General features: G+C 59.8%; 108 protein-coding genes and 1 pseudogene (3 of these 109 only partly in view). 60 read left to right on the forward strand and 49 right to left on the reverse strand.

Going from position 1 to position 113,548, the window contains the following annotated elements:
* Positions 1–6: the start of a hypothetical protein gene (locus tag AXG89_RS36210; protein WP_119024777.1), read on the reverse strand. The gene continues 345 nt to the left of window position 1, outside the view; 6 of the gene's 351 nt are visible here — the first part of the coding sequence; it begins with the start codon at positions 4–6; its stop codon lies beyond the left edge, outside the window.
* On the reverse strand, positions 1–428 hold the 5' portion of the coding sequence (locus AXG89_RS36215; RefSeq protein ID WP_119024778.1) for a VOC family protein. The gene continues 43 nt to the left of window position 1, outside the view; the window shows 428 of its 471 coding nt (coding positions 1–428); its start codon is at positions 426–428; its stop codon lies beyond the left edge, outside the window. Before AXG89_RS36215 ends, AXG89_RS36210 begins: the two co-directional genes overlap by 49 nt.
* Entirely contained in the window at positions 428–859 is a 432-nt protein-coding gene (locus AXG89_RS36220) for a PaaI family thioesterase (protein WP_062001273.1), read from the reverse strand. Before AXG89_RS36220 ends, AXG89_RS36215 begins: the two co-directional genes overlap by 1 nt.
* A gap of 26 nt (positions 860–885) precedes the next feature.
* Positions 886–1,890, reverse strand: a complete 1,005-nt coding sequence (locus AXG89_RS36225) for a quinone oxidoreductase family protein (RefSeq protein WP_174363196.1) — start codon at positions 1,888–1,890, stop codon at positions 886–888.
* Positions 1,891–1,929: 39 nt separating this feature from the next.
* Positions 1,930–2,901 (reverse strand): ABC transporter substrate-binding protein, encoded by a 972-nt coding sequence (locus tag AXG89_RS36230; RefSeq protein WP_236873670.1) that lies wholly within the window; start codon positions 2,899–2,901, stop codon positions 1,930–1,932.
* Between the two features lie 49 nt (positions 2,902–2,950).
* Positions 2,951–3,724 (reverse strand): ABC transporter permease, encoded by a 774-nt coding sequence (locus AXG89_RS36235; RefSeq protein WP_075358773.1) that lies wholly within the window; start codon positions 3,722–3,724, stop codon positions 2,951–2,953.
* Between the two features lie 3 nt (positions 3,725–3,727).
* The gene (locus tag AXG89_RS36240; protein ID WP_119024779.1) at positions 3,728–4,468 is read right to left on the reverse strand and encodes an ABC transporter ATP-binding protein; all 741 of its coding nucleotides are present in this window, start codon (positions 4,466–4,468) and stop codon (positions 3,728–3,730) included.
* Complete coding sequence (locus tag AXG89_RS36245) at positions 4,465–5,247, reverse strand: GntR family transcriptional regulator (protein ID WP_236873671.1); 783 nt, start codon at positions 5,245–5,247, stop codon at positions 4,465–4,467. The genes AXG89_RS36240 and AXG89_RS36245 overlap by 4 nt, the downstream gene beginning before the upstream one ends.
* Positions 5,248–5,577: 330 nt before the next feature.
* On the opposite strand from AXG89_RS36245, the gene AXG89_RS36250 reads away from it, so the two are divergent.
* Positions 5,578–5,898 carry a DUF4148 domain-containing protein gene (locus AXG89_RS36250; protein ID WP_305954615.1) on the forward strand — a complete coding sequence of 107 codons (321 nt, stop codon included), beginning with the start codon at positions 5,578–5,580 and terminating at the stop codon, positions 5,896–5,898.
* An 81-nt stretch (positions 5,899–5,979) separates the two neighbouring features.
* Here AXG89_RS36250 and AXG89_RS36255 read toward each other — a convergent pair whose 3' ends face one another.
* From AXG89_RS36255 to AXG89_RS36280, 6 genes are all read right to left on the reverse strand, one after another.
* A complete protein-coding gene (locus AXG89_RS36255) occupies positions 5,980–6,660 on the reverse strand; it encodes a GntR family transcriptional regulator (RefSeq protein ID WP_075358774.1) in 681 nt (226 codons plus the stop codon).
* A 652-nt stretch (positions 6,661–7,312) separates the two neighbouring features.
* Entirely contained in the window at positions 7,313–8,623 is a 1,311-nt protein-coding gene (locus tag AXG89_RS36260) for a replication protein O (protein WP_119024780.1), read from the reverse strand.
* 340 nt (positions 8,624–8,963) lie between these two features.
* A complete protein-coding gene (locus AXG89_RS36265; protein ID WP_075358776.1) occupies positions 8,964–9,926 on the reverse strand; it encodes a ParB/RepB/Spo0J family partition protein in 963 nt (320 codons plus the stop codon).
* A gap of 2 nt (positions 9,927–9,928) precedes the next feature.
* Positions 9,929–11,125: a ParA family protein gene (locus AXG89_RS36270; protein WP_062001265.1), complete on the reverse strand. Its 1,197-nt coding sequence runs from the start codon at positions 11,123–11,125 to the stop codon at positions 9,929–9,931.
* 274 nt (positions 11,126–11,399) lie between these two features.
* Positions 11,400–13,289, reverse strand: coding sequence for a phage integrase family protein (locus AXG89_RS36275; RefSeq protein ID WP_075358777.1), 1,890 nt, complete (start codon positions 13,287–13,289; stop codon positions 11,400–11,402).
* Between the two features lie 174 nt (positions 13,290–13,463).
* Entirely contained in the window at positions 13,464–14,318 is an 855-nt protein-coding gene (locus tag AXG89_RS36280) for an SDR family oxidoreductase (RefSeq protein ID WP_075358778.1), read from the reverse strand.
* A 117-nt stretch (positions 14,319–14,435) separates the two neighbouring features.
* On the opposite strand from AXG89_RS36280, the gene AXG89_RS36285 reads away from it, so the two are divergent.
* From AXG89_RS36285 to AXG89_RS36305, 4 genes and pseudogenes are all read left to right on the forward strand, one after another.
* Entirely contained in the window at positions 14,436–14,858 is a 423-nt protein-coding gene (locus tag AXG89_RS36285; protein ID WP_075358779.1) for a winged helix-turn-helix transcriptional regulator, read from the forward strand.
* A gap of 68 nt (positions 14,859–14,926) precedes the next feature.
* On the forward strand, positions 14,927–15,382 hold the full coding sequence (gene parS, locus AXG89_RS36290) for a type II RES/Xre toxin-antitoxin system antitoxin (protein WP_062001261.1): 456 nt from the start codon (positions 14,927–14,929) through the stop codon (positions 15,380–15,382).
* Positions 15,379–15,845, forward strand: a pseudogene (locus AXG89_RS36295) (RES family NAD+ phosphorylase). Before parS ends, AXG89_RS36295 begins: the two are co-directional and overlap by 4 nt.
* A gap of 251 nt (positions 15,846–16,096) precedes the next feature.
* Positions 16,097–16,861 (forward strand): IclR family transcriptional regulator, encoded by a 765-nt coding sequence (locus AXG89_RS36305; protein WP_062001258.1) that lies wholly within the window; start codon positions 16,097–16,099, stop codon positions 16,859–16,861.
* Here the strand turns inward: AXG89_RS36305 and AXG89_RS36310 are convergent.
* From AXG89_RS36310 to AXG89_RS36350, 9 genes are all read right to left on the reverse strand, one after another.
* Positions 16,849–17,673, reverse strand: coding sequence for a citryl-CoA lyase (locus AXG89_RS36310; protein ID WP_075358780.1), 825 nt, complete (start codon positions 17,671–17,673; stop codon positions 16,849–16,851). The genes AXG89_RS36305 and AXG89_RS36310 overlap by 13 nt on opposite strands.
* A gap of 2 nt (positions 17,674–17,675) precedes the next feature.
* Positions 17,676–18,875 (reverse strand): CaiB/BaiF CoA transferase family protein, encoded by a 1,200-nt coding sequence (locus AXG89_RS36315; RefSeq protein ID WP_075358781.1) that lies wholly within the window; start codon positions 18,873–18,875, stop codon positions 17,676–17,678.
* Positions 18,876–18,927: 52 nt separating this feature from the next.
* A complete protein-coding gene (locus tag AXG89_RS36320) occupies positions 18,928–20,361 on the reverse strand; it encodes an MFS transporter (protein ID WP_075358782.1) in 1,434 nt (477 codons plus the stop codon).
* 128 nt (positions 20,362–20,489) lie between these two features.
* On the reverse strand, positions 20,490–20,825 hold the full coding sequence (locus AXG89_RS36325; RefSeq protein WP_075358783.1) for a c-type cytochrome: 336 nt from the start codon (positions 20,823–20,825) through the stop codon (positions 20,490–20,492).
* A 3-nt stretch (positions 20,826–20,828) separates the two neighbouring features.
* Positions 20,829–21,011, reverse strand: coding sequence for a ribbon-helix-helix domain-containing protein (locus AXG89_RS43950; RefSeq protein WP_236873672.1), 183 nt, complete (start codon positions 21,009–21,011; stop codon positions 20,829–20,831).
* Between the two features lie 204 nt (positions 21,012–21,215).
* Positions 21,216–22,784: a GMC family oxidoreductase gene (locus AXG89_RS36335; protein WP_075358784.1), complete on the reverse strand. Its 1,569-nt coding sequence runs from the start codon at positions 22,782–22,784 to the stop codon at positions 21,216–21,218.
* A gap of 39 nt (positions 22,785–22,823) precedes the next feature.
* A complete protein-coding gene (locus AXG89_RS36340) occupies positions 22,824–23,444 on the reverse strand; it encodes a twin-arginine translocation signal domain-containing protein (protein ID WP_062001252.1) in 621 nt (206 codons plus the stop codon).
* A 40-nt stretch (positions 23,445–23,484) separates the two neighbouring features.
* A complete protein-coding gene (locus tag AXG89_RS36345) occupies positions 23,485–23,880 on the reverse strand; it encodes a VOC family protein (RefSeq protein WP_075358785.1) in 396 nt (131 codons plus the stop codon).
* Positions 23,881–24,063: 183 nt separating this feature from the next.
* Positions 24,064–24,573 (reverse strand): DUF1993 domain-containing protein, encoded by a 510-nt coding sequence (locus AXG89_RS36350; RefSeq protein ID WP_062001250.1) that lies wholly within the window; start codon positions 24,571–24,573, stop codon positions 24,064–24,066.
* Positions 24,574–24,804: 231 nt separating this feature from the next.
* On the opposite strand from AXG89_RS36350, the gene AXG89_RS36355 reads away from it, so the two are divergent.
* The 15 genes from AXG89_RS36355 to AXG89_RS36425 all read left to right on the forward strand — a co-directional run bounded on the left by AXG89_RS36355 (position 24,805) and on the right by AXG89_RS36425 (position 40,678).
* Entirely contained in the window at positions 24,805–25,521 is a 717-nt protein-coding gene (locus tag AXG89_RS36355; protein ID WP_062001249.1) for a GntR family transcriptional regulator, read from the forward strand.
* Between the two features lie 351 nt (positions 25,522–25,872).
* Positions 25,873–27,630 carry an oxalyl-CoA decarboxylase gene (gene oxc / locus AXG89_RS36360; RefSeq protein WP_062001248.1) on the forward strand — a complete coding sequence of 586 codons (1,758 nt, stop codon included), beginning with the start codon at positions 25,873–25,875 and terminating at the stop codon, positions 27,628–27,630.
* A gap of 23 nt (positions 27,631–27,653) precedes the next feature.
* Positions 27,654–28,904, forward strand: coding sequence for a formyl-CoA transferase (gene frc / locus AXG89_RS36365; RefSeq protein WP_075358786.1), 1,251 nt, complete (start codon positions 27,654–27,656; stop codon positions 28,902–28,904).
* Positions 28,905–29,155: 251 nt separating this feature from the next.
* On the forward strand, positions 29,156–29,395 hold the full coding sequence (locus AXG89_RS36370) for a hypothetical protein (protein ID WP_062001246.1): 240 nt from the start codon (positions 29,156–29,158) through the stop codon (positions 29,393–29,395).
* A 294-nt stretch (positions 29,396–29,689) separates the two neighbouring features.
* A complete protein-coding gene (frc, locus tag AXG89_RS36375; protein WP_062001245.1) occupies positions 29,690–30,937 on the forward strand; it encodes a formyl-CoA transferase in 1,248 nt (415 codons plus the stop codon).
* An 88-nt stretch (positions 30,938–31,025) separates the two neighbouring features.
* Positions 31,026–31,805: a fumarylacetoacetate hydrolase family protein gene (locus AXG89_RS36380; protein WP_075358788.1), complete on the forward strand. Its 780-nt coding sequence runs from the start codon at positions 31,026–31,028 to the stop codon at positions 31,803–31,805.
* A 1-nt stretch (position 31,806) separates the two neighbouring features.
* Positions 31,807–33,354: a Re/Si-specific NAD(P)(+) transhydrogenase subunit alpha gene (locus tag AXG89_RS36385; RefSeq protein ID WP_075358789.1), complete on the forward strand. Its 1,548-nt coding sequence runs from the start codon at positions 31,807–31,809 to the stop codon at positions 33,352–33,354.
* 11 nt (positions 33,355–33,365) lie between these two features.
* Positions 33,366–34,760 carry a Re/Si-specific NAD(P)(+) transhydrogenase subunit beta gene (gene pntB, locus AXG89_RS36390; RefSeq protein ID WP_075358790.1) on the forward strand — a complete coding sequence of 465 codons (1,395 nt, stop codon included), beginning with the start codon at positions 33,366–33,368 and terminating at the stop codon, positions 34,758–34,760.
* A gap of 400 nt (positions 34,761–35,160) precedes the next feature.
* Positions 35,161–36,168, forward strand: coding sequence for a 2-dehydropantoate 2-reductase (locus AXG89_RS36395; RefSeq protein WP_062001241.1), 1,008 nt, complete (start codon positions 35,161–35,163; stop codon positions 36,166–36,168).
* 100 nt (positions 36,169–36,268) lie between these two features.
* Entirely contained in the window at positions 36,269–36,622 is a 354-nt protein-coding gene (locus AXG89_RS36400; RefSeq protein ID WP_062001240.1) for a DUF1428 domain-containing protein, read from the forward strand.
* Between the two features lie 57 nt (positions 36,623–36,679).
* On the forward strand, positions 36,680–37,444 hold the full coding sequence (locus tag AXG89_RS36405) for an AAA family ATPase (RefSeq protein ID WP_075358804.1): 765 nt from the start codon (positions 36,680–36,682) through the stop codon (positions 37,442–37,444).
* Between the two features lie 333 nt (positions 37,445–37,777).
* Positions 37,778–39,454, forward strand: a complete 1,677-nt coding sequence (locus AXG89_RS36410) for a methyl-accepting chemotaxis protein (RefSeq protein WP_075360058.1) — start codon at positions 37,778–37,780, stop codon at positions 39,452–39,454.
* Between the two features lie 175 nt (positions 39,455–39,629).
* Positions 39,630–39,884, forward strand: coding sequence for a hypothetical protein (locus AXG89_RS36415; RefSeq protein ID WP_062001238.1), 255 nt, complete (start codon positions 39,630–39,632; stop codon positions 39,882–39,884).
* Positions 39,885–39,899: 15 nt separating this feature from the next.
* On the forward strand, positions 39,900–40,079 hold the full coding sequence (locus tag AXG89_RS36420; protein ID WP_062001237.1) for a hypothetical protein: 180 nt from the start codon (positions 39,900–39,902) through the stop codon (positions 40,077–40,079).
* Between the two features lie 119 nt (positions 40,080–40,198).
* The gene (locus AXG89_RS36425; protein WP_075360336.1) at positions 40,199–40,678 is read left to right on the forward strand and encodes a ferritin-like domain-containing protein; all 480 of its coding nucleotides are present in this window, start codon (positions 40,199–40,201) and stop codon (positions 40,676–40,678) included.
* 28 nt (positions 40,679–40,706) lie between these two features.
* On the opposite strand, the gene AXG89_RS36430 is transcribed toward AXG89_RS36425, so the two are convergent.
* Positions 40,707–41,858, reverse strand: a complete 1,152-nt coding sequence (locus AXG89_RS36430; protein ID WP_119024781.1) for an epoxide hydrolase family protein — start codon at positions 41,856–41,858, stop codon at positions 40,707–40,709.
* Between the two features lie 113 nt (positions 41,859–41,971).
* On the opposite strand from AXG89_RS36430, the gene AXG89_RS36435 reads away from it, so the two are divergent.
* Positions 41,972–42,376: a GFA family protein gene (locus tag AXG89_RS36435; protein ID WP_075360060.1), complete on the forward strand. Its 405-nt coding sequence runs from the start codon at positions 41,972–41,974 to the stop codon at positions 42,374–42,376.
* A 96-nt stretch (positions 42,377–42,472) separates the two neighbouring features.
* Positions 42,473–42,871, forward strand: a complete 399-nt coding sequence (locus tag AXG89_RS36440; RefSeq protein WP_056360399.1) for an FKBP-type peptidyl-prolyl cis-trans isomerase — start codon at positions 42,473–42,475, stop codon at positions 42,869–42,871.
* Positions 42,872–42,914: 43 nt separating this feature from the next.
* Here the strand turns inward: AXG89_RS36440 and AXG89_RS36445 are convergent, their stop codons facing one another.
* Complete coding sequence (locus AXG89_RS36445; protein ID WP_075360061.1) at positions 42,915–43,199, reverse strand: hypothetical protein; 285 nt, start codon at positions 43,197–43,199, stop codon at positions 42,915–42,917.
* Between the two features lie 319 nt (positions 43,200–43,518).
* Between AXG89_RS36445 and AXG89_RS36450 the strand changes: the two genes are divergently transcribed.
* Positions 43,519–44,568, forward strand: coding sequence for an AraC family transcriptional regulator (locus tag AXG89_RS36450; protein WP_075360062.1), 1,050 nt, complete (start codon positions 43,519–43,521; stop codon positions 44,566–44,568).
* Position 44,569: 1 nt separating this feature from the next.
* On the opposite strand, the gene AXG89_RS36455 is transcribed toward AXG89_RS36450, so the two are convergent.
* From AXG89_RS36455 to AXG89_RS36465, 3 genes are all read right to left on the reverse strand, one after another.
* Complete coding sequence (locus tag AXG89_RS36455) at positions 44,570–45,838, reverse strand: MFS transporter (protein ID WP_075360063.1); 1,269 nt, start codon at positions 45,836–45,838, stop codon at positions 44,570–44,572.
* A gap of 85 nt (positions 45,839–45,923) precedes the next feature.
* The gene (gene add / locus AXG89_RS36460; protein ID WP_075360064.1) at positions 45,924–47,018 is read right to left on the reverse strand and encodes an adenosine deaminase; all 1,095 of its coding nucleotides are present in this window, start codon (positions 47,016–47,018) and stop codon (positions 45,924–45,926) included.
* 29 nt (positions 47,019–47,047) lie between these two features.
* The gene (locus AXG89_RS36465) at positions 47,048–48,397 is read right to left on the reverse strand and encodes an NCS2 family permease (protein WP_075360065.1); all 1,350 of its coding nucleotides are present in this window, start codon (positions 48,395–48,397) and stop codon (positions 47,048–47,050) included.
* A gap of 91 nt (positions 48,398–48,488) precedes the next feature.
* Between AXG89_RS36465 and AXG89_RS36470 the strand changes: the two genes are divergently transcribed.
* The gene (locus tag AXG89_RS36470) at positions 48,489–49,397 is read left to right on the forward strand and encodes a LysR family transcriptional regulator (protein ID WP_075360066.1); all 909 of its coding nucleotides are present in this window, start codon (positions 48,489–48,491) and stop codon (positions 49,395–49,397) included.
* 12 nt (positions 49,398–49,409) lie between these two features.
* On the opposite strand, the gene AXG89_RS36475 is transcribed toward AXG89_RS36470, so the two are convergent.
* The 3 genes from AXG89_RS36475 to AXG89_RS36485 form a co-directional block, all read right to left on the reverse strand.
* The gene (locus tag AXG89_RS36475) at positions 49,410–50,453 is read right to left on the reverse strand and encodes a nucleoside hydrolase (protein WP_075360067.1); all 1,044 of its coding nucleotides are present in this window, start codon (positions 50,451–50,453) and stop codon (positions 49,410–49,412) included.
* A gap of 2 nt (positions 50,454–50,455) precedes the next feature.
* Positions 50,456–51,565, reverse strand: coding sequence for a porin (locus AXG89_RS36480; RefSeq protein WP_075360068.1), 1,110 nt, complete (start codon positions 51,563–51,565; stop codon positions 50,456–50,458).
* A gap of 229 nt (positions 51,566–51,794) precedes the next feature.
* Positions 51,795–52,523, reverse strand: coding sequence for a GntR family transcriptional regulator (locus AXG89_RS36485; protein WP_062001226.1), 729 nt, complete (start codon positions 52,521–52,523; stop codon positions 51,795–51,797).
* Between the two features lie 156 nt (positions 52,524–52,679).
* Here AXG89_RS36485 and AXG89_RS36490 point away from each other — a divergent pair, with 156 nt between their 5' ends.
* The 6 genes from AXG89_RS36490 (at position 52,680) to AXG89_RS36515 (ending at position 61,517) form a co-directional block, all read left to right on the forward strand.
* Positions 52,680–53,900 carry a pyridoxal-phosphate-dependent aminotransferase family protein gene (locus tag AXG89_RS36490; protein WP_075360337.1) on the forward strand — a complete coding sequence of 407 codons (1,221 nt, stop codon included), beginning with the start codon at positions 52,680–52,682 and terminating at the stop codon, positions 53,898–53,900.
* A 13-nt stretch (positions 53,901–53,913) separates the two neighbouring features.
* Complete coding sequence (locus tag AXG89_RS36495) at positions 53,914–56,937, forward strand: FAD-binding and (Fe-S)-binding domain-containing protein (RefSeq protein WP_075360069.1); 3,024 nt, start codon at positions 53,914–53,916, stop codon at positions 56,935–56,937.
* Between the two features lie 190 nt (positions 56,938–57,127).
* The gene (locus AXG89_RS36500; RefSeq protein ID WP_075360338.1) at positions 57,128–58,420 is read left to right on the forward strand and encodes an MFS transporter; all 1,293 of its coding nucleotides are present in this window, start codon (positions 57,128–57,130) and stop codon (positions 58,418–58,420) included.
* 13 nt (positions 58,421–58,433) lie between these two features.
* Positions 58,434–59,216 (forward strand): enoyl-CoA hydratase/isomerase family protein, encoded by a 783-nt coding sequence (locus AXG89_RS36505; protein WP_236873673.1) that lies wholly within the window; start codon positions 58,434–58,436, stop codon positions 59,214–59,216.
* A gap of 1 nt (position 59,217) precedes the next feature.
* The gene (locus tag AXG89_RS36510; protein WP_236873674.1) at positions 59,218–60,456 is read left to right on the forward strand and encodes a CaiB/BaiF CoA transferase family protein; all 1,239 of its coding nucleotides are present in this window, start codon (positions 59,218–59,220) and stop codon (positions 60,454–60,456) included.
* Positions 60,457–60,617: 161 nt separating this feature from the next.
* Positions 60,618–61,517 carry a DMT family transporter gene (locus tag AXG89_RS36515; RefSeq protein WP_075360071.1) on the forward strand — a complete coding sequence of 300 codons (900 nt, stop codon included), beginning with the start codon at positions 60,618–60,620 and terminating at the stop codon, positions 61,515–61,517.
* A 6-nt stretch (positions 61,518–61,523) separates the two neighbouring features.
* Here AXG89_RS36515 and AXG89_RS36520 read toward each other — a convergent pair whose 3' ends face one another.
* Positions 61,524–62,153: a LysE family translocator gene (locus AXG89_RS36520; protein WP_075360072.1), complete on the reverse strand. Its 630-nt coding sequence runs from the start codon at positions 62,151–62,153 to the stop codon at positions 61,524–61,526.
* A gap of 242 nt (positions 62,154–62,395) precedes the next feature.
* On the opposite strand from AXG89_RS36520, the gene AXG89_RS36525 reads away from it, so the two are divergent.
* Positions 62,396–62,656: a type II toxin-antitoxin system Phd/YefM family antitoxin gene (locus AXG89_RS36525; RefSeq protein WP_062001223.1), complete on the forward strand. Its 261-nt coding sequence runs from the start codon at positions 62,396–62,398 to the stop codon at positions 62,654–62,656.
* The gene (locus AXG89_RS36530) at positions 62,653–62,916 is read left to right on the forward strand and encodes a Txe/YoeB family addiction module toxin (RefSeq protein WP_062001222.1); all 264 of its coding nucleotides are present in this window, start codon (positions 62,653–62,655) and stop codon (positions 62,914–62,916) included. The genes AXG89_RS36525 and AXG89_RS36530 overlap by 4 nt, the downstream gene beginning before the upstream one ends.
* An 84-nt stretch (positions 62,917–63,000) precedes the next feature.
* Here AXG89_RS36530 and AXG89_RS36535 read toward each other — a convergent pair whose 3' ends face one another.
* Positions 63,001–63,585 carry an NUDIX domain-containing protein gene (locus AXG89_RS36535; RefSeq protein ID WP_075360340.1) on the reverse strand — a complete coding sequence of 195 codons (585 nt, stop codon included), beginning with the start codon at positions 63,583–63,585 and terminating at the stop codon, positions 63,001–63,003.
* Between the two features lie 93 nt (positions 63,586–63,678).
* Here AXG89_RS36535 and AXG89_RS36540 point away from each other — a divergent pair, with 93 nt between their 5' ends.
* Positions 63,679–64,434, forward strand: a complete 756-nt coding sequence (locus AXG89_RS36540; RefSeq protein ID WP_075360341.1) for a DeoR/GlpR family DNA-binding transcription regulator — start codon at positions 63,679–63,681, stop codon at positions 64,432–64,434.
* A gap of 8 nt (positions 64,435–64,442) precedes the next feature.
* Here AXG89_RS36540 and AXG89_RS36545 read toward each other — a convergent pair whose 3' ends face one another.
* Positions 64,443–65,132: a nucleoside 2-deoxyribosyltransferase gene (locus tag AXG89_RS36545; protein ID WP_236873675.1), complete on the reverse strand. Its 690-nt coding sequence runs from the start codon at positions 65,130–65,132 to the stop codon at positions 64,443–64,445.
* A 388-nt stretch (positions 65,133–65,520) separates the two neighbouring features.
* Here AXG89_RS36545 and AXG89_RS36550 point away from each other — a divergent pair, with 388 nt between their 5' ends.
* Positions 65,521–66,663, forward strand: a complete 1,143-nt coding sequence (locus AXG89_RS36550) for a GGDEF domain-containing protein (RefSeq protein ID WP_075360073.1) — start codon at positions 65,521–65,523, stop codon at positions 66,661–66,663.
* Positions 66,664–66,682: 19 nt separating this feature from the next.
* Here AXG89_RS36550 and AXG89_RS36555 read toward each other — a convergent pair whose 3' ends face one another.
* Entirely contained in the window at positions 66,683–66,970 is a 288-nt protein-coding gene (locus AXG89_RS36555) for a hypothetical protein (protein ID WP_075360074.1), read from the reverse strand.
* 275 nt (positions 66,971–67,245) lie between these two features.
* On the opposite strand from AXG89_RS36555, the gene AXG89_RS36560 reads away from it, so the two are divergent.
* Complete coding sequence (locus tag AXG89_RS36560) at positions 67,246–67,896, forward strand: YukJ family protein (protein ID WP_075360075.1); 651 nt, start codon at positions 67,246–67,248, stop codon at positions 67,894–67,896.
* On the opposite strand, the gene AXG89_RS36565 is transcribed toward AXG89_RS36560, so the two are convergent.
* Both AXG89_RS36565 and AXG89_RS36570 read right to left on the reverse strand, forming a co-directional pair.
* On the reverse strand, positions 67,893–68,234 hold the full coding sequence (locus AXG89_RS36565) for a zinc ribbon domain-containing protein YjdM (RefSeq protein ID WP_075360076.1): 342 nt from the start codon (positions 68,232–68,234) through the stop codon (positions 67,893–67,895). The two genes, AXG89_RS36560 and AXG89_RS36565, sit on opposite strands and share 4 nt — an antisense overlap.
* A 102-nt stretch (positions 68,235–68,336) precedes the next feature.
* Positions 68,337–69,509: an alpha-hydroxy acid oxidase gene (locus tag AXG89_RS36570; RefSeq protein ID WP_075360077.1), complete on the reverse strand. Its 1,173-nt coding sequence runs from the start codon at positions 69,507–69,509 to the stop codon at positions 68,337–68,339.
* A 71-nt stretch (positions 69,510–69,580) separates the two neighbouring features.
* Between AXG89_RS36570 and AXG89_RS36575 the strand changes: the two genes are divergently transcribed.
* Complete coding sequence (locus AXG89_RS36575) at positions 69,581–70,408, forward strand: IclR family transcriptional regulator (RefSeq protein ID WP_062001214.1); 828 nt, start codon at positions 69,581–69,583, stop codon at positions 70,406–70,408.
* A 9-nt stretch (positions 70,409–70,417) separates the two neighbouring features.
* On the opposite strand, the gene dapA is transcribed toward AXG89_RS36575, so the two are convergent.
* From dapA to AXG89_RS36600, 5 genes are all read right to left on the reverse strand, one after another.
* On the reverse strand, positions 70,418–71,323 hold the full coding sequence (gene dapA / locus AXG89_RS36580) for a 4-hydroxy-tetrahydrodipicolinate synthase (protein ID WP_075360078.1): 906 nt from the start codon (positions 71,321–71,323) through the stop codon (positions 70,418–70,420).
* A gap of 26 nt (positions 71,324–71,349) precedes the next feature.
* On the reverse strand, positions 71,350–73,059 hold the full coding sequence (locus AXG89_RS36585; RefSeq protein ID WP_205583122.1) for an ABC transporter permease subunit: 1,710 nt from the start codon (positions 73,057–73,059) through the stop codon (positions 71,350–71,352).
* Between the two features lie 96 nt (positions 73,060–73,155).
* A complete protein-coding gene (locus AXG89_RS36590; RefSeq protein ID WP_119024782.1) occupies positions 73,156–74,253 on the reverse strand; it encodes an ABC transporter ATP-binding protein in 1,098 nt (365 codons plus the stop codon).
* Between the two features lie 45 nt (positions 74,254–74,298).
* Positions 74,299–75,405: an ABC transporter substrate-binding protein gene (locus tag AXG89_RS36595; RefSeq protein ID WP_075360080.1), complete on the reverse strand. Its 1,107-nt coding sequence runs from the start codon at positions 75,403–75,405 to the stop codon at positions 74,299–74,301.
* Positions 75,406–75,493: 88 nt separating this feature from the next.
* Positions 75,494–76,921: an FAD-binding oxidoreductase gene (locus AXG89_RS36600; RefSeq protein ID WP_075360081.1), complete on the reverse strand. Its 1,428-nt coding sequence runs from the start codon at positions 76,919–76,921 to the stop codon at positions 75,494–75,496.
* Between the two features lie 717 nt (positions 76,922–77,638).
* Between AXG89_RS36600 and rpoD the strand changes: the two genes are divergently transcribed.
* Together rpoD and AXG89_RS36610 are read left to right on the forward strand one after the other, a co-directional pair.
* Complete coding sequence (gene rpoD / locus AXG89_RS36605) at positions 77,639–79,537, forward strand: RNA polymerase sigma factor RpoD (RefSeq protein ID WP_236873676.1); 1,899 nt, start codon at positions 77,639–77,641, stop codon at positions 79,535–79,537.
* A 326-nt stretch (positions 79,538–79,863) separates the two neighbouring features.
* A complete protein-coding gene (locus tag AXG89_RS36610) occupies positions 79,864–81,762 on the forward strand; it encodes a potassium transporter Kup (protein WP_075360083.1) in 1,899 nt (632 codons plus the stop codon).
* A 111-nt stretch (positions 81,763–81,873) separates the two neighbouring features.
* On the opposite strand, the gene AXG89_RS36615 is transcribed toward AXG89_RS36610, so the two are convergent.
* Positions 81,874–83,430: an acid phosphatase gene (locus AXG89_RS36615; protein ID WP_119024783.1), complete on the reverse strand. Its 1,557-nt coding sequence runs from the start codon at positions 83,428–83,430 to the stop codon at positions 81,874–81,876.
* Positions 83,431–83,644: 214 nt separating this feature from the next.
* Here AXG89_RS36615 and AXG89_RS36620 point away from each other — a divergent pair, with 214 nt between their 5' ends.
* A complete protein-coding gene (locus AXG89_RS36620; protein WP_075360085.1) occupies positions 83,645–84,913 on the forward strand; it encodes a cytochrome-c peroxidase in 1,269 nt (422 codons plus the stop codon).
* Here the strand turns inward: AXG89_RS36620 and AXG89_RS36625 are convergent, their stop codons facing one another.
* On the reverse strand, positions 84,914–85,807 hold the full coding sequence (locus AXG89_RS36625) for a LysR family transcriptional regulator (RefSeq protein WP_119024784.1): 894 nt from the start codon (positions 85,805–85,807) through the stop codon (positions 84,914–84,916). It abuts the gene before it with no gap.
* A gap of 131 nt (positions 85,808–85,938) precedes the next feature.
* Between AXG89_RS36625 and AXG89_RS36630 the strand changes: the two genes are divergently transcribed.
* Positions 85,939–86,790 carry an oxidoreductase gene (locus AXG89_RS36630; RefSeq protein ID WP_075360086.1) on the forward strand — a complete coding sequence of 284 codons (852 nt, stop codon included), beginning with the start codon at positions 85,939–85,941 and terminating at the stop codon, positions 86,788–86,790.
* Between the two features lie 87 nt (positions 86,791–86,877).
* Positions 86,878–87,339, forward strand: coding sequence for an Lrp/AsnC family transcriptional regulator (locus tag AXG89_RS36635; RefSeq protein WP_075360087.1), 462 nt, complete (start codon positions 86,878–86,880; stop codon positions 87,337–87,339).
* On the opposite strand, the gene AXG89_RS36640 is transcribed toward AXG89_RS36635, so the two are convergent.
* The 3 genes from AXG89_RS36640 to AXG89_RS36650 are packed head-to-tail and all read right to left on the reverse strand — an operon-like array spanning position 87,336 to position 90,534.
* Positions 87,336–88,994 carry a S10 family peptidase gene (locus AXG89_RS36640; protein ID WP_119024785.1) on the reverse strand — a complete coding sequence of 553 codons (1,659 nt, stop codon included), beginning with the start codon at positions 88,992–88,994 and terminating at the stop codon, positions 87,336–87,338. The genes AXG89_RS36635 and AXG89_RS36640 overlap by 4 nt on opposite strands.
* 29 nt (positions 88,995–89,023) lie before the next feature.
* The gene (locus tag AXG89_RS36645) at positions 89,024–89,566 is read right to left on the reverse strand and encodes a GNAT family N-acetyltransferase (RefSeq protein ID WP_075360089.1); all 543 of its coding nucleotides are present in this window, start codon (positions 89,564–89,566) and stop codon (positions 89,024–89,026) included.
* Positions 89,567–89,610: 44 nt separating this feature from the next.
* Positions 89,611–90,534: a LysR substrate-binding domain-containing protein gene (locus AXG89_RS36650; RefSeq protein ID WP_062001199.1), complete on the reverse strand. Its 924-nt coding sequence runs from the start codon at positions 90,532–90,534 to the stop codon at positions 89,611–89,613.
* 133 nt (positions 90,535–90,667) lie between these two features.
* Between AXG89_RS36650 and AXG89_RS36655 the strand changes: the two genes are divergently transcribed.
* The 12 genes from AXG89_RS36655 to AXG89_RS42655 all read left to right on the forward strand — a co-directional run bounded on the left by AXG89_RS36655 (position 90,668) and on the right by AXG89_RS42655 (position 101,691).
* Positions 90,668–91,756: an ABC transporter substrate-binding protein gene (locus tag AXG89_RS36655; protein WP_075360090.1), complete on the forward strand. Its 1,089-nt coding sequence runs from the start codon at positions 90,668–90,670 to the stop codon at positions 91,754–91,756.
* Between the two features lie 28 nt (positions 91,757–91,784).
* Positions 91,785–92,861, forward strand: a complete 1,077-nt coding sequence (locus AXG89_RS36660) for an ABC transporter ATP-binding protein (RefSeq protein ID WP_062001197.1) — start codon at positions 91,785–91,787, stop codon at positions 92,859–92,861.
* Positions 92,848–93,720 (forward strand): ABC transporter permease, encoded by an 873-nt coding sequence (locus AXG89_RS36665; protein ID WP_062001196.1) that lies wholly within the window; start codon positions 92,848–92,850, stop codon positions 93,718–93,720. Before AXG89_RS36660 ends, AXG89_RS36665 begins: the two co-directional genes overlap by 14 nt.
* A 13-nt stretch (positions 93,721–93,733) precedes the next feature.
* Entirely contained in the window at positions 93,734–94,531 is a 798-nt protein-coding gene (locus AXG89_RS36670) for an ABC transporter permease (protein WP_062001195.1), read from the forward strand.
* Positions 94,528–95,670, forward strand: coding sequence for an NAD(P)/FAD-dependent oxidoreductase (locus AXG89_RS36675; protein ID WP_075360091.1), 1,143 nt, complete (start codon positions 94,528–94,530; stop codon positions 95,668–95,670). The genes AXG89_RS36670 and AXG89_RS36675 overlap by 4 nt, the downstream gene beginning before the upstream one ends.
* 45 nt (positions 95,671–95,715) lie before the next feature.
* The gene (locus tag AXG89_RS36680) at positions 95,716–96,075 is read left to right on the forward strand and encodes a (2Fe-2S)-binding protein (RefSeq protein ID WP_062001193.1); all 360 of its coding nucleotides are present in this window, start codon (positions 95,716–95,718) and stop codon (positions 96,073–96,075) included.
* Positions 96,065–97,459 carry an FAD/NAD(P)-dependent oxidoreductase gene (locus tag AXG89_RS36685; RefSeq protein WP_075360092.1) on the forward strand — a complete coding sequence of 465 codons (1,395 nt, stop codon included), beginning with the start codon at positions 96,065–96,067 and terminating at the stop codon, positions 97,457–97,459. Before AXG89_RS36680 ends, AXG89_RS36685 begins: the two co-directional genes overlap by 11 nt.
* Positions 97,452–98,603, forward strand: coding sequence for an NAD(P)/FAD-dependent oxidoreductase (locus tag AXG89_RS36690; protein ID WP_075360093.1), 1,152 nt, complete (start codon positions 97,452–97,454; stop codon positions 98,601–98,603). Before AXG89_RS36685 ends, AXG89_RS36690 begins: the two co-directional genes overlap by 8 nt.
* Positions 98,604–98,650: 47 nt before the next feature.
* On the forward strand, positions 98,651–99,007 hold the full coding sequence (locus AXG89_RS36695; RefSeq protein WP_056360302.1) for a RidA family protein: 357 nt from the start codon (positions 98,651–98,653) through the stop codon (positions 99,005–99,007).
* A gap of 109 nt (positions 99,008–99,116) precedes the next feature.
* Complete coding sequence (locus AXG89_RS36700; RefSeq protein ID WP_075360094.1) at positions 99,117–100,169, forward strand: phytoene/squalene synthase family protein; 1,053 nt, start codon at positions 99,117–99,119, stop codon at positions 100,167–100,169.
* A gap of 138 nt (positions 100,170–100,307) precedes the next feature.
* Positions 100,308–100,997 (forward strand): YceH family protein, encoded by a 690-nt coding sequence (locus tag AXG89_RS36705; protein ID WP_062001189.1) that lies wholly within the window; start codon positions 100,308–100,310, stop codon positions 100,995–100,997.
* A 541-nt stretch (positions 100,998–101,538) separates the two neighbouring features.
* Positions 101,539–101,691 (forward strand): hypothetical protein, encoded by a 153-nt coding sequence (locus tag AXG89_RS42655; protein WP_155524266.1) that lies wholly within the window; start codon positions 101,539–101,541, stop codon positions 101,689–101,691.
* A 107-nt stretch (positions 101,692–101,798) separates the two neighbouring features.
* Here the strand turns inward: AXG89_RS42655 and AXG89_RS36710 are convergent, their stop codons facing one another.
* On the reverse strand, positions 101,799–102,674 hold the full coding sequence (locus tag AXG89_RS36710) for an ATP-grasp fold amidoligase family protein (protein ID WP_236873705.1): 876 nt from the start codon (positions 102,672–102,674) through the stop codon (positions 101,799–101,801).
* A gap of 142 nt (positions 102,675–102,816) precedes the next feature.
* On the reverse strand, positions 102,817–103,896 hold the full coding sequence (locus AXG89_RS36715; protein WP_236873677.1) for a helix-turn-helix domain-containing protein: 1,080 nt from the start codon (positions 103,894–103,896) through the stop codon (positions 102,817–102,819).
* A 945-nt stretch (positions 103,897–104,841) separates the two neighbouring features.
* On the opposite strand from AXG89_RS36715, the gene AXG89_RS36720 reads away from it, so the two are divergent.
* The 7 genes from AXG89_RS36720 to AXG89_RS36750 all read left to right on the forward strand — a co-directional run.
* On the forward strand, positions 104,842–105,576 hold the full coding sequence (locus tag AXG89_RS36720) for a Crp/Fnr family transcriptional regulator (protein ID WP_062001187.1): 735 nt from the start codon (positions 104,842–104,844) through the stop codon (positions 105,574–105,576).
* A 316-nt stretch (positions 105,577–105,892) separates the two neighbouring features.
* A complete protein-coding gene (locus tag AXG89_RS36725) occupies positions 105,893–108,211 on the forward strand; it encodes a polysaccharide biosynthesis tyrosine autokinase (RefSeq protein ID WP_231941489.1) in 2,319 nt (772 codons plus the stop codon).
* Between the two features lie 62 nt (positions 108,212–108,273).
* A complete protein-coding gene (locus AXG89_RS36730) occupies positions 108,274–109,398 on the forward strand; it encodes a glycosyltransferase family 4 protein (RefSeq protein WP_062001186.1) in 1,125 nt (374 codons plus the stop codon).
* A 30-nt stretch (positions 109,399–109,428) separates the two neighbouring features.
* Positions 109,429–110,865, forward strand: a complete 1,437-nt coding sequence (locus tag AXG89_RS36735; RefSeq protein WP_075360096.1) for a hypothetical protein — start codon at positions 109,429–109,431, stop codon at positions 110,863–110,865.
* 38 nt (positions 110,866–110,903) lie between these two features.
* On the forward strand, positions 110,904–111,914 hold the full coding sequence (locus tag AXG89_RS36740) for a glycosyltransferase family 2 protein (RefSeq protein ID WP_062001184.1): 1,011 nt from the start codon (positions 110,904–110,906) through the stop codon (positions 111,912–111,914).
* A 37-nt stretch (positions 111,915–111,951) separates the two neighbouring features.
* Positions 111,952–113,262 carry a lipopolysaccharide biosynthesis protein gene (locus AXG89_RS36745; RefSeq protein ID WP_075360097.1) on the forward strand — a complete coding sequence of 437 codons (1,311 nt, stop codon included), beginning with the start codon at positions 111,952–111,954 and terminating at the stop codon, positions 113,260–113,262.
* A 148-nt stretch (positions 113,263–113,410) separates the two neighbouring features.
* Positions 113,411–113,548, forward strand: the 5' portion of a protein-coding gene (locus AXG89_RS36750) for a glycosyltransferase family 4 protein (RefSeq protein WP_075360098.1). The gene runs 1,050 nt beyond the window's last position; the window shows 138 of its 1,188 coding nt (coding positions 1–138); it begins with the start codon at positions 113,411–113,413; the stop codon falls past the right edge of the window.

Consider the following 113,548-nt stretch of genomic DNA (forward strand, 5'->3'; position numbering starts at 1 on the left):
AAACACGAACTCGGGGTCAGGTGCTGACAAAAGTAGACGCGGCCGCCATCGAGTTGGCCGGGCTTCAGGCGCACCGTAGTAAATCGTGCATCGCCAAGACACTCGACCGGCCTTGAGAACGTCTGCGGCGCAGTGGCCTCGAAGCCCGCCTGTTGCAAGCTCGCGAAAGTCGCGGCGGGATCATCCGTACGAAACACGAGACCGTCTGCGCCTAGTGGACTGTTGAGGATTTCCTCGCGCACGGTCTTGCCGTCGGCGGGCAACCCGATCAGTTCGAGATAGTGATCGCCGAATACGATCGCATGGTTGATCGATCCGAGCGTGTGATATCCGCGCGGCGCGACCGTGAAGCCGAGTTGCTCGAAGACAGTTTGAGCGGCGTCGGTATCGAAGCGCGTGTTGATGACCAGGTGATCGAGCGCAAGCATCACGTTGCCGGCGATGCCGTCACCGTTGAATATGCCCCGCGTCCGCTCGCGACCAGCTTGCCGTCCTTGTCGAAGACTTGCGCCTCGGCAACAGACACTTGCGATCCAAACTTGATCACCTTGCCCTTCACCGTCAGATCGCCCTTGAACGCGGCACGGTGATAGTCCACACGCAAATCGATGGTCGGCACGCCGCGCCCTGTCTTCGACACCAGCGCCCAGTCCGCCGCCAGATCCACGAGCGCCGCGAGAATGCCGCCGTGCGTATAACCCTTGTCGGGGTTCACGACCCATTCTTCGCGCCATGTGGCGGTCAATTCAATCTCGCCTTCACCGACTGATACCACTTTCAGCCCAAGCCATTCGTGGAACGGGCCACGCCGAAGGCGCGCCTCGATTTCCTGCGCACTCGGCAATGTTGTTTCGCTCATGATGTCCTCTCGACTCAACTTTACATTCACGGATTGACGACGACCTTGCCCAACACTTCGCGGTCGCGAATGAGCCGCAAGCCTTCGGCCGCTTCTTCGAGCGGCAAGGTTCGGTCAATGGCCGGCACGAGCTCGCCGGTGGCGATCTGGTCGAGCAGCGCACGCAGGTTTTCATCGTAGAAACTGTTCGAGCCGATAATCTTCAGCTCGAAGCTCCAGATGTATCGCAGGTCTTCTGCCGGCGCATGTCCGGCCGTTGCACCGCATACGAGCAACGTGCCGCCGCGCTTCAGGCATTTGAGCGATGGCACCCATGTGTCGCCGCCGGTGAAGTTCACCACTACGTCAACACCACCGTCATAGGTCCGCCGCTGCGGTTTGCCGTACTGTCCGATGGCCCACTTCGAGAAGTCCGTAGTCTTGTAGTTCACCGTTTGATCGGCGCCTAGCGCTTTTAGCTGCTCGCACTTCTCGTCGCTGCCCGCGCACGCGATCACTTCTGCGCCCAGTTGCTTCGCGATCAGGATGCAGGCCGTACCCACCCCGCCGCTCGCGCCGAGAATCAGTACCCGGTCGCCGGCTTTCACGGTCTTGTGCGTGACCAGCATGCGGTGCGCCGTGCCATATGCGACCGGCAACGCAGACGCGGCGTCGTAGCTGACGGCGTCGGGCAACGCAATCAGTTGGCCGACAGACACGAGGCAGTATTGCGCCATGCCGCCATCGAGCATCTCGCCCATCAGGCCTTTCTCGGGATACAACGGGTTCACGAGCACGCGATCCCCCGGCTTCCAGCCATCGACGCCCTCGCCCACTTCCGCAATGTCGCCGGCCATATCCAGGCCGATCACGACCGGAAACGGCACCTTGATTCCGGGCATGCCCTTCACGGTGAATACATCGTGATAATTGAACGACGATGCGCGCACGCGGATCACCACATGCCCGGGCGTGGCTTTCGGCACCGGTTTGTCGGTGATGACATGCAGTTGATCGAGATCGCCATGCTCGTTCAACACAAGCGCTTTCATGGTCGATTGAATTGCAGTTGTCACAGTGTCTTCTCCACGTTACTGAATTGATTTCGATGCGGCGTAGGGCGCGGTGTCGAAGAGATCGGCGGGCAGCGCGCCTTTGATCACGCCACCGTCCACGAAGATCTGATGCTCGCGTTTTAGCGTTTCCAGATCGATAGGCTCGAAGGTCACACGATTGATGTCCGACCAGCGCGCCGCGTACGCTTGTGCGTCCTCGGCCGGCAAGTTCGCGCTCTTCTGCAGGATCGCGGCGACATCGCCCTGATGCGCCGCGCCCCATTGCAACGCAGTGCGCATGCCCGCAATCAGCTTTGCCACGTCCTGCGGATGCTGTTTGAGATAGTCCGCGCGGATTGCGCTCACACCGATATACGGCGTCGCGTCGGACTTCGTGAGCTTCTTCCATTCGCCCCCAAAACTGCCCAGGCGCTTCACCTTCAACTCCTTCAATTGCGCGATGGTCACGGAGCGCAACGCAGCGGCATCGACTTGTTTTTGCACGAGGAACTGCGCGAGGCGCCCTTCGTTTCCAGGCACGATCGAAAAATCAGTCGGCTTGATGCCGTTGTTGCCCTGAAGGACGGCGGTTGCTATCGATGCAACCGAACTGCCCGGCGGCGACATGCCGACTTTCTTGCGGCGCAAGTCGGCGAGCGACTTGATGGGCGAATCTTCGGGCGCGACGAATTCGACGTCGGCGGGTTGTGTCGCGAGCACGATCTTGAGCGGCACGCCCTCAGCAGCGGTGCTGAAGACAGCCGATGCCGGCGCGGCGAAAGCAAAGTGGATCGCATTCGCGGCCAGTGCGCGATTGGGCGCGTTGACATCGGAGAAATGGACGAATGTCACGTCCAGACCACGTTGCTGCAGGAACTTCTGCGCTTCCAGGACCGCGCCGAAACCGAGGCTTACGCCGCTCGTCCAGTAGCCTATGCGCATGGGTTCCGCGTGCGCCGCCTGCACAGCACCCAATGTCGTGCCTCCAGCGATGACTGCGGAAAGCACCGCTCTCCTGAATAAATCAAAACATTTCATCTTCTCGATCCCCATTGGTTCAGTCGGTCTTTTTCCATCGAAACAGGCGGCGCTCGAGCGGCTTCAGCACCCCGGCTTCGAGTGCGAGCATCAAGACAACGAGCGTCACGGTCCATGCGAAAACCTGGTCCGTCTGCACGAGATCCGCTGCTTGCCGCAAGCGATATCCAATCCCGTTCGATGACCCGATGGTCTCTGCGACCAGCGACACGCGCCAGCCAAAACCAAACGCAAGACGCGCGCCGGCGAAGAAATGCGGCAGGATGGTCGGCAGAAAGATCTTGCGCATGATCTGCGTCTGCGACATGCGAAAGCTGCGGGCCAGTTCGACGAGGTTGCCATCCACGGTCAGCGCGCCTTGCCATACATTGGTCAGGATCAGCGGCATGGCGGTCATGAACACAACGAAGATGGTGGTCGCATTCGAGATGCCGAACCAGATGATTGCGAACACGGCCCATATCGCCGATGAAACCGTATTCACGATCGATAGCAGCGGCTCGAGAAAATGCGCGATGCGCGGATTCGATCCGAGCGCAATGCCAAGTGGTGCGCCCACGATTGCCGCCAGCAGGAATCCCCCGACGACCCGATACAGCGTGACGCCGAGGTCATCGAAGAAAGTACCGCTTTGCACGAGCGCAACAAACGCGTGAGCGACTCTCTGCGGCCCGGGCAGCACAAATTGCGGCATGCGCAGCGAAGCGAGCCACCAGGCGGCCAGCAGCAGCACGACAAGCGCAACGCGTTGCACAACAGTCGAGGCGAACGAACTCCGTGGGACAGTGGACATAGGTCAGATCAAGAGACGCAATTGGCGGATCGCTTCGGCGACGGCGGGGTCAGTCGCGCTGCGCGGACGCGGCAAGTCGACGCTGACGATCTCGCGCACGCGTCCCGGACGCGGCGCGAGCACCACTACACGGTCCGCAAGGACGATCGCTTCCTCCACGTCGTGCGTGACGAAGAGCACGGTCATGTTTTGCATAGCGTGAATGCGCAGCAATTCTTCATGCATCTGCGTGCGCATGTGCGGATCGAGCTTGGAAAACGGTTCGTCCATCAACAGGATGCGCGGACCGGTGACCAGACTGCGGGCCAATGCGACACGACTGCGCATGCCGCCCGATAGCTGATGCGGATGGGCGTCGGCAAAACCTTGCAGCCCGACGAGATCGAGCACCGCGCTCGCACGCGCGTGGCGTTCGTGCGCGGGGATGGCCGGGACCGCGGCCTCCAGCCCGAACTCAGCGTTTGCGCGTGCCGTGCGCCACGGCAACAAGCGGTCTTCCTGGAACATGTAGGAAAGCGCGTGGCGATCCCTGGTTCCTTCGGTTTCCTTACCGTCTATTCGTAAGTCGCCCGCGCCCGGCTCTATCAATCCTGCAATGATGTTGAGCAGCGTACTCTTGCCGCAACCTGACGTGCCGGGCAACGCGACGATCTCGCTCCGGGCGACATCGAAGGAAACGCCATCCAGTACTTGCAGCGAACCAAAATGCTTGCCTACGCCGCGAAGGGAAATCGCAGCGCTCATCGGCGTAACTCCGCGACCGTGTAGAGCGGCAGAGATGCGCCCGCGCTCGAGAGGCTTGCGTACACCTTCTCCATTGTCATGCTCTGGAACGTCTCGATGTGACGGCGCGCAATCGTCTCGGCGCGGCGTTCATCGCCGGCGATAAACGCGTCGATCATCGCGTTGTGATCGTGTTTGATTTCGGGCTTCGTACCCTGAACGCCAAAACCCAGGGCCACGAGACGCGACATTTCATCAAGCAGGCTTGCCAGCGTCCGATGCAGGCGTTCGTTGCCGCTTGCCGCTGCGATGGCCAGATGAAACTCGCGGTTGGCGTCGAGGAACACATCGATCTGCGCGGACAGCGCACGCTCCGGATGTGGCACGCGACACGCAGCTTCCAGGCGTCTCAGCAGTTCCACATCCACTCGGCCACATGCGAGACGCGCAGCCAGCGGCTCGAGTTGAACACGTAGCGCAAACACTTCTTCGACATCTTTCAGCGTGATCGGCGCGATGCGGTATCCCTGCCGCGGCAGCGAGCGCACGAATCCTTCATGTGCAAGGCGCACCAGGGCAATACGGCAGCTCGTCTTGCCGATCTCGTACTCACTCATCAACTGGCTCTCGGTGACCGTCGAACCAGGCATGAGCTTGCAGGAAAGCACGTCGCGGCGGATTCGTTCGTACGCGTCATCACCGCGGGCGATGGGCGTGGCGGATTCAGGCGTGGCGAGCGGAATGGATGCGCGAGTTTTGGGATCGTCGAGGATCATGACCGTCGGATGTGAGCTGCTCACAGTATCGGATTGATGCGTTCATGAAGTCATCGTAGGCGCTTGCAGCCATTTTCAAAAACAAGTTATCGAAATAAAGATGTCGAGCATGGATATATCGTGGGAAGCTCAGGAAGCTGCCAAGGTTTGCAGTGAGCGTGTAATTCGCGACGCTAATGCGTTTGTCAGACAGATCGTAGCGTTGCCAGACCCGCAACAAAGACTGGCCAAAGGGCTTTGCCAGGCCGCAAATGTTGCCCTTTTTTGCTTAAATCATTTAAGGCATTTAAGCGAGTGCTGAGCTGGCCTGCTGTTTGCATATACCTCTACAACAACATTTAAAGGAGGTCGATCATGATCAAGTCACTCATTCCCGCAGTTGTAATTGCATCCGCGCTGGCTGCGCCGGCATTGGCATTTGCTCAGGACAACACACAAGTCACACGCTCAGCCGTAAAAAGCGATCTGCAGCAAATGGAACAGGCGGGTTACACCCCCGCCGAGGACCGCACGACATATCCTGCCAAGACGCAAGCCGCCGAGCAGCGCGTACAGGATGAGCGTGGTGTAGCAGCGACGTCTTACGGCCCGTCCATGAGCGGCACGTCAGCATCTGGCATCCGTGCGCAGACGGGCCCGTCGGACAGCAATCACACGATCTACTTCGGTCATTGAGCCGTATCAGTTGACCGCGCGTGACAAGGGGCCGTTTGCTCTCGAGCAAACGGCCCCATTCTCTGATCTACAGCCAGGACGCTATTCGGCTTCGCCGTCCGCCTCATCGAGCATGCGCATTGCAGCTTTTTCCGCATTCGACACATGCAAACGCGCCGCAGCTTCCGCCGCGCTTGCATCGCGCGCTTTCAAAGCTTTGAACAATTCATCGATTTCGCGGAGGCTGGTCGGCAAACGGTCGGGGTGCATCAGTGATGTTGCGCGCAAGAGATTCACGCGCGAATAGAGAGTCGTGAGGATTTCCTTCACGAGGCCATTGCCGCAATTGTCCAGCAGCACATCGTAGAGTTCGGTCTTCGCCTTGAGCGCGCCGGCCCGGTCCTGAGCCAGCGCCTGCACGCGCAACGCCTTGGCTTTCTCGCCAAACCGAACAATCGCGGCATCGTCCGCAATGCGCGCAAATTCCCGCGCGGCAAAACCTTCCAGCAACCCGCGAATAGCGTAAAGCTCCGTCGCTTCCTGCTTCGACATGATCGCGACAACAGGCCCTCTGTGCGGCACGCTGAGCACAAGCTTCTCCGCTTCGAGCCGTCGCAACGCCTCCCGGACTGACGTTCGACTCACGCCCAGCGTTTCGCACAACTCGCGTTCGATCAGCCGCGCGCCCGGTGCAAAACGCCCAGACACGATGGCCTGTCGAATCACGTTTTCCACCTGGTGACGCAACGTTTCCGGTCGCACCAAACCTATATCGACTGACATTATTGTCTTCCCGTCTGACAAAGTTCATCGCGCACCATACTCGATCTTCATCCCTTAAAACCGTGTAAAAAGCCAATGTTGAAACACCGTCCGAGCGAAGTAAGACAAATCATCCCACTTCTGCCCGATATTCCAGTGACCCGGTTCACGTCAGCGTCGGCCACGAAAAGCTCGTAACCCGCCTTCGATAAACATTCGCCAAGGGGACTGCCCATCATGCGCAGTCCTATAAACCGGTACGTTGCGGGCGATTCACGTCGTCTCCATCGCCTCGCTCCTCTGCTGGTCAGGCGGTTTGACGTGATGCCCGCCAGTACTCGAAACATCATTGCCTGATGTTGATCATTGTATGACTGTCATACAATCAGTCAAGTTGGCGTTGGTTGCGGCTGTCATTGATCGACGAGGCTTTTCTTGTGCAGTTGACTTCCTAAAGGTGCTTCTCGCGCTCTTTGGCGGATCCATGGAAGAGAAACTTTGTTGAGTTCCTTAGTTACTAATCTTCTGTTTTTGGCTGTTCGTCATTAATCGATTCACTTTCGTTTTTAAGCCATGCCATCGACTCGAGAGGGGTTCATGGCGAGAGACCTAAATCTATCCACGCTGGCGGCAGTCTTGAAGTCGACAATTTCAAACTGGTGTCGGCGTCGGTCTAAACGACCGCTTGAACACCATACCCTTTCGGCTTACCGGCGCGATTCTGTGATCGATCGTCGTCGGGAAATCCGCCCTTGGCAGCACGAGAGACACCGGCGCACGCGGCCCTGAGTGTACGTTTCATTTCGTTGAGTCGGTCGCCGATATCAGCGGTTCGAGTGCGCGCTTGCGCTTCTGCGGTTGCTTCGGTTTGCGCATCCACGGGTCGGATAACGGCATTCGGCCGATTTCGCTGGAAATCTTTAATCTGCTCGAAGGTCGCTTCTTTCAGCGTGTTCGTCCTGATCGCTGCGACGAACGATTCAGCCCACTGGCCGGTTGCAACACGCGGCGAAACTTCCCGACGGTAGTGAACCGAGATCGATTGTGCATCGCTCGAAACTACGATGAGTTTGCTTTCCTCGTTATCGATGAACGTCTTCCCGGCGGATTCACTAACACTGAGTTCGACCTGTGCGGCGTGCTTGGCTTCGCGCGTTTTGCGTTCATCGGCCGCATGCTTTGCGCGGATCTGATGACTGAAGTCGACAGGCGAGCGCAGCAGTGCCCGCAAGTAACTTATGGGGCGCTTGGCTTGCTTCAGATGGTCCCAGGTTGCTTCAACAACATCGGAAAGCAACTTGGCGTGCGTTTTCGCTTCGCGCATCAGTTTGAAAATCAAAAATTGACGAAAACCCAAGCTCAGCAGGCGTTCGAGGTCGGCAGGGAGGCGTCCTGGTTGTCTCTTTTGATTCTTAGGGAATAGATCCTTATATATAGCTCCGTCTGCCACGCTGACACACGGGGTCTCAAACGTTGAATCCAGTACAGCGGGACGGCTATCCTGCGATTCAGCGGGCTCTTCAGCAGACTCAGTTTCAACGGACGCGGAGATGTATCCCAGGACCATTGCCGAGCGCTCGGTCAAATGAAGATAGGCTCGGCCGAACAAGCCAGCGGTGCCATAGCGTTTCTGGGGAGCGCGTTCAATCAAGCCCGCTGTCTCGAGATCGTCCAGACTCCGGTAGAACGTCCGCATTGATTGCATGGCTCGACCCGTGAGTAATTCTCGGCGAGCGAATATGGATGCGTAGGGGTCGTTGGCATCGACGGTTCGCGCGAGCGCAGCCAATACGGCTCGTGCTCGTGCTGGAAGCGTCGGATAATTTGCCGCACGATGCGCTGCTCGGAACACGACCCAGGGAAGGTTCGATTGACCTGCTAGAAATTCATTCAGCGCGATTTGATCGGTACTGACGGAATCGTTGTGAAGTGGGAGAGGGCACACGACCCCCTCGCCAGCAACGGAATGTTGCGCGATAAGCATGTCACACGTCCATTTCTTGGAAAATGGAAGAGAAACGCTTGACTGCCGATCGCTATCCGCTACACTTCGAGGTGTTGGGCCTTTATCCGATTCCCGTCGGAGAAGTGCAGCAGTGGGCAAGCGACAGCGAAGCCCGGTTAAATCAAAAGCCTTCGGTTCCCGCCGAAGGCTTTTGTCTTTTGTGTCTCAGATCAGATCATCATTGCTCTCGATCGTTAAGCTAAATCCATGATTAATAAGGCTTCCCTAGTAGGGAGAACCTGAGTTCCCGCTCAGACTTTCCAGGGATTCGCCCTCGGTGTGGCTAACTCGTTGATTTCAATCAGTTCCCTAGTAGGGATCACTGCTTTCCGAGTTCTGCTTCAATAAACACTCGAATCTTTTCTGCCCATTGATCGGCTTCATCTGCAGCGCTTCCAGAAAAGGACACGCCAACAACGCCGTTGCGGGCGGAAATTTGGCAAACCTTCCTGGCGCCGCGTCGAATCACCATGGGTTCATGACGATCGCGAGGGGCGCGATCCGCTTTCGTTGCGGCAACTGCCTGTGCTTGCGTGAAAGTGTTGTCGCTAACTAACCGCTCGATTGCCGCTTTCACCTTGTCTTCGCGACCCTCTGCAACCGCCTTGGCCATTTGTTCCGCAGCGTTGCTACCCAGGCGCTCCGGGCAAGTCGCCAGCAAATCCTTGCTTTCGTTGGGCAGGAGGTCGAACTTCATGATCCGGCCGACGTGCGAATCGCTAATGCCCGCTGCTTTCGCCAGTTCCTCTTTCGTGATTCCGGTGGATTCCTGGAGCGATTTAAAGCCCCAGAATTTCTCGAAGTCCGATAGCGTGGGCGAAAGAAGGTTGGAGAAGAATGCGGCGTACTCGACCATCGAATCGTCGATGTCGAGCACGATGCCGTCGATTTCCGTTCGGCCCAGCTCACGATAAACCGCAGCGCGGTTATGCCCGGCCACGATGTCGTATTCGCCGTCCGGCCGCTCACGAACCGTGATCGGCTGGGCGAGCGGGTACGCCGTCAAGTTGGCTCTGAGCTCGGCGTATTCCGCGCTTGTCAGGCGGCGTCGGCGACCTGGGATTTCATGAAGCTTTTCGAGCGGAAGCTTGCCCGGCGCGCGCTGCTCGAGCGCCCGTTTCAGTTTTTCGATTTCGGCTTGCTGGCTGTGCACGCGACCTTGCAGCCCGATCAGTTGTCCCGGCGCAGTGCGCGGAGCAAGAGGTTCTGAAGGTGTATCCATGCTGTCGTCGTCGAGACGGATGCCTGCGGCCTTTGCCTTTTGTTTCGCTGCTGTAGACATGCTTACTCCTTGTCCCAGAGGTAACAAACCTTGCTGTCGATCAAATCCACAACCTGGTCGTAGGGCACGCGAATGCGCCGTAGCGTCGCCGCGTTGCCGTCGTAATTGGGGAAGTCGTAGACAGTGGAGAAGTCGTTCGTGGTCGTGCGTGCAAGGTCCGTTTCCGGAATCTCTACCGGCAGGACGCGCTCACCGTACGTGGTGATAACCCAGTCACGCACGATCGAGGCGTTAGCCTTGTTGGGCATGCGAGTCACGAGGATGTCGATGAAATCGAACACCTTGGCTTCGTCGGCCGACTCTCCGAACTGCTTCATTCCGGAAACCATGTCGGAGAAAAGCGACCAGAACTGGACCATCGATGCAAACGAAAGCGTGTCTGGCATCACCGGAACGATCACGCCATCAGCGGCAAACAGCGCATTGATGGTGAGATAGCTCAGCGTCGGCGCAGTATCGATGATGATGTAGTCGTATTCATCCTTGAGTTCTTCCAGACCGTCATTCAATACGTTCCAAAATTTGGCGCTGGGCGACGCATGGACGCGCGCCGGCAGCATGAATTCAGCATTGAACAGGTCAGTGGAGGACGGAATGAGGTCGAGATTTTCCCAATACGTTTGCATTGGAAGGCCCTTCATGCTGAAGCTCTCGCCGCTCACATAAGCTTCGATCAAGGGCAGAATGGTCTGGTCGCCATTGATCTCAGCGTGTGGATTGATTCCATACAGCGTGGTCGCACTGCCCTGCGGGTCCATGTCTATATGCAACACGCGACGGCCGTGCCGTAACGACAGGCCCTGCGCAAGCACCATGGATGTCGTGGTCTTGGTTACACCGCCCTTGAAATTGCCAATGGCGATAACCTTGCCTTTTTTGCCCTCCGGACGTTGCCTTGGCTTGCGTTCAGCCCGCACCCATTCAATGGTCTCGGCCAACGTGAACTGCCGTGCAGCGCCCGGCTTTTCTTGCGTCCCTTGCGGAAGCTCACCTTTCTTGATCAGATAGGAGAAGCGGGCTTTATCTATACCGCACAGTTCCTGAAGCTTGCCGCTCGGAAACACCGGGGCAACCTTCCGCGGAAAAGGTTGAAGCATCTGCGTGCGAATTCGCTCGAGCATTTTCGCGGAACGGGCCGCTAAATTGACGAGATCATCCGGCGTCACCTCTATAGGCGGCGTCGAAAGGTTGATATCCATGTGTTTCTTCCCGGTGGTGCTGGTTCTACCAAAAACGTGGATTCTCCCTTAAAAGGTAGAACCGACGGTAACCGAAGACTAAGAGGTATACGGAGTAAACGCAAGTAAACTTTGCCGCACCTCGACAGCCGGAAAGGCACGCGGGCAATGGGATTGAGGGGAAAAGATGAGAAACGACTTGAGCGGAAGGGGGCATCGCAAGCCGCTTTAGATCTGCAGAATCAAGGCGAAATGAGTGATTTCCGGGGCGAACGCGGGCAAAAAAGGGCGCGATTTACCGGCTTTGATTCGCTCCAACGGCTGCGGCCCTGAGATAAAGCCGCGTGGTCGAGAGGTGCGCATGGCCAAGGCGGGCTTGAATCTCCCGGCAATCCGCGCCTCGTTCGAGCGCATGATGTGAGTGAGTATGCCGGATCCAGTGTGTACTTGGATTGCGAGACTTCGCATCTGCAGATAGGAGAGCGTGCGCCATTCCCGGCTTCGGCCCCAGAAGCAGACGGCGAAAAATCTGTCCGATTCCGTCAGGCGTAAGAGCGCGTCCAGTGCGGGAGTTCGCGAGCAGCGGCGTGTCCGATGCACATTTCGCCGGATTTCCTGGCAGACCACGAGCCTGCAGGCTGGCGATCAGCAAGGCCATGACGGAATCCGGGATTGGGATCCGGCGATCCGAACGGCGTGTTCCGATGATTACCAGATGCCAACGGTCGCCGCCCGGTTCAAGTGACGTGGCCTGCGTGAGCTGGCCGGTGCTGGCGCCGGCCAGCTCCGCGCGTCGCAATCCTGTTGAGTAAGCCAGGCTCAAGGCCAAAAAATCCCGCAATTCCTGGCCTGAATACAGGACGCGCGTGCTCGCCTGGACTATGGCGCGCCACTGGCTGTGGCTTAGAGACCGTCCGGCGACGTCGATCCGCGGCCCGGTCGTAACCGGTGCGCAGCACACGAACGGATTGCTTGCCAGATAGCGTTGATTCACGAGCCATTCGCACATTGCGTGCAGAATCGCCCGAGCTGTTTCGCGGCTGCGCTCCGAAAGGCCGCCAATAAACGGGCGCCAATCAGGGTGCGTCCGCTCGATTTTCCCGCCGCCGACCCATTGGGCGGCAGGCTGTGGATCGGTCAAAAAGCTCTCGATATACTCCGCGCAATCGGGGCTATCGAGTGAAGAGAGCGCCTTCTCTTTCGTGTGAATTGCCCAGAGAAGCAGCCGTTCAGCTTCGCGCCGGTACGCTCGGACCGTGTGCACACTGCGCTGAACGCTTGTGAGCCACGCGTCGATTGCCTGCAGATCGGTGAGGAATCCGGCATCCGAGGGAGTCTGGTCAGCGCGATTAATGCCCGCCGAGCCGTCCAGTTCGTGCGGGACTTCAAGCGCTTCGAGCGGGACGATGCCGGTTACGCGAGGCCTAGCAAGCGCCGGATCATTGCCGGGCAAGCGTCGACGGGGCGTGACGGCGCGCTTTGAAAGGGTATGACGTAGCGAATCCGTGTGAAGCGAAAGCCAGTCCGTAATGCGCTGCGCCGCCTTGGGGCCGACTCGCTCGACGCCGGTATGCCAGCGATGACCCCGGCGTTCGATAAACCCCAGCAAATCAGCCAGCGTATATATATGTGCGCGTTGCAACCGGTCGGCGATCGCGGGTTCGAGCCAGCTCGATACAGGATGACTGGGCTGCGGAGCTTGCACCAGACTGCTTTCCATCCGGGCGAGCGCGTCAGCCTGCCGGCGCCGCAGCCGTGCGTTGCGCGACGCCCGCCGGTCAAGCGGGAAGTTTTCCTGCGAATACTCCGCCCGATAAAGCTCGAGCAATTCAGCTTCGCTGTGAAATCCGTGTGGATCGATGGCCTCGCGATACGCCTCGAGCGTCGGCGTGACGCTTTCGGCGATGCGTTCCGGGATGCTGCCGGGACGCAGGCGTAGAAGGTGTGTCGCCTCGACATCCCGAGTCCGGCGCGCTGCGCTGGAGAGCGTGTCGCGCAAAAGCCCGATAAGGCGCCGCGTGGCGCGAACGTCGGTGGTGGCATCGCCATAGGTAGCGTGCAATTGCTCGACCGATACGCCGTCCAGATACCCGCGATACAACGCGAAATGCTCGCGCGTGAGCCGCTTTATTGACGTACGGCTTTCGGCGTTGCGTGTGGATGGCGGGTTCGGAGCAGCCAACATGAGTTATTTATGCTTTGGTTTCAATAGCTTGAAGGGAGGCTACCAGCGTAGGGCTGGTTTGACAACAAAAAACGCTATATCTGATAAGTATCTTTCTCCATGCCGACTCGGAGAACGCCGCGTCGATGTAAGTCGCGCAACCCATGTATCTGGGCTGCGCGCATTCAAAGCTGATTACTTCGCCAGCGCCGCCGCAATGACCGAAGCCAGCGGTGTTGTCGGACGGCCGATGAGTTTGCTCAATTGGCGGCTGTCATCGAAGAGGGCGCCTTTCGCGGCGCCTGTCCCGGAGTCGGAGATCAGCGCGGCAACGGGCTCGGGCAAACCGACGCCGATCAACGCCGCCTTGTACTCGGCCTCGGACATGTCGCGATAGGCCACGGGCTTGCCCGACTGCTTTGCTACTTCTGCCGCGAATTCGGCAAGGGTATAAGCCGTGTCGCCGGCTAATTCGTAGATGCCGCTTGATTGCGCATCGCTGGTCAGTACCACGGCAGCCGCCTCGGCATAGTCAACACGCGCCGCCGATGAAATCCGGCCATCGCCCGAATCACCGAGAATCGCGCCGTGTTCGAGCGCCGGCGCCAGGCTGCCCGTGTAGTTTTCCGTGTACCAGCCGTTACGCAGCACGGCAAACGGCACCATCGATTCGCGCAACGCCGCTTCGGTTTCACGATGTTCGCCGGCGAGACCGAGCGGCGAAGTATCGGCGTGAAGCAAGCTGGTGTACGCGATCAGTTCGACACCGGCACGGCGCGCTGCATCAATAGCCGCACGATGCTGAGTGCCGCGCTTGCCTAGCTCATTCGATGAAATCAGCAGCAACTTTTTCACGCCGGTGAAAGCGTCGTCGAGCGTGGCGGACTCGTTGTAATCCGCGCGCCTGACCTGGACCCCGCGAGCCGCAAGATCGGCGGCCTTTTCCGTACTGCGGACTGCAGCGACGATCTGCGCTGGAGGCACGGTTTTCAGCAATGCTTCGATAACGAGACGGCCGAGTTGGCCGGTAGCTCCGGTGACAGCGATCATGAGACGACTCCTTGAATGATGGAAAGCGGAGATTGAAAGCGGCGCGGGAAACAACCGAATCCGCAAGGTATCGGATAAACTAACTTTTCGTAAGTACGTACGCCGAGGTAAGTATCAATGAATTCCAACATTGAAATGACAGCGGACGCAGTGCCTCTGTCCGAGCTGGTTCGCCGGGGCGAGTTGCTTTCGGCGGATTGCCCGTCGCGCGAGGTGCTCAAGCATGTGACCAGCCGATGGGGCGTGCTTGTGCTCATGGTGTTGCTGGATGAACAAATGTGTCGTTTCAGCGATTTGCGCCGCAAAGTCGACGGTGTGAGCGAAAAGATGCTCGCGCAGACGTTGCAGTGGCTGGCTGCGGATGGATTTGTCGTGCGGACTTCGTACGACGTGGTGCCGCCACACGTTGACTATCGGCTGACGCCGCTCGGCGAAGAGGTCGCACGGCAAGTGAGTTCGTTGGCTGACTGGATCGAGATCAACCTCGCGCGAATCATGGGCGCGCGAGCGTCGTCCCAAGGCGCTGGCGAGTCGATATAGACACGTCTCGCACTACCTCGGCAAAATGCCTATAATGAATGAGCAAATTGCCAAACAGGACTTTCACCATGACCGCCGTCGTTTTCAAACCCACCGGGTCCGTCAATCCAAAGCGGGCCGAGTTCGCGCTGCTCACCGAGTTGCTCGATGCATCGATCCACTCCGGACTGGATCTCGCGGAACTCGCGGCCGAGCGGGTTGCGGTTGACGTTATCGACCGGTTGTCGGCTCATGGCCTGAAAGCAGACGAGCTGAGCTTCATCATTCCGCGGCGAACGCTCACGCATCGCCGGCAGAATCAGGAACGTCTCTCGACCGATGAATCCGACAAAGCCATCCGCCTAGCTAAACTCGTCGCGCAGTCCGACACGGTTTTTGACAATCAGGACAAGTCGATGCAATGGCTGAGAAGCCCGCAACGCCGCTTTGGCGGAAAGACGGCGCTCGACATGGCTAGCACCGAACACGGCGCGCGCCTGGTCGAAGAAGCACTGGTGCAACTCGACGAAGGGTACTTCGGCTGATGGAGTTATGGCGTATCAGCAACTATGCAGATCTGAGAGGCATCGGTGGGCTGCGTGCGCCAGGCCGCTGGCATTTCGCGGGGCAGCCGGTCGTGTATCTCGCGGAACACCCGGCCTCGGCCTTGCTCGAAATCCTCGTTCACCAGAATCTGAGCCATTCGGAACGAGTGCCGGACTCCTATCAGTTATTGCGTGTTGAAGTCCCCGCCGACATCGCAGTCGCCGAATTGCGTGAAGCCGATACCCCGAGAACTGGCGCGCCGATGCGCAATGGACACAGTCGGCCGGCACCGAGTGGCTTGCCGGCGGAGCGACTGCGTTGTTGAAAGTGCCAAGCGCCATCTTGCCCGCGACCAACTTCCTGCTGAATCCGGCGCATCCCGACGCGGCTCGTCTCGAGATCGCGGAGGTGATTCGGGTGAGCCACGACAGGCGAATTCTGCGACTGTTGTCGAAGGACTAGGCCGTCAAAATGTGCGATGACGAGATCCGCGCCGCGACCGGCGTCCATGCGCGCGGCATCGAGCCAGCCGTCGAATAGGAAATGCAACTAACTGTCTGACCGCGTCGCACCTTCAAGCAATCACGGCCCGACGCAGACAGAACATCCAGAATCAGCGACCAAGCGATGGGCCTTCGCTCCGAAAACGACCGCACCTCGCGCAACCCGCATCGCGTAAAATTTCCCCTTCCATACCACCACGCCAAGTCACCATGCCAACGCCCGCCGATAACCCGCGCCCAAAGGAAAGCGAAGGCGTTGCTGTCATCGACCGTGCGTGTGCGATCCTGTTCGCTTTCCGTCCCGACGACGACGCCCTGACGCTCGCCGAACTCGCAGCCAGAACAGGCCTCTATAAAAGCACGTTGTTGCGGCTTGCCGGCGCGCTGATCCAGCATCGCTTGCTGCTGCGTCTGGACGATGGCCGCTATCAGCTAGGCCCGTCCACCTTCATGCTCGGCGCGGTGTATCAACGCAGCCTGAATCTCGCCGATATCCTCGTTCCGCTCATGCGCGAACTCGCCGAGATCAGCGGCGAAAGCGTGTCGTTCTATGTTCGGGATGATGCGGTGCGCGTGTGTCTGCATCGTGTGGATTCGACGCATGCCGTGCGTTATCACGTGCGTGAAGGCGATGTCCTGCCCCTGGAAAGCGGCTCGGGCGGGATGGCGTTGCTGGCGTTCGGCGGCAAGGAAGGCGAAGCCTTCGAGCAGATTCGCGAAGACTTTTATTATGTATCGATGGGCGAACGCGACCGCGAAACCGCAGGAGTATCGATGCCCGTTTTCGGCGTGCGCCAGACCTTACGCGGCGTGATCACGCTTGCGGGTCCGAGCTCGCGTATCGATCGGACTTTCGTGGACCGGAATCTCGGCGCGCTGTTCGACTGCGCCGCGCGAGCCACCGATGCGCTAGGCGGCGACGCCCGCGCGCTGCGCGAGGCGCAACGTCGCGCCGCCGAAGTTCACGCCAAATGACGCTCGGGCTTGCCCGTGTACTTGTACGCCATTTGCCGCGGCATCGGACCTTTGTTGCGTTCCTTGCGGCCGCGCTGCTCCCACGCGTGCGACAAGATCCCGACCGCCCGCGATAAACAAAACACGCCGCGCGCAAGTTCGGGCGCAAAACCCAGCTCGGCATAAATCACGGCAGTCGCGCCGTCGATGTTCATCGGCACCGGCTTGTTCTTGCGCGCCTTCAACAACGCTTCGATACCCCGTGCCACCAATGCATATTTTCCGCTGATCACGCCTTGTTCGACGCTGGCATCGACTAGCGCGAGCAGCCTGACCGCGCGTGGATCCACGGGATGAAACCTGTGTCCGAAGCCCGGCAGATATTTGCCGCGTTCGCTGATAAACGCATCGACGCCTTGCGCGACGGCATCGTTCAACGTGGCGCCCGCGGTTTCCAAAGCGACGATCGAGTCGTACAACTCGACCGCTTGCTGGCCGGCGCCGCCGTGGACGTCGTCGAGTGCATTGATGGCCGAAGCCATCGCGCCGTTAAGCGGCAAACCGCAACTCGTGGCCATGCGCGATATCGCGATCGAAGGGGCGTGCGGCCCGTGATCGACAGACGCGACCAGCGCCGCTTCGAACAGCCTCGCCTGATTCTCATCGGGCAATTCGCCGCGCAGCATCAGCCAGATCATCTGCGGAAAACTGATCGATCCAATCAGTTCCTGGATTGGAAAGCCGCGCACGTTGATCGAACCCGGATGGATATCGATGATCGATGTGCTCCAGTAATCCGCGGCAAGCGTGGCAGCATCAAAATCTTGCGTCATCTTCAGATCACTCCTTCGGCGCGTAGTTGATCGATTTCCGCCGCATCGAAACCGAGCGTGGAAAGATGGTCACACGTGTTCGCGGACAGCTCGGGCGCGGGCGATGTCGGCGCGGTGTCGGCATCGGCGAAACGAAACCCCGCGCGAGTCACGCGTTGGCGGGTTGCGGCGTCATCGCCATTGAATTCATGCACGAACTCGCGCGAGACCATATGCGGATGCGCGAGGATTTCCGGCACCGACATCACTCGCCCGGCGGGCACGCCGGCTTCGATGAATTTCGCGTCCCAGTTCACTGCGCTGTCCGACGCCAACGCGGTTTCTATCTCCAGCTTCAACGCCGCCCGATTGATCTTGCGTGCGTTGCGCTCGGAAAAACGCGGGTCATCGGCCAGTTCCGGGCGGCCGATCAAGCGGCACAAACTCACGAACTGCTTGGTTTCGTTTGCGGCGATATTGAGCAAACCGTCGCCCGTCCTGAACGTGCCCGAAGGCGCGGCCGTGAAGTTCTCGTTGCCCATGGGCGAAGGCGTGACGCCCGCGTTCAGATAATTCGATACCACCCAGCCCATGGTCGAAAGCGTGGCTTCGAGCATCGATACATCCAGCATCCGGCCGCGGCCGTTGGCGCGTGCATCGACCAGCGCGGCGCAAATGCCGAACGCGGCGGTGAGTCCGCCAACCGTATCGGACACCGGATAACCCACGCGCAGCGGCGCGCTCTCGGAATCGCCGGTGACGCTCATCACGCCCGAAATGCCTTGAATGATCTGGTCGTAAGCGGGGCGTTTCGATAGTTCGCCATCCTTACCGAATCCGGAGATAGCGCAATAGACAAGTTTCGGATTGATCTCGCTGAGCGCTTCGTAGCCGAGTTCAAGCCGCGTCATCACGCCTGGCCGGAAATTCTCGACCAGCACGTCCGCGGTCTTGACGAGCGAACGAAGAATTTCCTTGCCGCGTGCGTCTTTCAGATTCAGCGTGATCGATTGCTTGCCTGCATTCACAGCAACAAACGATGCCCCCATGTCACGCGCCGATGCTTCTTTATCGGCGCCGAGCCTGCGCGCCAGATCGCCCCCTTCGGGATGTTCGACCTTGATGACCTCGGCGCCAAGCAGCGCGAGTTGATAGGCGCAAAACGGCCCGGCCAGCACATTCGATAAATCCAGCACCCGCACTCCAGCTAACGGAAGCGTCATGTCAAACCCTCTTGTTTAAAGCCGAAAATCCATACAACCTGACCGCGAGGCGTCAATGCGAGATCTCGTCCAGATTGCGATTGTTCGTACGCGGTCCAAAGATGCCGATGGCACCCATCACCATGATCATCGACGCGCTGATCAACGCGAACACGCCCGTCACTTCGAAGTGACGCAGCGCGAACGCAATCATGAAACCCGAGAACATGGCGGAAAGACGCGAGATGGAATAAACCAGACCGACGGCGCGCGCCCGCAGCCGCGTCGGAAAAAGCTCGGTTTGATACGCGTGGTAACCGACTGAAAGCAAGGTGCCGCACAACGTGATCAACACGCCGAGAATCATCAGCATGACGGGCGATGTCTGCGTTGCAAACAAGCTGCCGAACACGGCAATACCCAATGCGGACAATACAATCAGCGTCTTGCGTTCGATACGGTCTGCGATCGCCATGCCAATCAGCGGCCCGAACGGATTCGAGATTGCGATAACAAACGAATACAGCAAGCTGTGCGTGATCGTGACGCCTTTCGAGACGAGCAGCGTCGGCACCCAGGACGCAAATCCATAGAAACCGATTGCCTGGAAAAAGTTGAAAACGAGCATGGTGATTGCGCGCTTGCGATACGGCGGCTGCCAGATTTCGTGGAACGCCGCTTTCGTGGTCGCCGGTTCAACGGTCGCAACCGGTTCTGGCAGCGGACGTCCATATTGCGCGGCGACCTTCGTTTCAAGCGCATGGAGCACGTGTTCTGCTTCCGCGGCACGGCCTTGCTGCGCGAGCCAGCGCGGACTTTCCGGCACGCGTTGACGGATCGCCCACACCACGAGCGCACCCAGCGCCCCGATGATCACGACCCACCGCCAGCCATCCAGCCCGAATGGCTTTTGCGGCACGAGCCACCACGCGAAAAATGCGACCGACGGCACCGCCGTGTATTGCACAAGGTGAACGAATGCGAACGCACGCCCGCGCAAGTGTTTGGGCACGAGCTCGCTGACGTAGGTATCGATGGTCACGAGTTCCACGCCCACGCCAATGCCCGCAATCAGACGCCACAGGTTGATTGCGGGTGCAGTGGTCTGGAATGCCATGACGAGAGTTGCGATGGAGTACCAGAGCAACGAGACGGTGAAGATGCTTTTGCGTCCATACTTATCGGCCATACCTGCAAGAAAGAACGTGCCGATAAACAAGCCCGCGAACGATGCCGCCACGAACGCGCCCAACCCCGACACGCCGAAGAACGAAGCGGTCGTTGTCGAATACAAGCCGCTTTTCACGAGACCCGGGCCTACGTAGGCGGTGAAAAACAGGTCGTAGAATTCAAACCATCCGCCAATGGACAGCAGGAAAACAAGCATCCACACCGAGCGCGTAGCCGGCAAGCGGTCGATGCGCGCATTGATGCCGGGCACGGTTTCCTTCGCGTCGGCGTTTGGTTTGTGCGATCCACGGTTCGCATCGATTGGCAGACTTGCCATTGAACCCTCCTACGGGTGTCTCATCTTTATCGTTCTATCTAAAAGAACGCCGTTCTGTTTATGAGTTATGCGAGGTTAGTGCGTGAGGAGGGCATGCGAAATAAGGGGTTTTACCTAGTCGCCGTGTTTTATGACTTCGCACCCGCAAGTATCCAGGCAATGACCGTATGCAGATCGGCATCGCTGATATTGGGGTTGGGAGGCATCGGTATTTCGCCCCATACACCCGCGCCGCCGTTGCGGACTTTCGTGAACAACTTGTCGGGCGCTGAAGGGTCGTTCTTGTACTTCTTCGCGACCGCCTGATATGCCGGTCCGACGACCTGCATTTTCACTGCGTGACAGCCAAGGCAGTTGTTCTTTTGCACAATCGATAAAGCCGCTGCTCCGTCCGGCGCCGCGTGGGCCGTGATTGCCGTCGACACGAACGCCGAACACATCACCCCGATCAGCACTCTCTTCATCGTTTAGCCCACCACCTTGTCTGCCGCGCTGTTCGACACGTGGCTGCGAAAGTCCATCGATGCGTTTGCCCTCAGCCCTTGATATCGAAGACAGGTGACGCGAAGGAATGATGCAAAGTTCGTCGTCTCACCAAGATGCTGCGTGATCTCCTCATGCAATTTGGCGATGAGTTGATTGGTGGTCATGTCGTTATCCGCGGCAAGTTCGGAAAGTGTTTGCCAGAACAGGTTTTAAAGGCGGATGGTGGTTGTCACGCCGCTGATGCGTACCGAGCGGGCTCGGCATTCGTAGAGAATCGGATCGGTTTGCGCGTAGATCCTGCACATGAACGAGCTCCTTGCAAAAAGCCACGAAGGCGGAGCCGCCGGATGGCGGCTCCGTTCCGGCATCTAGATACTCCGGCGTTTCATCTGGTCCGCGATGTAATCCGATTGCCGGATCGCCAGCGACACAATCGTGAGCGTCGGGTTTTCGGCGGCGCTGGTCGTGAACTGGCTGCCATCCGAGATAAAGAGGTTGGGGATATCGAAGGTCTGGCCGTGTTTGTTGCAGACGCCATCGCTTGATTTCGCGCTCATCCTGCACGTGCCGAGATTGTGCGTGGACGGGTAGGGCGGTGTACGCAACGTCTTCACCGCGCCCGCTGCCGCGTAGATCGCCTCGCCTTGCTTGAACGCGTGATCGCGCATGGCGATATCGTTTGGATGGTCGTCGTAGTGAACGTTCGCGACCGGCAAGCCGACTTGATCCTTCACGTCGTGATTCAGCGTGATGCGGTTCGTCTCACGCGGCATGTCTTCACCCACTATCCACATGCCTGCGGTATTTGCGTAGTTATCCATATAGTAAGTAAAGTCCGATCCCCACGCGCCCGGGTCGAAGAAGGCCGCCGCAAAAGGAAGCCCGAGCGAGATGGTTTCCATCTCGTAGCCACCCGCGAAGCCGCGCTTTGGATTGAACTCGGCTTCATCCGTGATGATGCCGGCCATCACCGTTCCCCGATAAAAATGCACCGGCTCCTTGAACACGCCGTACACGGAACCGGTGGTGTGACGCATATAGTTGCGCCCGACCTGGCCCGAGCTGTTCGCGAGTCCGTCAGGATTCTTCGATGATTCCGATAACAACAAGAGGCGCGGTGTTTCTATCGAATTGCCTGCGACGCACACCACACGTGCGCGCTGACGTTGCGGTTTGCCGTCCGCATCCATATAGATCACGCTGCTTGCCTTGCCGGCCGCATTCGTTTCGATGCGCATGACATGCGACTCGGGACGCACTTCAAGCCGTCCGGTCGCTTCACCGGCGGGAATCTCGGTGTAAAGCGTCGACCACTTCGCGCCTGACTTGCAGCCCTGGAAACAGAATCCCAGTTGCATGCATTGCCCGCGTCCCGCACGCGGACGGCTGTTGATTGCCATGTGGCCGGTATTGCAGTTCTTGTAGCCGACCTTGGTCGCGCCGTCGTACATGATCTTGAAGTTGTTGTTGCCCGGCAGACCCGGAATGCCGTTCGTGCGCGTCACGCCCATCTTGTTCTCGGCGCGCGCATAGTACGGTTGAAGATCGGAAAGCGTAATGGGCCAGTCGAGCAGATTCGCTTGATCGATGGAACCATAGGTCGTGCGCGCCTTGAACTCGTGCTCGTGAAAACGCAGCGATGCACCCGCCCAATGCGTCGTCGTGCCGCCGACCGTCTTGCAGATCCACGCCGGCAATTCGGGGAAATCTTTTGCGACGCGCCAATTACCGGACGTCGTGCGTTTATCGGTCCACGCGAGTTGCCCGAAGGACTTCCATTCGTCGTTGATGAATGTGGCCGATGACTGCCGTTTGCCTGCTTCCAGCACCACCACTTTCACGCCTTTCTGACACAACTCGTTTGCAAGCGTCCCGCCGCCCGCGCCCGAACCGACGATCACGACGACCGAGTCGTCGTTGTAGTCGAACTTAGCCATGCTTGCCTCCTCGGCAGATTTTCGCGTTCAGGTTCGGATTCAGGCGACCGGCGGACTCGCGGCCGCAGGCGGGTTAGGCAACCATGTCAGGTCGTTGAATCCGCGGCCGACGTAACCGCCCTTGCTGAATGCCTCGCCTTCATAGCCGAAGTGCGCAAACGACATGTCGTTGTTGTAGAGCGAAGTGACGCATTGCGCGCGCACGAGCAGCACGAACGGATCGGTCTGGTTCGCTTCGACGATAGCCGTACGTTGTGCATCGGAGAGCGCGGTGTTGCCGGCCCATTTTCCTTGCGATGCATCGTTCAGTTTCGCCACGCCGTTCTTGATCACGTCCATCGTTTTCTGATCGGTGGCTTTTGCGTCGACATCTTTTGCCGCGAGCGCGTAGACCGCGTCGGGCAGCGTCTTGTGCGGATAGAGCGTGCGCGCGAGCGTCATGATGGCGTCGGCCTGAGCCTGGTCGATATGCGTCAGCTCGACCGCCCACGCGCGGCTCGGCGCAAGCAACGCGATGGGCGTGCCGGCGACCAGTACGCCGGACAGCATCACCGAACCTTTGAGGAAGTGCCTGCGGCTGACACGCGCAGACGGTGCAGCGGCTGGGAAACCGTGCAGGCTTTCGGCAGCGATGACGGCAATGGGGATTGCCTTGGGCATGATTGTCTCCTTTTATAGTTTGACCGGCAGTCGCTTCAGTTCATACGTAGTGACCCTCCCTCGATAGCACTTCGATCTTGTAGCCGTCGGGATCGGTGATGAAGAAAAAGCGTGCGGCAATCGCGCCGTCGTGCGTGAGCGATTTGAGATCGCCCGGCTGCATGCCCTGGTTTGACAACCGGTCGCGAAACGCCTCGATGTCATCGACCGCAAACGCCACGTGACCATAGCCCGTGCCGTGCGTATAGGGCGTTGTCGTTCCCTTGTTCAATGTGAGTTCGATCTCGGCGCCGCTCTGCGCGTCGCGCAAATAGACGAGCGTGAAAGTATCGAAATCGAGGCGATGCGACTCGCGCATGCCGAACGCGTCTTGATAGAACGCGATAGAACGATCCAGCGCTTCAACGCGGATCATCAGATGGAGATATTTGGTCATGCGCGCCTCGTGTCATAGCGTCGCTTCAGTATGCAACGTTGACACAAAAGCGGGTAATAGCGGGTTATTACGCTGCTGGAACGGGCCTGTGTTTTCCCTTATGGAACGTGTTCGCTCGGGTGAAACACCTAGTACGTATCGCTGCGCATCAAGAAGATCGGCAGCGATACGCAGGGTCAACAATCAATAAGCGCCCATGTAGTCACGCTTGCCGATCTCGACGCCGTTGTGACGCAGGATTGCGTACGCGGTCGTCACGTGAAAGAAGAATTGCGGCAAGCCGTAGTGCTGCAAGTACGCGCTGCCGGCAAGCTTCTTTTCTTTAGGTGTACCCGGACGCAGCACGATTTCCTTGTTTTCGCTGCCTTCGAATTGCGCGGCATCGAAGGAAGCAATGTGAGCCAGCGCCTTCGCGATCAGCGCCTGCAAATCGGCAAACGTCACTTCGGTGTCGGGCCATGACGGTACTTCCGCGCCGGCGAGGCGCGAGCTCACGCCTTTCGAAAAATCCACCGCGATCTGTACCTGGCGCACGAGCGGGAACATGTCAGGGAACAGGCGCGCCTGCAACAGCGCATTCGGTTCAATGTTCTTTTCGGTTGCGTGCACTTCAGCTTTCCGGAGCACCTCGGACAAAGCCGTCAGCATTTGCTTGAAGACCGGGACGGATGCGTTGTAGATGGAAATGGTCATGATCACTTTTATGTAGATGTGGGTGGGTCCGCCATAGCGCCGGATGCCGCGCCAGATTATACGGTCGCGCGATGAAGGCGCGGAGTCGGTCGGGCCAATAGGTACCGGGAAAACCCGAGGTCACATGAACACATCAAACAGCGTTATGCTGCGCTTGTTCTTGATATACCATATTGGATATATTTAAATAACGATGCTGCGCCGAATACCGACAGGGAGACACCCACCTCAATGGCTGATACGTATGTTGGACTCCGCCCGACGCCACTGACACTCGCGCTCGTGCCGATCAGCGCATCGGCCTCGCTGCGCGACCAGGCGTACGCACGACTGAAGCAGGCTATCGCCGATGCAGATATTTATCGATCGCGTGAAGAGATCCGCCTCGATGAGAAAGAACTGACCGAAGCGCTGGGCGTAAGCCGCACGCCAGTTCGCGAAGCGATGACGCTGCTCGAGCAGGAAGGTTTTCTGCGCACGGTGCCAAGACGCGGCATCTATATACAGCGCAAGACCAAGCGCGAAATCGTCGACATGATCTATATGTGGGCCGCGCTTGAAAGCATGGCAGCACGTCTGGCCACGCTGCATGCGTCGGAGGCGGACATTGCAGGACTGCGCCGCATGTTCGACGATTTCCGCGATGCCACGCCGGCCGACCATATAGAAGAGTATTCGGAAGCGAATCTTGCGTTCCATCAGGCGATCCTGGATTTGTCGCAATCGCAGGTGATCCTCGACACCATGAAGAACCTCTTCGTCCATGTTCGCGCCATCCGGCGGATGACGATCGCGCAGAGCGACCGGGCATCGCGATCGATCGTGGATCATATGCATATCATCGAAGCGCTGGAGCAGCGCGATACCGAGCGCGTCGAGCGCCTCGTCCGCCAGCATTCGGTGGAGCTTGCGCTGTTCGTCGAGACGAACTGCGATTTTCTCGATTGAATCGCGCGTTCTACAGTTCGTCGGAATGTAAGACGCACCATTTGATTAGTCATCCGTAAGGTCTTGCGCAACCGTTTGCGCAAGTTGCGTTGATCTGCGAAGCGCACTCATAAATGGCGAGTCATTCGGCCTTCAAGAACGTGAATTTTCGGTGTCTCGCAAAATCGCGATGTCCGGTCAACTTGGTGCGATGCACACACCCATTTTCCGAAAGCCGCGTCGAACATGGCTCATCTGATTTGCCGCACCGCAACAATCAAGCATCGAAACAAAAAGACGCTTGACTAATACTGTGTGTGGAATATTGTATATCACGAACTACACAAACACCCCGCCAAAGGAGGAGACGTCATGGCCGAAGTAGTAAGTAACCCGCAGAGCGCCACTGCAAGCGACACGCAAGTAGAAAAGAAGGCGGAAACGACGGATGGTTTCCATCTGGTCATCGATGCACTCAAGCTGAACGACATTCACACCATTTTCGGTCTGGTGGGTATTCCCATCACCGACCTCGCGCGCCTCGCGCAAGCCGAAGGCATGCGCTTCATCGGCTTCCGTCACGAGCAGCATGCGGGCAACGCGGCCGCTATCGCCGGCTATATGACGAAGAAGCCGGGCATATGCCTGACGGTTTCCGCGCCAGGTTTCCTGAACGGCCTGACTGCACTCGCCAACGCGACCACGAACTGCTTCCCGATGATCCTGATCAGCGGCTCGAGCGAACGCGAGATCGTGGACTTGCAGCAGGGCGACTACGAGGAAATGGATCAGTTGAACGCAGCGAAGCCTTACGCGAAGGCCGCGTATCGTGTGCTGCACGCAGAAGATATCGGCGTGGGCATTGCACGTGCGATTCGCGCGGCTGTGTCTGGCCGTCCTGGCGGCGTCTATCTGGACTTGCCGGCCAAGCTGCTCGCGCAAACCATCGACGCTGTGAAGGCGCAGCAGTCGCTGATCAAGGTTGTCGATGCCGCCCCGAGCCAGATTCCCGCCCCGGATTCCGTGAAGCGCGCAATCGATGTACTGAAGGGCGCGAAGCGTCCGCTGATCCTGCTCGGCAAGGGCGCGGCGTACGCGCAGGCCGATGCGGAAATCCGCGCATTTGTCGAAAAGAGCGGCATTCCGTATTTGCCGATGTCCATGGCAAAGGGCCTTCTGCCCGATACCCACGAGCAATCGGCGTCTGCTGCCCGTTCGTTCGTGCTGCAGGAAGCCGATGTCGTGGTACTGATCGGCGCGCGGCTGAACTGGCTGCTGTCGCACGGCAAGGGCAAGACGTGGGGCGCGGTACCGAAGAAGTTCATTCAGATCGACATCTCGCCGACGGAAATCGACAGCAACGTCGCGATCGCGGCGCCCGTCATTGGTGACATCGGTTCGTGCGTGTCCGCGCTGCTGAACGAAATTGAGTCGGGCGGCTTTGCGAAGCCGAGCGTCGAATGGACCGGCGCGATCACCGAACGCAAGAGCAAGAACCTCGCGAAGATGGCCGCGACGCTCGACCAGAACCCGTCGCCGATGAACTTCCACAGCGCCCTGCGCGCAATCCGCGATGTGCTGAAGACGCGCCCGGACATCAACGTGGTGAACGAAGGCGCGAACACGCTGGACTATGCGCGCAGCATCATCGACATGTATGAGCCGCGCAAACGCTTCGACTCCGGCACGTGGGGAATCATGGGCATCGGCATGGGATTCGCGATCGGTGCGGCCGTGACGAGCGGCAAGCCGGTGGTCGCAATCGAAGGCGACAGTGCGTTCGGCTTCAGCGGCATGGAACTCGAAACCATCTGCCGATACGACCTGCCGGTGGTCACCATCGTGTTCAACAACAACGGCGTGTATCGCGGCACGGACGTGAACCCGACCGGCGGCAAGGACGTTGCGCCGACCGTGTTCGTGAAGGGCGCACGCTACGACAAGATGATCGAGGCATTCGGTGGCGTGGGTTTCAATGCCACCACGCCGGAAGAATTGACGAAGGCGCTGCAGGAAGGCATCGCGTCTGGCAAGCCGACGCTGATCAACGCTGTGATCGATGAAGCCGCGGGCACCGAAAGCGGCCGTCTGACGAACCTCAACCCGCAAAGCGCGGCGATGAAAAAGTAAAGCGAAGCTAAAGGAGACATGACATGAGCAAACCACTCGAAGGCATCAAGATCATCGACTTCACACACGTCCAAGCAGGCCCTGCGTGCACGCAGTTACTGGCATGGTTCGGCGCGGACGTGATCAAGGTCGAACGTCCCGGTTCAGGCGATGTAACCCGCAACCAGTTGCGTGATATTCCAGACGCCGACGCGCTGTACTTCACCATGCTGAACAGCAACAAGAAGTCGCTGACGCTCGACACCAAGAAGCCCGAAGGCAAGGAAGTGCTGGAGAAGCTGATCCGCGAATCCGATGTTCTGGTCGAGAACTTCGGCCCGGGCGCGCTGGACCGGATGGGGTTTTCGTGGGAACGGCTGAACGAACTGAACCCGAAGATGATCGTGGCGTCGGTCAAGGGCTTCAGCGACGGCCATCATTACGATGACCTGAAGGTCTACGAAAACGTCGCGCAATGCGCGGGCGGTGCAGCATCGACGACGGGCTTCTGGGACGGTCCTCCGACCATCAGCGCAGCCGCGCTCGGCGACAGCAACACGGGCATGCACCTGGCCATCGGCATTTTGACGGCGTTGATTGGCCGGGATAAGACCGGCAAGGGTCAGAAGGTGGCGGTATCGATGCAGGACAGCGTGCTGAATCTGTGCCGCGTGAAGCTGCGCGATCAGCAGCGCCTCGACCGCCTGGGCTATCTGGAAGAGTATCCGCAATACCCGCATGGTGAATTCAGCGATGTCGTGCCGCGCGGCGGCAATGCCGGCGGTGGCGGTCAGCCGGGCTGGGTGCTCAAGTGCAAGGGCTGGGAAACGGACCCGAACTCGTACATCTACTTCACGATCCAGGGCCACGCGTGGGCGCCGATCTGCAAGGCGATCGGCAAGCCGGAATGGATCGACGATCCGAAGTACAACACCGCGCAAGCACGGCAGCCGCACATCTTCGACATCTTCGCGACAATCGAAACCTGGCTCGCCGATAAAACCAAGTTCGAAGCCGTCGATATCCTGCGCAAGTTCGACATTCCTTGCGCACCGGTCCTGACCATGAAAGAACTCGCCAATGATCCGTCGCTGCGTGCAAGCGGCACGATCGTGGAAGTGCCGCACAGCGTTCGCGGCTCGTATCTCACGGTCGGCAGTCCGATCAAGTTCTCGGACCTGAAGCCGGAAGTGACGGCATCGCCGCTGTTGGGCGAGCATACGGAAGAAGTCTTGGCGAGCCTCGGTTATAGCCCGCAGGAAATCTTCAACCTGAAGGAAATCCAGGCGGTCTGATCGTCTGGATTCGTCGTAAAAGCCGGTCGAAGCACCGGGGTCTCATTCTTCGAGACCCCGCTCAATGCGGCGCCACAAAGCGGGCGCCGCGTTGAACTGAATCATTACCCTTCCAGAACTGGCGGAATCCTGACTGATTACAAATCAGTCTACCGCCGCAGCCATCGACACCCTCACGGAAGTTTTGCGCGCCAATGTGCCGATGGCGCCCGTTCGTCTTTTCATCGTGAAGCGCTATCAGGAGGTTCCAAATGCACGTTGAAGTCCTTGGGCAATACAGACTCGAACTGTCCGCCATGCAATTGATCCACAACGGCGGCTGGGCGGCCTACCTCGCCATTCGCACCGTCGATGAAAACCAGCAGTCGCAATCAGGCTTGCTGCCCTATCAGCACGTGGTCGACGAAGCCGTGTTCGAGAGCGAAGCAGCGGCAATCGCGGGTGCACGTCGTGCAGCAATGGCAATGTTGAGCACCGCGGCAACCCGATAAAGCGTGCGTTTAATGATTGGTAATCCTGAATGACCAAACTGGATTATCGGAATCAATTGGCCGACTCAGCAGACGCATAAAACAAAAGCGTTCGACCGCACGAAATTAGTCATAAAAGCGGTTGCAGAAATACGATGTTCAAAATACGATATATCAGAAGAGGCAAGCCAAGGCAGTTCACCCGGCGTGCGGACCTTCGCTGATCCGTGAGCGATCCGCGGTACGAGCCGGCAAAGTCCGGCAGCCAGCCACGCGCCACGCCAAGCAGACAAGATCAATTTAGGGAGACGCAAAATGGGCAAGGCATTGGAGGGCGTGAAGATCCTCGACTTCACGCATGTGCAGTCGGGGCCGACCTGCACGCAGTTGCTGGCGTGGTTCGGCGCGGACGTGATCAAGGTGGAGCGGGCGGGTGTAGGCGATGTCACGCGTGACCAGCTCCGCGATATCCCCGAGGCGGACAGCCTGTACTTCACGATGCTGAACCACAACAAGCGATCGGTCACGATCGATACAAAGAATCCCGAAGGCAAGCAGGTTCTCGAAGAGCTGATCCAGGTCTGCGATGTGATGGTCGAGAATTTCGCTCCCGGCGCGCTGGACCGGATGGGCTTTACATGGGAACGCGTCCAGGAACTGAACCCGCGGATGATCGTGGCGTCGGTGAAAGGTTTTGGTCCCGGTCCGTATGAGGACTGCAAGGTCTACGAGAACGTGGCGCAATGCGTGGGCGGGGCCGCGTCGACGACAGGTTTCGACGATGGTCCGCCCGTTGTGACCGGTGCGCAAATTGGCGACTCGGGAACGGGCCTGCATCTCGCACTCGGCATTGTGACAGCGCTTTTTCAACGACACACAACGGGTCGCGGCCAGTACGTTCTCTCCGCGATGCAGGACAGCGTGCTCAATCTGTGCCGCGTGAAGCTGCGCGATCAGCAACGCCTGGAACGCACAGGCGTGATGAAGGAATATCCGCAGTATCCCAATGGCGAGTTCGGTGAAGCCGTGCCACGTGCAGGCAACGCATCCGGCGGTGGTCAGCCCGGCTGGATCCTGAAATGCAAGGGATGGGAAACGGACCCGAACGCGTACATCTATTTCATTACGCAAGCGCCCGTGTGGGCGAAAATCTGCAACGTGATCGGCAAGGAAGAATGGGCCACCGATCCGAACTACGCCACCGCCGCCGCGCGACTGCCGCATCTGAAGGACATCTTCGCCGAGATCGAACGCTGGACCATGACCAAGACCAAATTCCAGGCCATGGACATTCTGAACAAATACGACATTCCGTGCGGCCCGATCTTATCGATGAAAGAAATCGCGGAAGAGCCGTCGTTGCGCGAAACCGGAACCATTGTCGAAGTCGATCATCCAGTGCGCGGCAAATACCTGACCGTCGGGAATCCTATCAAGTTGTCGGATAGCCCCACCGAAGTCACGCGCTCGCCCTTGCTCGGTGAACACACCGACGAAGTGATGGCCGAACTCGGCTATCAGCCGGAACAGATTGCGCATTTGCGAGCGGTCGGCGCCATTTAAAACGCCGGCTTGCAATAAAAGATGATGCGACGCGGCTGAAATGCAGCCGGCGTCAGCGCACCCCATAAAAACTTGCAGGAGACAAACGATGAAAACGTGGATACGGTTTCGGAACGCGCATGGCCAGACGGGATTCGGCGTTCTGGAAAACCATCGCATCACGCAATACGACGGCGAGATGTTCGGGGTTTCGACTCCCGGCGCCAATTTGCTGAGCCTTGAAGACGTCACGCTGCTGAGCCCGTGCGTACCGACAAAAGTGGTCGCGCTCTGGAACAACTTTCACGCATTGTCGGAGAAACTGGGGAAGGCCGCGCCTTCCCATCCGCTGTTTCTCATCAAGCCGCCGACTTCCGTGATCGGCCACGGCGAACCCATCCGGCGACCGAAGGCTTACAGCGGCAAGATCGCATACGAAGGCGAACTGGCAATCGTGATCGGCAAGCGCTGCAGCAATGTGTCGGCGGAAGAAGCCGATGACCATATCTTCGGCTATAGCTGCATCAACGACGTCACCGCCGCCGAACTCCTCAACGAAGATCACAACTTCGCGCAATGGTGCAGATCGAAGGGCTTCGATACCTTCAGTTGCATCGGCCCCGCGATCCAGCGCGATTTCGACTGGCGCAATGCGCATGTCGTCACGCGTCTCGATGGCGTCGAGCGCCAGAACTATCCGCTCTCCGACATGATCTATTCGCCCGCGCAGCAAGTGAGCCTGATCTCGCAAGACATGACCCTCGAACCCGGCGATGTGATCGCGTGCGGCACGTCCATTGGCGTCGGATCGATCAAGGATGGCGCGACGGTGGAAGTGTCTATTGGCGGGATCGGGGTGTTGTCGAACGTTTTAGCGGGCGGAGCCTGACATGGCCATGACCATTGCTGTACCGCGCGAAATCCGCGCGGGCGAGCGCCGCGTTGCCGCGACACCCGAAACCGTCGGCCAGTTGTTGAAACTCGGCTTCGCGGTGAATGTGGAATCGCAGGCGGGCCTCGCCGCATCATTCGATGACGACGCCTACCGTGCAGCCGGCGCCCGGATTGTGAGCGACACGACCGCGTTGTGGTCCGGCGCCGACGTCGTGATCAAGGTGCGCGCGCCCGAACCACAGGAAGCGGCGCTGCTGAAAAAAGGCGCGACGCTGATCAGCTTCATCTGGCCGGCACAAAACGCCGCGTTGCTCGCGCAACTTGCAGCGGCCGGCACCAACATCATGGCCATGGACTCCGTACCGCGAATCTCGCGCGCGCAAAAGCTCGACGCGCTCAGCTCGATGGCGAACATGGCGGGTTACCGCGCGGTTATCGAAGCGGCGCAGCATTTCGGGCGCGTGTTCACCGGGCAGATCACTGCCGCAGGCAAGATGCCGCCGGCGAAAGTGCTGGTGATCGGCGCAGGCGTTGCGGGCCTGGCGGCGATCGGCGCCGCGCGCAGTCTGGGCGCGATCGTGCGTGCATTCGACACCCGCGCCGAGGTCGAGCAGCAAGTGGAAAGCATGGGTGCTGTGTTCCTCACGATCGATATCGAGGAAGACGGCGGCGGCGGTGGCGGGTACGCGAAACAGATGAGCGCGGAGTTCATCGCAGCCGAGATGGCGCTGTTCGCGGCACAGGCGAAGGAAGTGGACATCATCATCACGACCGCCCTGATTCCGGGCAAACCCGCGCCGAAGCTGATCACCGCGGAGATGGTCGGCATGATGCGCGCGGGCAGCGTGATCGTGGATATGGCGGCCGAGCAAGGCGGCAATTGCGAGCTCACGCAGCCGGGTGAAGTGGCGCAGATCCACGGTGTATCGATAGTCGGTTATACCGATCTCGCAAGCCGCATGGCCACGCAATCGAGCCAGCTTTACGGCACCAACATCCGTCATTTGCTGACCGATCTCACGCCGCAGAAGGATGGCATCGCGAAGATCAACATGGACGACGACGTGATGCGCGGCGCAACGGTCGTGCATGACGGCGTCGTGAGCTGGCCGCCGCCGCCGCCAAAAACGGCGGCCATCGCGCCGCATAAACCTGCGGCCGCCAAACTCGTTGCAAAGGATATCAAGGAAAAACCGCGCAGCGCCTTCATGTCGATCGTGATCCTGGCCGTTGCCGCAGTAGCCCTGCTTGCGCTCGGTGCGGTCGCGCCGCCTGCTTTCGTCGCGCATCTGACTGTGTTCGTGCTTGCGGTGTTCGTCGGTTACCAGGTGGTCTGGAACGTGACGCCCGCATTGCATACGCCGCTCATGAGCGTGACCAACGCCATCAGCGGGATCATCGTGATCGGCGCGTTGCTGCAACTCGGTACATCCGACACGCTCGTGACGGTGCTTGGCGGTATCGCGTTGCTGGTTGCCACGATCAACATTGCAGGCGGGTTCCTCGTGACCCATCGCATGTTGAAGATGTTTCAGCGCAATTAAGGAGAAAAAAAATGCTGAACGGAATTGGCAACATTGGGTATCTGGGCGCCGCCGTGCTTTTCATCTTGAGCTTGCGCGGGTTGAGTCATCCGAGCACCGCGCGCCGGGGCAACATCTATGGTGTAGTGGGCATGCTGATCGCGGTCGTTGCGACATTGCTGATCGCGCAAGGCGCAGGGCTTGCGGTCGTGCTGGCAGCGGCTGTGATCGGCGCGGCGATTGGGGCTGTGCTCGCGCGGCGTGTCGAGATGACGCAAATGCCGCAGCTCGTTGCGGTGCTGCACAGCTTCGTCGGACTTGCGGCGGTATTGATCGGCTTCACCAACTACCTCATGCCGATGGGCGATATCGCCGGCGCCGAGCTGACCATTCATCTCTGCGAGATCTACCTTGGGGTGTTCATCGGCACGATCACGTTCACGGGCTCCATTGTCGCGTTCCTGAAGCTGCAAGGCACGATCAGCGGCAAGCCGCTCGTCTTGCCCGCGCGGCATATGCTGAATCTCGCTGTGCTGGTCGCGTGCGTGGCGCTGGGTTACCGGTTCATGACGGCCAACGTGGTCGCCGACGGCATCACCGCGTTGCTCATCATGATCGTGCTTGCGGCAGCGCTCGGCGTGCATCTCGTGATGGCGATCGGCGGGGCGGACATGCCCGTGGTCGTGTCCATGCTCAACAGCTATTCCGGATGGGCAGCCGCTGCGACCGGCTTCATGCTGAGCAACGACTTGCTGATCACGACCGGCGCGCTGGTCGGTTCGAGCGGCGCAATCCTGAGCTACATCATGTGCCGCGCGATGAACCGCAGCTTTTTGTCGGTGATCCTGGGCGGCTTTGGCGCAGCAAGCGGAACGAGCACAGCGGACGTTGGCGGCGAAGTGATCGCAACGAGTATTGACGAAGTCTGCGCCATCCTGCGCGATGCATCCGAGGTCATCATCGTGCCGGGTTACGGCATGGCCGTGGCGCAGGCGCAGACCACGATCAGCGATATCACGCGCAAGCTCGAAGCACTCGGCGTGAGGGTTCGCTTCGGCATTCATCCGGTTGCGGGACGCCTGCCGGGACACATGAACGTGCTGCTCGCCGAAGCGAAAGTGCCGTATGACATCGTGCTTGAAATGGACGAGATCAACGAGGACTTTCACACGACGGACGTCGTGCTCGTGATCGGCGCGAACGACATTGTGAATCCGGGCGCACTCGAAGATCCGGGCAGCCCGATTGCCGGCATGCCGGTGCTCGAAGTGTGGAAGGCGCGCACGGTCGTGGTCTCCAAACGCGGCATGGCGACCGGTTACGCGGGCGTGGACAACCCGCTCTTCTACAAGGACAACACGCGCATGCTTTTCGGCGATGCCAAGACGAGTGTCGACGCATTGCTGCGTCAACTGTCCGCCGCCTGATCGAAAGACGGGAACGAATTGCAACGGTCAACTAAGGCAAGGGTTTAGCTAAGCGCTGCATTCCACTCACGCGCTTTGAACAGCGCGTTGACCACGCGCATCCAAAATTTATTAGGCATCCGGAATATATAAGGTTTACCTAATCCAAGGCATAAGAAACTTTCACTTTCGTTAATGGATGAACGTTGCCATCATGGCTTCAGCCTGAGGCATTCGAGTTCAGCAACATGGCACTTCATCAGGAATGCCGGCACGCGACGTGGAGACCGTCGCCGATCGCACGGCATGAACCAGAACCCGCGGCTTCGCAGGACGCGCCGAGATATTCGCATCGCCTGAAGCCGGATTGACGGTTCCATCTGGCCCGACAGAATTCGTTATTTAAAACAGGAAGAGTCCGATGAAAATCTGTGTATATGGCGCCGGCGCAATCGGCGCGTACCTGGGCGCGCAACTCGCTTCAGCCGGTGCGGACGTCAGCTTCGTTGCGCGCGGCCCGCATCTCGCGGCCATGCAATCGAAGGGCGTGCGCCTCCAGATCGATGGCGGCGAGCGCACCGTCAAGGTCCGGTGTTCATCCGATCCACGCGAACTCGGCGTGCAGGACTACGTCATCATCGCGTTGAAGGCGCATTCGGTGCCGGGCGTGGTCGCTGCAATGCAGCCATTGCTCGGTCCCGAGACCGCCATCGTGACCGCCGTCAACGGCATCCCTTACTGGTATTTCTACAAGCACGGCGGAGAGTTCGCCAACACGACGCTTGACAGCATCGACCCCGGCGGCAAGCAGTGGAAGCAACTCGGCCCTGAGCGCGCGATTGGCTGCGTGGTTTACCCGGCGGCTGAAATCACGGAACCGGGCGTGATACGCCACGTGTATGGCAAGAAGTTTCCCATTGGGGAACCGAGCGGCGAGCGCACGGAACGCGTTCAAAAGCTGCACGAGATCATGGTTGCAGCGGACCTGGATGCCCCCATTCGCGACAATATCCGCGATGAAATCTGGCTCAAGCTCTGGGGCAACCTCTGCTTCAATCCGATCAGCGCGCTGACCCATGCAACGCTCGACGTGATCACGAGCAACACGGCGACGCGCGATGTATCGAGAACCATGATGCTCGAAGCGAAATCCATCGCGGAACGGTTCGGGGTGCATTTCCGGGTGGATGTGGAAAAACGTATCGATGGCGCGGGCGCCGTCGGCGCGCACAAAACGTCCATGCTTCAGGACCTCGAAGCGCATCGTCCAATGGAAATCGATCCGTTGCTGACCGTCGTGCAGGAAATGGGGCGGCTGGTCGGGCAGGCAACGCCGACTATCGACACGGTGCTTGCGTTGATCAAGCTGCGCGAACAGATTGCGCAGCATGTCCCGGCGCCGGTGCCCGAACCTGCACCCGTAAGCTGAACCGATGTCGATTTCCGGCCGCGTCGTTCGTCGTTGAGCAAGGAGGCGCACAACGTCGTTGTGCGCGCTTCTTCTCGAACGACTGAACAGGAGATGCGTCATGACGTACATCGATGGGTTTCTCGCGGCCGTGCCCACGGCCAACCGTGAAGCGTTCCGGCAGCACGCGCAAATGGCTGCGGGCGTTTTCAGGGAGCACGGCGCGTTGAAGGTGGTCGAGTGCTGGGGCGACGACGTTCCCGAAGGCACGCTGACGTCGTTCACCATGGCTGTCAAACGCAAGGACGACGAGGCGGTTGTGTTCTCGTGGATTGTCTGGCCGTCACGCCAGGCTCGCGACGAAGGCATGAACGCGGTCATGGCGGATCCGCGACTTCAACCGGACAAAAATCCGCTGCCCTTCGACGGCAAACGCATGATCTACGGCGGTTTTGAAGTGATCGTGGAGGTGTGAACGACCGGCCCGCAGCGACGCGTTAAGATGGCGCTTCGTCAGCGCTACAACGAACGCATGATCTCCAGCCAGTACATCAGCCGTATTACATTGCAGCGGGAAAAAGTCGAATCTTTCGATGTCTATCCATTTGCGCTGCCTGCCGTCCGCTCGCTCGACACGCTCGAACTGCATCCGAAGGTGACGTTCTTTGTCGGTGAAAACGGGTCGGGGAAGTCGACGCTGCTCGAAGCCATCGCGGTGTCCATGGGCTTCAACGCGGAAGGCGGCACGAAAAATTTCCGCTTCGATACCCGCTCTTCCCATTCCACGCTCGATGAATATCTTCGTGTCGCCAAGGGCTTCAAGAAGCCGAAGGACGGTTTTTTCCTGCGTGCCGAAAGTTTTTTCAATGTCGCGACAGAGATCGAAAATCTCGATGCCGAAGGCGGCTTTGGACCGCCGGTCATCGGCTCTTATGGCGGCCAGTCGTTGCACGAACGCTCGCACGGCGAAGCGTTTCTCGCGTTGTTGATGAACCGCTTTGGGGGCAAAGGCCTTTATCTGCTTGACGAGCCGGAGTCCGCGCTTTCACCGCAACGCCAGCTCGCCGCGCTCGCGCGCATCCACGATCTGGCGAACGACGACTCGCAATTTGTCATTGCGACGCACTCGCCGATTCTCATGGCTTATCCGGATGCGTGGATTTATCAGTTCACGGCCGACGGCGTTGCACGCGTCGATTACGACGATACCGAACACGTCCAGGTCATGCGCGCTTTCATGGCGAATCCTGGGCGCATGATCCGCACGCTTCTCGATGATGAGACAGGAATTCGGTGATAGTTAGACAAATGCCGTTTCTAGTGTTCGTTGTAAGGAAACGCTAATCGGAACGCGATTGCAGATAAAGTTAGTTAATTTTGAATAAGTCACCTATATGAGTGTTTTTTACTCTACAAGTTCTGTCTACGAGAAAGAGTTAAGAATAGCTGTTTAGTTTTTGTACGAACCCCTAAACCGCTCGACGAATTTACGTATACAAATCAACGATCGTCCGCCGCACCGCACAAACTTACAAAACACAAACTCCACGCCAAATCTGAAAGGTCATTTCAGATTTGCCCCAGTTCTCCGTAATCGTGTGCATCGACACACCTCTCGGAGAGCATCAGCATGACCCTCAGCAACTTCAAAATCGGAACCCGGCTTGCCGCAGGTTTCGCCGCAATCCTGATCCTCTTGTGCGCCGTCGGCGGTTTGACGTTGTGGCAGACATCCCGTATCTACGACGGCACCCTTGAACTCGCTAACGACTGGCTGCCAAGCGTTCAGGCCGCCGGACGGATCCAGTCATACGCAAACACCATGCGCCGTACGAGCCTGCGCTATCTGCTCGCCGCGGACGCGAACGAAAGGCAAACCAACCGGGCCGAGCACGACGCCGCCGCGACAAAGGTTCAAGGGGCATTCGCCGGCTATGAAAAACTGATTTCTTCGCCGGAAGAAAGACAGCTCTTCGAGGACATCAAAAGCGGTTGGGGCCGTTACATCGCCGTCGACGCCAAGCTTTTCGAAGCCGCCGATAAAGGCGACGCAGGCATAGCCGAAGCGCGCGCCATCTCGAGCGGCGACGCGGGCAAGGAATTCACCGGAACGCTGAAACTCATAGAACAGGACATCGAGTTGAATCGTGCTGGCGCCGAGAGGGAAGTGGCGGGCGCGGCATCGACCTATCAATCGGCGATGGTCACGACAGGCGTCCTGATTGTCATCGCGTTGGTTGCGGGCGTGACGATCGGCGTACTGATCACGCGCTCGATCACGGCGCCGATCGGGCGTGCCGTGAAGGTTGCCGAAACAGTGGCGCGGGGTGACCTGACTGCGGTGATCGATGTGAGCGGCAAGGACGAAACAAGTCAGTTGCTTGCCGCGATGCGCCACATGAACGAGCGGCTCGTGGACGTGGTCGGCCGCGTGCGAAACAGCAGCGACAGCATTGCCACGGGTTCCGCGCAGATTGCAGCGGGCAACACCGACCTGAGCCAGCGCACGGAGGAACAGGCGGCGTCGCTGGAAGAAACGGCGGCAAGCATGGAGGAGCTCACCGCAACCGTGAAGCAGAACGCCGAAAACGCGCTGCAGGGCAATTCGCTTGCCGCAAATGCATCGGAGACCGCGGTGCGAGGCGGTGAAGTCGTAAACCGCGTCGTCCAGACGATGGGCGAAATCTCCAGCAGTTCCAAACAGGTCGCCGAGATCATCACGGTGATAGAAGGCATTGCGTTCCAGACGAACATTCTCGCGCTGAACGCCGCGGTCGAAGCGGCCCGGGCGGGCGAGCAAGGCCGCGGATTCGCGGTGGTCGCAGGCGAGGTACGGACGTTGGCTCAACGCAGCGCGTCGGCGGCGAAAGAGATCAAGGACCTGATCAGCGCCTCGGTTCAGCGCGTCAATGCAGGCACGCAACTCGTCGATGAAGCCGGTCGCACCATGTCCGAAGTCGTGCAGTCGGTCAAGCGCGTGACGGACCTGATGGGCGAGATCAGCGCGGCATCGGGCGAGCAGCATACGGGGATCGAACAGGTCAACCAAGCCGTCATGCAGATGGACGAAGTCACGCAGCAAAACGCTGCGCTCGTTGAAGAGGCATCGGCGGCGGCTCAGTCGATGGCCGCGCAATCCAATACGTTGCGCGAACTGGTATCGATTTTCACGATCGATGCGTCTGATGTGAGCGCCCATGCGTTCGCGCCGGCGCCAACGCTCGCAGTGAAAAAACCGGTGGTATCGGCAAAGATGACCAGACAGGCGCCGTCACTTGCAAAAGACGCAGCGTGGACGACGTTCTGACGCGTTAAACCTGGCGCGACGCGTGACGATCTGACCCACGCTCGCGCTGCGAATAATCGTTGAAAGCCTTACAGCACAAGGATCGAAAATCATTAGAAGAATAACTCGACCCTTGTGTGCGTAGCGGGCGTGATGTTTGCGGTAATAAGGGCACCTTATGCTCCTTAAAGTAAACATGCTCCGCTCTGCATACGCTTCTGTATCGATCCTCGTCATGCTGTCAGCCAGCGCCGCCTTCGCCGCAACCCGCGACGAGCAAACTGCGGCCTGCAAAGGCGACGCCATCCGCTTTTGCGCATCGGAGATTCCGAACGAGCAGAAAATCACGTCATGCATGAAGGCCAACTTCAATAAGCTGAGTCCACAGTGCAAGGCGATGTTCAAGCAACCCGCGTCCGACAAACGCAAGAAACCGGTCAAACCTGCATAAACCAAGGGGCAGCGCATGCTGATACAAACCTTTGAAACCGTGCTGACGTGGTTCGCAATGTGCGGCTTGCACGTATCGCTGTTGACGCCTGCCGAACTCGCACACGCGTTCGGTGCGCTGCTCGGCGTTTTCGTCGGAATTGCAGTGCCGCTGGGCGTTGCGCTGAGCGCGCACCGGCAAATCGAAAAGTTCTGATCAGCCGCCAAATGCTGCGGCGCGCCAAGCAACGCGCTTGATCTGCTTGCCGCTTGAGGCGCACCATGAAAAACGCTGCTCGTCCCGAGCGTTACCCGTGTGCGCACCTGGAGGCGAAGATGCCGGAAATCAATCAGCAACGCGTCGTCGAGATTCTCAACCAGATTCTCGAGTCAGAACTCGCTGGCGTGGTCCGTTACACCCACTACTCATTCCTCGTTTTCGGCTTCGGCCGCATCCCGATTGTCGCGTGGCTGCGTGAACAAGCCGACGAGTCACTGCTTCACGCGCAGCAGGCCGGCGAGTGGATCACGACGCTCGGCGCGTATCCATCGCTTGAAATAGGGCCGTTGCTGGATTCCCATACTTTCGACATAGGCTCGATCCTGCGCGAATCGCTCGAAAGCGAAAAGCTCGCGCTGGAGCATTACAGGACGCTGCTGCGCGAGGTCGAAGGCCGCTCCATAGCGCTCGAGGAATACGCGCGGCAGATGATCCACGTGGAGGAGCTGCACGCGGGCGAAGTCGACAAGATGCTGCGACGTCCCGGCGCGGTTTCCACGCTGCCCGATCCGGGTCCGGCGAAGGATCTGCTTTAACCGGTTTTAGATCCGGTCGTCGATCCGCTCAACGCAGCGGCCTGAAGAACGTCCGCAGTTCGTCCGCCAACTCGTGCGGCGTTTCCATTGCGGCGAAGTGGCCGCCTCGCGGCATGGTGGTCCACCGTTGCACGTTGTAGACACGCTCGATCCATGAGCGCGGCGGCAGTGGCAATTCGCGCGGATAAGCGGCAATGCCCGTTGGTGGCAGCACGCGTTGCCCGCTCGTGAAATGCACGGGCCGCCGCCGGCTTTCCAGATACATGCGAAACGACGAACCGATGGTGCCGGTGAACCAGTAGATCGAAATATTGGTAAGCAACGCATCGAGCGAAATCGCTTTTTCGAGGTCGCCGCCGTTGTCGCTCCAGCTGTAGAACTTTTCGGCGATCCACGCCGCCAGACCCGCCGGCGAATCGTTCAGGCCGAACGCAAGCGTCTGCGGTTTGGTGCCCTGAACATGTGCGTAACCGCCTTCGGCGTCGGCCCATGCTTTGGCTGTATCGAGAAATTGCGTCTCTTCCGGCGAGGGCGGAGCTTCGCCGCCGTCGAGCGGCGGCCGGTACGACCCCGGGATGTAATTCAGATGAAGCCCCGCGACGTTTTCCGGATTCTGAAACGCCAGCCATGTGGAGACAGCCGCGCCCCAGTCGCCGCCCTGCACGCCGTATCTTCCATAGCCGAGACCTTCCATGAGCGCCGCCCACACACGCGCGACTTCGGACGGTCCCGTGCCGGGCGTTGACGGTGCGGACGAAAACCCGTATCCGGGCAGCGACGGCACCACGACGTCGAACGCATCGCGCGGGTCGCCGCCGTGGCTGGCGGGATCGGCGAGCAAGGGAATGATCGCCTCCATTTCGATAAACGATCCCGGCCAGCCATGCGTCAGGATTAGTGGCAGGGGCGCCGGCCCCTTTCCACGCGCGTGCACGAAGTGGATGGTTCGATCGTCTATCCTGGTGGTGAATTGCGGCAGCGCGTTGAGCCGCGATTCCTGCGCGCGCCAGTCGAAGCCGTTCTGCCAGTAATCGACAAGACGTTTCAGGAATGCCTCGTCCGTGCCCTCGCGCCATCCCAGATCCACGACACACTGCGGCCAGCGTACACGGGACAACCGTTCGTGAAGGTCGTGCAGGGCGGTATCGGGGATCGCTATCTGGAAGGGCGTGACGTTCATGAATGGCACCGTAGGAGGTTTTTATTGTCAACGATCCTACTGCAGTTCCGGCAACGCCGTTCCGGGCATGCACGCCTGTACACTTTCGGTGCGCCATTTCCCGGGAGGATGCGATGCTGAAGACTTATACAGGCAGTTGCCATTGCGGCGCGGTTCGATTCGAAGCCGACATCGACCTGAGCCTCGGCACCAACAAATGCAACTGTTCGATCTGCACCAAGACGCGCAACTGGAACGCGATCATCAAACCCGACGCCTTTCGCCTGCTTTCCGGCGAGCAGGACACGACCGATTATCAGTTCGGTCACAAGGTCGGTCATCACCTGTTTTGCCGCTACTGCGGCGTGCGTTCATTCGCCCGTGGATATGTCGAGGAGATCGGCGGCCATTACGTGTCGGTGCAGTTGGCTTCACTCGATAACGCCGAGCCCACCGAGCTCATAGAGGCGCCGGTGCGTGTCGCCGACGGCCGTCACGACAACTGGGGCGAGCCGCCCGCCGAATCGCGGCATCTCTGAGCGCGGGCACGCTCGTGCTATGGTAAGCGGCTCGATTTCCTGTTGATCGAAGAAATCGTGTACATCATTTCACCCACGAAATAATCCGGACGTTTTATGAAAAAAGTATCGCTTTTGCTTTCGATGGTTCTGCTCGCTTCATCGGCTTATGCCGCCGCCGCAACTGAAACGCTGCCTTCCGGCGTTACCGTGACCGAACTGAAGGCCGGCACGGGCGCGCAGCCGACCGCTGCCGACACCGTCACGGTCAACTATCGCGGCACGCTCGCGGACGGCACCGAGTTCGACTCGTCGTACAAGCGCGGCACGCCGGCATCGTTCCCGTTGGGACGTGTCGTTCCTTGCTGGACGCAGGGTCTGCAGAAGATGAAGGTGGGCGAAAAGGCAAAGCTGGTGTGCCCGCCGGCAACGGCTTACGGCGATCGGGGCGTGGGCGCCATTCCGCCGAACAGCACGCTGACGTTTGAAGTGGAACTGCTGAAAATCGGCAACTGATCGAACGCGTGGTTGCAGGCGCCGGACGGTGGCGCGAGGAGACTCAAGCTGCCGCCGGGTCCATCGTCTTGTTTTTTACGCGTTGCTGCAGCTTGATTAAAAGACGTTGCACGCGTTGCTGCTGAACCACCAGCAAGTTGTTTTCTTCCACCAGCGCCCGGACGCGGCTTTCCCAATATTCGGGGTCCAGGCCAAGCACGGGAGCCGCCGGGCTGTTCTTGACGATCGAGCCGATCATCCGCTCCAGATGGTCGAGCTGCTGATCGGCCAGTCTCGACGGCAGCAGGTTTTCCGCCTTGATCGGCGGCGGTTTCTTTAGGGCGTTCATACTAATACCTCGTCGACCTTTGCCGGCTGTGCGCCGCAATGGTTGTTTTATTGGAATGTGCAGCTTCGCTGTGGTCCATGCGAATACGCGGTCTCGCTGCGCAATGATTCTGGCGAGCCTACGATTCCCGTTTGCGCGGCCGTAAACACGAGCGTTGGCGCGGGCGAAAGGAGATGGATGGCGAATCAATGACCTGAAGGTAACGCGCCACTTTTCTTGGGCTTTACCCTACGTCTCAGTTTTGCAAATTAAACCGGCTGCGCTGTTGGCTGGAGCCGTTTTCGAATTTTCCGTACGTCCCGTGAGGCACCCAACCCACATGTCATCGCTCTTTCACCCCGACGACGAGCTTCACGCTGGCGTTGTGCGCACCACCTTCAGTACGCATGGCGTGGACGCGAAGGGCCAGCTCCTGGCGTGGCGCGAACGGGTGGGCCACGTGGTCGACGTGCCGCCGGTCAAGGCGCAGCTCGCCGACGGTTTTCACGGCCAGATCGACAAATACGTGGCCGGCGACATCGTCTTCACTGATTCCCGCACGGACGCGCTCACGCTTGAACGCTCGGTCGCGCGAGTCTCCGCCGATACCCGCCGTGACTACGTTTTCCATCTGTTCGCGGAAGGCGGCGTGGGTAATGTTTCGGGGACGCCGACCAAGCGCAGCGCCAGGAATTCGACGGGCGGTCTCATCGCGTTCGATCTGGACCAGCCGTTTCGCGTAGAGCGTCCCGCTTGCCACGTGCTGACCCTGTTCGCGCCGAAGGCAGTGGTCGATGCCGCGTTCCCCGGCGCGGATTCAATCCACGGGCGCATCGTGGAGCAAAGCTCGCCGCTGACGCAGCTCGTCTTCGATCATGCCGCGGCGCTCAGCCGTCACTTGCCGCGCATGAACGTCGCGCAGGCGAAAGGCGAACTGGACGCCGCCATACAACTGTTGATCGCCGCGTTCCGCAAGCAGGCGCGTCTGACCGGCGAAGCGCGTGCGGCAGTTCAGGTAGCGGTTCTGGGCCAGGTGCGCCGGTATATCGAGGCGAATCTGCATCATCCGGAGCTGTCGCCCTCGGGCGTGGTCGATGCGCTGCAACTGAAGCGCGCCACGATCTATCGATGGTTCGAGCATGAAGGCGGCCTCGGCGCATATATCCGCAACCGGCGGCTGCGGGAAGCGGCCGGCGAGCTGGTGCGCTTTCCGAACATCCAGGTCATCGATATTGCCTATGGGCTCGGGTTCAAGAGCGCGTCGGATTTCACGCGTGCGTTTCGCCGCGCTTACGGCATGAGTCCGCAGGACGCGCGTGCCGCCGCCTTCGAGTTGCAGCGCATGGGCAAACCCGGCGTGCTGTCGCCGTTCGGGCCGGGCGGCAAGTAAGTCAGGCGGCTGCGGGAAACCGCTGAAGCGCGAAGAGCGTGATGCAGATCGCGCCGATGAGATACCACGCGGGCATCATCGGATTGCCGGTTACGGCGATCAGCCAGGTCACGATCAGCGGCGAGAATCCGCCGAAGATGGTCACGCCAAAGCTGTACATGATCGACAACGCCGCAGCGCGATGCAGCGGCGCAAACGCTTCCATCATCAAGACCGTGCTTGCACCGGCGTTGTTCAGCGCCAGCGCGACATACGCAAGAATGATTGCGGTCGCGGCGACATTACTGACGCCGGCCCTGAGCGCCAGGAAAGCGGGATACGTCAGCGCCAGGCAGATCACGAGCATCAGGTACTGGAGCGGCTTCCGGCTCGCCTGCCGGTCGGCAATGCGCGCAACCAGCGGGTTGACAATCATGATCACGAGCCCGGAAAGACTCGCGATCAGAAGGCTTATGGCCGGCGGCCGATGCAGCGTGCGCACCAGATAGCTCGGCATATAAAACACGGTGATATAAATCCCGACCGAAGGCGCGGCCATCATCAGCGTGCCGTAGCCGAGCGTGGGCGCATGCTGCCTGAAGAGCGTGGTGAAACGCGGCCGATCGGGCGCGTTGACTGGGACGGACGGCATGCGTCGGCGCAAATACCATCCAACCGGTCCAATAAATCCGCCCAGCACGAAGGGAATCCGCCAGCCCCAGTCGTGCATCGCCTTGGATGAAAGCAGGGCGGTCAGGGTCGCGCCGACGAGCGCAGCCGCAAACGCCGCGGCACCCTGACTCGCGCCGCGCCAGCTTGTCAGGTAACAGCGGCGGTTGAACGGCACCGATTCCATCAGCACCGCCGACGCCGGGCCGATCTCTCCGCCCGCCGCGAACCCTTGCATGAGCCGCGCAAGGACCATCAGCCACGCCGCCGTCACGCCGATGGACGCCGCCGTCGGCAAGAACGCGATCATCCACGTGCCGAGCGTCATCAGCGCGATGGACCACGTCATGGCGGTTTTGCGGCCACGCGTGCTCGCCAGATGACCGATGAACATCGCCCCGAGCGGACGCATGAAAAAACCCGCGCCGAACGTTCCCAGCGAAAGCAGGAACGAGGAGAGCGGGTTATCCGACGGAAAGAACAGCTGGCCGATGATCAGCGCCGAAAAGCTGTACACGGTGAAGTCATAGGCAACGAACGCGTTGCCTATGATCGTCGCGACGACTATTCCCCCGGGCTTCGTGCCGGGAGATTGCATCGATTGATTGCCTGCTGATTGCATGCGCGGTGACTTCTGTGTCGGATTTCAACGCGCGATGATAAGCGCGTTTTCGTGACACCACCGGTGCGATCAAAAATTGAACCGCTCAAGGTAATTGCTCGACCAGGCTGTCGAATTCCGGGAGCCATTGCGCCCGCCAGGTTGCGCGCGTGGTTTCATCGACCCATGCGCCGTCGATGCCGTTGATCATGAAACCGCGCAGATCATCCGTGCTGAAGCCAAAGTGACTGAACATCAGTTCCCATGCCTCACTGGGATTGACCTTGTGCAGCGTGGGATCGTCGGTGTTCGGATGGATCCGCAGACCCATCTCGGGCATCCGGCGGATCGGATGAAGCTCGGCCCATTTCTCCGGCGGCAACGTGCGCAAGTAGTACGAGTTGGTCGGCACCACCGTGAACACGATGCCGGACGCGGCGTACTTCGCGGCGAGCGCGGGGTTGTCGACGATCGTATAGCCGTGATCCAGACGGTCGACCTTCAATAATTCAACTGCCGTTTCCACGTTGCGCCACGGCATGCCGAATTCGCCCGCATGCGCGGTCGTCTTGAAACCCGCCTCGCGTGCGTTGCGGTACGCCTTCCAGAACAGTTCGGGAGGCCGGTCGTTCTCACGATAATCGATGCCGATCCCCGCGACTTCCTCGGCGCGATGCGCTTTCATCCATTCGACCAGCGCGACCGCTTCATCCGGATCGGCTTCCCGGTCGATGCTCGGAATCAATCGCGCCGACATTCCGAAGTCGCGTGCCGCGTCGCGGATCGCTTGCACGATGCCGGCTTGCGCATCGCCGTATTCGATTTTCGACACACGCACCGTCCCCGTCGGATTCCAGAAAAACTCGGCGTGGCGGACGTTATGCGCAGCAGCATCCTCGAGATACTCATACGTGATCCGACGCAGGTCGTCGGGGCCGGTGAGAAGGTGTTCATCGAGGGCGCGCAGCACGCGCAGCACGCCGACAGGCTTTTCGCCACGCGTATAAAACGCATCGATCTCGGCGCGTTCAATGGGCGCGTTACTCTTTTCCGCCAGCGCGATAAACGTCTCGTGGCGCACGGCGCCCAGCAAATGGCAATGCAGCTCGGCCTTTGGAATCGCCTTGAAGAATGCCTTGTGCGCAGCCGTGGTGTCTGTTCCCGTGCGCGAAGCGGGCACGTTGCCGTATGTCTCTTTCATGGTTGTCGGTACTTGCGGTAGTGCAGAAATTAATGGTGCTTGACCACGGTCCAGAAGTAATACCCCAGCGGAATTGCCAGCACGACGAGGCCCCACGGCACTTCCCTGAAGCGTCCGGCGAGCAGCTTCACGATCACGAAGCACAGCAGGCCGCCTGCAATGCCCGTGCCGAAACTGTTGGACATGAGCGTGAGCAAGACCATCGAAAGGACCGGGAAGGCGTCCGTGAAATCATCGAAATGCGCGTGGCGGATCGTGCTGAACATGGACAGGCCGATCAGGATCAGCGCGGGCGCCGTGGCTTCTTTCGGGATTGCGAGCGCGACCGGCACGAACAGCAGCATGAGAGCGAACATGGCGGCGGCCGCCAGCGACGACAGTCCGCTGCGCCCGCCCGCTTCCACACCCGCTGCCGATTCGACCAGTGCGGTCAGCGCTGGAATGCCGAATACGGGACCGAGTGTCGCCGCGATCGAATCGACCAGGAACGGCCGGTTGATGTTCGGCAGGTTTGCGTTTTCATCGAGGAGATTGGCTTTTGCGCCGACCGCGAGCGTGGTGCCCAGCGTCGAGAAAAACTCGGCGGCGAAGAAGACGAACAAATAGGGAATCGCCGCGACCGTCAACGCGCTCGGGATGTCGAGCTTGAACGCGACGGGCATGATGTCGTGCGGAAACGAGATCATCGACGAAGGCATATGCGTCACGCCGAGCGGCACGCCGGCGGCTGCTGCAATCAGGATTGCCCAAAGGATCGCGCCCGGGATTTTTCGTCCTTGCAGCACCACGGCCGCGGCCAGTCCGATCAGCGCGACGATTGTCCCGGGCCGCGAAAAGTCACCGAGGGCGAACGCGTTGGTCTTTGCATTCGCGATCACCATGCCAGCGTTGCGAAACCCGAGCACCGCGATAAACAATCCAATCGATGCCCCCAGTCCCAGCTTGATCTGCTGCGGAATCAGGCGCACGACAAGACTGCGCGCACCGACCAGGGTAAGAATGAGAAACAGCAACCCCGAGATGAACGCGATGCCCAGCCCGGTTTGCCACGCGACATGTTCGGTCGCGGCCAGTGTGACGCCGAGGATCACCGACCCGCCGATTCCGGGTCCGACAATAAACGGCAGATTTGTATATAGCCCCATCAAGACGGTGCTCAACACGAACACGATGATGGTCGATGTCGTCGCCGCGCCACGATCCATGCCGCCGGTTGCAAGCAAAGACGGAATCACGACGAGCAGATACGCTGCCGCCAGGAACGACGTGATGCCCGCGAGCGTTTCCGTGCGCACGCTGGTTTTACGCTCGCTCAAGGCAAAGCGCCGGTCGAGCCATCCGCCTGATTTGCGGGGTAGGGTTGCATCGGAAGAAGCCATCGAAGATTCCTTGTTCACTATTTTTTCCTTGGGCACTTTCGGCGTGCACGCGTTTTATACTGCGGCGCATCCGTCCAACTGGTAGCGCTTCATGTCCGATCGATCAGGTCCATTGCCCGCGCTGACCTTGCGGCAAGTCCAGTACTTCGTCGCGCTCGCCCACGCACGCAGCTTCACTCAGGCCGCGCAATCGCTTTCGTTGACGCAGCCCGCGCTGACCGCCGCGATCCGCCAGATCGAATTTCTGCTCGGCGGTCCGTTGTTCCTGCGTTCGGCGCACCGGCTTACATTGACCGATGCCGGCGCGAGCATCCTGCCGCTCGCCGAACGCCTGCTCAATCACGCGCGCGGCACCTTCGACGACATGGCGAGCACGTTCCTGGAACGGCTGCAGACGGTGCGCATCGCGATGATTCCATCGGTGGCGGGACGCCTGCTTCCTGTCCTCAACGCGTTTCGCGAACAGCGTCCCACGCTTCGTTTCACGCTGACCGACTTGCCGAACACCGCATTGATCGATGCCGTGCGCGACGGAGTTGCCGATATCGGCATTGGCGTGCATGAGCCCGAAGCGAACCACGAAGCCCTGCGTTTCAAGGATGTCTTCGAGGACGAGATCGTGGTCGTGGTACGGCGCGATGATCCGCTTGCAAAGCTCAAGACCGTGCCGTGGAAAAAGCTCGTCGGCCGCGATCTCGCCGTGTTCGTGCGCGGTAGCGTAAGCGATACCCTGCACAGGACCGGCGGTGACGAAAAGCTGCGCCTCTCGGTGACCTACACCATGGAATACACCGAGCCGCTCTACGCCCTCGCGCGCAACGGCCTCGCGATCGCGGTCATGCCGAGCCTTTACACCATGCATTTGCACGATCCCGAACTGATTGCGCTGCGACTCGACAAACCCCGGGTCACGCGCGCCATCGCGTTGATTTCGCTCGCGGGCGTTGATCGCGGGCCGCACGTGAAAGCATGCTGGGACTATATTGCCGCGCACATGTAGGTCCCGCGCACTTCAAGGCAACGTCGCGATACTGGCTCGCAGCGCGGCGTAAAACGCGTCGGCATCGACATCCGTGATCCAGGTCGCGTTCGGCGCACGTCCGCTATGCCCCGACCAGTCGACGACGGTCTCACCCAGCGTGAATTGTCCGGTCGTTTCCACCACCACGTTGACCAGCTTGCCTTTGAAAAGGCTCGGATCGACGAGATAACCGGCGGCGGTCGGGTCGTACATGGGTGCCTCTTCCACGCCTCGACGCCCCTTCTGGTACTTCACTTCGGCCGCCATGATGTCCGCGACGAGCGCGCCGCAGCGGTTGCCGATGGCGCGGATCGGCGCAATGCGCGCTGGCGTGATCGGGGCTTTCACGGCGACATCGCGCGGCAGCACGACAATCGGAACGCCGCTCGAAAACACGATGCTTGCCGCTTGCGGATCAACATAGATGTTGAACTCGGCCGCCGGCGTAATGTTGCCGCGCTCGAAAAACGCCCCGCCCATCAGCACGATTTCGCGCAGTGCATCGCGGATTTCCGGCGCTTCGGTCAAGGCCGTTGCGATGTTGGTCAGCGGCCCGAGTGCGCATATCGTGACGCTTTTCGGCGGCGCGGCTTTCAATGTATCGATGAGATACGCCACCGCGTGCTGCGCGGCGAGCGGCGCCAGCGGTTCGTGCAGTTCGACGCCTTCCAGCCCGGTCTTGCCGTGCACGTTCGCAGCGGTGATCAGCTCGCGCATGATCGGATGCGGGCATCCTGCATGCACGGGCAGCGTTTTGGTGGCGCCGGCCCAGTCGCGGATGATGCGCGCGTTGCGCTCTGTCAGGTTCAGCGGCACATTGCCGGCCACCGCCGTCAGCGCGCGGACATCGAGGCGATCATGCGCGCCCAGCGCGAACAGGATGGCGATGGCGTCGTCCTGACCGGGATCGCAATCGATGATCACCGTGCGGCGCCCATTGGCTGCGCGGGCAAGCGGGTTGAACAACGCCGAAGCGGTCAGCGCCGCCGATGCCTTCAAAAACGTACGTCGAGGAAAACTGGAAGTCTGGCTCATGATCAGAATACGTGGCGCATGCCGAGGGTGGCGACGAGCTGGCGCGTGGTCGTCGAGCGCGCGAAGGCGAAGATCTGTGCGTGCTGGGCGTCGCCGGCGGCTTGCTGGCCGATGACCGTCAACGCCACGTCGGTGCGCTTCGAGAGGAAATAGTCTGCCTGCAGGTTGACCTGGTGCCACGCGGGTTTCTGGTTGATGACGTCGTACTTGCCGTCCGTGTAGCCGTACGCCGCGCCCAGGAACAGCGACGGTGTCATGGTGTAGACCACGTTCACGCCGAAGTTCTGCAGGTGCAGATGCGAATTGTCGAGGTAATCGTAATGGACATCGGTGAAGAGCGCTGCGAACTGCGCCTTGCCGATGGTATAGAAACCGCCCGTGCCCGCAATGCGCTGTTTCTTCGCGAACACCGACGGGTTGGTCGCGCTTTTATCGAAGATCAGGATGGGCGACGAATAATCGTTCGAGATTGCGCCGTCCGAATTCGTGCTGCTGAACGGGTGGTTGTATTGCGCGTAGACCGCGCTCCAGCGCAATGGACCGTGCTCGTAACCAATGCCGAAGCTGTATGCGCTGTTGTCGCTGAAGCCGGTCGCATTGCTGAAGCCATAGATGGCCGTCGCCTTCAGGCCGCGATAATCCGGGCTCACGTACTTCACAGAATTCTGGATGCGAATGTCGTTGTAACCGTTGTCGTTGTCGCCGATATTCACGCCGTTGCTCGCAATGATCACCGGTCCGATGTAATCGTGAATGGCGTCGTACTGGCGGCCGAATGTCAGCGTGCCGTACTTTTTATCGGAGAGACCGACTGCGGCCAGGCGGCCGAATTCGCGGCCGCTTTGCGCAGCCGTGCCCGTCATGATGTTGAAGCCGTTTTCCAACTGGAAGATCGCGCTCAGTCCGCCGCCCAGGTCTTCCCGTCCCTTCAAGCCCCAGCGCGGATTCTGGTTCGTGCCGCTCAGCGCCTGGTAAGCGTTGTGCCCGCCCTGATTCGTCGCGAAGCCGACACCCCCTGATATCAGGCCGTAAAGAGTGACACTGCTTTGCGCATACGATGAGGCGGTGAACGCGCCGAGCATTGCAAGGGGAGCAAGCTTGAGTAGTTTCATGGTTGTCCGGGAATCGTCCGATGAGCGTGTGATGTATGTTCGTCGCGCCGGTTTTTGACTCATGGCGTCTGGCGAGTGCATCGGACTGTACAAAACCGAAAACCATAAAAATAATTATGAATTGTTATAAACCCATCAAATGAGTTTATGCAAAGGGTGGGAGAGGTGTGTTTTGAGCGGGCCGTTTCGCCAGTGTCATACGGTGAGCGACGCTACATGCCGCAGCCAATCACCCCGGCAGCGTCCCGCCTTCGGAAATCGGCTTGACCGTTGTCATGGTCCGTTCGGCGAGCACTGCGTCGCGCTTCGCCATCAAATGCGCGCGCATGATTTCGGCCATGCGTTTGCCATCGCGTGACTCGAGGGCGGCGATCATGGCTTCGTGATCGCGGATCGCGCTGTCCCACTTCGTGGTCTGGAAGTTCGAACGGAACCGCAACGCCTGCAGCCGCCGGTTCACCGATACATACGTTTGCCGCAAGGCGGAGTTGCGAGCGGCGTCGTTGATCTTGTCGTGAATGGCTTGATTGCGGCTGTAGTAGCCGGACAGGTCGTTTTGCTCGCGGCAGGCGAGCATGGCGTAATGCAGCGCCTTGATCTCGCTGAGTTCGGCGGGCGTCATGCGTTCGCACGCGAGTTCGCCCGAAAACGCTTCGAGTCCGCCCATGAGTTCGAACGTCTCGCGGATCTCTGCGTCGCTCATCCGCGAGACCGACGCACCCCGGTTCGGCAGGATATCGATCAAACCTTCCGAAGCAAGCACCTTCAAGGCCTCGCGCAACGGCGTGCGTGAAATGCCGAGCGTCTCGCAGAGCGTGCGTTCGTTGAGCTTCATGCCCGGAGCCAACATCCCCTCGACGATGAAATTACGCAGGTGGTCCACCACCGTGTCGTGCAGCCTTTGCCGCTCGACTTTTGGAAGCGTGAATTCGCGATCAGCAACATGATCATTTTGCATGCAATACCTCAGGCCATTCTGTTGACGCGATTTTACCGCGCCGCACCCAAAAAACCGTGGGACGGGTTTTCACCTAAGCAAAACAGGCATTTATCGCTTTCAGTCAATGCTACGGTGCGCTACAGTATTTTGCATGCAAAATTCAAAGGACGCATCATGCTGAAGCTCGATTTTCATCCCGCTGGTCGCCATTTCCTGCAGATTCCCGGGCCGAGCCCCGTACCTGACCGCATCTTGCGGGCGATGAGTTATCCGACTATCGACCATCGCGGGCCGGAATTCGGTGCGCTCGGGCTGAAGGTGCTGGAAGGCATCAAGTCGATCTTCAAGACCGCGCAACCCGTCGTGATCTACCCGGCATCGGGCACTGGCGCATGGGAAGCGGCGCTCTGCAACACGCTCAGTCCCGGCGATACGGTCCTGATGTTCGAGACCGGCCACTTCGCGACGCTCTGGAAAAAGATGGCCGAGAACCTTGGCCTGAAGCCGGAATTCCTGGGTTTGCCGGGCACGGAAGGGTGGCGGCGCGGCGTCCAGGCGGACATGATCGAAGCGCGTTTGCGCGAGGACACGCAGCACAAGATCAAGGCGGTGTGCGTCGTGCATAACGAGACATCCACGGGCGTCACGTCGGACATCGCTGCGGTGCGGCGGGCTATCGACGCAGCCGGACATCCGGCGCTGTTTCTCGTCGATACGATTTCCGGTCTGGCGTCGGCGGATTACCGGCATGACGACTGGGGCGTCGACGTCACTGTGTCCGGTTCGCAAAAAGGCCTGATGCTGCCGCCGGGGATCAGCTTCAACGCGGTATCGAAGAAGGCGATCGAGGCGAGCAAATCGGCGAAGTTGCCGCGTGCGTTCTGGGCGTGGGACGAGATCATCGAGATGAACAAGAGCGGCTACTGGCCGTACACGCCGAACACCAACTTGCTGTACGGCTTGTCGGAAGCGCTCGAAATGATCGGCGACGAAGGGCTCGACAATGTCTTCGCGCGGCATCAGCGGCTGGCGGCGGCGTGCCGTGCAGCGGTCAGCGCATGGGGCCTCGAGATTCAATGCGCTGACCCGGCCGTGTATTCGCCGGTGCTCACGGGCGTGATGACGCCTGAAGGCGTTGATGCCGATGCGGTGCGCAAACTCATCTACGAAAAGTTCGACATGTCGCTGGGCACGGGGCTCGGAAAGCTGAAGGGCCGCATGTTCCGCATCGGGCATCTCGGCGACTGCAACGACCTGACGTTGATGGCGACGCTCACCGGCTGCGAAATGGGCCTCAAGCTGGCGGGCGTGAAGCTCGCGGGAAGCGGCGTGCTCGCAGCCATGGACTTTCTGACGAACAATGTCGCAGCACCTGCCTTGAAAGCGGCGGCCTGAGAACGTCCAAGCGATGCTGACCAAATCCCCTGAAGCACTCGTCCAGCCGATCCATCTGATGCCGGCATCGGCAAGGGCCACGCTCTCGCCGCTCGCCGCGCGTCTTCGCAGCGAAATGAAAGGCGACGTGCTGTTCGATCGCGCGGCCCGTGGACGTTACGCGACCGATGCCTCGATCTATCAGATCACGCCGCTGGGCGTTGTCGTGCCGCGCGACCAGGCCGACTTGCTGCTCGCGCTGGACATAGCACGCGATGCCAAAGCGCCCGTGCTCGCACGCGGCGCGGGGACGAGCCAGTGCGGGCAGACGATCGGTGAAGCGCTGGTTATCGATACCAGCAAGTGGCTCAACAACATCATTGAGTTCGATGCCGAAACGCGCACGGTGACGGTGGAACCGGGCGTGGTGCTGGATCACCTGAACGCGTGGCTGAAGCCGCACGGCTTGTGGTTTCCGGTGGATGTATCGACGAGTGCGCAATGCACGATCGGCGGCATGGCAGGCAACAATTCGTGCGGTTCCCGTTCCATGGAATACGGGATCATGGTGCACAACGTCGCGTCGATCGACGCCGTTCTCGCCGATGGTCATCAGGCGACGTTCGGCGCGTTGGGCGCAATGTCCCTGGATGCACGCACGCGTTCTTTGGTCGAAGGCGTGCAACGGATCGCGCAACGTGAACGCGATGAAATCCGCGAGCAAGTGCCGAAGGTCTTGCGGCGCGTGGCGGGCTACAACATCGATCTCTTCGATTGCCAAAGCCCCTTGCCCTTCAGCGCCGACGGCGAACCGAACCTCGCGCAATTGCTGGTCGGCTCCGAAGGCACGCTTGCGTTCAGCCGGCGCCTGACATTGAAGCTCTGGCCGCTGCCTGAGCACAAGACGCTGGGGGTCGTGAACTTCCCGACGTTCTACGACGCAATGGACATGACGCAGCACATCGTCAAACTCGGTCCGGTCGCCGTGGAACTCGTGGACCGCACGATGATCGACCTGTCGATGTCGAATCCGGCGTTTCGTCCGGTCATCGAAAAGGCGCTGGTCGGTCAGCCGCAAGCTGTGCTTCTCGTCGAATTCGCAGGCGCTGACAAGGCCGTGCAACTCGCGAAGCTCGCACAACTCGTGGAACTGATGGGCGATCTCGGCTTGCCCGATTCGGTTGTCGAGATGCCCGGCGCTTCAGAACAAAAGGCCTTGTGGGAAGTGCGCAAGGCCGGGCTCAATATCATGATGAGCATGAAGGGCGACGGCAAGCCGGTCTCGTTCATTGAAGATTGCGCCGTGCCGCTCGAACATCTTGCGCAATACACCACGCGTCTTACCGAAGTGTTCCACAAGCACCATACCGAAGGCACGTGGTACGCGCATGCAAGTGTCGGCACGCTGCACGTGCGGCCTATCCTGGACATGCGTCGGGACGGCGCGCAAAAGATGCGCGCCATTGCGGAAGAAGCCTCGGCGCTGGTACGCGAATACAAGGGTGCATATTCGGGCGAACATGGCGACGGTTTGTGTCGTGGCGAATGGGTCGCGTGGCAATACGGACCCCGCATCAATCAAGCGTTTCGGGAGATCAAGACGCTCTTCGATCCCGAGAATCGCATGAGTCCGGACCGCATCGTGAGTCCGCCGAAAATGGACGATGCGACCCACTTTCGTTTTCCGCCTTCGTACCGCGAACGTGCGCTCAAGACGCAGCTCGACTGGTCGCAATGGGACGTGACACGCGATCCGCTGACCGGCGAGGAAACACCGGCCGGCAGTGGCGATGACCGTACCGGCGGTCTCGCGAAAGCGGTCGAGATGTGCAACAACAACGGCCACTGCCGCAAGTTCGACGCAGGCACGATGTGCCCGAGTTATCGAATCACGAAGGACGAGCAACACGTCACGCGCGGCCGCGCCAATACGTTGCGGCTTGCGATCAGCGGGCAACTGGGTGAAGAAGGGCTCGCGAGCCAGGATGTGAAGGACGTGCTCGATCTGTGCGTATCGTGCAAGGGCTGCAAGCGAGACTGCCCGACAGGCGTCGATATGGCGAAGATCAAGATCGAAGCGCGTGCCGCATGGACCGCGAAGAACGGCTTGCGCTTGCGCGATCGACTGGTGGGATTCATGCCGCGATACGCGCCGTATGCGAGTCGCGTGCCGTCGTTGTTCGGGTCGGTGGAGCGGTTGCCGCGCGTGGCGAGCTGGGTCAAGTCGCGTCTCGGCCTTGCGCCCGAACGCGCGTTTCCGAAGTTCGTTGCATCGTTTTTATCGACGGCCGAACAGCCTTTGCCTCCGTCGGTCGATGGCAAGGAAGTGCTGCTTTTCGTCGATACCTTCAACAACTACATGGAACCGGAAAACGCGCGTGCGGCGAAGCGTGTGCTGGAAGCCGCGGGTTATATGGTCCATCTGAATCTGAAGGACGGTGAACGTCCGCTCTGCTGCGGGCGCACGTTTTTATCGGCGGGAAAGGTCGATGAAGCAAAGGCCGAAGCGCGCCGCACGCTTGATACGCTGCGGCCGTTCATTGAACGCGGCGTGCCTGTAGTGGGTCTGGAACCCTCGTGCCTGCTTTCCTTCCGCGACGAATTCCTCGACTACGGTTATGGCGACGAAGCGCGCAAGCTCGCGCAGACATCGTTCCTGTTCGAAGAATTCCTGGTGAAGGAAAAACAGGCGGGACGTCTGAGGCTTTCACTCAAACCGCTCGCCCATCCGAAGGCGCTCGTTCACGGCCATTGCCATCAGAAAGCATTCGATGTCTTTCGACCGGTTCAAGCCGTGCTTGGCTGGATTCCGTCGCTGGATGTACAGGTGATCGAATCGTCCTGCTGCGGCATGGCAGGCAGTTTTGGCTATGAAGCCGAGCACTACGAAGCATCGAAAGCGATGGCGGAACTGTCGCTCTTGCCGGCCATACGAAAAGCACAAGACGCATTGATCGTCGCAGATGGCACCAGTTGCCGTCACCAGATAGCGGATGGAACGAACGCGAAGCCGATGCACGTTGCGCGCGTTCTCGAGGCCGCACTAAAAGAAGTCTAAAGCATCACACCCACAGCGGACGCACGCAAAAGTTCGCGCACTGGAGACAAGCATGACACGACCGCGCAAGCCCAGGATTCGCAGCACTGCTGCAACGCCAATCGATTAAGGCTTTTATCGAAGTTCCGGATGCAGTTCGCTTCAGGCGTCCTATGGCGTCGTGATGAAGCACGCACTAATCAAGGAGACGATGATGTTCCGTCGAGCTACGACGCGCGTTTTGTTATTGCTGTGCGCCATGTATTTCATTACGTATGTTGACCGGGTCAATGTCAGTACCGCCGCTTCGCAATTCGGCGCGGAACTGCACTTGTCGCATACGCAAATCGGTTTCGTATTTTCCGCATTCGCCTATCCGTATCTCGTGTTCCAGATCATCGGCGGATGGGTGGGCGACAGGTTCGGACCGCGTCGGACGCTTGCCGTGTGCGCCGTCATATGGGCGGGCGCCACCGTCATGACAGGGCTTTCCGGCGGGTTCGTATCGCTGATCATTGCGCGCCTGTTGCTCGGACTGGGCGAAGGTGCAACGTTCCCGACGGCCACGCGCGCCATGTCGAACTGGATGCCCGCGGACAAACGCGGCTTCGCCCAGGGCACCACGCACGCGGCGTCGCGCATTGGCAATGCGGTCGCGCCGCCGTTGATCGTGTGGCTGATGATCGCGACGAGCTGGCGCGGCGCGTTCATCGTGACGGGCGTCGTGAGCTTTCTGTGGGCGATCGTATGGATCTTCTATTTCCGCGATAACCCCCGCGAGCATCACGCCATTACCGAAGCTGAATGCGAGACGCTTTCATCGTTTTCCGGCGTGAAGCAAAGAACGCCCGTTCCGTGGCGCGCGTTGCTCGGCCGCATGGCGCCGGTCACCGCCGTGTACTTCTGCTACGGCTGGGTGCTGTGGCTGTTCCTCGGCTGGATTCCGCAGTACTTTCTCCACAACTATCACATGCAGTTGGGCAAGTCCGCGCTGTTCGCGTCGGGCGTGTTCTTCGCGGGCGTGCTGGGCGACTGGCTGGGTGGATCGATCACGGATCGCATCCTGCGGCGTAGTAAAAATCTTCGTCTCGCACGTAACGTGATGGTCGGCGTGTGCATGTTCCTGACGCTGCTTTCGCTTGCGCCAATCATGCTTGTTTCCAACATGTCGATCACGCTGGCTGCGTTGTGCCTGAGCGGCGGTTTCTTCTTCAACGAAATGACCATCGGGCCAATGTGGGCCGTCCCCATGGACATCGCGCCCAAACACGCCGGGACCGCGAGCGGCATCATGAACTCGGGTTCGGCGCTGGCGGCGATCATCAGTCCGGTCGCCGGTGGCTTCATGATCGACCGCACCGGGAACTGGAACCTGCCCTTCACCGTGTCGATGATCCTCATGGCAGTCGGCATTGTGCTGTCCTTCACCATGCGGCCGGATCGCGTTCTGGATGATGTGCCCGCGGGTGCGGAGAACGCCGAGCCGCTTCGCAAATACGTTTAGAACAGGAGTCGATGTGACTGAAGCTTCTATCCGGGTTGAACGCGACGAAACCATCGCGACGGTTGTCATCGATCGTCCGGAGAAACTCAATGCGATGACCAAGCCGCTGTGGCAAGGCCTTGGCGAAACCATCGACACCCTTTCCGCCGATGACACCCTGCGCTGCATCATCCTGCGCGGCGCGGGCGAGAAGGCGTTCTCGCCGGGCAACGATATAGCGGAGTTCCGCACCGATCGATCCAACGTCGAGCAGGCCCGTGCGTATGGCGCGATCATGCATCGCACGTTGGGCGCACTCGATCACTGCCGGCATCCGATTGTCGCGATGATCCACGGCATTTGCGTGGGCGGCGGTCTGGAGATTGCCGCAATGTGCGACCTGCGCATTTGCGGTGAATCGAGTCGTTTCGGCGTACCGATCAAAAACCTCGGCCTCGTGATGGCGCACGCGGAACTCGACGCGCTCGCGAAGCTCGCCGGGCCCGCAGTCGCGTTGGAGATCCTGCTGGAAGGCCGGATTTTCGATGCAAGGGAGGCATTCACCAAAGGCCTCGTCACGCGCGTGGTCCCCGACGATCAGGTCACGGCCGAGACATTGACCACCGCTCGCCGAATTGCCGATGGCGCTCCGCTGGTCGCGCGCTGGCACAAGCAGTTCGTCAAGCGCGCGATGAACCCCGCTCCGCTCACCGACGCCGAACGCGACGAAGGTTTCGCGTGTTTCGGCACGGAGGACTTTCGTACGGGTTACCAGGCCTTCCTCGACAAGGTCAAACCGGAATTCAAGGGACGTTGACATGTTCGAACACGACACATCCGATAGTAAAAGTTCAGGCCCGCTCGCCGGCATGCGCGTGATCGAGCTCGCGCACATCATGTCCGGTCCCATCTGCGGCATGATGCTCGCCGACATGGGCGCGGACGTCATCAAGGTCGAGAAAATTCCCGGCGGCGACGATTGCCGCCGTTTCGCGCCTATTCTCGAGGGCGGCGAATCGGCTTCGTTCATGATCGTGAACCGCAACAAGCGCGGCGTCGGTATCAACCTGAAGACAGATGGTGGCCGTGAAGTGCTGCGCAAGATGCTCGCAACGGCCGATGTCGTGACGGAGAACTACCGGCGCGGCACGATGGAAAAACTCGGCATGGGCTACGACGCGCTCAAGGCGGAAAACCCCGGCCTGATCTATTGCGCGATATCGGGTTTTGGGCGCACCGGTCCGATGGCCGACAAGGGCGGCTTCGATCTCATCGCGCAGGGCATGAGCGGCTTGATGAGCATGACGGGTGAGCCGGGCCAGGCGCCGATCAAGGCCGGCTCGCCGGTCACGGATATCAACGCCGGCATCCTCGCTGCGCTCGGCATTTGCGCGGCGTACGCGGGTAAGCAAAAAACCGGCATGGGGCAGATGGTCGATACATCGCTGTTCGAGGCTGGCTTGCAGCAAATGTACTGGGCCTTCGCCAACTACTTCGCCGACGGCACAGTGCTGCCGAAAGCAGGCTCGGCGAATCCGACGAGCACGCCGTATCAGGCATTCCGCACGCGCGATGGCTGGGTCAACATTGGCGGAGCAAACCAGAGTAACTACGAGCGCCTGGTCGGCGTGCTCGACATCCCGGGTCTGGCGGACGATGAACGCTTCAAGACCAATGCCGGGCGCATGAAGCATCGCGGCGTGCTGGTGGAGATACTCACGAACCGGCTGGTCGAGCGCACGACCAACGAATGGCTCACGATGTTCGATGAAATCGGTTTGCCCTCGGGTCCGGTGCTCGAGGTGCCGCAAGCGGTTGCACACGAGCAGGCATTGGCGCGTGGAATGATCGTGGAGACGACGCATCCGGTCGCGGGCCGCATGCGTGGCCTGGGCTTGCCGATCCATTTCTCCGATGGCCGCACGCAATCCCCCGTGCCGGCGCCGCTGTTAGGGCAGCATACGGCGGAGGTGCTGCGCGAATACGGTTTCTCCGATGCACGCATCGGCGCGCTGAAAGATGAAGGCGCAATCCTGGTTGGCGATGTAACGGGTTGAAGAACGGTGTTTGAAATCCGCCAAGGCTTAAACCGACAATAAATTGACGCGAGCCGACACCCCTCGTCGGCTCGACCGCCACGTCATCCGATTCACGATTTCCCGGTGATAAGCTACGCCGTGTCCGACCCGCGCGCTCTTTCTCCGGAAACGCGAACCCAATGCCTCTTTCCATTGCGCAAAGCAATACCGTTCCGCTGCGCAGCGTCACGCAAATCCTTGCGGCGATGCTTTGCTTCGCGTTAGTCGATGCCCTCGCAAAATCGTTAAGCCTGCGATACCCCGCGAACGAGGTGACATTTTTCCGCATGATTTTCGGCTTGTTCCCCGCATTTGCGATGAGCTTGCAAAGCAGCAAACCGCTGATGCAACGCTTGATGAATCTGGACATCAAAGCGCAGACAGTAAGAGCGATCACCTTGTTGTGCGCGCTTGGCCTTTTCTTTGCAGGCCTGCCTTATGTGCCGCTAAGCGAGGCTGTCGCAATCGTTTATTCGGAAACGATTTTCGTGATCGTCCTCGCGCCGTTGCTGCTGAAGGAAACACTAAGGCGGCGCGATGCAGGCGCGGCGGCAATCGGCTTTATGGGCGTGCTGCTGGTCGTGCGTCCGACCAGCGATCAAACCAGTTGGCTTGGTCCGGTTCTTCTGATTCTGAGCGCGATATTCGGCGCATTATCGATCCTGCAAATCAAGCGGCTTCGCGCAAGCGATGACTCCAGCGTCACAGTCCTTTACTTCACGATGATCGGTGCCATTGTCAGCGGGTTCTCGCTGATGTTCGCCTGGAAAACACCAACGCTTGATTCACTTGCCATCCTCGCATTGGTCGGCGTTCTCGCCGGCACAGGCCAGTTGCTGATGACCATGGCCTTTCGTCGCGCCGACGCCAGCGCGCTTGCCCCCTACAACTACACGAGCATCGTGTGGGCCGCGATCTTCGGCTACGTCGCTTGGGGCGAGACCGTCGGCGCGGTTTCGCTTGCGGGCATCCTGCTGATCGTGGGCAGTTCCATCATGGTTGCGATCCGGCGCAAGCAGGCGGACGGTCCCATCGTTTAGAGGCTTTTATTCAAACGACAAGCGCAGCGCGAACGCCAGCAATGCCGCCGAAAACGTCCAGCGCTGCACGACCTGTGCGCGCGGATGATTGCGCAGCCAGCCTGAAATGCGTGTGGCGCCGAACGCCAGGGTGGTATCGAAGGCAGCGCCCATCGCGACCAGCACCACGCCGAGCTCGACGACTTGCGACCACACCGCGCCTGCATCGGGATGTATGAATTGCGGCAATAATACCGAGCAGAACAGCAGGGCCTTGGGGTTGAGCAAGCTGCTCATCATGCCTTTCAGGAATGCGGAGCGCAGCGTGTAAGCCGCGCCGGATGCTGCGTTGTTCGTATCGAGACCAAAAGCCGGCGAGCGGAAAATCTGGATCGCGATATACGCAAGATACATCGCTCCGACTATACGCACGCCGTCGTAAAGCCAGGGCGCGCTGCGCAGCAGCGCGGCCACGCCCAGCGCCGACAAGGTGACGTGAAGCGTGCGCGCAACTGCGAGGCCGGCAGCCGTCGATAGACCGTGTCTCAGCCCGCGCGATGCGCTCATCTGCAAGACGATCGCCATATCGGGTCCGGGCAACGCATACACCACCGCAAGCGCGCCGACAAACACCATTAATAGTTGCAGCGAAATCATGATCAGCCTCGAAGTCCGAAGCCATTATGGTGCCGCCGAATGCCTGGTGTTTTCCTGCCAAGTGCGGGCGGTTTGCCATCGTAATTAGCGGAAAACGCTCAAAATCTCCACTCTGAGAATCGAGGGCCTGCCATGCGCCGAGAACGCAAATCGAACGTCTTCATGTACAGGTAGTTGTACATATTCGGTCCAGCATGCTAGACTGGTGTGCTGGTCAGTGAAGGAAAAGACAAGGAGGAAATATGCGCACAATCCCTTTCACCGAGGCTCGCGCTAACCTTAAGCAGGTGATTGATAACGTGGTTGATGACGTCGACGTTACGCTTATCACTCGCCGCGATGCACCCAATGCAATAGTCATGTCACAGGAGCATTACGACAGCTTGATGGAGACGGTTTATCTCCTGCGATCACCAGCGAATATTGCTCATCTCGAGCGGTCTATCAAGCAGTTGCGCACGGGCAAGGTCAAGTCACACGAGTTGGATGAAACAGGCGCATGAGTTCGTTGAACATCATGTGGACTGCCGAGGCGTGGGACGATTATATTTATTGGCAGGGGCAAGATAAGAAGACCCTTAAACGGATCAACCAGCTTATTAAAGACACCCAGCGAACGCCGTTCGAAGGTGTTGGCAAACCGGAACCGCTGAAGGCTAACCTGACAGGGTTTTGGTCGCGACGCATCGACGAAACCAATCGCCTGGTTTACGAGGTCGCGGATTCGCAGATCAATATTGTCTCGTGCCGCTACCACTACTGACTCATTCAAGAGGATGCCGGACGCCGCGGTAAGCATCCGGGCGCATCAAGCTGTTGGCGGATACACGCGCTGCCCGACCTGGATTTACAACACGCGATTCAACGCCACGAACTGCAGCAACATGATCGTTTTAGCATCGACGATCTCACCACGCCGCACCGCATCGAGCGCGTCCTGAAGCGGCCATTCGATCACCTCGAGATCCTCCCCTTCAGCCTCCACACCGCCGCCGTGACCGACGCGCGAGGACGCATCGTATTCAGCAATGAAAAAGTGCAGCTTCTCAGTCACCGATCCGGGGCTCATATACGCCTCGAATACCTTCTCGACGTTCTGCACGCGGTACCCCGTTTCCTCTTCCGCTTCCGCGCGAATGCGTTCTTCGGGCGAGGCGTTATCGAGCAGACCGGCGGCGGCTTCGATCATCATGCCGTCGTGCCCGTTCACGAACGCAGGCAGGCGGAATTGCCGCGTCAGCACGACTGTCTGCCGTTCGCGGTTGAAGAGAAGGATGGTCGCACCGTTGCCGCGGTCGTAGGTCTCGCGGCTTTGACGCTGCCAGACGCCATCGCTGCGCAGGAAGTCGAAGGTGGTTTTCTTCAGGATGTACCAGTCATTTGAGAGGACGGTCGTATCGATGATGCGGACTCTGTCTTTTGTAGTGACCATCGGTTTTGCTCCGGTATCGCGAAAAAGGAGCATTCATGGTATCGTGCAAATTCGTGCAATATCAAGATGTTTCGTGCAAATGAGTTTTCAACCATGCTGACGTCCCAACGAAAGAAAGCGATCCTCGATGCGCTGGCGCGCGACGGCCAGGTGCTCGCGAAACAACTCAGCGAGACCTTCGATGTATCCGAGGACACCGTGCGGCGCGACCTGCGCGAACTGGCCGGCGAGGGACTATTGCAGCGCGTGCATGGCGGCGCGTTGCCGGCATCGAGCGCGGTGGCGCCGTTTGCCGAGCGGCGACAGATCGAGTCATCCGCCAAACGCGCGATTGCGGGTGCAGCGGCGGCTATGATCGGAAAAGGGCAGGTCGTGATCATCGATGGCGGCACGACGTCCGCCGAACTGATCCGGCAAATCCCCCGCGACTTGCAAGCGACGGTCGTGACGCACAGCCCGAGCGTGGCTGTCGGGCTGATCGATCATCCGCTGATAGAAGTGCTTGTGATCGGCGGGCGGCTCTTCAAGCATTCAATAGTGACGGTCGGCGCCGCGGCGATCGAAGCCATGTCGCATATTCAGGCCGATATCTATTTCATGGGCGTCACCGGCGTGCATCCCACGGCGGGATTGAGCACAGGCGATTACGAAGAGGCGTATGTAAAGCGGGCGCTCGCGGCGCGTGCGGCCGAGACGGTGGTGCTGGCGTCTTCGGACAAGATCAACGCCGCTTCGCAATTCGTGATTGGAGGGCTCGCGCTTGCCCAGACGATCATTGTCGAGATGGCGACCGATCCGGCGCTGACAAAACCGCTGGAGAAATCGGGCGTGACAATCGTGCGTGCTTAGGCCGTATGTTAAATGAGTCCTTCGGCGGCCATGCTATCCAGACATTTTTCCGGGCCGCCCACAACAAGGCGTGCCGTACACGCAAGCATCAGGTTCAGACTCAAACCGAAATCCTCGACCACAAAACCACTGGCGCAATACGAAGCGCCGCCTTCTTTCCTAACCGATACACGCTCGATCAATGTCCGGTTATCGCCCGTGTAAGCCCATATCGGCTTGTTTAGCGCGGCGGCAAATCCGACTTCGAACGCGGTGCCGCTATCCGGCTCACCTGCGCCGCGAAAGTCGTTGAGATTTGCCATGACGATATCCGCCGAGCGAATCAATTCCATGTTCGCGCGGCAAATCCATTGCGCCTGGCCAAGCTGATCCAGTTCGTCCGGGACTTCGCTATCGAGCGGATACAGACCGATCGCGCCACGCGACTGACACATCGCCTTGAGCATTTCGCCATGAGCAAGCGCGTCGTTTCGAAAGACATCGAAACCCGCGAGATAGATTCGCGGCGTGGATGCTGCCAATTCGATAGGAAGCGGCGTTGGTGTGTAGCGACCTTCGCGAACCTTGCGACGAACCCGGTTCAACTGTTTATGAACCGAGGTTACGAGCTTACCCGTGCGCATTGCGATTTCTTCGACGCTCAAGCCTTGGTCGACCAGTTCGATAATCGACAGTTGTTTCTTGGTTGGGCCGCGCATTGCTCTCCCGGATACTGCGTTTACTTAAGCTAAAGATTATCGCATTAGCGCCGTCAAGCTAGTTAAGGCGTAATCAGGCTTGCACGTCGCCTGCCTTGAAAGCCCCGGTTTCGCCAAATCAACAAGCCGCTTTAGAGGCGATTCACCATTGATCAGGCAAGGGCGGCTGGTTATCGGCTAGTAAGCGGGCTTAGAATACGCCCATGTGCAGGCGTCCCGCTTAGGGAAAATACCGGGGACACGTCAACGCCGCAGCCTGGCGATTCAGAGAGACCGCCGGCGTTATTTGTTTCTAGACAGATCTCGAACATACCGATTGAGTCCATGACAGGCAGGAAGTGCAACGCCGACGTGGCAAAAACAGTCGCGCAAAAAAAAGCGAAGATCCATGGATACCAAATTAGCGCCTTTTAGTTTGCCTCGCTGGCGGTTCACAACGTGGTTGTGCTATTCCGGGCCCGACGTACCAGACGATATACGCGTTGCGTTGATCGGAAGCCTGTTTGGCACATTGCCGATTTTTGCCGGCGGCGTTCTCAATACCATTGCCGTTTCCATCGCCATCACGATGCGTGAACCCACGCCTGCGTTCATTGCATGGGTGGTGTTGGAGGTCCTGTTGTGCGGTACGCGCCTGGTCCTGCTGGTCGCGGCGCACCGGGCCGCACGCCGAGGTCAACCGACCTACACGGACGTGTATCTGCTGCTGGGCGTGCTATGGGGAGCAAGTGTCGGTTACGGTGCGTTCATCAGTATCCTGAGTACGGACTGGATTGCGGCAACGCTGTCCTGTTTGTCCGCCGCCGCCATGGTCGGCGGGATCTGCTTCAGGAATTTTGGCGCCCCGCGGCTCGTCGCGATCATGATCTTATTGTCGCTGGGTCCTTGCTGCATTGCTGCGGCAATGTCCAAGGAACTCATCCTGACGCTTACGCTGATCCAGATCCCGTTTTATCTGGTTGCAATGAGCATCGCCGCATTCCGTCTCAACGGACTGCTCGTTTCAACGATGAAAGCCGAAAGGGAAAATGACCATCGTGCGCGGCATGACGCGCTGACCAGCTTGCCGAATCGCGCGGGACTGATTCACGCATCGCAGACGCGGTACAAGGCGGCGTCGGGCAATCGCGATAAGACCGCGGTGCTTTACATCGACCTGGACGGCTTCAAACCCGTCAACGACCAGTACGGTCACGAAGCCGGCGACCTGTTGCTCGTGATGATCGGCGGACGTCTGAATGCGCTGAAAGGTCCCGACGACATGGTGTTTCGTATTGGCGGTGATGAGTTTGTGGTGACCATCAGCGCGTCGGGTCACGACGACGCCGCGGCTTTCGCCGACCGGCTGATCAGTGAAATGTCGTCGTCGTTTGCGCTGACATCGCATGTCTCGGTGAACGTGGGCGCGAGCATTGGCGTGGCGCTCGTGCCGGACCATGGCGCTGACGTATTGACCGCACTCAACGCCGCCGATAAAGCCCTGAACGTCGCCAAGGCCATGGGAAAAGCGCGCTGGAGCCTGGCGACTTAGCAAGCTTCGTCAAAGCGCGTCAGCGTTTATCTTCCAGCGACGACCCGCCGCTCAGCCACGACATGTCCACGTGCAGCAGTTCCGATAAACGCCGGCAATCCGCATTACGCGGCAATGTAATTCCTGCCCGCCACAACGCAACATCACCCTCGGTGACCCCAAGCGATTTCGCCACGCGCTGCGACGTCAGCCGCGAGCGCTTGATGGTCATGTCGAGCCTTGCAGCGAATGCGCGGCCCAGCCGTTGGCCGCCGCTATTTTCGCTGCTGTCGCTGACATGGTGGTCGGTAAGACTGTGTGCGTTCATGAATGCGCAATGCCAATGGCGGTTACGGTGTTCGAACGGGGAACTGTATGGGATCAAAAAGTCGTGTTAGTGACATTACATTCGCTTTAACGGGTGAAATGTTTTCAGGCGCACATAACAATAAAGATGCGGAAATGCCAAGCCGCCGCAAGCACGTTTCCTTGACGTTTTGATGTCAGGCGCACATTTGAATCAAATTTTGTTTCGGCGGCGGCTCAAACCGGCAAAGCGGCGCAAACTTTGCTGCATGTAAAACTTAAACCAGGGAGGAACACATGTCAGTGAACTATGGCGTGCTCAAAGGCACGGTAACGGGCCACCTTCGCAACGCCGACGATGACCATTATCAGATCCTCGTCCACGGCGGCACGACGGTTTTTCGAATTGCATCGAATGTGAAATCGTCGGCGCCGCACGCACCTTCCATCGTGCTGTTCGAAGAACTCGATACGCTGCCCGCGGCTTTTATCAGCGAGCTGGCTGCGCTCACCCCGGGCTTCACGAAGTTGTCATCGACGCCTGGCGGCCTTGCGATCGATTACGTGCGCGGCGGCCTTGTCGATACAAAATCGATGAAACCCGTTCCGGCCGACGCGCCCGGTGTGAACAACGACCTGAAGGACAAACTGGAAGACGCGGTCGTGACCGCAATGGCCATGGAAGGATCGATTGTTTATGCGTTCGGATCGCGCTGGGGCCCGGAGCAAAACAAACCGGATCAGTACTTCAACTTCGTTCCCGGCAACGGCGTTCATGATATCCACATGAACCAGGGCAACGGCGGCCAGTACGCGAGCGACAACGGCGCGTATCAGGACGGCGCGCTGATGATCGCGTATCCAAACAATACGTGGCGTGCATTTTTCTTCGCGTTTCAGTCGCAGACGTTCGATACCGATGCAAACGGCAACCCCGTGAAGGCTTAAACCTTCTTCAGGTAGCAGGCCTTGAGCATGAAACTGCCGGCGTCCATCTTGCAATCGACTTCATGGTCGCCGCCAACCAGCCGGATGCTCTTCACTTTCGTGCCGACTTTCAGCGTGATCGATGAGCCCTTGACCTTGAGGTCCTTGATCAGCACAACGGAATCGCCATTGGCGAGCACATTGCCGTTGGAGTCCTTGACGACGGGGGTTTCGTCGTCAGTGGTGGACGCGGTATCGGTTGCGGACCATTCGTGGCCGCAGTCAGCGCAAATGATGCGGTCCGCGTCGGCGTAAGTGTTTTCCATCGAGCAGAGCGGGCAGGGCGGGAGCGTAGACATGATTCCTCAAATAATCGTAACGGTCGAAGCGATGCGAACACGTTCTGGAATGCAAACGGGATCGCTTCGAAAGGCGGGATTATAGAGGGCGCTTCAGCCGGTTCATGTTCTGCAATGCAACCCATGATTGACCACATCATTCGCATTGCCGATAAACGCCGGGCCCAGGTCGGCAAGTGTCTGGCACCCGAGCAAACGCATCGCGATCAACATCTCGTCCATCATCAGCGCAAGAACGCCGGCTGCACCTGCGAGGCCGTTCGCCGCGACGCCATACAACGGCGCGCGTCCAAGCAGCACGCCGCTTGCGCCCAACGCGACCGCTTTCAACGCATCGCTGCCGCGCCGCACGCCGCCATCCACCAGCACGGTCATGTCGCTGCCGACCGCGTCCACGATTCCCGGTAAGACCTCAACGGGCGCAAACGTGCTGCCTAATTGCCGGCCGCCATGATTCGATACAACGATGCCATCTGCCCCATGCTTCAAGGCGAGCGTTGCATCGTCGGCGCTCATCACGCCCTTGACGATCACCTTGCCAGTCCAGTGCGCGCGGACCCAATCGAGGTCGGTCCATCCGAGGTTCAGATCCATCTGCCGGCTCAGCATGGCCGAATGACGCGATAAATCCGCGCGCTCACCCACGCTCTTCGCGATGTTCTTGAGTTGCGGCGAACCGGAGCGCGCCATTTGCATCGACCAGTGCGGATGCATCATGCAATCGGCAATGAGCTTCGGCGTCAGCCTCAACGGCAGTTTGAAACCGTTGCGCGTGTCGTGGTCGCGCTTGCCGTGCACGGGGACATCGACGGTGAGAAGAAGCGTCGAGTAACCTGCAGCGCTCGCGCGCCGCATGATGTCTTCGGCAATGCCTCGATCCTGTTGCACATAGAGCTGCATCCACAAGTCGCCTTGCGGCGCGGCGGCGCGCACGTCTTCGAGCAGCGACGTGGAAGCCGTCGATAGCGCGAACGGCAAACCCGCGCGGCTCGCCGCCTGAGCGAGAAGTTCATCGGCGCGCGGCCAGAACAGGCCGTTCAAACCCGTCGGCCCGACGATCATCGGCGCGGCGGCTTCACGCCCGAAAAACTGTGTTGCCGCCGAACAAATGGACACGTCCTTCAACACGCGCGGCTTGAAAAGCCACTGCTTGTAGGCGTCCGTATTGCGCTTTAACGCATCGCCGTCTTCTGCACCGCCATCGAGATAATCGAACGCCAGGCGCGACAAACGCCGGCGTGCAGCAAGCCGGTAATCCGCTACCGATGAAACCATTCAAGCTCCCTGATTCGATTGCACTACAATCGTGATAATCACAATCCGATACTTTCAGAAGCCCAACAAGCATGGTCAAAAGCGCTGCCGGCAAGCCAGAAGAGTTAGCCGAGAAAGAGACTCAGCGCTCGTCGCTGTTTGTCGGATCGACCGAAAAAGCCTTCCAGGTCCTGCACGCGTTCGACGGTCCGAGCCGCCACATGACGCTCGTCGATATTGCACGCGCCTCCGGTCTCGATCGCAGCGCCACGCAGCGCCTCGTGCACACACTCGAAGTGCTCGGCTATCTGTATCGTGTGCCGGAAACGCGTAACTACGGCTTGACCACCAAGGTGCTGCAGTTCTCGTACAACTACGTGCGTGCGAACGAACTCATCGACAAAGCCTCGCCGTATCTTCTGGACATCAGCCGCCGGCTTGGCGAAACCACCAACCTCCAGGAACTCGACGGCCACGAGATCGTGTTTGTGGCGCGCTTTCCGGGGCAGCATCTGGTGAACATCGACATCGTGGTCGGCGCGCGTTTGCCGGCCATGTTCACGGCGTCGGGCATTGCAATCCTGTCGCGCCTTTCCGACGAACGCGTGCGCGAGATCCTCTCGCAAACCCGGCTCGATCCGATCACGCATTACACCGAAACCAACCCCGAGAAGCTGCTGGAACGCGTGCGTAAAGTCGCGCGGCGCGGTTATGCGGTGATCGAAAACGAAACCGTGCTCGGCGATATTTCCGTGGCCGCGCCGGTGACCGATCACGGCGGCATGGCGGTCGCCGCCATCAACATCTCGGTGCCGACGTCGCGCTGGTCTATCGAACGCGTTGAAGCCGAGCTCGCGCAGCACGTGCAGGTCGCCGCGACTTCCATTTCGAAGGCGCGGCTTTCCGGCTACAAGCGCTGAGCGTTCACTTCAAAGCTTGCGTTCGAACAGATCGAGCTGCTTTTCGAGTTCCGCGCGCAGATTCGCCGACAACGCCGGGTCCGCCTGAACCAGCGGCGCGAGCATGTCGGGCGCGTGGACATCGATAAGATCCATCACCGATTTCATCGGACCGGGGTTGGTCTCGGCGAACGCCAGGTTCATCAGCGGGATCAGCGAGCGATGCAGCGCGAGCGCATCCTGGGTCTTCCCTTCGCAAGCGAGGTCATAGATCCTTTTCCATGCGGTCGGCAACAGCGTCGCTGTCACCACGATGCCACCGCGCGCCCCGGCCGCCACATGCAGCGGAAACAGCGTGTCTTCGCCGCTCAGAACAGCGAACGATTCATCCACGCCCGCGACCGTGCGCAGGAAGTGCCACATGTCCGTGTTGCACGCCTTCATGCCGATGATCCGCTCGTGCTTCGACAACTCGTGCAGCACTTCGGGCGCAATCGAGATCCGCGTGCGATACGGGATCTCATAGATGAGGATGGGCAGCGGCGATTCGTCGGCGTATCGCAGGAAGTAATCGCGGATGCCGCCTTGTGTCGGGTTCGTGTAGTACGGCGTCAGCACGAGCAGAGCGTCGGCGCCGGCCGCGGCGAAGTCCTTGCCGGCTTGCATGGCATCGTGATAACCGGGATCGAGTACGCCCGCGATCACCGGGATCTTGCCCGCTGCTTCCTTCGCCGTGATCTCGGCCATGCGAATGCGTTCCGCACGCGAAAGCGCGCCGTATTCGCCGGTGCCGCCGAGCGGTACCACGCCATCCACGCCTTGCTTCAGCAGATAGCGCATCAGGGCGCGGGCGGCATCGGCGTTGATCGTGTCGTCAGGATTGACGGGTGTTGGAATGGCCGGGAAGACGCCACGCAGTTGTTGAGCTGAAAGCATGAGTAAGTCCTGTAAAACGATGGTTTTCAAGAAGCAAGGCTGCGTCGGCGCAAGCGGTCAGCGACCCAGATCAGCACCGCAATGAACGCAAACAAACAAGTCGATACCGACGCAATGACCGGCGAAATCTGCATGGTGATTTCGTCCCAGAACTGCTTGGGCAAGGTCGTGCTCAAGCCGCCCGACGAGAACAGCGCGATGGTGAGTTCATCGAAGGACGTCGCGAACGCGAACAGGAACGACGACATCAAGCCCGCGCCGAGGATCGGGAAGGTGACGCGGCGCAACGTGGCCCACGGACGCGCCCCCATGCTTTGTGCAGCGAGGTCGAGGCGGGTGTCGTAGTTGCGCAGCACGGCCATCATGGTGATCACCACATAAGGCACGGCGACGACCGTATGCGCCAGCACGAGCCCATACGCCGAACCGATCAGCCCGATCTTCGCGAAGAAATAGAACACGCCGACTGCGATGATCATGCGCGGCACGACGATGGGCGCGAGCACGAACGCAAGCATTGCGGCCTTGCCTTTCATGCCGCCGCGCACGAGCAGGAAGGCGGCGGGCGTGCCGATCAGCATCGAGAGAATGCCGGTGCCGATACCCACGAGCATTGAACGCGTGATGGCCTGCATCCATAGCGGCGAATCCGCGATCTGCCGATACCACTGCAACGAGAATCCATGCGGGGGCCATGCGAGACCGGAAGCGGAATCGAAGGAAAGCGGGATCATCAGGAACGCGGGCGCGCTCAGGAACACCAGCAGCAGGATCACGACTACACGCAGACTGAGGCTTGCGCCAACAGTTGCGCGTCTGCGGCGTTTCGGAAGCAGGCCGATGACAAAGTCGGTCGCGTTGCCGAGCGTCGTCAGGATGAAATCGCCGAGCTTGCGGCCGAATCCGCTGCCGTGTTTCGGGCCGCGTGCGGAGGAGCCGCCCGCCATTGTCGAGAGTCCGACCAGGCGGTCGTAGATGAGGAACACGATCAGCACGACCGCCAGCAGCAACACGGAGATCGCGCCCGCGAACCCCCAGTTCAACGCCTGCATCACCTGATCGATGATCAATTGCGTGATCATTGTCTGATGGCGTCCACCGAGCAGCGTAGGCGTAATGAAAAAGCCGATGGCGGTCACGAAAACCATCAACGCGCCCGCTGCAACGCCAGGCAGCGACAACGGGAAATACACCTTCCAGAACACTGTTCCCGGACGAGCGCCGAGTGTGGCTGCGGCGCTCGGCAAACGCCGGTCGATGTTCTCCATGACCGACAACATGGTCAGCACCGCGAGCGGCATCAGCGCATGAACCATGCCGACGATCACAGCGGAAAAGTTGTAAAGCAGGTTCAACGGCCGGTCGATGATCCCCAGTCCCATCAGCACCTGATTGATCACGCCATTGCGCCCGAGCAGCACGACCCACGCAAACGTGCGCACGAGAAAGCTGGTCCAGAAGGAAAGCAGGACCCAGAAGAGAAGGCGGTTCTTGCGCTCCCGCGTCAGCGATGAAATCAGATACGCGATCGGATATCCGGTGAGCACGGAAAAGAACGTCGTCCAAAGGGAGACCTTCAGCGTGATCAGCAACACATCCACATAGACCGACGATGCAAACAGCCGCTTGTATTCCACGAGCGTGAAACCGGTGCCGTTATGCACGCTCAACAGCAGCAGTTGCCCGACGGGGTAGACCAGCATCACCAGCAGCAGGATCACGATCGGCGCACTCATCGCACCGGGGCGCAGCCATGCGCGCCATCGTGCGGGACGCTGCGGCAGTGCGTCGGGACGCGGCTGTTCGGCAATCAGGGCGGAGCGATTCATTTTTTACCCCGCTATCGCGACAGCGTCCGCAGTCAGCCACGAAAGCCCGAGCGTCTGCCCGATTTCGTACTGGCTGCCGAGCCGGTTGGTCGGAAATGCGGCGACGAGCGGCGGTGCATCGGTGACATGCGACTGCAGATAAAGCTTGGTCATGCTGCCGGTCACCATGATGTCGGTGAGTTTCGCCGACAAGGTGCCGCCGTTGATGAACCCTGCCGGCGGTCCATCGTGGATCTGCAGGTTTTGCGGACGGAGCATCAGCTTCACGGACTTGCCGTCGCGGATCACGGCGTCGTACGCCATCGCGTTCACATTCGCGCCGCCTTGCACGCTGATCCGGACTTCATCGCCCGTGCGGCCGGTCACGACTGCATCGAGCAGATTCGATTCACCCAGGAAGTCCGCCACGAACACGCTCTTCGGCCGGAAATACAGATCCGCCGGCGAACCAAGTTGCGCGATCGATCCCGCGTTCATCAGGCAGATGCGATCGGACATGGTCATCGCTTCTTCCTGGTCGTGCGTGACGTACACAATCGTCGTTCCCAGATCGCGATGAATCCGCTTGATCTCAAGTTGCATCTGGTCGCGCAATTTCTTGTCGAGTGCGCCGAGCGGTTCGTCCATCAGGATGATCGATGGCCTGTACACCATGCAGCGTGCAAGCGCGATCCGCTGCTGCTGGCCGCCCGACAATTCGCGCGGATACCTCCCTGCGACATGCGGCAGGTGCACCATCTCCAGCGCCTGCATGACCTTCTCGCGCGTGGCCTTTGCATCGGTCTTGCGCATCTGCAACGGGAACGCGACGTTTTCCGCGACCGTCATGTGCGGGAACAGCGCATAGTTCTGGAACACCATGCCGATGTCCCGTTCATACGGCGCGCCATATGTCACATCGACGCCGTTGATGCGCACCTGGCCATCGTCCAGTTGCGACAAACCGGCGATAAGACTCAGCAACGTGGTCTTGCCCGAACCGCTCGGTCCGAGCAGGGTCAGGAATTCGCCCTGGGCGACGTCGAGATCAATGGGAGCGAGCGCCACGAAGTCACCGTAGCGCTTGCAGAGTCCCGTGATTTGAAGGTTCGAGGCAGACATGGTGATGGCATCCCTTGCAGTGAAACGCGGTGACTGAAACGAGGCTCAGGTCAAGATCCAGCTATTGAACTTTTCGAGCGCGACGCTTTGCTTTTCCTGCCAGAATTTCGCATCGATATGCAGGCCGTTCTTCATGTTCTCCGGGAACGTCGGGCAATTCTTCGCGATCTCCGGCTTGATGAAGTTGAACGCTTCGGGCTGGGTGACACCGGCAGGGAAGTACTCGACGAGCGCGGCCTGACGCTTCGGATCGGACGCGAACTTGATGAACTCGCGGCAGGCCGCGGCGTTCGGCGTGCCCTTGAGGATCGACCAGTTGTCGCAGCCCCAGATGTTCTGGTTCCACACAATCGCCACCGGCGCGCCATTTGCAATGGCCGATTGCGCCCGCGATACCCACGTGCTGATCATGTCGACTTCACCCGAGCCGAGCATCTGTTCGACTTGCGAGCCTGTCGTCCACCACACGTCCACATGCTTGGAAATCTTGTCGAGACTCGCGATGCCTTTGTCGAAGTCGACCGGATACACCTGCGATGCCGGCACGCCGCCGCCCATCAGCGCTTCTTCGAAGGTATCGAACGGATATTTACGCAAGCCGCGACGGCCCGGAAAGTCCTTCACGTTCCACATGTCGGCCCAGGACGCCGGGGCCTTGCGTCCCTTGAACGCATCCGTGCGATATGCAAGCACGGTCGTATAGACGTTCGTGCCGACCCCATACGGCGACATGTATTGCGAAGGAATCTTGGCGATCATCGGGTCCGCTTCCAGACCGTGCTTCTCCAGATATTCCTTGCCGCCGCCCGTAAGCAACAGGATTGCCGGCTGGCTGATCTTCGCCATGTCCCACGTGTAGCTGCCGGTCTCGACCATGCTCTTGATCTGCGCGGTCGGTTCGGCGTTGGCCTGCACGCCGACGACTTCAATGCCGGTCTTTTCCGTAAATGGCTTGTAGAAAACGGCGCCATACGCTTTGGTGTAGATGCCGCCGTCGTCACGAATCACGATCCGTTTGCTCGCCGCGCGCGACGGCGTCCAGACGAACGGGAACGCGACCGCAGCCGCACCGGCGGCGGCAGTCTTGATGACCGTGCGGCGGCCGGGATTTTGAATCGCTTGAATCTCATCGCGTGCGGGCTGCTTTTTCATGTCGGCTCCAAGTGTGGATAAAAACAGAAACGCCAGGGGTGCGGATGTCCGGGCTTCTTTGTTGGCGGCCCGGATCAGGTTGGGTCGCTCAGGGAATCAAGCGTCCCGGATTGAAAAGATTCTGCGGATCGAGCGCGGTCTTCACGGCGCGCATCAGACCCAGTTCCGCCGATGACTTGTAGTGCGCCATTTCGGGCAATCCGGTTTGCCCGACGCCATGCTCGGCGCTGAAGGTGCCGTGCAGTTCGTGCGCGACATCGTTCACGCAGCGGCGCATGGCGTTGGCCATCGACGTGGGATCGGGCAGTTCGCGCCAGGCATCGAAGGTGAAGAAGGGAATGAAATGCGCGTTGCCGTCGCCGAGATGGGCGACCACGAGAACGTCGAGCGCCGGGACGATTTCATGCACTGCGGCCGTCGCCCGTTCTATAAACACCGGTACCGCCGAAACCGGCACCGCACAATCCGTCGTGAGGCCCACGCCGCTCTTCTTGTTCGCCTCGGACACGCTGTGGCGAATCTCCCAGAGCGTCGCGCGCTGTGTTTCGTTGCTGGCGAGGATCGCGTCGTGAATCAGGCCCTGTTCGGCGGCATGTTCGAGCGTTTGCTGGAGCAGGGCGGCCATTTCGTCGCCGCCGCCGGTATCCGCGAGTTCGACGAGCACATGCCACTCGTGCAGTTCGCTGAGAGGATTGCGCCGCCCCGGCACATGTTCGATAACCAGTTCCAACTGGCGCCGGTTGATCATCTCGAACGCGCTCAGGCGCGATCCACATGCGGCCTGGAACATGCCGAGGATCTGCAGCGCGGCGGCGGGATCGACCGGCGCAAACCATGCGAGCGCATGTTGCGTGGGCAGCGGATGCAGCTTGAGCGTGGCCGCCGTGATGATCCCGAGCGTGCCTTCCGTCCCGATAAACAAGTGTTTCAGATCCAGGCCCGTGTTGTCCTTGCGCAAGGCGCGCAGGCCGTTCCAGATGGTGCCGTCGGCGAGGACGACTTCCAGGCCCAGCACGTTGTCGCGCGTGTTGCCGTAGCGCACGACACCCGTGCCGCCGGCGTTCGTCGACAAATTCCCGCCAATCTGGCACGAGCCTTCTGCTCCAAGGCTTACCGCGTAGAGCCGGTTTTCCGCCGCCGCCGCGTCCTGCACGGTTTTGAGCACGCAACCGGCTTCCACTTCCATCGAACCGTTGGCGGCGTCGATATGACGGATGCGCCGCATCCGCGCGAGATTGACGATGACAGGCGCCACGCCTTCGTTTCGGGGAATGGCGCCGGCGCAGAGGCTCGTATTGCCGCCTTGCGGCAGGACCGGCACGCCATGCGCGGCGCAAAGCCGGACCACGGCCGCGACCTGCGCCGTGTTCGACGGCTGCACGACAGCCGTGGCCGGTCCTTTGTACCGGCCGCGCCAGTCTTCGGTGAAGGGCGCGAGGTCGGCGTCCTGGGTCAGGACCGCGTCGGCTCCGATCTCGGTTTTCAGGGCTGCGATCAACGTCGTGACGTCATTCATGTTCCAGTTCCTTGGGGAAGGGCACCGGCTGTCGCTCGAATCAGCTAAAAGGCCGCGTCTGAAGAGCAGGATATGAAGAAAAAAATCGCATTGAAATGCCTTTAATCGCATTACGATTACAGTAAGCGTATTCGCCGATACAAAAATAGCGTCACGCCAATGCACTCCGGCGCGATGCGCACGAAAAAGAAGGGAATTTTCTGGCCGGGGCGAATCTAACGTCGGTTGTTTCGACGCCTTTCGCTGCCTTACGCATAAACAAACGGGGCGTGATCGGGGCTTCTCGAATGCCTCGCAGCCGCGGCTGCAGCCTTGATTCGGCTCAATTCGTCCGCAAATGAGTTCGTACCCGGAAAATGTTGTTGTTTCGCAGCGTATGGATGCCGGAAACGTTCGTTAATTGCCTCTTGACGCACCTGCAGCAATCAAGTTGCTATAGACTGTACGACCCGCGCGAATACTGCGCTTGTTAGCGCTCCCCGCCTCCAAACTGATTCAGCTTGCTCGAATCAACGCATTTGATTAGTTCAACCCGAGGTGACGATCCTGTCGGTCTTCACGGTATTGCGCGTGTCTGACCGCCTTGTGCACCGGTTTGCTTTTCTCAGAGCAAGGCTATCGAGGAAATGTATGACAAGTTTTGATCCAACCGAATCTAACGCCGGAAACGGTGTTCCTGCCAAAAAATCGAAGGCCCGCCGTGGGTCCGCGGAAAAGATGTCGCGTCCCATGGACGAAAGCGCTGTTTCGCCCGAGCAGGCCGATGAGCGTCAGAAGCAGATGCGCGCGCTGATCCAGCTCGGCAAGCAGCAGGGCTACCTGACGCACGCGGAGATCAACGACCACTTGCCAGGTAACTTTGCGCAGACGTCGGCTATCGAAACCATCGTCAGCACATTCCGCGACATGGGCGTGGCCGTCTATGAAGAAGCGCCGGACTCCGAGACGCTGCTGCTCAACGACTCCACGCCGACCGCTGTATCGGACGAACAATCCGACGAAGAAGCCGAAGTCACGCTCGCGACCGTGGACTCGGAATTCGGCCGCACCACCGACCCCGTGCGTATGTACATGCGCGAAATGGGCAGCACGGAGTTGCTGACCCGTGCCGGCGAAATCGAGATTGCGAAGCGGATTGAAGATGGCCTTGGCGAAATGATCAAGGCGGCGTTCGCTTGCCCGTCGACGGTTGTCACGTTGCTCACGACCGTGGACAAGGTCGTGGCGGGTGAATTGCGCATCGACGAACTCGTCGATGGTTTCAAGGACGTGAGCACGCTCGACGAAGCAGTCGTCGACGACTCAGACGCCGAAATCGATGAAGCCGAACTCGCGTCGGAAAGCGACGACGAAGAAGGCGAGACCGACGACGAACAAGCCACGCGCGCGAACGCCACGCGTCTCAAGCACTTGCTGCGTGATTGCCTGCCTATTTTCGTGAACGTGCGTGATCAGTTCGACGCGTTCCACGCGGCATACAGCGCAGACGATGCACGTACGGGCGACTGGCCAACCGTGCAGGAACATATCCAGAACGAACTGGCCACCGTGCGTTTTACCGCCCGGACCATCGACCGGTTGTGCGCTGAGGTTCATGAGCAGGTCGAGCATGTTCGCGCCATCGAGCGTCGTATCCTGAAGATCGCGGTCGACCTCGCCGGCATGCCGCGCGAGAAGTTTGTCGAAGTGTTCCCGGGTCACGAGACGGATCTCGAGTGGACCATGCGTCATGCTGCGGCATCGACTTCGTACGGCAAGGCGCTCGAGCGCGCGCTGCCGGCCATCCAGGCCGAACAGCAAAAGCTGATCGAAATCGAAGCGCAATTGATGCTGCCGCTTTCGCAACTGAAGGCGTTGAACAAGCAGATGACGTCCGCCGAGCACAAGATGCGTCAGGCAAAGCGCGAGATGACCGAAGCGAATCTGCGTCTGGTGATCTCGATTGCAAAGAAATACGTGAACCGCGGCATGCATTTCCTGGATCTGATCCAGGAAGGCAATATCGGCTTGATGAAAGCCGTGGACAAGTTCGAATACCGGCGCGGCTGGAAGTTCTCGACGTACGCCACGTGGTGGGTTCGCCAGGCTGTGACGCGTTCGCTCGCCGATCAGGGCCGGACCATCCGTGTACCGGTGCATATGATCGAGACCATCAACAAGCTGAACCGTGTATCGCGTGAAATCCTGCAGCAGACGGGTCAGGAAGCACATCCGTCGGTGCTGGCCGTTCGTCTCGACTTGTCGGAAGAGAAGGTTCGCAGCATCCTGAAGATTGCGCGTCAGCCGGTTTCGCTGGAAACGCCTTTGGGCGAAGACGGCGACACCACGCTGGGCGACATGGTTGAAGATTCGGCGACCGAGTCGCCGGCTGATGCCGCCATGCACGCCGACATGCGTCTCGCGATCAAGGACGCACTCGATTCACTGTCGCCGCGTGAGGCGAAGGTGCTGAGAATGCGTTTTGGCATCGACACGGTTTCCGACCATACGCTGGAAGAAGTCGGCAAGCAGTTCGATGTGACGCGTGAACGGATTCGCCAGATTGAAAGCAAGGCAATGCGCAAGCTCGTGCATCCGAGCCGTTCGGAGAAGCTGAGGTCGTTCCTCGCGCATTAAGGTTTGAAAGCGTCCGGAGGTTGGGCGCTGCTGTTGTAGATCACCGCAATTGGTCGGTCCGGTTTTCGGGCCAGCCAGTTGCGGTTTTTTTTGCTCTTCCCGGGCTGTAGCAGAGGGCGTCGGCGCTTCAACATGCAAAGGCCGTAGGTACATTCCATGCGGTGCTTTCCTCGACACAATTGACCACAGTGATGCCACGCACGGTCGCTATTAGTGTTAAAAGATCGACGAGACTTGATGTGCAGGGTCCGAACAGTCGTAATCCTTTATAGATCCAGACACACGGTTTTCAACCGCCCTAGTGCCCTTACCTGGAAGAAAGGCCTATGTCAGCTTCTCTCGCAGAGCCATCGGCGAAAACCGTTCAGGCGGCGCCTGTTCTCATGCTCGGCGCGATCGGCGTTGTGTTCGGCGATATCGGCACGAGCCCGCTTTATACGCTTCGCGAATGCCTGAAAGCCGCTGGCGGCGCGTCCCAGCCGAATGTCTTCGGCATTGTGTCGCTGATTCTCTGGTCCATTCTGATCGTCGTCACGCTGAAATATGTCAGCTTCGTAATGCGCGCAGGAAATGACGGCGAGGGCGGGATTCTTGCGCTTACGGCGCTGGCATCGGGCGTCGCGCCTCATCGATTGCGTAACGTCTTGCTCACGCTTGGCGTATTCGGCGCGGCCATGTTCTACGGCGATTCGATGATCACGCCCGCCATCTCGGTGATATCGGCGGTGGAGGGCGTGACACTCGTCGATGCCGATCTGACCAAATGGATCGTGCCGATCTCGCTCGTGATTCTCACGGCGCTCTTCGCGATCCAGAAGCACGGCACGAGCGCCGTCGGGAAAGTGTTCGGACCGATCATGGTCGTCTGGTTCCTGACGCTGGCCGCGCTGGGGCTGTCGCACATCGTTCAATACCCGGTCATTCTCGAGGCGGCTTCACCCACGTTCGCAATCGGCTTCGTGTTGCATAACCCGACAACCGCGTTCGTGGTGCTCGGCTCGGTGTTCCTGGCGCTTACCGGCGGTGAAGCGCTCTACGCGGACATGGGGCACTTCGGCAAGAAGCCGATCCGGCTCGCCTGGGTGTTTGTCGTGTGGCCGAGTCTCGTGCTGAACTACTTCGGGCAGGGCGCGCTCGTGTTGATGCATCCCTCGACGCTCAAGCAGCCGTTCTTCGAATCCGCGCCCGGCTGGGGACTCGTTCCGTTGGTCATACTGGCGACGGCGGCAACGATCATCGCGTCACAAGCGGTTATTTCGGGCGCATTTTCCATGACCAAGCAAGCCGTGCAACTGGGCTTCCTGCCGCGCATTCCGATCGTCCATACATCGACGCACGAGATCGGCCAGGTCTACGTGCCGTTCATCAATCTCTCGTTGTTCGCGGCAGTCGTGTTCCTGGTCGTGTTCTTCAAATCCTCCGATAACCTTGCCTCAGCGTACGGTATTGCGGTGGCATCGACCATGTTGCTCACGACCTTGCTGATGTATTTCATCACGCACTGTCTCTGGCACTGGAAGCCGATTGCGACCGCGTTGGTCATCGGGCCGTTTGCGCTGGTCGATGCGGTGTTCGTATCGAGTAACGTGAGCAAGGTGCTCGACGGCGGCTGGTTCCCCCTGCTCGCGGGCGCCGGGCTTTTCACCGTGATGACGACCTGGCACAAGGGGCGCCAGACGCTTATTGACCGGATGAAGGCCGAGAACCTGCCGCTCAAGGACATCATCCCTTCGCTATGCCGCAGCAGCCATCCGCCGGCGCGCGTAGAAGGGACCGCTGTATTCCCGGGCGGCGTTGCGGGCATGACACCGACCGCGTTCATGCATAACCTGAAGCACAACCGCGTGCTTCACAAGACCAACATCTTTCTCGCGGGCACCACCGACAACGTGCCGCACGTGAGGGACGCGGACAAGGCGGTGGTCGAGGACCTGGGCGACGGGTGTTATGCCGTTGTCGTGCGTCATGGCTTCATGGAGATACCCGATGTGCCGGTGTTGCTGCTGCTGATCCAGAAGCAGATACCGGACTGGACTTACGAGGCCGCCGATACCTCGTTCTTCCTCGCGCGAGACACCATCCGCGCAACGGGAGAAAGCAAGGCGATGGCGCTGTGGCGCGACAAGCTGTTCGCGTTCCTCGGACGCAACGCGGCGCAAGCCGCCGAATACTACAGCTTGCCGCCGAACCGCGTGGTCGAGATGGGCGGCCAGATCAATCTGTAGGCGAGGGCGGAAACGCTCGCACGTTGCAAAGCGGAAAGCGCGATGGATCTGGCAAATCCCATCGCGCTTTTATTTGCCGGGCAGCAAGACGCCGCCCCTAAAGCCTGCCTGTCAGAAGTCCAATGCCGCCGTCAGGTCGCCCATCGGTTTGCCGCCGGCCGCGACCATCGCGGCATCACGCGTCGTGAGGCCCGGCAACTTCGGCAACGAATAACGCGCCGTGATCAGACGCAGGATCGACGTCGTATCGTATTGCGTATGATCGACGAAACCCTTTTTAGCGAACGGCGAAATCACGAGCGCCGGAATGCGCGTGCCCGGACCCCAGCGGTCACCCTTCGGCGGCGAGACGTGATCCCAGAAGCCACCGTTTTCATCGTAGGTCACGACCACGATCATGTTGTTCCACTGCGGGCTCGCCTGCAGATGCTGGATCACGTTCGCAATGTGCGCGTCGCCGGACGCCACGTCCGTGTAACCCGCGTGTTCGTTCAAGTTGCCTTGCGGCTTGTAGAACGCGACGGACGGCAGCGTGCCGGCATCGATTGCCTTGATGAACTCCGTGCCGTCCGTGCCGCCATCGAGCAGATGCTGCGTACGGTTGGCCGTGCCCGGCGCCAGGTCGGCGAAGTAGTTGAACGGCTGATGGTGCGTCTGGAAGTTCGGCACCGAATTCGTCGAGCCGCTGATCTTCGTGCGGTCGGCCAGCGCCGCGCCCCACGAACCGCCGTACCACGCCCACGATACGTTCGCCGTGTTCAACAGATCGCCGATATGCGTCTGCGTTTGCGGCGGCAGCGTGGTCGCGACCGTCGGGTCGGCGAGCGTTGCATCGCCGCCGGTTGGCGGCGTGTTGCCGCTTGGCTGATACGGCGGCTGCATGGTGTTGATGGCGAAGAAGTCGGGCGTCAGGTTGCCCGAGTTCACGAACTTCGGAATGCCCGCGATCGCCGATGCCGGCGAAGCCGCCGTCACCTTCAACGACACACCATCTGCATTCACCGATGAAATCGACCCCGCCGCCACGCTCTTGTCCGCGTTCGGATAGATCGGCGTGCACGCGCAGACGAGCCACTGATGGTTCAGGAACGAGCCACCGAATGCGCCCATGAAGAAGTTGTCGGCGAGCGTGTATTGCTGCGCGATCTTGTAGAGCGGCAGCTTGTCGGCGTTGGTGTTGTAGTGACCCATGACAAACCCGCCCGAGTCGGCCCACGCGGCGAACTTGTCGTTCTTGCCACCGTTGATCTGCATCTGGTTTTCATAGAAACGGTGATACAGGTCGCGCGTGGTCAGCGACAACGGCGTGTTGAAACCCGCGGGGTCATCGATGGCAAACGGCGCGTTCGGCAAGTTCGCCGTCATGGCTTGCGTGACCGCGGGCGTGACGCCGGTTGCGGTCAGGCCATTCCAGATCGGCGGCAGTACCGGGAGCACGCTGCCGTCGCGATCGAGTTGCTGTGCGCTCGCGGCGGTTACCCCTTGCAGGCCGTTTGCGCCCGGGAAGCTGCCATAGAGGTTGTCGAAGCTGCGGTTTTCCGCGTAGATCACGACAATGTTCTTCACCGATGTCAGGTCGGCTTTCTTGTCGTCATTGCCGCCGCATGCGTACAGGCCGATTGCGATCGACGCCGTGAGGGGCACGGCGAGGACGAGTTTTTTGTTCATCGATAGGTCTCGGTCGTTGGGGAACCGGCGGAATGCACGTGTAAGTTTGCCGGTGCCGCAGTGTCCCAACTGGATTTGACAGGAACATTTAATATTGCTTTCATCAAGTAAGAATGTGTCAGGTTGCAGCGGAAATAACGAAGGGCATTTGTCATGTCACACAAATGACATGCGATCGTCATACGCTTTGGTCTCTCTCTGAAGCCTTGTTCACATGCCATCCATCGTTTCGTTGTCGCTGTCTATTGCCGCCTTGTGTGTCTCCGCGATCGTTCTCACCGGTTGCGATTCGCATGCAGCATCTGCGGCGCCGCAAGCCGGGTCTTACAGTGCAAGCGAAGCGAAATCTCGCGCACAGGTCTTCGCACAGGTGAGGCTGATGACATCGGTGGGCGAGAAGATGTTCATGGATCCTTCACTGTCGGGATCTGGCAAGCTCGCGTGCGCGTCGTGTCATAGCCCGAGTCATGCGTTCGGGCCGCCGAATGGGTTGTCCGTGCAACTGGGCGGCAGCGATATGCACCGGCCGGGATTTCGCGCGGTGCCGTCGCTTCGGTACCTGCAGTCCGTGCCGCAATTCACGCAGCATTTCCATGACTCGGACGACGAAGGCGACGAAAGCGTCGATGCCGGTCCGACCGGCGGGCTCACCTGGGACGGGCGCGTGGATCACGGTGCGGACCAGGCGCGCATACCGCTGACGTCATCGTTTGAGATGGGCAGCACGCCGGCGCAAGTCGTCGCGGCGGTCAAAGCCGCGCCCTATGCAGGCGAGTTCCGCGAGGCGTTCGGCGCAAATGTATTCGACAAGGACGACAAGGCATTCGATGCCATCCTGCGTTCCCTCGAAGCCTTCGAGCAGACGCCGCAGAAGTTCTATCCGTACACGAGCAAATTCGATGCGTTCCTTGCGGGCAAGTCGAAACTGAACGAAGCGGAGTTGCGCGGGCTGGAGCTCTTCAACGACGAAAAGAAAGGCAATTGCGCCGCGTGTCACATCAGCCAGCGCGCGAAAGACGGGTCGCCGCCGCAGTTCAGCGACTTCGGTCTGATTGCAGTTGGCGTGCCGCGCAATCGCGCGTTGCCAATCAACCGCGACCCGAAATTCTTCGATCTAGGCGCGTGCGGACCGGAGCGCCACGACCTGAAGGGTCAGTCGGAATATTGCGGCATCTTCAGGACGCCGTCGTTGCGCAACGTGGCGACGCGCAAGGCGTTTTTCCACAACGGCATTTATCACTCGCTCGATGAAGTCGTGCGCTTCTATGTCCAGCGCGATACCAATCCGGAGAAGTTCTATCCGGTTGCCCACGGCAAGGTGCAGAAGTTCGACGACTTGCCCAAACGCTACTGGTCGAACATCAATACGGAAGCGCCGTTCGATCGCAAGCCCGGCGATGCACCCGCGATGAACGAAGCCGAAATCAAGGACGTGGTCGCGTTCTTGAACACGCTCACCGATGGGTATGAAGCTGCCAATTGATCAAACCGCTGGCCTCAATGCATCGATAAACGCCCTGAGTTTCGCCTGCGACTGCGTGCGAACAGGAAAATAGAGGTAGAGGCCGTCGCTTGGCGGCGTGAAGGGCAAAAGCACTTGTTCCAGTTCGCCGCTCGCCAGTTCGCGGCTCACCTCGAAGTCGCCCATGTAAGCCAACCCGAGACCCTTGCGCGCGAAGTCGCCCAGGGTACTGCGGTCGTTGACGGTCAGCTTGCTGGGTATGTCCACGATGACCTTTCGGTCGTCGACCTGAAAATCCCATCTGTGTAGCGCGCCTGATCCGCCGAAGCGATATAGGAGCCCCTCGTGGTCCACAAGATCGTGCGGCGTTTGCGGCCGTCCCGCCCTGGCGAAATAGGCGGGGCTGCCGACTATCGACCATGTGATGTCCGGCGTCAGCCGGAGCGCGACCATGTCTTTGGCGAGTGCTTCGCCCAGGCGGATGCCCGCGTCGAAACCGCTTTCCACCAGATCGACGGCGGCTTCATCGAGCGTGAGATCGAGGTGGACGTCGGGATGCGTCAGCCGGAACCTTTCGACCATCGGTCCTATCAGCAGCGTGCATGCCGAGCGCGTCATGGTCACGCGCAACGTGCCGGACGCATTGTCGCGAAAGCCATTGAGCGCTTCGAAGGCGCCATCTATATCTTCCACCGCCGGACGCAGACGCTTGTAGAGCGCATCGCCCGCCTCGGTAAGGGCCACGTGGCCGGTCGTGCGCTGGAACAACGAAACGCCATGACGCTGTTCGAGCACGCGGATCGATTTGCTGACTGCGGTCGCCGACACCTTCAGGCGCGCGCCCGCGACCGTGAAGCTCTTGTGCTCGGCGACGGCGAGAAACATCGTGACGCCGTCCAGAAGATCCTTGTCCATGTTGCCCTCCATTATGAACTCCCGGTTTAAGGCGAATGTACCGCGATCCCGTTTTTCGCGGGCAATCCGGCGCGTACGATTTGGCTAATGGAAACCGGTCTACGGCTTCCAATTCAGTGAGGAGCAGGGAGATGACCGATCAAGCCAGCTATAAACGCGTTTGGTTCATCACGGGTGCGTCGCGTGGAATTGGCGCGGAGATCGCCGCCGCGGCGCTCGCCAATGGCGACGCCGTTGTGGCGACTGCGCGCAAGTCGAAGGCGATGACCGAGACGTTGGGCGAACAGGCGGCCCTCTTGCCGGTCGATCTCGACGTCACCAACGAGGCCGCCGCGCACGAAGCGGTCAAGCTCGCGACGGAGCGGTTCGGGCGGATCGATGTGCTCGTGAACAACGCGGGCTACGGCCTGGCCGGCGCGGTGGAGGAAGCGAGCGCGGCGGAAGTCCGCAGCATCTACGAGACCAACGTCATGGGTTTGCTCAATGTGACACGCGCCGTCTTGCCGATCATGCGCGGCCAACGCAACGGCCATGTGATCAATATTTCGTCGCTGGGCGGCTACCAGGTCGGCGCGGGCTTCGGCGTGTACGGGTCGACGAAATTCGCCGTAGAAGGTTTGTCCGAGTCGTTGCATGCAGAGCTCATGCCGCTGGGGATTCACGTCACGGTCGTCGAGCCGGGGTATTTCCGCACGGAGTTCCTGGATTCATCGTCGGCGATGGAGTCGAAGAACGTGATCGATGATTACGCCGATACCGCCGGGAAGGTCCGCGCAACCGCGAAGGCCTACAACGGCAAGCAGCCTGGCGATCCAAAGCGCCTCGCGCTTGCAATGCTGACGCTCGTCCAGGCACAAACGCCGCCGCTCAGGTTGCAAATGGGCACGGACGCCGTGGCGCGCATCCGTGAAAAGAACGCCTTCGTTGAACGCGAACTGCAGGCCTGGGAAAGTCTTGCACGGTCCACGGATTTCCCCGCCTGACGTTTGTTGGCCGCATTCCGCTCAGATAACCCCGATTTCTGCCGGAATGCACTACCATTCGAATCCTCTCTGGAGGATAGGTGACAGATGGATCTCGACAAGATAGACCGCGCGATTCTGATCGCGTTGCAGGCCGACGGCCGGGCCACGAACGCAAGTCTCGCCGAGCGCGTCGGCTTGAGCGAAACGCCCTGCGCGCGGCGGCTCAAGCGGCTCGAAGCGGATGGGTACATAGAAGGGTATCGCGCGGTCCTGTCGCGCTCTGCGTTGGGACTCGGGCTGGTCGCCTTCGTGCAAGTGCGTTTTAGCGTGCACGACCGGAAGTTGTCGGACCGGTTCGAGCGCGAGATTCAGGCGATTCCTCGGATTGTCGCGTGTAACAACGTTTCAGGCACTGCAGATTATCTGCTGCAAGTCGTGGCCCGTGATCTCGACGATTACGGCACCTTCATGCGCGACGTACTGCGCGTGTTGCCGGGGGTATCGGCGGTTGAATCCATGCTTTCATTGCGCGAGGTGAAGCGTTATGCCGGCTTGCCGTTGCTTTAGGGGTTCGCCGCGCCGTCCGCTTTATAAAAACGCGTCAGGTCGCCTTTGAGCGCATGCAGCGATGCATCGTCGAGATAGATCATGTGGCCTGTCGGGTAATACGCGCGCTGGATGTTCGGCCGCAAGGACTTGTCCAGTCCCATGTGCGACAGGTCGTATTCGGTCTGGAAAAACGGCGTCGCGAGATCGAAGTAGCCATTGAGCGACAGCACGCGAAGGCGCGGGTTCTGCCGCATCGCTGCGGCAAGGTCGCCTGCCGCGTAAGGCTGCGACAACTGCTCGCCCCATGACGCACGATGCTTCCAGTTCCACTGCGACAACGCGTTGTCGTTGAATACGCGATACGCATCCGGCGCTTCGAAATGCAGGTCCTGCACGAGATGCTGATGCATCGCGGCATCGAACGCGCTCGACACGCTGGTGACCGAAGCGTCGTAGTCGGGACGCTCGGCGGCGTCGTCATAGTCGATCCCTTCAAAGCGCGCATCGTATCGTCCGAGACTGCGTGATTCCCCGCGCAGCAGTTGCTTGCGAAACCGCGATGGCCAGATTTCGAGCCGCGTCTCTTTCACATATTCGACGGTGAGGCCCGTATAGCCGGCGACGCGCGCCGCGATTGCATCGCGCTCGGCATCGGGCAAGGCGTCGCCTTGAGCTAAAGCTTGCGCATAGGGGCCGGCGGCGAACGCGCGGACTTCATCGAGATACGCCTGCAAGTTGGGCGGCTTCGGCATGAGCTTGTCGTGATACCACGCGATGGCGGCGTATGTGGGCAAATAGCTCACGGCTTCCAGGTCGGTGCCAGGTGCGCGCGTGGCCGAGTTGAGCACCGACGACATCAGCACCACGCCGTTCAACGTAATGTTGCTCTGGCTCAACTGGTACGCAAGCATCGCGGCGCGCGCCGTGCCATACGATTCGCCCAGCAAATACTTCGGCGAGTTCCAGCGCTGGTTGACGCTCAGGTATCGCTCGATGAAACGCTCGAACGCGCCGAGGTCTTCGTCGACGCCCCAGAACTGCTTGCCGGTTGCATGGCCCACGATGCGTGAAAAACCGGCGCCGGGGGCATCGATGAAAACCAGATCGGTGGTATCGATCAGACTGTCCGGGTTATCCGCGAGCACGTAGGGCGCGGGCGGCGTGATGTCCGGACTCGATGTATGCGCGCGTTTCGGTCCGAACGATCCCATCAGCAGGAACATGGTGCCCGCGCCGGGTCCGCCGTTGAACAGAAAGGTGACGGGGCGCGTGGCGGCGTGCTTTGGGTCCGACGTGTACGCCACATAAAAGATGCTGGCTTCGGCCTGACCCGCGTTGTTGCGCAAGAGCAGATTGCCGGCCGTGGCGGTGTAATCGATCTTCTTGCCGTCGAGCTTGATGGAGTGCTGCGTGACGGATTGTGCTTCGGGCGGGACGGGAATGGCGTTATCGGGTTTGGCGTCGCTCGACGGTGTGGCTTTGGCGGCGCGTGTGCGTTCGGGACGAAGCGTGTTTGCAGTCGGTCCCGACGCCGGCCGCGGAGTCGCCGCCTGCGCGGGCTCTTCACCCTGCACGGCGCTTGCGGCTTCCTCCTGCGCCACAGCGTTACCTAGATTGCTTGCCAGACCGATCACGATCAGGCCACGTACCAAGCTGTTGAAGCGAGCGCGCATCCTTGTCCCCGACATTGTTTCGATCGATGTTACTGCGCGCTGATTACGATCGCATTCGCCTTCCGATGCAACACGAGCGTAGGTTTGCCCTTGTAGGTATCGCTGCGAACTTCCTCGAAAGCGCATTTGGCGGCAAGTGCCAATGACGCTTCATTCGCAGGCGAGATAATGCAGACCGTCTCTCCTTGCGGCCAGCGCGCATCCGACCACTGCAACGCAGCTTGCACGGCTTCGGTTCCATAGCCCCTTCCCTGCGCCGCCGAGGTCAGCATCCAGCCGGCCTCCGGGTTTGCATCGAACGATGAATCGATACCGCGCTTGTACTGCCCGAAGCCGACTTCGCCCAGGAACGCGCCGCTGTGCTTTTCGCTGACGACCCAATACCCGAAGCCCATCAGTGACCAATGCCCCGCGCTTCTGAGCAGCCGCGCCCATGCTTCTTCTTTGGTAAATGGAACGCCCGTGACATGGCGAACGACATCGATATCGGACCACATGACGTGGATATCGTGGAAGTCGCTGTGTTGCGGAGGACGAAGAGTGAGACGGCTGGTTTCGAGAACAGGTGGCATTAGTTATTACGTTAAAGGATGGTTGGAAGGCGAACGTACGGCGATCACGCCCGCTTCAAACGCTGCGGCTTGTCCATTGACGCAAGCTGCTCATCATGCGTTTCCCTGAGCATATCGACGAAATCCATGGTCAGGCGCGCCCTGGGCTGATGCGGCGGGAATAGCAGATACATCGGGAACATCACGGACGGCGTGAATGGCCGGATCGCAATATCCGGCCCTGCGAAGTCCTGCGCCACGAGGGGATGCGCGAGCGTCACACCCATTCCGCACCGGACCATCTCGCAGCAAATGGCGGCGTATTGCGCCTCGATCGCGAGCACGCGTTCGACGCCTGCACGCGTGAACGCCTCGTCCATCTGCGCACGGGTGCCGTCGCCGTGACATAGCGAAACGAACGGTTCGCCTTCGAAATCCTTCGGCTTGAGCGACGTCTTCTTGGCCAGCCGATGTCCGGCCGGAAGCACGCACACCGCCGCGACCTTCGACAACAGCTCGACCTCGCAATTCGACGCCTCGCTCGAATAGATCGCAACGCCAAGATCGCAGAACTGCGAACTGGTCCAGTGATTAACCGTCCCCGACGTATTCACATGCAGCGACACGGTCACCTCCGGATACTTCGCCTGGAAGCGCTGGATCGCATGCGGCACGAGCGTCATGCCCGCCGATGGCATTGCTGCAATGCGCAATCGGCCAGTGCCGAGATTCTTGATTTGCGCTGCAGCATTTGTCAGCCCTTGCAGGCCTACATACGCACGCTCCACTTCGCGGAAAAACGAATTCCCTTCGCTCGTTGGAATCAGCCGCACACCGCTGCGCAGGAACAACTGCAGCCCGGTTTCACGTTCGAGTTGCGTGATCAGGCGACTGATATTGGGCTGCGAAGTGAACAGCTCCTTGGCTGCGGCGGTCATGGAACCGGCGAGCATGACGGCACGGAACGCCTCGATATGCTTCAGATTCATCTCAGGCAACCCATATCATTGTTGTATGGGTAGCTATTTTATTCGTATTGGACGATATGCCCCGCGGCGAACAAAATAAATTCGTCCACCCTACATTCGTTGAACATCCGACCCTGCACCGTCTGGAGAAACCATGAAAGAACTGCAGCACGTCCGTCGCTCGTCGTCTTCCCGTTCCTCTCTGCGACAGTGCGCACTTGCACTGGGCATTGCAGGCGCAATCGGCGCATTCGGCGCGCCGCTCCTCGCGCAGGCCGAGACGACCCTGTATGTCGCGAACGTCGGGGGCTCGAACGAGACCATGTATCGGCAGAAAATCATTCCACCGTTCGAGAAAGCGCATGACGTGAAGATCGTCTACGTGGCAGGCAACTCCAGCGATACGCTCGCCAAACTGCAGGCGCAAAAGGGTCATCAGCAGATCAACGTCGCCGTGATGGACGACGGCCCGATGTATCAGGCCATGCAGGCGGGTCTGTGCGGAAAGATCGATGAAGCGCCGGTCATGAAGGACCTGTACCCGCTTTCGCGTCTTGGCCCGACGTCCGTGGGCGTGGGCATGGTGGCAACAGGCATCGGTTACAACGCGGACGCCTTCAAGAAGATGGGCCTGCCGGCACCGGACTCATGGAACGTCCTTACCGATAAACGCCTGAAGGGCAAGCTCGGTGTTCCTCCGATCACGAATACCTATGGGCTGCACACGCTCGTGATGCTGGCGCGCATGAATGGCGGCGGCGAGAAGAACATTGATCCGGGTTTCAACACGATCACAAAACAGGTCGCCCCCGATGTGCTTTCGTGGGCCCCCACGCCCGGCGAGATGGACGGCTTGATGCAAAGCGGCGATGTGATCCTCGCGCCGTATGGAAGCGGTCGTGCTGTCGCGTTGCAGAACACGGGCTTTCCGCTGAAGTTCTTTTATCCGAAAGAGGGCGGTGTAGCGCTGCAAGTCGCTGCATGCGCGGTCGCGGAAAATGCGCAACCTGCTTTGTCGCAGCAATTCATCCAGTATTTGCTGAGCCCGGAAGTGCAGACGATTCAGGCCCAGGCGATTGGTCTCGGCCCGGTCAACAAGACGGTGCAGTTGACGCCTGAAGTCGCGGCGCGCGTGCCTTATGGACCCGAACAGATCGCCAAACTGATCGCGGTCGACTGGACGACGATCAACCAGCATCGGACGGAATGGACGGATCGCTGGAATCGCACTGTCGAACGCTGAAATCAACCATAAGCAGACAAGAACCCCCATGAGCTTTCTGACACTCAAAGGCATCTCGAAGCGCTACGGCGACTTCACGGCAATCGAGCAGATCGACCTCGAAGTTGAACGCGGTGAGTTCTTGTCGTTGCTCGGTCCTTCCGGTTGCGGCAAGACCACGACTCTGCAGATGGTCGCAGGTTTCGTCACGCCGACCACCGGCACCATCATGCTCGATGGCCGCGACATCACGCACGAACGCCCCGAAAAACGCGGCATGGGTGTGGTCTTCCAGAGCTACGCGTTGTTCCCGCATATGACGGTGAACGGCAACGTGGGTTTCGGTCTCGAGATGCGCAACATGAAGCGCGCGGCGCGCGCCGAGCGCGTGGCCGAAGCGCTGGAACTCGTGCGTCTTACCGGATTGGGCGGCCGATATCCAAAAGAGCTTTCAGGCGGACAACGGCAGCGCGTGGCAATTGCGCGCGCCCTTGCCATGCGGCCTGAACTACTGCTCCTCGATGAACCCATGTCCAACCTCGACGCCAAGCTGCGCGAGGAAATGCATATCGAATTGAGGGGAATCCAGAAGCGTCTCGGCATCACGACAATCCTCGTCACGCACGATCAGGTCGAAGCCATGACCATGAGCGACCGGATTGCGGTGATGCATCGCGGGACGATCGCCCAGTTGAGCACGCCGTTCGAGGCGTACGAGCGCCCGGAGACGCCGTTTGCATCGGCGTTTCTCGGCAAGACCAACTTGCTGCCAGGCGAAGTCCTGCGCCGCAATGGCCGATGCGCGGAAGTCGATGTCGCCGGCACCACGCTCAAGGTGCCGCACGAAGGCCGCCACGTGCAGGGCAAGGTGAATGTGTACATAAGGCCGGAGAAGGTGCACCTGGCAGTCGGTGGTGCAGAGATGCGCGCCACGGGCCGCATCACCACGCGCGTGTTTACCGGCAACCAATGGCTCTTGCTCATCGATACAGGTCTTGGACAGGTCAGCGTAGCGCAGCCGAACAACGGGGCGCCACCGCCGAATGAAGGCGAGCAAGTGGGCCTCATGTGGTCGGACGACGACTTGCGCGTGCTGCAAAAGGAGACACTCGATGGCCACGCTTGACGACGATCGCGCCGGCGCCGCGCCATGGTTGCTGTCCGCACCTGCACTGCTTCTGTTCTGCGGCCTGCTGCTGGTGCCGCTGCTATTGACGTTCGTGTTGTCCTTCCACGTCTTCAGCGACACAGCGGGCACGCTCGCAACGTACACGTGGCGCAACTACTTCGAGGTAGTCACCGATCCGTATTACGCCGCGATCTTCGGCCGCACCGCAGCGCTCGCGTTCGCGGTGACGTTCTTCTGCATCGTGCTGGGCGTGCCGGAGACCATCGTGCTCGCGCGCATGAAACGGCCGTGGCAATCCATCTGCCTCTTGATCGTGCTCGGACCGTTGCTGATATCGGTGGTCGTTCGAACCCTGGGCTGGCAAATCCTGCTGGGCAACAACGGCGTATTGAACAACGTGCTTCAGGCGCTGCACATCACGTCCGAACCGATCCGGCTCGTCTTCACCATGACGGGCGTCATCATCGCGCTCACCCATGTACTCGTGCCGTTCATGGTGATGTCCGTGTGGGCCACGCTGCAGAAACTCGACCCGCAAGTGGAGTGGGCCGGCCGTTCCATGGGGGCGTCGCCGTTTCGCGTCTTCCGCCGCGTGCTGTTGCCGCAAATCCTGCCCGGCATCTTGTCGGGCTCGATCATCGTGTTCGCGTTGTCAGCGTCCGCGTTCGCAACGCCTGCGCTGATCGGCGGACGGCGGCTGAAAGTGGTCGCAACCGCCGCTTACGACGAATTCCTCGGCACGCTGAACTGGCCGCTGGGCGCGACCATCGCGGTGTTGTTGCTGATTGCGAACGTGGCGATCGTGATGGGCTGCAGCCGGCTCGCCGAGCGCCGCTTCAAACACATCTTCGATTGAACCGGGAGACGTCATGAAACAAAACGGATTTCTCGGTCTGCTGTTCAACGCGCTGTTCCTGACGTTTATCGCGGCGCCGCTGGTCGTGGTGATCGCGGTTGCGTTCACCGACAAAGGCTTCATCTCGCTGCCCTTCGATGGCGCGTCGCTGCGCTGGTTCAAGGCGATCCTCGAGAACGATCAGATCCTCGATGCATTCCTTCTTTCGTTGAAACTGGCGCTGGTTGCATCGACCATTGGCGTGGCGCTTGCCGTCCCGGCGGCGCTCGCGATCGCGCGTTATCGCTTTCCCGGACGCGGCGCGCTCACCGGCTTTTTTCTCTCGCCGATGATGATCCCGGCCGTCGTGCTCGGTATCGCATTCCTGCGGTTCCTGAGCCTGCTCGGGCTCGGCGGCTCGTTCTGGGCGCTGTGCGCGACGCACGTGATCATCGTATTGCCGTATGCGTTGCGGCTCGCGTTGTCGTCGGCTATCGGGCTCGACCGCGATGCCGAGCGCGCAGCGTTGTCGTGCGGGGCAAGCCGCTTTACCGCATTTCGCCGCGTCGTCCTGCCGATGATCCGCACCGGCGTTGCAGGCGGATGGGTGCTGTCGTTCATCCAGAGTTTCGATGAGCTCACCATGACCATCTTCGTTGCAACGCCCGGCACGACTACGCTACCGGTTGCAATGTACAACCAGATTGCGCAGACGATCGATCCGCTGGTCGCATCGGTATCGACGGTGATGATCGTTGGAACGGTCATCCTGATGCTCGTGCTGGACCGCATGGTCGGTCTGGACCGCGTCCTGATAGGAGAAACACGATGAAAGGCAATGCAGTCGACAGTCCCGACGTGCTGGTGGTCGGCGGCGGGCTGGTGGGGACCGCGGTGGCCTACGGGCTCGCGTGCGAGGGGATGAAAGTGACGGTCCTGGATCAGGGCGATGGCGGCTTTCGTGCATCCCGCGGCAATTTCGGGCTCGTCTGGGTGCAGGGCAAAGGCTACGGCCTGTCGCCTTACGCACGGTGGTCGCGCAGTTCATCGCAACTATGGCCGGGGCTTGCGAAGTCGCTGCTCGAAGAGACGGGGATCGACGTATCGCTGAAACAGCCGGGCGGTTTTCACCTCTGTTTTTCCGACGATGAACTCGCTGAGCGCGAGAAACGCTTGTCCACGTTGCAAGCCGAGCTTGGCGGCGATTATCCGTTTCAGTTGCTCGATGCAAAGGAGTTGCGCGAACGCCTGCCGGCGGTCGGTCCTGAAGTGATCGGCGCGAGCTACACGCCCATGGACGGCCACGTGAATCCGCTCAAGCTCCTGCGCGCGCTTCACGAAGCGATGCAGCGGCGAGGCGTGAAGCTCGTGAGCGGCGAGGAGATCGGACGGATCGTTCCGGATAAAGGCGGGTTCGCCGTGCATGGCAAGAGCGCCGTGTGGCGCGCGCCGCGTGTGGTGTTGTCGGCGGGTCTTGGTAACCGTGCGCTGAGTACGCAGGTTGATTTGCACGCACCGGTCGCGCCGAATCGCGGCCAGGTTCTGGTGAGCGAACGCGTCGCACCGTTTCTGCATTATCCGACCATCAACGTGCGCCAGACCGACGAAGGTTCGGTGCAATTCGGGGACTCCATGGAAGAGGTCGGATACAACGACTTCACCACCACCAATGTACTGTCGACCATCGCGCGTCGCGGCGTGCGCAGTTTTCCCATGCTCAAGAACGTGCGGCTGGTACGCACATGGGCTGCGTTGCGTGTCTACAGTCCCGATGGTTTTCCAATCTACGAGCAATCCTTGCAGTATCCCGGCGCGTTTGTCGTGACCTGCCACAGCGGCGTCACGCTGGCCGCCGCGCACGCGAAACGCGTCGCGCCGTGGGTCGCGGGCGGCGAGATCCCAGAGGAGCTTCCCGCGTTTCGCGGCGGACGGTTTCTCGAACCGGGCCACGTTGCCGCCAATGCTCACTAGCCGCGTGATGACAGCCAATCCCGTACACCGACACTTTGCATCGATATGACTTCCAAACCGCTATTCAGGGTGCTCGCACCGGTCGCGCCCGCCGTGGCCGACGACATCGTCCAGATCTGGTTCAACGGCCAGCCGCTCAACGTGCCGGGCGGCCGGTCTGTCGCCGCCGCATTGCTCGCGGCGGGTGTGCAGCGTTTTCGCGCCACGCCGGTATCGGGCGCGCCGCGCGCACCGTATTGCATGATGGGCGCGTGCTTCGAATGCCTGGTCGAAATCGATGGCATTCCAAGCCGGCAAAGCTGTCTTGTCACCGTGCGCGACGGCATGCGCATTCACTCGCAAGAAGGCGCGAGTGATCTTCCGCCAATGTCGTACACGACCAAGGAGAGCATTCATGGCCGCTGAATCCATCGATGTCGCCGTGATCGGCGCCGGTCCCGCAGGGCTCGCGGCAGCCACGCAAGCGGCGCGTGCGGGTTTGTCCGTTGTCGTGCTCGATGAACAGGAGTCGGTTGGCGGACAGATTTATCGTGCGATAGAACGCAGCGATGCGCAGCGCCGCGAGATTCTCGGTCCCGACTATCAGGCGGGCAGCGCGATCGCGACGGCCTTCGCCCGTTCCGGCGCGCGTTACGTGCCGAACGCGTCCGTCTGGCAAGTCACGCGTGAGAAAACGGTGCATTACTTGAAAGACGGAAAGGTCGGCAGCTTCGAGGCGAAGCGTGTGGTGCTTGCGACCGGCGCGCTGGAACGGCCGTTCCCGATCCCGGGCTGGACCTTGCCCGGCGTGTTGACCGCGGGCGCCGCGCAGATCCTGCTGAAGAGCGCGGGCGAAGTGCCGAGCGAACCGCCGGTGCTCGTCGGTTGCGGTCCGCTCTTGTACCTGCTCGGCTGGCAATACGTGCGGGCAGGCGTTCCGATTCGCGCACTCGTCGATACAACCCGCCACGAGGACCGCTGGCGCGCGAAACGCTACATGGTGTCCGCGTTGCGTGCGTGGCCGTACTTGAGCAAAGGCCTGCAGCTGATGCGCACGTTGCGCGACGCCGGCGTGCCGATGCACGAAGCCGCCGACGACCTGCGCGTGGAAGGCGTGATAGGTGAAGACGGCGCTGAGCGCGCGAATGCGCTGACGTTCTCGGTGCGGGGCGTGTCGCACCGGATCGAGGCAAACGTGATCCTGCTGCATCAGGGCGTGGTGCCGAATACGCAGTTTTCCTTATCGTTGCGGGCGTCGCATAAGTGGGACGACGCACAACTCTGCTTCACGCCCACCACCGACAAATGGGGCGAACTCGATGTCCCCGGCATCTTTGTTGCGGGCGATGGCGGGGGTATCGGCGGCGCGCAGGCGGCGGAGATGCAGGGCGAAGTGACGGCGTTGGCAATCTCGCAGCAACTTGGCGCCATCGATGAAAAAACCCGCGATCAAAGCGCTGCGCCACGTATGCGCAGGCTGGCAGAAGTGATGCGCATCCGGCCTTTCCTCGACAGCCTGTATCGTCCGCGCGATGAAAACCGGGTGCCGAAGGACGAGGTCATTGTGTGCCGCTGCGAAGAAGTGACGGCGGGGCAACTACGCCAGTTCGTGGCACTCGGTTGTCTCGGGCCGAACCAGGCGAAGTCTTTCGGCCGATGCGGCATGGGACCGTGCCAGGGACGCATGTGCGGTCTTACGGTGACCGAAGTGATCGCCGATGCTCGCAGCGTCGCGCCTGAAACCGTCGGCTATTACCGCATTCGCCCACCGATCAAGCCGCTCACGCTCGGAGAACTCGCCGGTGACTAAGCCCGCAGCCAACGAGTCGGACGTGCTGGTGATCGGCGGCGGCTTGCACGGGTCGAGCAGCGCGTTTCATCTTGCGCAGCGTGGCGCGAGCGTGACCGTGCTGGAGGCGGATTACATCGGGCGGCATGCATCGGGCGTGAATGCGGGCGGCGTGCGCACGCTCGGCCGACCCGTGCCCGAGATTCCGTTGTCGCTGATGTCGCGCGAGATCTGGCACAACATCGTGGAAACAGTCGGCGATGACGCCGGTTTCGTCGCGTCGGGGCAGTTGAAGATCGCGGAAACCGACGCCGAACTCGATGAATGCCGCGAACGCGTCGCGCTGCTCGAGTCGCACGGCTTCACGCATGAAAAGATCATCGATCGCGAAACCCTGCTCGAACTTGAACCGGCGATCACGCCGCAAGTCACCGGCGGTATCTGGGTCGAACGCGATGGCTACGCGTTGCCGTTTCGCGCGACGACTGCGTTTCGCAAGGCAGCGGAGCGCAACGGCGCGGTGTTCCACGAAGGGACACCTGTGACGCGAATCGAACAGACGGGCGAACGCTGGATTGCGCATACGCCGCGAGGGGATTTTTCTGCCGGGCAACTCGTTGTGACCGCCGGCGCATGGGCCGGCGAACTCGCGGCGCAAGTCGGCGAACCGGTTCCCGTTCATCCGGAAGGGCTCATGCTGATGGTCACGCATCGCGTGGCGCCATTCTGTCGCGCGACGCTGGGCGCAACCGGCAGGCCGTTGTCGTTCAAGCAATTCGATAACGGCACGGTCGTGATCGGCGGAAAGCTGATCGGCATTGCGGATCTGCCAGGACGTCACGGTGAAGTCGATTTCCTGCGGCTTGTGAAGAGCGCGAATACCGTGGTCGATCTGTTTCCGCATCTGCGCCATCTCGGCATCAACCGCGCGTGGGCCGGCGTGGAAGCGTTCACGGACGACTCGCTGCCGGTGATCTCGCGCAGCAAACGTGCGTCGAACCTGACGTACTCGTTCGGATATTGCGGCAGCGGTTTCCAGCTTGGACCGGGCTGCGGCAAGCTGGTGTCCGAGCTGGTTCTGGACGGCGCGGCGTCGTTGCCGCTCGATGCGTTTGCCATCGACCGGTTCAACGGGTTTAATAGCGCCCCTGCAGCAACAACTTGAACCGCGCTTGAAGCAACGTGCGGCCATTTTCATTTCAAAGGAAGACCATGAGCGATATCGTCAGGATCGAAACCAATCAACGCATGAGCCGGGTTGTGAAAGCGGCGGGGCTGGTGTTCATCGGCGGTCAGACATCGAATGACCGTACGCCCGATGTAAAACTGCAAACGCAGCAGGTGCTTGCGAAGATCGACGGATTCCTCGCGCAAGCTGGCATCGACAAGACGCGGCTGATCTCTGCGCAAATCTGGCTGGCCGATATTGCCCGCGACTTCGCGGGCATGAACGAAGTGTGGGACGCATGGGTCGCGCCGGGTTGCGCACCGACACGCGCAACGGTCGAATCGAAGCTCGCCGCGCCTGACTTGCTGGTTGAAATCACGGTGACTGCGCTGGGCGAATGATGTTTGCAGGATGGACAGTACGGTAAGCGGGCAATAAAGGAACCTCCGCCGGAACGCAGATACAATTCGGCAGCGCCTGATTCGTCCAACACCGACCAGATTCCATCCAATGCGTAATCCATCCCGGGCCGTACTCCTTGGCCCGCTCCTGAAGGGCGTCTCGCGGTCCTTCTACCTCACCCTGCGTGTGCTGCCTGTCGGGATGCGCGATCCGATCGGGCTGGCTTACCTGCTGGCGCGCGCCGCGGACACGATCGCGGATACTTCGCTGATTTCGCCGACGCAGCGGCTGGAGCTCTTGTTATCGCTGCGCAACCTGGTGAACGGCGCGCCCGATGACGGTACGTTGACGGAGCGTCTCGCGCAGGAAGTCGCGGACCAGCAAAGTCTCTCCGATGAAAAGGTGCTGCTCGAATCGCTCGGCGGCGCATTGACGGTGCTGTCGCAATTGAGCGACTCCGACCGGACAGCCGTGCGCGGGATCGTGTCTACACTGACGCAGGGCATGGAATTCGACCTGCATACGTTCCCCGATGAATCGTCGGGCCGCATTGCTGCGCTCAATACGCTCGAAGAACTCGACACCTACACCTATCTGGTCGCCGGTTGCGTGGGCGAATTCTGGACGCGGATGACGTACGCGCACATGCCGGGCACGTTGAAGGGCGAGCCCGGGATCACGTTGTCGAACGGCGTTCGTTTCGGAAAGGCGCTGCAAATGACCAACGTGCTGCGTGATTGCAGCAAGGACTTGCGCATCGGGCGTTGTTATCTGCCGTCGCCCATGCTTAACCGATACGGTCTGTCGCTGGAGGATCTGCTCACACCAGGCGCGTCGCGCCGTGCACAACCGCTGCTGTTCGAACTGTTGCGTCTGACGCTGGACCATTACCGTGCGGCAATCGACTACACGTTCGCCATTCCAGCACGCTCGGTCCGCCTGAGGCTTTCGTGTCTGTGGCCGGTGTTGATCGGCCTGGAAACGCTGGTACTTCTCGTCAATAACGACGAATGGCTCGATCCCGCGAAAATTTCGAAGATCGGTCGCAACAAGGTGTACAGGATCGTTGCAGCTTCGACATTGCTCGAGCCATCGGATCGAATGCTGCGCGCATGGATTGACCGCTTGATTAAGCGCATTGAAGCGCGCCTCAACGGCTGAGAAAAACGCGGAGGAGTGCCGCCGTATTCTCGGGATGCGGCAGGGCGGATATCATAGGGGCCGTCGTTCTTACAAGACGACTCTCCGCCCGGCTCGAACCGGACCAGAATTCAAGTAGCAGCACTGGCTCTGTCACGCATGAACTCCACTCCCGATGCCCCCGCACGTCCCGCAATGCGTTCCCTGACACTTCTGGAGGCGCGCGTACTGGGCGTGCTCGTCGAGAAACAGCATACGGTGCCCGATGCTTATCCGCTGTCGGTGAACGCACTGACGCTCGGTTGCAATCAGAAGACTGCGCGCTCACCGGTAATGAACGTTACCGAGGCCGATGTGCTGACAGCTATTGATGAACTCAAGCGCCTGAGCCTGGTATTCGAGGGCAGCAGCAGTCGGGTACCGCGCTTCGAACACAACATCACCCGTTCGCTGGGTGTGCCGAGCCAGGCTGCCGCGTTGTTGACCACACTGATCTTGCGCGGTCCGCAGACGCCTGCCGAGTTGCGGCTGAATGCTGCGCGCCTGCACAGTTTTGCGGATATTTCGTCGGTAGAAGCGTTCCTCGACGAACTCGCTGAAAACGAGCCGCCCCGCGTGGTCAAGTTGCCGCGTACACCGGGCGAGCGCGAAAGCCGCTGGGCGCATTTGTTGTGCGGCGAGGTCGCGATCAGCGAGGTATCGACGGGTGCAATGGTCGATGACTCGATTTCCTATAACGACTTCGACCTGTTGAAAGCGGAGCAGAAGCGCTTGGCCGAGGAAGTCGCGCGCTTACGCGTGCTGGTCGAGAGGATGGCTGGGGAACTGGGGATCAAGGCCGAGGAGTGAGGGAAATGGGCGTGGTGCGATGCAGAGCCTCGCGTGCCAATCTACGTACGTGTGTATGGATAATGATCAGGATTCCGATTGCGAACTACAACACGACTTAACTGGGCGAATTCTATGCGGCAAGAAGGAGCCACAACATCCAGTCTGTGATGTATTACGTGCTCGACAGTGATAACAGCACGTACGGGATCACGATCAACGGCGCGCCGGTGAACGCTCCCTACGCAGCGTTCACCGGATTTACAGCGGCGCACGCAGACGATTGACACTGACGTACGTTGTTGTTGATTTTCTTCTGTGGTCCATAAAAGCCGGGATGGCATCGCGCTATCCCGGCTCGTTGCATGGAGAGCGAAGCGAACTATTTTGACGGTGTCCCATCAGATAGTCGTGCCCGTTTCTTGCTCTGTCCAGACTGGCAACGCATGTATCGGCGCTGTAGACTGCTAGCTGATTCAGTTAAGTCAGATTGCCACTCCGGTGCACCCTACCGTCATTCGCATCACCACCCGACACTACTCCACACGCAATGAGCGCGCAGATGAAGCCGATCAAATTTGTCGATGCCAAGTCGTTCTTCGGCATGATCGTCATGATTTTTTTGCTCGTCGTAACGGCAGTGTGGCTCAGTCTGGGCGGGATTTTTACGCGAAAAGGCAGGGAGTGCTTCAGAAAGATTTTTGGCGACAAATAACGCGGGGGAAACTCGGCGAAGAACAACAGTCGGTTTATTTAGGCTTCCTGTATTAATTTCAACTCTGCCTCATTTTTTACAGGGGTCGCATATCCATCACACCGGTCTCACATCAAAAGTCGTCCCCACTCATAGTCGATGCCATCCGGTGTGAACGGGAGGACGCCGGCGCCTGGTGTAAATGTGAGTTCGCCAAAATAAATTTCGCTATCAGGCGCGTACAAATCCACCCGGACGTAGTCGAAATCTTCCGCCAGAGTGGCCGCGGTATCCAATATCGCCTTGAGATTGTGGGGCGCGGGAGCGGGCGTATCGCTGCGTTTGTAATAGCCGATAGCGATTTCCAGGTGATTCCAGTGGATGTCGTAGACGTCGCCATGCGTGTTGTTCCCAAACCGGTCCGAGATCACCAGTATGTACATGGTAGGCCGTCCAGCGTTCCCGCCGAAACAGTGCAGCTTGTAGTCAGCCGGGATCTGGCCGCTTTTATCGAGCAGAAGTTTCTCGAAGAAGATCCGTCTTTTGATCTTCGTGTAGTGACGTTCCCGTCCAACCCGATAAAAATCGGTCGCCAGCCACCTCTCGGCGAGCACCTGAAGCTTCTCAAAGGAGGTTTGCGTCTTGTCCTTCACCACTTCCACGAAACTGCTGCCGTGATTCGCCTTCATTACGAACGAGTTCGGCAGGGCGTCGAAGACCGACTGGGTAAAGCTGTCAGGTGCTGCTATCAGTGGGACCAGATGCTCTTCGCCAAGCTTGGTTCTCACGTAGTCACGAACCGTCAGCTTGTCAGTCAAGTCGGCATAGCGAGAATCGGGTTTGATGCTACGTTGCAAGATTTTCTCGTTGAACGTAACCGGATGCAGCAACCTCGGGAAACGGCCAATGAACTTGCGATGCATCAGCGCGAGAAACAGTGCATCGGGCAGCATCGACTTCGCGCCTTCCTTGATCTTTCTGCTCAAGGAAGCGGTCGGTTGCATCGTGGCGGGCTTCTTCAGCGGCGCATCGGGCGCAGTCGCCGAAGCCGTCTGGTTCGAAACCACGATCTCCTTCAGCGGAATCGCTGAAGAGTTACCCGCGTTCGGCGCGGTGTTCCACTCGCCGAACTGCCCTGTCTTGGTTTTACGCATGCTTTCCATCCGTGGTGGTAAGCGCGGCCAGACTTCGTTCGAGCAAGGCGGCGTCCTGTTGAGAGGACTTGCTCATTGCATCTTTTGCGTCGGCCGCGTTAAGTGATTGCGCGCCCGCACGAATCTGCCCGCGCGACCGGAAGTGCATGGGCGACACGCCAAACCGTTGTCTGAACAATCGTCCCAATCGATTTCCGTCGCCCATGCCACAGCGTCGTGCGATCTTGTCGATAGGCAGGTCGGTATCCATCAACAAGGTGCACACGATTTCGAAGCGCGTCCGGATCAGATATTCCAGTGGGGTCACGCCGAACTCGGACTTGAAGCGCCGGAGATAGTTGCGCTTGCTCATGGCTGCAGATTCTGCCGCTTGCGCAACGGATATCGGCTTGCTGTAGTTTTCCTTGATCCACCGGGCAGATTCGTGAATCTTCTCGGTTGTCGTGCGTGCGTTCAGGTCGTCGAGGTCTGGCTTCGTGCGCTGAACAGCGTGGGGTTGCAGAACGCGGGCGATTCTTCTCGCAGTGTCGGCGCTCAGGTCTCGTTCGATTTGCGCGAGGGCCATGTCGGCGGGCGTCGTCGTGGTTGACCAGTCTGCGACCGGTGCGTCCTTGAACCAAAAGATCGGCACAGGAGACCGCGCCAGGTTCTTTGGATCAAAGACGGAATTCGCGCCCGGCTGACTGCGCAGGGACGCGTCGCGGGTCGGATGCGACATCCATGACAGGAGGCGATCGTCAGGGCCGCCTGCTGCGTCCGTATCGCGGCAGGCGACGAAGAACGCATGAAAGTCCATCAACGCATAAGTCTCAAGCTTCTGGGTCCAGATCGAGATGCTCGAGGAACTCGTGATGAAGCCACCCGATTCCGACAGCACTGAAAGCCGGTACGGGGGCTCGCCGCCACTCGCCTGCTCAAATTCATTTGCCAGGCGGAATGCCTCGCCGATCGCTCCGGCGTTCGTTACCGAGCATTCATTTGAGACCAGCAGCCCGATGTGCCGTTTATTAACTTTAGATTCATCCCGGTGATGTATGTCGCTAGGCCGATAAAAGTCCGTCAACGTGTCCACTATTTAATCCTCCGAAGCTGCAAGCATGACTTTGTGCAACACAGCGTAGCTCCGCGCAATAACCGACTGACAGTTTGGCGGAGCGGTCCTAATGAATGGCGAATGCAGCGGCTTAATTAAGAAATAATTACTCTTGATCGAAAGAGCTGCTTGTATATTAACGAGCCACGGAAAGAATTTCCGATCCGTATTATTAATATAAAAAAGATAAAAGGCACGAAGAGGGTTGTTCGAGCTTTTGTTGAACTCTATACAGAACAAGACTTTAGCCAGATTCGTTCCTGCTGGACATGATCTGTACAACTCTTTGCCGCATGTAGCAGAAGACCAGAAAAACCGAAAAGATTCTAGATATACAATTTCTGTTACACATATTGCAGATCGCAACAATTCTTTCTTTCCCTAAGAAACCCGTAAAGGGTTCAACATAATCGGCCAATAGTTCTAGATTTTAAGCCTTGACCGATTTCATTCCATTTCCCCGGTCTATGCTTCAACGCAACATGAAAGGGAAGTTGTGTTTGCATTCCTCTGATGATTCGAGTGTTCGATCACGGCCCTTTCTGAAAGCGCTTTCGGCGCCTGGATCAGCCTCCAGCATGAAGTGCGTCGCGGCGAATCCATGAATCCAACCTGATACACGTCTAAGGCTGCAGATTGATCTGCGGCAATTTTGGCGGGTTCGGGGTCTGCGTTTTTATCAAATCGGAACTGTTGTCCGCGATCCGGGTGTTCAACCGCTCGCAGCGTATGACGTATTGATCCCGATGCCTTAACGAGCCAGGCGTGTTGCGTTGGCGCAGAAACTGCGGTTGCACCAGGGCGTGAGTTGTTATGCACGTCACGCTTGCATGTGCACCTTTCAGGGACTCGCGAACAGATAGGCCAATGGTCGGGGCAACTGCGAACCACGCATTTCTAACGGATAACAACAGGGCACTCTAAATGCTAATGGCCGACGATGAAGGACACACGAATCATCTGCTTGACGCGTTACCCGTTCGTGAGTGGCAAGCGTTGCATCCGTTCCTTGAAACTGTTTCGCTTCGGGAAGGACAAGTACTGTGTGAGAGCGGACAGGCCATTGATCACGTTTACTTTCCGATAACAGCGGTCGTGTCACTGATCTATCGTATGGCGGATGGATCGTCCAACCAGGTTGCAGCGGTCGGTGCCGAAGGAATGATCGGCGTACCGGTCCTCACAGGCGGCAAGACGATGCCGATGAGCGTCCAGGTGCAATTCGAAGGAACCGCATACCGGATGAAGGCTACAGCCTTGCAGCAGCAGTTCACGAATTCGGACGGCCTCAGGCGGTTGTTGCTGCTCTACATGCAGGCTTTGTTAGTACAGGTTGCGCAGACCGCAATCTGCAACAGGTACCACTCGGTCAGCGAGCAGTTGTGCAGGTGGCTGTTGCTGGAAACAGATCGTGCGCCGGGTCATGAACTACATGTGAGTCACCAGTTGATTGCCGAGATGCTGGGTGTCCGGCGCGAAGGCATCAGTGCGGCGGCGGGCAAGTTGCAGGACGCCGGCGTGATTCACACCGGCCGGCGTTCGATCGCCGTAAGCGATCGCGAAGGGCTGCGAGCTCATGCGTGTGCGTGTTACGGGGTCGTGGCGCGGGAATTCAGCAGACTGTTGCCGCGCGTGCCGGCAAGAGAGGAAGTCGCGTGACGGGGGCTCGGTACTTGGCCGAACTGCGTGGACCGACTGCAAGACATTCATCAAGAAAGGTCAGATGCTTAAACATTTTGGAGTACAGATCGTGGAAAGCTCTATGAAATGTCTCGAAAATTTTCAGGTAAGTCTGCGGAGAACACGCTCCGCATTTCCATAGGCGATTACTTCGTCATGGACTGGCAGATCGCTTGAACGCGGCGAGCCGTCCTTTTCATCACTTTTAGCGGGCCGCGGGTTGTGCGGCTTTACCCGACAGCGGCGCCTTCGCCGCACGGTCGCGACATACTTTGAACATCGAAGGAATACGCCGGTGGATTACTACCCTTCAAATTCGCTAAATCCCTCTGCAGGCCATGAGCGCGGGCAACTCAGCGCCAAGGACATGCTCAACCTGATGCGGGATCACATCTGGGAGATCCTGGTCGCGACTGTAGTCGTCGTCGCGCTGGCGGTGGCCTATATCTTCATTGCACCCCCGATCTATTCCGCCGATGTACTCATCCGCGTAGATCCGCCGGAGCAGAACCAGTTGGGGATCGCGCTGCAGAATCAGGAAACGCTGCCGCCGCCTGCACCCGCACCCAGCGCTGAAATGGCCGTGATGCGCAGCCGTTCCGTGCTCGAGCCAGTGATCGAAAAGTATCGCTTCGATGTCTCGGTCTCGCCGCGCACGTTCCCGTTGCTGGGCGATATAGCGGAGAAATTCGCGACGCCGGGTGAACCGTCGGCGCCCTGGCTTGGCCTCAAGTCGTTTGCCTGGGGCGGCGAGCGTGTGCAGGTCGGAAGCCTCGATGTTCCGCAAAGCCTGGAAGAAGAAAAGCTGAAGCTCATTGCGCTCGATGGTGGTCGCTACGAACTGCGGGGTCCATCGAACGAATTGCTGGTGAGCGGCATGGTCGGTGTTCCCGCCAGCGCCAACGGTGTGTCCATCACGATGAAGCAACTTGTTGCACGTCCGGGTACGTCGTTCGAAGTGATCCGCTGGAATGACCTCGATGCGGTCAAGCGTTTCGCCGACACCGTGAAAGTCAGCGACAAGGTCAAGGACTCGGGCCTGATCGAAATCGAATACGCTGACAAGAGCCCCGCGAAAGCGACTGAAGTGACCAACGCGCTGGCTGCGCAGTACCTTGCAGCGGCTGTCGCAAGCCGTCAATCCAACGACACGAAAACGCTCGCGTTCATCAACGGTGAATTGCCGCGTTTGCTGTCCGACTTGCGCAAGTCGGAAGAAGCGTTGAAGAGCTACCGGTCGACCTCGAACTCGATGCAGCCGACCGCTGAAGCGCAGTCGTTCCTTCAGGGTGGTATCGACTTCGATCGGCAGATTGCCACGCTGCAATTGCAACGCACGCAACTGCTCGAGCGCTTTACGCCGAACAGCCGCTGGGTGCAAAACGTCGATACGCAACTCGCCCAGTTGAACAAGGCGAAGGGTGAGTTCGACGGACGCTTTCGCAGCATGCCTTCGTCCGAGCGTCAGAGCGTCGATCTGATCCGCGCGCAGAAGGTTGCTGAAACGATTTACCTCGGCATGGTCCAGAAGGCCGAACAACTGACCGTGCGTCGTGCAAGCACGTCGGGCGGCGCGCATGTGGTCGATTCCGCGGTGCGTCCGCATCGTCCGGTCAAGCCGAATCGTCCGGCTGTGTTGGGCGGCGGTGTTGTGCTGGGTCTGCTCACGGGCGTGTTCCTCGTGTTCATGCGCCGTCACGTGATGATCGGCGTGACCGATCCGCGCTATGTGGAGCGCCGCCTGAGCGTGCCGGTCCTCGGTGAAGTCCTGTTCAGTCATCAACAAATGCGTCTCGATCCGAGCAGCGCCGGCGTGCCGAAGAAGGCATTGCCGCCTGCAATGAAGGCAGGATTGCCGTTCCCGCGTGCAGAGCCCGTAGGCGATTTCAGCGATGCAGGCACGCTGGATGGCCTGGGCAGCAGGGTGCTTGCCGCACGCTTCCCGCATGATCCGTCTGTCGAAGCGTTGCGCGCTGTTCGGACCGCGCTGACACGCGACCTCGCTCACGCACCGAACAATATCGTGATGGTTACCGGCCCCACGCCGTCCGCGGGCAAGAGTTTCGTGGCGGCAAACCTGGCCGTGCTGCACGCAGAGACGGGATCGCGGGTTCTCCTGATCGACGCCGACATGCGTCGCGGCCATCTTGCGTCATTCTTCAAGCAACGTAATCGCGGCGGTCTGGCCGAAGTGCTGTCCGGCCGTTTGCCGGTGCGCAACGCAATTCGCCAGGTTGGCGTGGAAGGCGTGTCGTTCCTTTCGTGCGGTGTACGTCCGACCAATCCGGCTGCCTTGCTCATGCAAGCCGGGTTCAAGGAATTGCTCGACCGGCTCAGCAAGCAGTTCGACCTCGTCATTGTCGATACGCCTCCGTTCCTCGCCGTAACCGATGCGTCGATCATCGCGAGCGAAGCAGGTTCCTCGTTGCTCGTGCTGCGCTCGGGCATGCAAAGCGAAGAAGAAATCTCCGATACGGTCAGGAAGCTCGCGCGTGCAGAAGGGCGCATTGCGGGCGCGGTTTTCAACGGAATACCGCTTAAACGAAGCAACCGCGGCTATGGCTACGCCACGAACTATGCAAGCGACCACGGTGACGTAGAGACGGTTCACTGAATTCGCTGCCTCAACAGCGCGCCCACGCCGGGAGCGCGCTACATCGTTCAAGGGAAAGTGCAATGGCCATAGCAATTAACGGGAAGTTCACGTCGCAGAGAATCACCGGCGTACAGCGAGTTGCATTCGAATTGACGCGCGCAATGCAGATGCGCGCGATGCCGGGCAAGGAGCTCGAAGTCTTCGTGCCGCAGGACGCCGTGGCGCCCGGCACGTTGCTCAAGCGGCAGCGGCGCTTCCCGTGGTTTCGCGGGAACCTGTGGGAACAGATCACGTTGCCGATCGCATCGAGAAGAACAACGCTCGTCAACCTGTGCAACACGAATCCGCTCTTCAAACGCAGGCAGATCGTGATGGTTCACGACATGGCGGTGTTCGACGTACCCGAGGCGTTCTCGAAGAAATTCCTGCTCTGGTACAAGCTGCGATTTTCGATACTGCCGCGCCTTCAGCCGCTGATCCTGACCATCTCGACATTCTCGCAAGAGCGTATTTGTCATCACCTGAAGCTCGACAAGTCGCGCGTTGTGGTCCTCCCTCCCGGCGCGGACCACCTCGACCGCATTGCTCCGGAGCCGGCGATCATCGATCGTCTGAAGCTTTCCAAGGATTCGTATTGCGTGATCGTAGGCAGTCTCGATCCGCGCAAGAACCTGCAGCGTGCGCTCGAAGCCATCAAGCTGCTGGAGCATATGCCGGATCTGAAGTTTGTCATCGCCGGCGGCAAGAACTCGCGCGTGTTCAAGGCAGCGAGCAGCGCCGCGCTGGATGCCGCGACCGAAGACAAGCGGGTCATCTGGGCGGGCTTCGTGTCCGATGGCGAACTGAAGTCGCTCTATGAAAGCGCGGCATGCCTGATCTTCCCTTCGCTGTATGAAGGGTTCGGACTGCCGCCGCTCGAAGCCATGTATTGCGGTTGTCCAGTCATCGCGTCGACGCATGCTTCGATACCCGAAGCATGCGGGCAAGCCGCCATGTATTGCGATGCGACGTCCGCCGAAGACATTGCGGAGAAGATCGCGTTGATGATGAGTGACAGCGAGTTGCGAGACCATTATCGCGAGATCGGCCTGGAACACGCGCAGCAGTTCCGCTGGGACCGTGCGGCGCGAGACTTGCTTCGAATCCTGCAAGACGACCCCAGTCAGCGCCCGTACAACCTCACGCCGCGCACGTCCGCAGGCTAAGCCCGATGAATCCGTATTCGGGGTGGCCCAATGTTTGAGCAGCGGTACAAACGCGGACGGCGGCGGGCGCTGCAAACGATCGCGGCGGTGGCGACGGTGCCGTTTCACGCGATGGCTGCGACGGCCGTCGCGGCGCCGGGTCCAGGCAACACCGGCACGCGCCGGCTGACGCAGTTGATCGGAAGCAATGGATGGGCAGGTGCACCGCAAGACGTTGCAATGTGGCGGCAGATGGGCATTTCCTGGGGACGCGACGTAGCGGGTCCGGGACAGCCTGATTCAGCGCACGACGCAATGCGTATTGACCGGACGGGTCCGCAGTACGACAGCAACCTGCCGCCGGTGCTTCTCAGCAACAACCGCAATGGCTTTCGCTCGCTCTTGCTGCTGGCCTACACGCCGGGCTGGAACGCCACGATCGCCGACGATTCGAAATCCGCGCCCGTCGATGTCGATGCGTGGACGCAGTACGTTGATGCAGTCGTTCGCAAGTATTCGGCGCCACCTTACAACGTGCGCTACTTCCAGATCTGGAACGAGGCGGCGGGGCGTCTGTCCGGAGGCCTGAAACAGGCGACGTTCTGGCACGGTCCGAGCGCGGACGGCGACAAGGACGGCGTGTATGACCGCGCCATGCAGGACTACGTGGAACGCATCCATATACCGGCGGCGCGGATCATACGCAAGTACCGTTGCTTCATCGTGTATGGCGGCTGGCCGGACCAGGGCGGCGTCGAGACGTACATCAAGTGGCTCGAATACAGGAGTCCGGTTGTCAACGCACGCATGCTCGACTGGGTCGACTACATCGACATTCACTACATGAAGGTCGCCGAGCTGGACCCGCTGTATCAGCGCTATGTGCGCAACGGTCCTGCTCGCGGCCTCTGGCAGACGGAGATTGGCGATCGCTACATGGAAGATCCGCACTACATCTCGCGGTACTTTTTCGACTTTGCGGTGTGGGCGCTCGACCGGAACTGGGATGACCCGGACAAGTATGTATCGATGGTTTTCCACTGGGACGGAGTCGAACCCTTCCGTCTCACACAACGCGGAAACCCGCGGACGTACACGGTTTCGGGCCGTGCGTTGATCGTGTTGAACAGGACAGTGCCGGGCGCGCTTCAACGCGTGCCGGCGCAATTGAAGCCAGGACCAGATGTTGCCGCCGGCGCGGTGTATTCGGACAAAGACCTCGTGTTCCAGGTCGCAGCGCCAAGCGGCTGGCGGACGATCTCGGTGCCGGGCATCAAGGCGCCGGTGTCGAGCCGTTCAGAGGTGAGGTTTATCGATGCGCTTACAGGGCAGGCGGCACCCGCAAGCGACGTTGCGCTGACCTGGGACCAGAACGCCCTGAACATCCGCTTCAAGGTCCCGCAAAACGTAAATGGAGCGCCTAAGAAAGCGCCGGAAGTGCCAGTACATCTGGCGTATATCGTCGTCAGTTCGCGGCAGGTCGCGTGACTGTGCCGATCAGAATCAATAGCCCGTACAGAGGCATTATGAAAGACGTGACCATCGTCATCTGCAATTACAACTATGAGCGCTTCATTACGCAAGCGATCGATTCGGCGCTGGGCCAGGACTATCCGGCAACGCGCGTGGTGGTCATCGACGACGGCTCGACCGATGGGTCGCGCTCGATCATCGCGAGTTATGGATCGCGCATCAAGTCGGTGTTCAAGGAGAACGGTGGACAGGTCTCCGCTTACAACACCGCGGTCGAGATCATCGAAACCGACTACGCCATCCTGCTCGATTCCGATGACCTGCTTTACCCCACGGCCGTGTCGGAAGTCATGCGCGCCTTTAACGCAGGCGATTACACGAAGGTGCAATTCCGGCTGGACGTGATCGGTTCGGAAGGCGAGTTGACGGGTACGCACGTACCACATTCGGAGCCGCCGGCGGACTGCGGCAGCTTGCTTAGACGCGGCTGGCTGTATCCGTCGCCGCCTGCGTCGGGCAACGCATATCGCGTCAGTGCGCTGCGCGAAATTTTTCCGGTGCCGCAATCCAGCGTCAACCGCTACGGCGCCGACTTCTATGCAATCTATGGCGTGGCGCTGCTCGGCCCTGTTGCGACCATTTCCAAATCGTTGGGCGCTTACCGCGTACATAACGCGAGCGCTCCCAGCGTGTCGTTCGCGAATTCGGAAAGCCTGACCAAGGCGCCCAAGGCGCTGAACATGCGTTGGGCGACGCTCAAACAAATTGCGCGCTCGCGTCTGAACGTGGAATTGCCGGCTTCATTCCACGACTTCTCGCACGAGAAAGCGCATTTTTGTTCGGGTGTTTATAACGCGCCGCTGGCTGCACGCTGGCACTGGATGACGCGCGAATCGCATGGCTACCTGCATTCGATTGTGGCGAACCCCTTTTGGGGCGTTAAGAAGAAAGTAGGCACGCTCGTGCTGTCGAGCTTGTGCCTATTGCCGTATGCGCCGTTGTCGGACTACGCGGTTCGCTACATCGCGAACCCGTTGGCCCGCCGTCGCGTGGCTGCACGCTGATTCAACCTGTGCACCACGTAGCTTAAGAGGAAGCGGAATGGACAAGAAAGAAAACGCCAAGATCCTGGTGTTCGTTTATGGCGGATACGTGATGAGGTATTTGTACCTCATCGTCGTCATTCCGTTCTATGGACGTGTGCTTGGCGTAACGGAATACGGCCGCGTGCTTGCCGCAATGTCGCTCATGAATGTGATCTGGATGCTGTCGAGCTACGGGTTCACGTTTGTTGGCATGCGCGACGTCGCCAAGTCACACGAGGCAAGTCATCACAACGCGGTCTTCTCGCTGCATTCGAGTGCGCGGGTTTTTACTTGCGCGATAGGCATTGCCGTTGGCGTCGTCGCCACGCTTTGTTCGCCGTCGCTGGCTGCACGCCCCGCGATGGGCCTGCTCGCAACCGCGCTTGGCATTGTGTCTGCATTGAACCTTGGCTGGTTGTTTCAAGGACGCCAGCGCTTTCGCACGCCGATCATTCTTGAGGTAGTCGGCTTTGCGCTCAGCCTGGTCCTGATCTTGTCGATAGTACGAGGTCCCGCCGACTCAGTCTGGGTTGTCGCAAGCTTGCTGATTGCCGGCGCGATCTCTGCCGCGATTTCATATGGCCTGACGTTTGCGCATATTGGATTCCCGCGGTTCAAGCTTGACGGTATCGTCCCGCTCATCCGCGGCTCGACCATGTTGTTCTGCTATTCGACGGGTTCGGCGGTGCTGACGGCGTCATCGACGTATCTGCTCACGCTGCTGTCCACGCCGCCTCAGGTCGGATATTTCGGTGCGGCTGAACGCTTTGCCACGATCGGCCTGAGCCTGATGGGTCCCGCAGCGCAAGTTTTCATCCCGACCATTTCGCGCCAGCTCGCACAAAACGATAACGAGGGTGCGCGTGTCACCAGCCGTCGCGGTGCGACCTTGCTGATGGGGTACGGCTTGCTTGCAATGTGTGGCGCGCTGACGCTGTCGCCTTTCATCCTGCCGCTGATTCTCGGCGCCGCATTCGCGCCAAGCGCCCATGTGCTGCAATGCCTTGCCGTCATGTTCCCGTTCGCTGCCTTCAATCAGTTCGTCGCGTTCTATGTATTCGTGCCGCGCAAGAAGGATCGCTTGCTTGCAATCGCAGGACTCGCATCCGGCGTCGCCAATCTTGCGGCCGCGCTTTACCTCGCACCGCGTTATGGCGCGATCGGTATGGCGTTTGCGCGCGTGATTGGTGAAGCCACGCTTTCCGTCATGCTGATGGGCCTGATGGTTCGTTCCGACATGACGGGGTTGTTGCCCGGCTCGGCTCGGGCCCTTGCGATGTTCCGTACTGCCTTCGGTCCGCGCACGCCAGTCAGCGGCAAGGAATGAACCACATTTTCGAATCCAGCACCGGGCGTCTTGCGTTTCAGCCCGGCGTGAGGCTCCGCCAGGCGCCGGTCTTGGTCACGCTTTGCATGACCCAGAAACAGCGGCGCATCCAAGGGCGCTTTCGGCCTTAAACGTACAGGAGGTAGAAGTGAAAGTTGCTATTGTTCACGACTGGCTGGTGGTGTCGGGTGGCGCTGAAAAAGTGCTCCAGCACATCATTGAATGCTATCCGCAAGCCGATGTGTTCGCGCTCGTCGACTTCCTGGAAGATCGCGCATGCCTTAGA

It is taken from the genome of Burkholderia sp. PAMC 26561 (assembly GCF_001557535.2).
Classification (GTDB): Bacteria; Pseudomonadota; Gammaproteobacteria; order Burkholderiales; family Burkholderiaceae; genus Caballeronia.

Bases quoted from the DNA above. Each gene is read 5' to 3' on its own strand.
- AXG89_RS36465 (WP_075360065.1), bottom strand. From the start codon at position 48,397: ATGGCTTCTTCCGATGCAACCCTACCCCGCAAATCAGGCGGATGGCTC.
- AXG89_RS36735 (WP_075360096.1), top strand. From the start codon at position 109,429: ATGTTTGAGCAGCGGTACAAACGCGGACGGCGGCGGGCGCTGCAAACG.
- AXG89_RS36595 (WP_075360080.1), bottom strand. From the start codon at position 75,405: ATGAAAAAGCAGCCCGCACGCGATGAGATTCAAGCGATTCAAAATCCC.
- AXG89_RS36315 (WP_075358781.1), bottom strand. From the start codon at position 18,875: ATGACGCTTCCGTTAGCTGGAGTGCGGGTGCTGGATTTATCGAATGTG.
- AXG89_RS36620 (WP_075360085.1), top strand. From the start codon at position 83,645: ATGCCATCCATCGTTTCGTTGTCGCTGTCTATTGCCGCCTTGTGTGTC.
- AXG89_RS36710 (WP_236873705.1), bottom strand. From the start codon at position 102,674: ATGCAACCGACCGCTTCCTTGAGCAGAAAGATCAAGGAAGGCGCGAAG.
- AXG89_RS36420 (WP_062001237.1), top strand. From the start codon at position 39,900: ATGCTGATACAAACCTTTGAAACCGTGCTGACGTGGTTCGCAATGTGC.
- AXG89_RS36665 (WP_062001196.1), top strand. From the start codon at position 92,848: ATGGCCACGCTTGACGACGATCGCGCCGGCGCCGCGCCATGGTTGCTG.
- AXG89_RS36370 (WP_062001246.1), top strand. From the start codon at position 29,156: ATGCACGTTGAAGTCCTTGGGCAATACAGACTCGAACTGTCCGCCATG.
- AXG89_RS36670 (WP_062001195.1), top strand. From the start codon at position 93,734: ATGAAACAAAACGGATTTCTCGGTCTGCTGTTCAACGCGCTGTTCCTG.
- AXG89_RS36425 (WP_075360336.1), top strand. From the start codon at position 40,199: ATGCCGGAAATCAATCAGCAACGCGTCGTCGAGATTCTCAACCAGATT.
- AXG89_RS36470 (WP_075360066.1), top strand. From the start codon at position 48,489: ATGTCCGATCGATCAGGTCCATTGCCCGCGCTGACCTTGCGGCAAGTC.
- AXG89_RS36475 (WP_075360067.1), bottom strand. From the start codon at position 50,453: ATGAGCCAGACTTCCAGTTTTCCTCGACGTACGTTTTTGAAGGCATCG.
- AXG89_RS36600 (WP_075360081.1), bottom strand. From the start codon at position 76,921: ATGAATGACGTCACGACGTTGATCGCAGCCCTGAAAACCGAGATCGGA.
- AXG89_RS36560 (WP_075360075.1), top strand. From the start codon at position 67,246: ATGTCAGTGAACTATGGCGTGCTCAAAGGCACGGTAACGGGCCACCTT.
- AXG89_RS36495 (WP_075360069.1), top strand. From the start codon at position 53,914: ATGCTGACCAAATCCCCTGAAGCACTCGTCCAGCCGATCCATCTGATG.
- AXG89_RS36575 (WP_062001214.1), top strand. From the start codon at position 69,581: ATGGTCAAAAGCGCTGCCGGCAAGCCAGAAGAGTTAGCCGAGAAAGAG.
- rpoD (WP_236873676.1), top strand. From the start codon at position 77,639: ATGTCGCGTCCCATGGACGAAAGCGCTGTTTCGCCCGAGCAGGCCGAT.
- oxc (WP_062001248.1), top strand. From the start codon at position 25,873: ATGGCCGAAGTAGTAAGTAACCCGCAGAGCGCCACTGCAAGCGACACG.
- AXG89_RS36455 (WP_075360063.1), bottom strand. From the start codon at position 45,838: ATGCAATCAGCAGGCAATCAATCGATGCAATCTCCCGGCACGAAGCCC.
- AXG89_RS36530 (WP_062001222.1), top strand. From the start codon at position 62,653: ATGAGTTCGTTGAACATCATGTGGACTGCCGAGGCGTGGGACGATTAT.
- AXG89_RS36485 (WP_062001226.1), bottom strand. From the start codon at position 52,523: ATGCAAAATGATCATGTTGCTGATCGCGAATTCACGCTTCCAAAAGTC.
- AXG89_RS36440 (WP_056360399.1), top strand. From the start codon at position 42,473: ATGAAAAAAGTATCGCTTTTGCTTTCGATGGTTCTGCTCGCTTCATCG.
- AXG89_RS36355 (WP_062001249.1), top strand. From the start codon at position 24,805: ATGGCTGATACGTATGTTGGACTCCGCCCGACGCCACTGACACTCGCG.
- AXG89_RS36260 (WP_119024780.1), bottom strand. From the start codon at position 8,623: ATGCTTATCGCGCAACATTCCGTTGCTGGCGAGGGGGTCGTGTGCCCT.
- parS (WP_062001261.1), top strand. From the start codon at position 14,927: ATGACCGCCGTCGTTTTCAAACCCACCGGGTCCGTCAATCCAAAGCGG.
- add (WP_075360064.1), bottom strand. From the start codon at position 47,018: ATGAAAGAGACATACGGCAACGTGCCCGCTTCGCGCACGGGAACAGAC.
- AXG89_RS36650 (WP_062001199.1), bottom strand. From the start codon at position 90,534: ATGAATCTGAAGCATATCGAGGCGTTCCGTGCCGTCATGCTCGCCGGT.
- AXG89_RS36445 (WP_075360061.1), bottom strand. From the start codon at position 43,199: ATGAACGCCCTAAAGAAACCGCCGCCGATCAAGGCGGAAAACCTGCTG.
- AXG89_RS36635 (WP_075360087.1), top strand. From the start codon at position 86,878: ATGGATCTCGACAAGATAGACCGCGCGATTCTGATCGCGTTGCAGGCC.
- AXG89_RS36380 (WP_075358788.1), top strand. From the start codon at position 31,026: ATGAAAACGTGGATACGGTTTCGGAACGCGCATGGCCAGACGGGATTC.
- AXG89_RS36450 (WP_075360062.1), top strand. From the start codon at position 43,519: ATGTCATCGCTCTTTCACCCCGACGACGAGCTTCACGCTGGCGTTGTG.
- AXG89_RS36305 (WP_062001258.1), top strand. From the start codon at position 16,097: ATGCCAACGCCCGCCGATAACCCGCGCCCAAAGGAAAGCGAAGGCGTT.
- AXG89_RS36685 (WP_075360092.1), top strand. From the start codon at position 96,065: ATGGCCGCTGAATCCATCGATGTCGCCGTGATCGGCGCCGGTCCCGCA.
- AXG89_RS36415 (WP_062001238.1), top strand. From the start codon at position 39,630: ATGCTCCGCTCTGCATACGCTTCTGTATCGATCCTCGTCATGCTGTCA.
- AXG89_RS36615 (WP_119024783.1), bottom strand. From the start codon at position 83,430: ATGAACAAAAAACTCGTCCTCGCCGTGCCCCTCACGGCGTCGATCGCA.
- AXG89_RS36565 (WP_075360076.1), bottom strand. From the start codon at position 68,234: ATGTCTACGCTCCCGCCCTGCCCGCTCTGCTCGATGGAAAACACTTAC.
- AXG89_RS36500 (WP_075360338.1), top strand. From the start codon at position 57,128: ATGATGTTCCGTCGAGCTACGACGCGCGTTTTGTTATTGCTGTGCGCC.
- AXG89_RS36250 (WP_305954615.1), top strand. From the start codon at position 5,578: ATGATCAAGTCACTCATTCCCGCAGTTGTAATTGCATCCGCGCTGGCT.
- AXG89_RS36320 (WP_075358782.1), bottom strand. From the start codon at position 20,361: ATGGCAAGTCTGCCAATCGATGCGAACCGTGGATCGCACAAACCAAAC.
- AXG89_RS36325 (WP_075358783.1), bottom strand. From the start codon at position 20,825: ATGAAGAGAGTGCTGATCGGGGTGATGTGTTCGGCGTTCGTGTCGACG.
- AXG89_RS36240 (WP_119024779.1), bottom strand. From the start codon at position 4,468: ATGAGCGCTGCGATTTCCCTTCGCGGCGTAGGCAAGCATTTTGGTTCG.
- AXG89_RS36235 (WP_075358773.1), bottom strand. From the start codon at position 3,724: ATGTCCACTGTCCCACGGAGTTCGTTCGCCTCGACTGTTGTGCAACGC.
- AXG89_RS36310 (WP_075358780.1), bottom strand. From the start codon at position 17,673: ATGACGCAAGATTTTGATGCTGCCACGCTTGCCGCGGATTACTGGAGC.
- AXG89_RS36430 (WP_119024781.1), bottom strand. From the start codon at position 41,858: ATGAACGTCACGCCCTTCCAGATAGCGATCCCCGATACCGCCCTGCAC.
- AXG89_RS36480 (WP_075360068.1), bottom strand. From the start codon at position 51,565: ATGAAACTACTCAAGCTTGCTCCCCTTGCAATGCTCGGCGCGTTCACC.
- AXG89_RS36275 (WP_075358777.1), bottom strand. From the start codon at position 13,289: ATGTTGGCTGCTCCGAACCCGCCATCCACACGCAACGCCGAAAGCCGT.
- AXG89_RS36510 (WP_236873674.1), top strand. From the start codon at position 59,218: ATGTTCGAACACGACACATCCGATAGTAAAAGTTCAGGCCCGCTCGCC.
- AXG89_RS36405 (WP_075358804.1), top strand. From the start codon at position 36,680: ATGATCTCCAGCCAGTACATCAGCCGTATTACATTGCAGCGGGAAAAA.
- AXG89_RS36740 (WP_062001184.1), top strand. From the start codon at position 110,904: ATGAAAGACGTGACCATCGTCATCTGCAATTACAACTATGAGCGCTTC.
- dapA (WP_075360078.1), bottom strand. From the start codon at position 71,323: ATGCTTTCAGCTCAACAACTGCGTGGCGTCTTCCCGGCCATTCCAACA.
- AXG89_RS36640 (WP_119024785.1), bottom strand. From the start codon at position 88,994: ATGCGCGCTCGCTTCAACAGCTTGGTACGTGGCCTGATCGTGATCGGT.
- AXG89_RS36675 (WP_075360091.1), top strand. From the start codon at position 94,528: ATGAAAGGCAATGCAGTCGACAGTCCCGACGTGCTGGTGGTCGGCGGC.
- AXG89_RS36385 (WP_075358789.1), top strand. From the start codon at position 31,807: ATGGCCATGACCATTGCTGTACCGCGCGAAATCCGCGCGGGCGAGCGC.
- AXG89_RS36705 (WP_062001189.1), top strand. From the start codon at position 100,308: ATGAACTCCACTCCCGATGCCCCCGCACGTCCCGCAATGCGTTCCCTG.
- AXG89_RS36220 (WP_062001273.1), bottom strand. From the start codon at position 859: ATGAGCGAAACAACATTGCCGAGTGCGCAGGAAATCGAGGCGCGCCTT.
- AXG89_RS36590 (WP_119024782.1), bottom strand. From the start codon at position 74,253: ATGTCTGCCTCGAACCTTCAAATCACGGGACTCTGCAAGCGCTACGGT.
- frc (WP_075358786.1), top strand. From the start codon at position 27,654: ATGAGCAAACCACTCGAAGGCATCAAGATCATCGACTTCACACACGTC.
- AXG89_RS36435 (WP_075360060.1), top strand. From the start codon at position 41,972: ATGCTGAAGACTTATACAGGCAGTTGCCATTGCGGCGCGGTTCGATTC.
- AXG89_RS36700 (WP_075360094.1), top strand. From the start codon at position 99,117: ATGCGTAATCCATCCCGGGCCGTACTCCTTGGCCCGCTCCTGAAGGGC.
- AXG89_RS36340 (WP_062001252.1), bottom strand. From the start codon at position 23,444: ATGCCCAAGGCAATCCCCATTGCCGTCATCGCTGCCGAAAGCCTGCAC.
- AXG89_RS36720 (WP_062001187.1), top strand. From the start codon at position 104,842: ATGCTAATGGCCGACGATGAAGGACACACGAATCATCTGCTTGACGCG.
- AXG89_RS36570 (WP_075360077.1), bottom strand. From the start codon at position 69,509: ATGGTTTCATCGGTAGCGGATTACCGGCTTGCTGCACGCCGGCGTTTG.
- AXG89_RS36545 (WP_236873675.1), bottom strand. From the start codon at position 65,132: ATGCGCGGCCCAACCAAGAAACAACTGTCGATTATCGAACTGGTCGAC.
- AXG89_RS36655 (WP_075360090.1), top strand. From the start codon at position 90,668: ATGAAAGAACTGCAGCACGTCCGTCGCTCGTCGTCTTCCCGTTCCTCT.
- AXG89_RS36730 (WP_062001186.1), top strand. From the start codon at position 108,274: ATGGCCATAGCAATTAACGGGAAGTTCACGTCGCAGAGAATCACCGGC.
- AXG89_RS36625 (WP_119024784.1), bottom strand. From the start codon at position 85,807: ATGGACAAGGATCTTCTGGACGGCGTCACGATGTTTCTCGCCGTCGCC.
- AXG89_RS36345 (WP_075358785.1), bottom strand. From the start codon at position 23,880: ATGACCAAATATCTCCATCTGATGATCCGCGTTGAAGCGCTGGATCGT.
- AXG89_RS36680 (WP_062001193.1), top strand. From the start codon at position 95,716: ATGACTTCCAAACCGCTATTCAGGGTGCTCGCACCGGTCGCGCCCGCC.
- AXG89_RS36265 (WP_075358776.1), bottom strand. From the start codon at position 9,926: ATGTCTACAGCAGCGAAACAAAAGGCAAAGGCCGCAGGCATCCGTCTC.
- AXG89_RS36225 (WP_174363196.1), bottom strand. From the start codon at position 1,890: ATGAAAGCGCTTGTGTTGAACGAGCATGGCGATCTCGATCAACTGCAT.
- AXG89_RS36410 (WP_075360058.1), top strand. From the start codon at position 37,778: ATGACCCTCAGCAACTTCAAAATCGGAACCCGGCTTGCCGCAGGTTTC.
- AXG89_RS36280 (WP_075358778.1), bottom strand. From the start codon at position 14,318: ATGATCGCTGTCACCGGAGCTACCGGCCAACTCGGCCGTCTCGTTATC.
- AXG89_RS42655 (WP_155524266.1), top strand. From the start codon at position 101,539: ATGAAGCCGATCAAATTTGTCGATGCCAAGTCGTTCTTCGGCATGATC.
- AXG89_RS36270 (WP_062001265.1), bottom strand. From the start codon at position 11,125: ATGGATATCAACCTTTCGACGCCGCCTATAGAGGTGACGCCGGATGAT.
- AXG89_RS36660 (WP_062001197.1), top strand. From the start codon at position 91,785: ATGAGCTTTCTGACACTCAAAGGCATCTCGAAGCGCTACGGCGACTTC.
- AXG89_RS36515 (WP_075360071.1), top strand. From the start codon at position 60,618: ATGCCTCTTTCCATTGCGCAAAGCAATACCGTTCCGCTGCGCAGCGTC.
- AXG89_RS36540 (WP_075360341.1), top strand. From the start codon at position 63,679: ATGCTGACGTCCCAACGAAAGAAAGCGATCCTCGATGCGCTGGCGCGC.
- AXG89_RS36490 (WP_075360337.1), top strand. From the start codon at position 52,680: ATGCTGAAGCTCGATTTTCATCCCGCTGGTCGCCATTTCCTGCAGATT.
- AXG89_RS36535 (WP_075360340.1), bottom strand. From the start codon at position 63,585: ATGGTCACTACAAAAGACAGAGTCCGCATCATCGATACGACCGTCCTC.
- AXG89_RS36525 (WP_062001223.1), top strand. From the start codon at position 62,396: ATGCGCACAATCCCTTTCACCGAGGCTCGCGCTAACCTTAAGCAGGTG.
- frc (WP_062001245.1), top strand. From the start codon at position 29,690: ATGGGCAAGGCATTGGAGGGCGTGAAGATCCTCGACTTCACGCATGTG.
- AXG89_RS36585 (WP_205583122.1), bottom strand. From the start codon at position 73,059: ATGAGTGCGCCGATCGTGATCCTGCTGCTGGTGATGCTGGTCTACCCC.
- AXG89_RS36695 (WP_056360302.1), top strand. From the start codon at position 98,651: ATGAGCGATATCGTCAGGATCGAAACCAATCAACGCATGAGCCGGGTT.
- AXG89_RS36400 (WP_062001240.1), top strand. From the start codon at position 36,269: ATGACGTACATCGATGGGTTTCTCGCGGCCGTGCCCACGGCCAACCGT.
- AXG89_RS36645 (WP_075360089.1), bottom strand. From the start codon at position 89,566: ATGCCACCTGTTCTCGAAACCAGCCGTCTCACTCTTCGTCCTCCGCAA.
- AXG89_RS36350 (WP_062001250.1), bottom strand. From the start codon at position 24,573: ATGACCATTTCCATCTACAACGCATCCGTCCCGGTCTTCAAGCAAATG.
- AXG89_RS36285 (WP_075358779.1), top strand. From the start codon at position 14,436: ATGAATTCCAACATTGAAATGACAGCGGACGCAGTGCCTCTGTCCGAG.
- pntB (WP_075358790.1), top strand. From the start codon at position 33,366: ATGCTGAACGGAATTGGCAACATTGGGTATCTGGGCGCCGCCGTGCTT.
- AXG89_RS36630 (WP_075360086.1), top strand. From the start codon at position 85,939: ATGACCGATCAAGCCAGCTATAAACGCGTTTGGTTCATCACGGGTGCG.
- AXG89_RS36550 (WP_075360073.1), top strand. From the start codon at position 65,521: ATGGATACCAAATTAGCGCCTTTTAGTTTGCCTCGCTGGCGGTTCACA.
- AXG89_RS36520 (WP_075360072.1), bottom strand. From the start codon at position 62,153: ATGATTTCGCTGCAACTATTAATGGTGTTTGTCGGCGCGCTTGCGGTG.
- AXG89_RS36555 (WP_075360074.1), bottom strand. From the start codon at position 66,970: ATGAACGCACACAGTCTTACCGACCACCATGTCAGCGACAGCAGCGAA.
- AXG89_RS36610 (WP_075360083.1), top strand. From the start codon at position 79,864: ATGTCAGCTTCTCTCGCAGAGCCATCGGCGAAAACCGTTCAGGCGGCG.
- AXG89_RS36395 (WP_062001241.1), top strand. From the start codon at position 35,161: ATGAAAATCTGTGTATATGGCGCCGGCGCAATCGGCGCGTACCTGGGC.
- AXG89_RS36745 (WP_075360097.1), top strand. From the start codon at position 111,952: ATGGACAAGAAAGAAAACGCCAAGATCCTGGTGTTCGTTTATGGCGGA.
- AXG89_RS36335 (WP_075358784.1), bottom strand. From the start codon at position 22,784: ATGGCTAAGTTCGACTACAACGACGACTCGGTCGTCGTGATCGTCGGT.
- AXG89_RS36255 (WP_075358774.1), bottom strand. From the start codon at position 6,660: ATGTCAGTCGATATAGGTTTGGTGCGACCGGAAACGTTGCGTCACCAG.
- AXG89_RS43950 (WP_236873672.1), bottom strand. From the start codon at position 21,011: ATGACCACCAATCAACTCATCGCCAAATTGCATGAGGAGATCACGCAG.